Raw genomic sequence first — 111,325 nt, 5'->3', positions numbered from 1 at the left:
CATCCTGCAGTTCATCATCGCCCTCGTCTTCCTGCACGAGCCCATGCCGTTGGAACGCTGGATCGGCTTCGGCCTGGTCTGGCTCTCCCTGGCCATCCTCACCACGGACATGGCCGTGGCCCTGAAGCGGGCGCCCAAGGCCGGGGACGAGCCGGCTGCCGCCCAGGCACCCCAGCCGCCCGCGGCGGCTTAAATTTCGGACAGCCCTTCGTACGTTGACCAGAATTCGGACATGGGTCGCGGCCGGCCCATGATCAAGTCTTCCAAGTAGAGAAGATGCGCGTGCCAGCCGGGCAGGTAATTGGCGGCTTCGCTCCCCAGCCCGTCGTGCGCCAGGTCCAGGTGGGTAGTACTGCCGACCGGGGTGAGGGTAATCCGCACCTGCGAAGCCGGCTCGTCCGGAAAGTCCCACGTCATGTGCAGCAGTTTTTCCGGTTCACATGCCAGAATCCGGCTGGTACAAAAATAGTTTTCCGCGTGCTGGATGGTCACCACATCCCCCACGACGAACCGCCCGGACGTTAACTTCCCCAGCCAATGAGGCAAGGCCTCCGGGTCTGTCAGACCCCACCAAAGACGGGCTGCGGGCACTGCCATGGACCACCTGTGGGACACGTGTCCCTTCGCCGCGTGAACGGCACGACTGATGAGAGGCATAACCGGAGGCTAACGCACCCTCCGGCACTTCGGCCCTGCCGCTTCGGCCCTGCCACTTCGGTCCGGTCCCCCGGGCACGGCCCGACACTAGTAGCGGATCGCGTCGATCACCTTGACCCGCACGGCCACCACCGCCGGGATCAGGCCGGCCAGCGCGCCGACGGCCGTCGCGGCGCCGATGCCCAGCAGCGCCGCTTCCACCGGGAACGGCGGCAGTTCGCTGATGCCCTGGGCGATCAGGTCCTGGATCCACGGGCTCTTCACCACGGCGACGGCGAGCATCACCCCCGCCACGCCGGCCACGAACGTCGCGACCACCGATTCGAGCATGACGCCGAAGAAAATCCGGCCGGAAGTCGCCCCGAAGCTGCGCCGGATGCCGATTTCCCGCACCCGGTACCTGACCGTCACCATCGAGATGTTGAGCAGTCCCACGGCGCCCAGCAGCAGCACGAGGCCGGCGACGCCGCCCACCGCCCACTGGATGCCCTCGAACGGGTCGCCCCAAGCGGCATAGTCGCTGCGGTACACATTCGCCTGGGCATCAGGGAACTGGGCCTGAAGGTCACCGGCGATCGCCGCGCTCAGGCCCGGCTCGAGCTCGACCGGGAGCCACATTTCCAGGACGGGAGGAGGACCTGCCTGCCCGCCGAGGCCCCAACGCTCGTACTGGTTGGTGAGCATCATGGCCTGGGCCATGGCTTCCTGGTGGAAGTCCGGCATCACTCCCACCACGGTGGCCGCGATCGGCCGCTGCTGGAAGATCTGCACCACCGGGTTCAGCGCCAGGTCCGGTTCGCCCAGCTGCCGGTGGAATGCTTCGTTGATGATCACCGCCGGCGCAAGCGCCGCGGCGTCGGCTTCCGTGAACCAGCGGCCGGCGACCAGGTCGACCCGCCGCATCTCGCCGTAGCTGCGGTCCACCACCGTGGTCTCGGCCGTCACGACGCCGTGGGGGAACTGGAACGGGACCTGGGCGAAGGTTCGGCGGCTCGCGTATTCCACGCCGTAGCGTTCCACGATCCCCTCGAAGGCGGCGTGCAGGACCGCCGGTTCTTCGGTTCCTGTCGGCGTGTAGACCTCAGCGGTCACGGTGGCTGCGCGGCCTCCGGATTGTTCCTGCCCCTGCACGATGCCTTCCCTGGCCATGTTGCCGAGCCCGACGACGGTGGTCAGGGCCGCAACGGACAGCGCCACGCCGATCAAGGCCAGCAGGACCCGGGTCTTGTGGATGCGCAGCTCGGCCCATGCCTCGACCAGGAGGGCGACCGCGCCGGTCATGCCGCCGGCTCCAAAGCGTGCAGAATCCCGTCACCCAGCCGATAGTGCCGCTGGGCCAGAACCGCCACATTCGCATCGTGCGTGATGGTCACCAGGGCCGCACCCGACTCCTGAACCACCTCGCCCAGCATGGCCATCACGCTTTGCCCGGTTTCGATGTCCAGGGCACCGGTAGGCTCATCGGCGAGAATCAGCCTGGGCGAGCGCACGAGCGCCCGCGCGATGGCGATCCGCTGCTGCTCACCGCCGGAGAGCTTGTGCGGTTTCTCCCCCAGCCGGTCGCCCAGGCCGACCCGCTCGAGCATTTCGGCGGCCAACCGCTCGCGCCGCCAGAATTGCCGGCCGCGGGCATAGAGCAGCGGGGTCATGACGTTTTCCAGTGCGGTACGGCCCGGCAACAGGTTGAACTGCTGGAAGATGAATCCCACGCGCGCACCGCGGGCCATGGCGCGCTGCTTTTCCCCCAGGGAAGAGACCGCCCGCCCCTCGAAAAACATCTCGCCCGTGCTCGGCACGTCCAGCAGGCCCAGGATGTTCAGCAGCGTGGACTTTCCCGACCCGGACCGGCCGACTATCGACATGTGCTCGCCGGTACCGATGGTCAGCTCGATGCCCTGCAGTATGTGCAGCGGGCCGCGGTCCGGGATGTGCACGCTCCGCGTCACGCCCTGCAGCTCCAGCAGCGGGGCCCCCGCCGCCGCGGCGCTCATCCGCCCACCATGCCGAAATCGCCTTCCATCCCGGGCATCATCTGGTCCCCCGGCGCACCGGGAATGAACTGCAGGACCAGGTCGCCCTCGTCCAGCCCCTCCACGATCTCCACCTGCATCCCGTCGGTCAGTCCCAGGGCGACCGGGCGCTCAACCGGTGCCCCGCCGTCGTCCTCCACGACCCATACCAGGCCGGTGTCCACCGATCCGCGGACCGCCGTGGTGGGTACCACGATCACGTTCTCTGCGGTTCCGGCCGTGATGTCGATCGTCGCGCCCAGCCCGGGGAAGACCCTGACATCGGCCGGCACGGCGCAGTTGACGGTGCCCGTCGCCGCCGGGGCTGCCGGCCCGAACGGATCCCCGGGCTGCTCCGGCCCCGGTGCCGGGGCGCCGGCTGCCGGGCCCTCCCCGACCGTCACGGCCTTGCACTCGAAGGGCGCCGGACCGCCCATGACCGTCACGGTGGCGGAACTGGGGCGGTCGAGCAGCCGGAACTGCTGCTCGGCGGTCAGCGTACCGGTCACCGAAAAGGTGCCCGGGGAAATGACGGCTGCTTCGGCACCGACCGAGACCTGCTGGTCCACCAGCACGGACAGGTCGGTCAGCTTGCCCGCGGCGGGGGCCACCACGTTCACGTACGTGTACACGGGGGCAGCCGGTGGGGCCGGTTCGTCCTCCGGATCCGGTTCGAGCGAAACCTGCTGCACGGCGTCGGGTTCCACCGGCTTCTGCACCTGGAACAGCGCATCACCCCTGGCCACGTTCGCGCCGGCCTCTACGAAGAGGTGGTTCACTGTGCCTTCCGCCGTGCTGCGCACGGTCACGGCCGGGTCGCCGGCAACCGATCCCTCGAGCTGCACCACGTTGGTCACCGTGCCCACGGCCGCGGGGACGCTGGGCGTGACCAGGCGGGCCGAAGGCTGCTGGTCGACCGCCTCCGCGCGCATGCCATCCACGAAGGCGAGCTTGAAGAGCGCGGCAGCTATGACGGCGAAAATCGCCAGCCAAACCACCGGCAGAACATATCGGCGCACAGCACTCATGCAGGATCCCCCTCGTCGACGTGCGCCCTACGGCGCGTGACGGCGGGAAGGTTGACACAGGACGTGGGACAAACACCCGCTTGTGACGGAGGTTACCAGTGCGGATGGTGGCAACCGGCCAAGACACGGCCGCTCCAGGCTCGGCGCCGGCACCAACCTGTACGGCAGCCGGATGTTGCCCGGCTAGTCCCGCACCCCGTCCACTTCCTGCGGAACCACCACCATGGGCACCGGCAGCGAGCGCAGGACCTTGTACGCCGTGGCACCGAGGAACAGGCGGTTGTGCTGGGCGAGCCGGCTGGATCCCATGACCACCAGTTCGCCGTCGTCCCAGTCCAGGGAATCGATGGCCTCTTCGATGTTGCGCCCATGGGCCACGGTCACCGTGGCGTTGCCGGGAGGCAGTTCGGTGGCGGCCTGGGCCAGCACGGAGTTCGCGTGCAGGTGGGCACTGTGGATAGCCTCGCCGCTGTCCGGCTCTTCACGGGTGTCCAGGGAGACCAGAGAAACCAGGCGCAGCTGCAGGCCGCGGCGGGAGGCAGCGTTCAGGGCAACGTCCCGGGCGGCTTGTGCGCCCTGCCGCTCGCCGATGAACGCGGTCAGCCGGGTCAGCGGCTCTGTCCGCTGGTACCCGCGGGGCGCCAACGCCACCGGAATCGGCGAGGCGTGCAGGAGGGCATTTGCCACACTGCCCACCGTGAAGCGTTTGAACAGGCTGTTGCTGCTGGCGCCGATGACGATCAACCTGGCGCCGGCTTCCTCACCCGCCGCGATCAGCCCTTCGGCGAACGATTCGGCGGACCGTACCTTGAATTCGGCGTTGACGTCTGCCGGGACCAGTTTCATGGCCTCGCGGCGGGCGGTGAGGACTTCCTGCTCGCTGGCGCTGACGCGGCTGCCTTCGGGGTTCAACGCCACGTAGGGGGCGCTGTCTGCCACCACATAGACGATATCCAGCCCCGTCCCCTGCGTCCGGGCGATCGCCACGGCCAATGCCACGGCATCGGCTCCCCGCTCGTCCGGCTGGTATCCCACCACATAACGCATGCAAACTACCCCTGTCCCTGTCCGTGGAGCAGCGGATGCGACGGCGCCGGCACATCCGCACCCCGTGACGCGATGATGGTTCCGACTCTAACCCGAGACCGCCGGCGGCAACAGGCCGGGAGCAGGACGGGGCGGGCGGGACTGAGCGGCCTTAAAAGGACCGCGGGCGGCCGCCGGACCCGCCCGCATGACGAGGGGATCCGGCAGCCGCCCGCTCGGACGCTGCCCGGGTAACTAGGCCGCCGCCACCTTCCGGATGGCTGCTTCCAGCACGTCCAGGGCATCTGCCAGCAGTTCGTCGCCGATCACCAGCGGCGGCAGCAGTCGCACCACGTTGCCGTAGGTGCCGCAGGTGAGGATGATGACGCCTTCCTGCAGGCAGGCGGCGGCGATCTCCTTGGTGGCCTCGGCGTTGGGCTCCTTGGTGGTCTGGCCGGTGCCGGGCTTGACGAACTCCAGCGCCAGCATGGCGCCGCGGCCGCGCAGCTCGCCGATGATGTCCACTTCCTCGGCCAGCTTCCGCAGCCGGCCCATGACCTGCTCTTCGATGTGGCGGGCCCGGGCGTTGAGGTCCTGGGTCTGCATGGTGTCGATGGCTGCCAGCGCGGCGGCGCAAGCCACCGGGTTGCCGCCGTAGGTACCGCCCAGTCCGCCCGGGTGCACGGCGTCCATCAGCTCGGCGCGGCCGGTGATCGCGGACAGCGGCATGCCGCCGGCGATGCCCTTGGCCATCGTGATGATGTCGGGCACCACGCCGTCGTGCTCCGAAGCGAACCAGGCACCGGTGCGCGCGAACCCGGACTGGACCTCGTCCGCGATGAACACCACGCCGTTGTCCTTGGCCCACTGGGCCAGCGCGGGGAGGAAGCCCTCCGCCGGGACAATGAAGCCGCCCTCGCCCTGGATCGGCTCGATCAGGATCGCGGCCACGTTCTCGGCGCCGATCTGCTTCTCGATCATCGTGATGGCGCGGCGGGCCGCGTCCTCGCCCTTGATGTCGGCTTCCTCGCGGTACGGGTAGCTCATCGGCACCCGGTAGATCTCCGGCGCGAAGGGGCCGAAGCTGCCGGCCGGGCTGGACTTGTACGGGGTCGCCTTGGCGGTCAGGCCCATCGTCAGGTTGGTGCGGCCGTGGTAGGCGTGGTCAAAGGCGACGACGGCGGTGCGGCCGGTGGCGATGCGGGCCACCTTCACGGCGTTCTCCACGGCTTCGGCCCCGGAGTTGAACAGCACGGAGCGCTTCTCGTGGTCGCCCGGGGTCAGCTCGGCCAGTTTCTCGGCGACGGCGATGTAGCCCTCGTAGGGGCTGACCATGAAGCAGGTGTGGGTGAACTTGGCGACCTGCTCCTGCACCGCGGCGACGACGGCGGGGTCCGAGGCGCCGACGCTGGTCACGGCGATGCCCGAGCCCAGGTCGATGAACGAGTTGCCGTCCACGTCGGTGATGATGCCGCCGTCGGCGTCGGCCACGTAGACCGGAACGCCGGAGGCGACGCCGCCGGCAACCACGGCGCTGCGGCGGGCGGCCAGTTCGGCGGACTTCGGGCCGGGGAAACCGGCCGAGACGTCGCGCTTCTGCTCCAGCCGGAACTGGGGCTGGGTCGTCTGAGTGGTCATGATGTGCCTTTCACGTTGAGGGTGGGAATGCCGCGGACAGCCCGGAGGATCCGCGCACTCGCATCGCAGCGGCAGCTTCGCGGGGACCGGCGGATACGCCGGGCCACGGGAAGCCGAGCTCTACAGCGAGATTACGGTTCCCGGCCCGCAGCTGCCTATGGCGCCCCGCACAGCAGATGCGCAATGTTGCCGTGCATATGGCCAGAAGGAGCGACGGCGGCGCCCGGTGGCATGGAGGCCGCAGGGCGCCGCCGCGGCGAGCTGCGGGTCAGAGCTCCGGTGCGTGCTCCGTCGGCAGGGCACCCTCGTCCTCGGGGTGGCGGCTGAGGTTGACCAGGGCCAGCGCCAGGCCTCCCCACACCGTCAGGATGGAAATGATCAGCATGACAATCGCTGCGGTACTCATGGCTGTGTCTCCTTCAGGGTGTGGGCATCCAGTTCCGGGTCGTTGGCCGCCGACTTCTTGCTCCAGGGAATCAGCGACAGGATGAAGCCGGCCACGATCAGGGAGCCGGCCATGCCCCAGCCGAAGACGTTCACGAACCAGTCGGGCATGGGCGGGTCGCCGTAGCCTTCCTGGATCCGCTTGATCAATTCGCTGATCAGGATGTAGCCCAGCACAATCGGCGCGATGATGCCGACCATGATGCGCCACCACAGGCCCAGCTTGATGGACGAGACCTCGCTGACGTGTCCGCCCAGGAGCGGCAGCTTGCGGAATCCGTAGGTCACCAGCAGCACGGTCGCGAGGGCGCACGCCATGATGCCGAAGCTGTTGACGAAGGCATCGGTGACGTCCAGCAGGTTCAGGCCGGTGGTGGTCGGGAACAGCAGGATGGAAATCAACGCCAGCGGGATGCCGACGCACCAGGTGGTCTTGATGCGGCTCATGCCGAGCTTGTCCTGGACTGCGGAGATGATGACCTCGATGATGCTGATCAGCGAGGTGAATCCGGCGAACACCAGCGAGCCGAAGAAGAGCACGCCGAGCAGTCCGCCCAGCGGGGCCTCGGAAATGATGGTGGGGAACGCGATGAACGCCAGCCCAATCCCGCCGGCGGCAACGTCGCCGACCTCGGCACCGGCGCTGAAGGCCATGAAGCCGACGGCCGCGAAGACGCCGATGCCGGCCAGGATCTCAAAACCGGAGTTCGCGAAGCCCACCACGAACCCGGATCCGGTCAGGTCCGTCCGGTGCTTCAGGTAGGACGCGTAGGTGACCATGATGCCGAAGGCAACGGACAGCGAGAAGAAGATTTGGCCGTAGGCCGCGGCCCACACCGTCGTGTTCGTGAGCGCACTCCAGTCGGGAGTGAACAGTGCGTTGAGCCCGTCGGCCGCACCGGGCAGGAACAGCGACTGGACCACCAGGAGCAGGAACATGACCAGCAGCAGCGGCAGGAACACGATGTTCGCCCGTCCGATGCCCTTCTGCACGCCGGCGGCGAGCACCAGCAGCACCACCGCCCAGACAACCACCAGCGGGATGAGGACCGTCGGCACGAAGTCGAAGCCGATGTTCACGTCCTTGCTCACCTGGAGGAACGATTCCATGAAGAACCCGGCGGGGTCGTCCCCCCACTCCTCGGTGACGGAGTAGATCATGTACATCGCCGCCCAGGCGATGATGACGGCGTAGTAGACGCAGATGACGAAGCAGATGGCCACCTGCCACCAGCCCAGCCCTTCGGCGCCGCGCGCCAGCCGGCGGTAGGCCAGCGGGGCGGAGCCACGGTGGCGGTGTCCGACGGCGTAGTCCAGGAACAGCAGCGGGATGCCCGCGGTCAACAGCGCCACCAGGTAGGGAATGATGAAGGCGCCGCCGCCGTTTTCGTAGGCAACATACGGGAAGCGCCAGATGTTGCCCAGGCCGACGGCGGAGCCGATGGCCGCGAGGATGAACACCTTGCGGGTGGACCACATCTCGCGCTTGGGCTTGGCGCCCGACGCTGCCTGCGGGGTAGGGGTACTCATGAAGGGACCTCACGGTGTAGGGCTGGCAGGGGTGTGACGCACGTGACGCCGCGGACCATCCTAGCGCCGGTGAGCAGCTGCCCGGAAAACCGGTCCGGCGCCGGGCGCGACGCGAAAGCACGGAGGGTGGGGGCCCGCCCCGTCAGCCCTTCGGGAGCCGCTCCCCGCCGCTACGTCGCGAATAGTGCATCTGCACAACAGCCGCCCGTATAGTGAAGGCATGGCTGTCACTCTTGCCAAACTACTGGCCTCCCCCGCGCTGCACCTGAAGCTTGTCGGTACCGCGCAGGGCGACCCGGACGCGCCCATTACCTGGGTGGCTTCGACGGAACTCGAGGACCCGTTGCCCTTCCTGACCGGCGGCGAAGTGGTGCTGACCACCGGCCTTCGCCAGAAGACCGCGGCCGCGCAGCGCCGGTTCGTGGAGCGGGTGCACGAGGCCGGTGCGGTCGGCATGGGCTTCGCGCTCGGGCTGACGCACCGCCGGGTCCCGGCGGGCGTGCTCGCCGCCGCGAATGAGCTGGAGCTTCCGGTCTTCGAAGTTCCTTACGAGACCCCGTTCGTGGCGATCAGCAAGATGGTCGCCGACGCCATTTCCGCCGACCATTACAACCGCCTGGAGCACCTGCTCAAGGACCACCAGGCGCTGGCCGCCTCGTTGTTGGGCGGCGGCGGCCTCCCCGCGCTCCTGCGCACCCTGGCAGAGATGGTGGGCACCGACGTCGTGCTCTCGCAATACGGCACCCGGCTGTACGGCACCGGCGGCGACGGGGAAACCGGCTGGCACGAGCTTCCCATCGCCACCGGCCTGAAGGACCGCTGCACGCTGGCCCTGGGCAAGCCGTACGAGCGCAACGCCATCGTGGACTACGCGCAGAGCCTGATCAGCCTGGAACTGAGCAACCAGGCGCACCGCCGCGCGGCCGACCGCAGCTCCGTGGGCCAGGTGCTGCTGGATGTGGTGCGCGGGGTGCTGCAGGGCGGCGATGCCTCCCTGCGGCTGAGCAACGTGGGGATCGACGCCGGACGGCGCCAGCTGGTGGTCATGGTGCAGGTGGCCGCCGCCCAGCGCCGCGCGCTGCCCACGCTTCCGCTGCCCGCCGCGTTCGACGGCGTGGTCACCGGCTTGGTCGACGAGCGGCTGGTGCTGGTGGTGCAGGGCGCCGAATCGGGCGAGGCACTGGGCCAGGAGCTGAGTGCGTACCTGCAGAACGCGGGCTTCTCCGCCACGGTCGGGGTGGGCGGCAGCTATGCGCAGGCGAACGGGCTGCGCTGGAGCTACTTCGAGGCCAAGGAGGCCGTGGGCCGGGGCGAGCGGCTGAACGTGCCGCAGCGGCTGTCCCTGACCTCCCTGCTGCTGGCCTCCGAAGACGTGCCGCTGGCCGATCTTGCGGCCGAGGCACTCGACCCGCTGGCCGAGTTCGACGCGGCCCACGACGCGGCGCTGCTGCCCACGCTGCAGGCCTACCTGGAGTTGAACGGCTCGGTGGCGGCCGTGGCCGAGGAGCTGGGCCTGCACCGGAACTCCGTGCGCTACCGGCTGTCCCAGATCGTGGAGCTGACCGGCTACGATCCCGCCCTCACCGCGGACCGGGTGCACCTGTGGCTGGCCCTGACGGTGCGGCGGCTGGGTTCGGTGTCCCGGACGAAAGGCTAGCCGGCCGGTCCCTTGCCAAGACCCGGCGCAGACACAAGGCTGGGGGCATGGGACACGAGACGCACGAAAGCCGGACGGTCACCTGGCTGGGAAGCGACGATCCGCAGCGCGCCGACACGGCGACCCTGAACCTGGAACCGGAGCGTCTGAGCGCCCACGGCGCCTCCCGCACCGCGGCCTACGCCGCCAGCTGGTCCCTGACGACCACCGGCAACTGGTTCACCGAAAGCCTCACGGTGTCCGTCCACGGGCGGGGCTGGAGCCGGCATCTGGTGCTGGACCGCGCGCCCGACGGCACGTGGAGCGCCGCGACCAGGGTGTCCGGGGACAGCGGCCTGCCGGAACCGGGGATCGCCGATCCGGAATCCTTGGTCGGGGCGGTGGACTGCGACCTGGGTTTGTGCCCGGCCACCAACACCATGCCGATCCTGCGGCTGGGCCTGGTTCACGACGCCGAGGCCGCCGCGGAATTGACGGTCGCGTGGGTGGAGATGCCGAGCCTGCGCGTGCTCGGCCAACAGCAGATCTACAGCGGCTCCCGCGCCTACGACGACCGCACGGGCACCGCCGCGGTCACCTACACCTCCGGGGACTTCAGCGCCGAGATCATGGTGGATTCGGACGGCATCGTCATCGACTACCCCGGCCTGGCCACCCGCCGCCGGGACTGACGCGCGGGGTAAGCACCGCCGTCGCCGTTCAGCACAGTCGGTGCCGCCGCATAGGATGGGACCAAGCCCTCCAATCAACCGTTCCAGGGAGAAACCATGCCCGAAATGTTCGTGGACAAATTCCGTGCCCTCGTGCCCCAGTACCTGGACCGGAAGTGGACCGAGGACGACGGCATCTCCTACGACGAACTCGAGGGGCTGCTGGGCGAGCACAAGTTCCAGATCCCGCAGGCGTTGGTGGAGTTCTACCACGCGCTCGGCGGCTGCGAAGACCTGATGGAGGCGCATGACTTCTTCTTCGACCCGGACGAGCTGGAAATCGAAGGCGGCTACCTGCTGTTCCTGGACGAGATGGACGAAGAAGCGAACTGGGGTTTCAAGACCGAACACCTGGATGTGCCGGACCCCATCGTCTGGATCCGCACGAACGGCCCGAAGCCGCAATGGCAGAGCGAGGAGGCGACCTTCAGCGAGTTCGTCTTCGAGATGTTCGAGTGGGTCTTCGGCGACGACGACGAGGAAGACTGAGCCGCCGGCGGGTTCTGAGCCGCCGGCGGGTTCAGCGGCTCTCGGCCGCCAGGGCGACGCCGAAACCGACCAGCACGATGCCCGTGATCCTGTCGATGGAACGCGTCACGGCCGGAGTGCGCAGCCACTTCCGGGCCGCATGCGTGCCCCAGATGATGGCCGAGAAGAACACCAGCCCCTCCAGGTTGTGCACCAGGGCCAGCAGGATGCCCATCAGCGCCGGGGAGACGCCCGGCGGGATGAACTGCGGGATCATCGCCACATAGAAGACGCCGACCTTCGGGTTCAACAGGTTCGTCCCGACGCCGGTGAGCCACGCCCTGACGTACGACGCCGGAGCGGCCGGCGCGCCGGCGTCTGCGAGGCGCGTGGCCGGTTGCCGGAACGACCGCCACAGCATCCGGAACCCCAGCCAGGCCATGTAGGCGGCGCCGGCCACCTTCAGCACCGTGAAGGCCGTTGCCGAGGCGGCCAACAGGGCTGATGCCCCCACCGCGGCCGCGATGCCCCAAGCCAAGGCTCCGGTGTTGATGCCCAACGCCGTCGCGTACGCCTTGCCCCGGCCTTGGCTGACGGCTGAGCGCAGCACCAAGGCCGTATCCATCCCGGGAACCAGGGTCAGCAGGCCGGCCACCAGGGCGAAGGACACAAGTGCTTGTTCTACGGTCACCCCTTAGTCCCCGAAGGACGGCGCCGGCACGGTTGACATGGTCAAGTTGGACCGGCCGGTCAGACCTCGCGGTCCACGACGGCCTCGGCGAAGGCGGTCAGCGCGGCCTTGACCGTGCTCTCGGGCAGCGGGGCCAGGGATGCCTTGGCGGCGTCGGCCCACTCACCCGCGATGGCCCAGGCCTGGGCGGTGACCGGGTGCCCGCGCAGCGCGGAGACGGCGGCGGCCAGGGCCTCGTCCGACGTCAGGTCCGCGTCCACCAGTTCCAGCACGGCGGAGGCGGACGCGTCGCCGTCGGCGGCGGCCTGGCGCAGCAGCAGGACCGGCAGGGTGGGGACTCCCTCCCGCAGGTCGGTGCCCGGGGTCTTGCCGGACTTGGCCTTGAGCCCGGTCACGTCAATCACGTCGTCGGCCAGCTGGAACGCCACGCCCACCTTCTCGCCGTATTCCAGCATCACGCTTACGGCCTGTTCGCCGGCTCCGGAGAACATGGCGCCGAGCTGGCCGGAGGTGGCGATCAGCGAGGCGGTCTTGTCCGCGATCACGGAGAGGTAGTGCTCCACCGGATCCTCGTCCTCGCGCGGGCCGACGGTCTCGTGCAGCTGGCCCAGGCAAAGCCGCTCAAAAGTGCGCGCCTGGATGCCGACTGCCTCGGGCCCCAGCTGGGACACCAGCAGCGAAGCGCGGGCAAAGATCAGGTCGCCGGCCAGGATGGCCACCTGGTTGCCCCACACCTCGTGCGCGGTCGGGGCGCCGCGGCGGTACGGCGCGGAATCCATCACGTCGTCGTGGTAGAGCGTGGCCAGGTGCGTCAGTTCGACGACGACGGCGGCCTGCACCACGTCGGGAACCGAGCCGTTGCCCAGCTGCGCGGCCAGGATGGTCAGCAGCGGACGGATCCGCTTCCCGCCGGCTTCCACGAGATGGCGGCTGGTGGCATCGGCGAACGGATCGGAGTGTGCGATGGCCGCGCGCAACTGCTTCTCCACCCGCGCCAGTGCGGTGGAAACCGCGGGACCGAGCTCGGCGTCCTGGGCCACCGGGGCGAATCCGTCCGGCAGGTTCAGGCTGGTGGCAAGGGCGGCAGTCGCGGTATCCAGATCCGGCGACGGCGGGTTCTGGCCGGCGGGTGTCCAACTCGGTTTGGCGTCAGTCACTGTTCAACACTAACTAATCGTGGGGGCGGTATGGCCGGCCGGTTTGTGGCCGCCGGCCTGGTTCGATGCCGGCGGCGTCAGGTGCTCCAGCAGATGAATAACTCTATCCTCAAATCCCTTGCCGCCCGAGTCGGTCAAATTGGCCAGCATCCGCACCACGAAGCGCATCAACGGCGGGACCGGCATTCCGGTCCGCAGGGCCAGTTTCATAATGGCCGGTTTGCCGATCAGCTGGGCGAAGATCCGGCCCAGGGTGAAGTGGCTGCCCCAGTGCCCGCGGATGATGTCCGGGTAGCGGGCCATCGCGGCGTCGAAGCCGGCCATGCTGAGCAGCTGCCCGCCGGTCCCGGACAGGCGGCCGTGCGCGTCGGCGATCAGCTCGGCCGCGTAGCGGGCGGACTCCATGGCATAGGAGATGCCCTCTCCGTTAAACGGGCTGACCATGCCGCCGGCGTCGCCGAGCAGCAACAGGCCGGGGCTGTAGTGCGGCGTCCGGTTAAACCCCATCGGCAGGGCCGCACCGCGGACCTGCCCCACCTGGTTTTCCTCGGTCAAGCCCCACTCCGCCGGCATGCCGGCGGTCCACTCGCGCAGCACCTGCCGGTAGTCCAGCTTGCCGAAGGACTTGGACGAGTTGAGGATGCCCAGGCCCACGTTGGACGTGCCGTCGCCGACGCCGAAGACCCAGCCGTAGCCGGGCAGCGGGTTGCCGGCCGCGTCGGGGAGCTCCAGCCACCCCTCCATCCAGTCGTCGTCGTGACGGGGGGAAGTGAAGTAAGTACGCACGGCCACGCCCAGCGGCCGGTCGTCGCGCTTCTCGATGCCCAGGCTCAGGGCGGTGCGGGTGGAGTTGCCGTCGGCGGCCAGCACCACGTCGGCGAAGAAGTCCTTGGTCTCCCCGGTCTTGCGTCCGCGCCCGTCCAGCACGTTGGCGCGGACCCCGGTGACCCGTCCGGCCTCGTCCCGGAGGGCGGTGGAGACGGAGTGGCGTTCCAGCACGACGGCGCCGGCGGCCGCGGCGTGACGGGCCAGCTGCTCGTCGAAGCCCATGCGGGTGCGGATCAGGCCGTAGTCCGGGAAGTCGCTCAGTTCCGGCCAGGGCAACTCGAGCTGCCGGCCGCCGGCGATCAGCCGCAACCCCCGGTTCCGGCGCCAGCCGGAGGATTCCTCGTGCGGCAGTCCCAGCAGCTGGACTTCACGCACGGCGCGGGGCGTCAGGCCGTCGCCGCAGACCTTTTCGCGCGGGAAGGCCGTCTTTTCCAGCACGGTCACGTCCACGCCGGCGCGGGCGAGGTAGTACGCGGCCGTGGATCCGGCCGGCCCCGCCCCAACAATGAGAACTGACATGGCTACAGGGTGTGCCTGCTGCTCTGGCGCCGCAGCGCGGCCTGCGCCCGGGCGTTGGCCGCCTCGTCGCGGCCGGGCTTCACGGCCCGGTGCACGGCGACAATGCCGCCGGACAGGTTGCGGTAGGCCACGTCCTGCCAGCCTTCGCCGGTGATCCACTCGCCCAGCTGGTCCTGGTTTGGCCAGGCGCGGATGGACTCGGCCAGGTAGACGTAGGAGTCGGGGTTGGACGAAATTTTGGACGCGATCGCCGGCAGCGCGCGCATCAGGTACTCGGTGTAGACGGTGCGCCAGACCGGGAGGGTGGGGTGCGAGAACTCGGCGATCACGAGCCGGCCGCCGGGCTTGGCCACGCGCAGCATCTCGCGCAGCGCCAGTTTCGGATCGCTGACGTTGCGCAGGCCGAAGGAGATGGTCACGGCATCGAAGGAGTTGTCCGCGAAGGGCAGGTTGGTGGCGTCTCCGGCCACGAAGTCGATGTCGGGGCGGCGGCGCTTGCCGACGCGCAGCATGCCCAGGGAGAAGTCGCACGCCACCACGTGGATGCCGGCATCGGCATAGGGTTCGCTGGAGGTGCCCGTGCCGGCGGCGAGGTCCAGGACCTTCTGGCCACGCTCGGCGCCCACCGCGTCCACCACGATGCGGCGCCACCGGCGGGTCTGGCCCATCGACAGCACATCGTTGACCAGGTCGTACTTCGGCGCCACGTCATCGAACATGGCGGCTACTTCATCCGGGCGCTTCTCCAGCGATGCACGATTCACTGGGCCATTGTCTCAAAGACCGGCGGCCGCCCGCGAACCCGGGCTTTCGCGGGCGGCGGCGTTTGCCGGGCAGAGTAGGCTTAATGACCATGACCTCCCCCCTGTCCCCCTCGTCCGGCCTGCCCGGAACCGGGCCTGCCGCGCCGGCCGGCCGCACGGAACCGGAGGCCGCGGACCAGCTGCCCAGCGGGACCCTGCGCGGCATCACGGTCGAGTGGCCCGCGGTGCCCGACACCCAAGGGCTCACGGAGTATCTGGTGCGCGACGACGTGCTCTGCTGGGTGCGGCGCGAGGGCGGGCTCGCCGGCTTCGGCGAGATTGCGCGGTTCACGGCCAGCGGGCCGGACCGCTTCCGGCGGGCGGCCGCGTGGTGGCGCGGGATCCAAGCCACCGCCGACATCGACAACCGGGTGGGCGGCCCCGGAACCGGGCCGGTCGCCTTCGGCTCCTTCGCGTTCTCCTACACCTCGACCCACAGCTCCCGCCTGGTGGTGCCGGAGGTGCTCGTGGGCCTTGATGGCGACCGCGCCTGGCTCACCTATCTGACGTACGACGCCGATGCGCACCTCAGCGCCGAGACGGCCGAGGCCGTGCTCGCGGGCTGGCTGGAAGAGATCTCGGTAGAGCGCAGCCCCGATCCCGCCGACTCCCTCGTTCCGGGACAGGTGTCGGAGCAGGCGTACATGGATGCCGTCGCCGCCGGGGTCAAGCGCATCCAGGCCGGGAACCTGAGCAAGCTCGTCGTGGCCCGGGACGTGGTGGCCAATCTCGCCGCGCCCATCGCCACCGCCCAGGTGCTGCGCGAACTCGCCGCACGGTACAAGGACTGCTGGACGTACTCGGTGGACGGGCTGATCGGCTCCACCCCGGAAATGCTGATCAAGGTGGAGAATAACGTGGCCCGCGCCCGCGTGCTGGCCGGCACGCTCGACCGCTCCCGGACCCACGGCCACGCCGGCGAATCGGACACCGACTACGCCCAGCGCGTGCTGGCCGGCTCCGAGAAGCAGCTGCACGAGCACCGGATCGCCATCGACTCGCTCACCCGCAAACTCGAGCCCTTCACCACCGCGATGAGCTCGCACAGCGAGCCGTTCGTGCTGGAGCTGCCCAACGTCTGGCACCTGGCGTCCGACGTCTCGGCCGAGCTGGCGCACGACGGCGGGCAGCCGCCGTCGTCGTTGGAACTGGCCGAAGCGGTGCACCCCACCGCGGCCGTGTGCGGCACCCCCACCGAGGTTGCCGGAGCCTTGATTCGCGAACTGGAGCAGATGGACCGCGGGCCGTACGCCGGCCCGGTGGGCTGGACCGACGGCGCGGGCAACGGTGAATGGGGCATCGCGCTGCGCGGCGCCGTGGTGGAGGGGCCGCAGCGGGTCCGGCTTTATGCCGGCTGCGGCATCGTGGACGGCTCCGATCCGGAGGCCGAACTGGCGGAGACCTGGGCCAAGTTCAGGCCGATGATCGAGGCGCTCGGCCTGCGGCGCAGATAACTATTCACCGACAATCGGCACGGCCGGGGGCAAACCAGGCTCCCGCCGACTACGCTGTTTTCCAATAGGCAATGGCTGTAGCCTGTGGTGCATATCACGTGTAGCGGGCATTCCCGTTACACTTAAGCCGGATTTCCAACGAGACAAAGGTAGTAACTATGCGCAAAAACGCATCCAAGGCGGTCCAGGGGTTCTCCCTTCTGGCCGTGGCGGCACTCGCTTTGACCGCCTGCGGTGGCTCGGACGACGCCGGCGGCAACGGCGGCACCGGCACCGCCGGCGCGGGATCCGAGCTGCCCCTGGTCCAGGAGGGCAAGCTGACCGTCTGCTCCGACATCCCCTACCCCCCGTTCGAGTTCGAAGAGGGCGGCGAGTACACGGGCTTCGACATCGACCTGATCACGGAGATCTCTTCGGAGATGGGCCTCGAGGTGGCCATCCAGGACGTCGGTTTCGACGCCCTGCAGTCGGGCGTCACCCTGGCCGCCGGCCAGTGCGACCTCGGCGCCAGCGCGATGACCATCACCGAAGACCGCAAGAAGAACATCGCCTTCTCCGACCCCTACTACGACTCGCTGCAGTCGCTGCTGGTCCCGAAGGACTCCGACATCAAGGCCGTGGGCGATCTCTCCGGCAAGAAGGTGGGCGTCCAGCAGGGCACCACCGGCGAGGCCTACACCCGGGAGAACGCCCCGGAGGACGCCGAAGTCGTCGCCTTCCCGTCCGATGCCGAGATGTACCAGGCCATCCAGGCCGGCCAGGTCGACGCCTTGCTGCAGGACCTGCCGGTGAACATCGGCCACACCGAGGACGGCAAGTTCACCATCGTCGAGGAGTACAAGACGGACGAGTCCTACGGCTTCGCGGCGAAGAAGGAAGGGTCCGAGGCCCTGATCTCGGCCGTCAACGATGCCCTCTCGACGCTGCGCGACAACGGCAAGTACCAGGAAATCTACGACAAGTACTTCACCGAGTAGCAAGCCCTCCGGCCCCCGTTCCCGTGCGTGAAGCAGCGGGAACGGGGGCCGCCGACTTACAGCTGGAAGGCATCACCAGTGAAACCTTCGACCCGCCGCCGACTTTTCCGCGGGGTCCTTTACGCCATCTTCATCGCCGCCGTCGCCGCCGTCGCCCTGGTGGCCGATTGGGAGGCCATCCGCACGAGCTTCCTGAACCCGGAAGTCCTGGGTGAGCAGTTCCCCACCATCATCGTCACGGCGGCGAAGAACACGGTCGTCTACACCCTGATCGCCTTCGTCGGCGGCCTGCTCTTCGGTCTCCTCCTGGCGCTCATGAAGCTCTCGCCCGTGGCGCCCTACCGGTGGGTGGCGACCGCCTACATCGAGCTGTTCCGCGGCCTGCCGGCCCTGCTGGTGATCTTCGGCTTCGCCTTCGCGGTCCCGATCGCGTTCCAGTGGCGTCCGCCGGGAGGCAGCACCGGCGCCGGGCTGATCGGTTTGATCGTCGTCTCGGCTGCCTACATTGCCGAGACGCTCCGCGCCGGCATCGAGGCCGTCCCCGCCGGCCAGCGGGAGGCGGCCCGCTCGCTGGGCATGAACCCGAGCTGGACCATGGTCTCCGTGGTGCTGCCGCAGGCGGTGCGCATCGTCACGCCGCCGCTGACCAACGAGCTGGTCATCCTGATTAAGGACACGTCGCTGCTCTTCATCGCCGGAATGGCCCTGGCCAATCGGGAACTCACGACTTTTGCCCGCGACGGCGTCTCCCAGTTCGCCAATGCCACGCCCCTGGTCGCCGCGGCGCTCATGTACCTGATCATCACCTTGCCGCTCACCCAGCTGGTCGCCTGGCTGGAGAAGCGCAACAACAGGAGCCGGTAACCCCATGACTGAAGAATCGCTGCGCCACGACAGGCCGGCCATAGAGGTCAAGGACCTCTGCAAGAACTTCGGCAACAACGAGGTCCTCAAGGGCATCGACTTCCACGTGAACCAGGGCGAAGTGGTCTGCGTGATCGGGCCCTCGGGCTCCGGCAAGTCCACCCTGCTGCGCTGCGTGAACCGGCTCGAGGAGCCCACCAGCGGCACCGTCCTGGTGGAAGGCGTGGACATCACCGACCCGGAAACGGACTTGGACCGGGTCCGCACCCGGATCGGCATGGTGTTCCAGCAGTTCAACCTGTTCCCGCACCTGAACGTTTTGGACAACCTCACCCTGGCGCAGCGCCGGGCCAAGAAGCGCGGCAAGGCCGAAGCCATGGAAGTCGCCCGGAAGAACCTGGAGAAGGTGGGGCTGGCAAACCGCGAGAACGCCTACCCCGCCCAGCTCTCCGGCGGGCAGCAGCAGCGGGTGGCCATTGCGCGCGCGCTGTCCATGAACCCGGACATGATGCTCTTCGACGAGCCCACCTCGGCGCTGGACCCCGAACTGGTCGGCGACGTGCTCGAGGTCATGCGCAAGCTGGCCGATGAGGGCATGACCATGATGGTGGTCACGCACGAGATGGGCTTCGCCCGCGAGGTGGGTGACCGCGTGGTCTTCATGGACGGCGGCGTGGTGGTGGAGCAGGGCAAGCCCGAGGACGTGCTGGCCAACCCGCAGCACGAACGCACCAAGGCGTTCCTCTCGAAGGTCCTCTGAGCGGGCTCACCCCAGCAATCTGGGCAGAGTCGCCCCAGCTAACTGGGGCAGGCTCAGCCCAGCAAATTGAGCAGCTCACCCCAACAAACGGGCAGTGGCGGTCGCGACGGCGGCCGCCACTTCCGCGTGCACGACCCGCAGCCGGCTTCGGTCGGTGCGGACCTCCACCACGCTCCGCCCGGCCACCGGCTCGGAGAGGACGGCGTCCAGTTCGTCCGCGTCCTTGACCAGCCGGTGCCGGACCCCGTAGCCCGCCGCCAGCGAGGCGAGGTCCACGCGGTGCGGGGTGCCGAAGAGGCGTTCGACGGCGGACGTGAACGCCGCATGCTCCCCCACCTTTCCGTGTTCCAGGGTCGAGAAGATCCCACCGCCGGAATCGTTGACCACCACGATCTGCAGGTCGGGTTCGGGCTCCCCGGGTCCGAGCAGCAGCGATCCGGCGTCGTGCAGGAAGGTCAGGTCGCCCATGAGCGCCCGGGTTCCGGTTCGTGCTCCCAGCGCGATGCCCGCGGCCGTCGCCACCGTGCCATCGATGCCGGCCACCCCTCGGTTGGCGTGCACGAAAGCGTCCGGGATGTCGATGGGCGTTCCGGCCAGGTCCACGTCGCGGATCGGGTTGGACGAACCAAGCACCAGCCGGCCGCGGGTATGGAGCCAGACCGACCGTGCGACCCGCAGGCCCGTCAGCTCCGGTTCGGCGTCCAGGCGTTTAATCAGGGCCGCATCGGCCGCATCGGCGGCCTCCCGCCAGAGCCGTAGCCACGCGCCGGGCCCCTGGCCGGAGAAGATCGACAGGTCCGCCGGCACGGAAATCACCCGTTCGCGGCGGCGCCCGGGCTCGTACCAAGGGACCGGGTCCGGCTGGAAGAGCGCGGCCTGGACGTCCTCCCGTGCCAGCAGGGCAGACACCGGCCGCGAGAGCGTCGGGCGGCCGAAGACCACGGCCCGTTCGATCTGCGTCCCGAGGTGGCCCAGCAGCAGGCGGTAGGGGCCGATGGCGTTGGGGCCGAACCTCGCGTTGGAGGACGGTTCGGCCAGCAGCGGCAGCCCGTGTGCACGCGCGAAGGCTTCGGCCCTGGCTCCCGCACCGTGTCCGGCCACGACCACGGTGCGGCGTTCCTCGGTCCCGTGGATCGGCGGTTCCGTCTGGCCCGCGGGCCAGGCGGCGGCCCGGTCCCGTGCCGTCGCCGCCGGTGCCGCGGCACCAAGTGTCGTCGCCGCGGGTGCCGGGGCACCGCCGTCGTCCGTTGCCCGCACCGGCGCCGTGGCGTGATCAGTGGCCCTATCCGTAGCCGTATCCGCATCCGTATCCGTATCCGTATCCGGGAACAGCGGGTCGCGGAACGCGAGATTTATGTGCACGGGACCGACCGCACCCGGGTGCACCGCCGTTTCGGCCGCCGTCGCTGCGGCGTTCGCCGCCGACGGCGTGGCCGCCAGCGAGAGCAGGTCGGCCGGCGCGGCCGGCGCGGCCGCCGGGGCCGGCTGGATGCCCTTCGCGTGGAGGAGGCTGGTGCGGATGGCGTCCGTCGGGTCGTCACCGGCCGGGATGTCCACGGCCGAGCGCACGTGGATGCCGAACAATCCGTGCTGCACCGTGGTTTGGTTGGCACCGGTGCCGCGCATTTCGGCCGGGCGGTCGGCGGAGAGCACCACCAGCTCCACGCCGGCGTGATTGGCTTCCATCACCGCGGGCAACAGCTCGCCCACCGCCGTTCCGGAGGTTGTGACGACCGGAACCGGGCGCAGCGAGCCCAGCGAGAGCCCGAGCGCGGTAAACGCCGCGCCCCGCTCATCGATGCGCACGTGCAGCCGCAGGTCGCCGTGTGTTTCGGCCTCGGCGAGCGCATACGCCAGCGGGGCGCTGCGCGAGCCCGGCGCGATGACGACGTCGCGCACTCCGCCCCAGACCAAGGCCTTCACGGCCAGTCGGGCGGTATCCATCGAGCTCAGCTGCGCAGTCACCCCCTCATGGTAAGCAGACGGCCGCGCCCCGAGGGACGCGGCCGCCTGCCTTCCTCGGCATGGCCGGGCTAGCGCTTGAGGTGCCCGTTCTTGCCCTTGAACATCTGGATCACGGCCGGCCGGGGCAGCGCGGCGTCGCCCGGCTTGGCGCGGCGCCCGTCACCGACGTAGTCCGGGAACAGCGAGCGCTGGGCTCCCCAGCTGCCGTCCTCGCCCGGGTGCTGTACGGCGACGAACACCATCCCGTCGTCGTCGTGGATCAGCGGGCCGCAGGTCTCGGCATCAATCGGGACGGCCATGAACTGCTCCACCTTGCCGCGTTCCTGTCCTTCCAGCGTGACGCGGAAGAGTGCGTCATTGCGCTGGATGGTGCCGGGCTGCCCGTCGGTGGAGACCCACAGGTTTCCGGCCGAATCGAAGGCAAGATTGTCGGGGCAGGAGATCGGCTGCACCTGGTCGGCCGGGTAGCCGCTGAAGTAGACCGAATCGTCCACCGCCGGATCGCCCGCCACCAGGATCAGCTGCCAGGTGAACTCGGTGGAGGTCTGGTCGCCGATCTCGGTCATTTCCACGATGTGGCCGTGCCTGTTGTTGGCCCGCGGGTTCGGCTCGTCCACCTGCGCGCGGGTACGGGCGGTGTTGTTGGTGCAGGCCATGTAGATCTTGCCGGTCGCCGGGTTGATCTCCACGTCCTCCGGGCGGTCCATCTTGGTGGCACCCATGGCGTCGGCGGCGAGCCGCGTGTACACCAGCACCTGGTCGATGCGCATTCCCGGCACCAGCGACTGGCCGTCGCGGGTCAGCTGGATCCAGTGTCCGGTGCCGTCGAACGCGCCGTCGGAGGGCAGCACGCCGGAGCCGTCGATCTGGTTCTGCGGGGAATTGCCCTTGAAGCTGGCCACATAGAGGTCGCCCTCGGTCAGCAGGGTCATGTTGTGCTTCTTGTCGCCCTCGCGGTAGGTGCCCTTGGAGACGAACTTGTACAGGTAGTCGAAGCGCTCGTCGTCGCCGGAGTAGGACACCGCGTGGCCGGAGGCGGCGATGGTCACGTTGGCGCCCTCGTGTTTGAACCGTCCCAGGGCGGTGTGCTTGCGCGGGGTGGAGGTGGGATCGAACGGGTCCACCTCGACGATCCAGCCGAACCGGTTGTCTTCGTTCCGGCCCTCGGGCCGGTCGGTGTCGAAGCGCGGCTCCGGGATGTGCCAGCCGCGCGACGGGTTGGCGCTGGTCAGGCCGTAGCGGCGCTGCTCGGCGGTCGGGGCCGAGACCTTGAAGTACTGGTTGAAGTTCTCTTCGCCCGAGAGCACCGTCCCCCACGGGGTGGTGCCGCCGGCGCAGTTGTTCTGCGTTCCCAGCACGATGCGGCCGGTGGGATCGGCCTGCGTCTTCAGCAGCTCGGAGCCGGCAGCCGGTCCGGTCAGTTCGTATTCGGTGTCCATCAGGAAGCGTCGGTTCAGCCTGGCCCCGCGGACGTAGGTCCACGGCTGGCCCTTGCCCTTGCGCTCCAGTTCCACGACGGACAGCCCGTGCGCGGCCATGGCTACCTCGCGCTGGCGTTCGACGGGCATGTCCGGCGGGAACATGATGCCCTCGTTGGTGTACTCGTGGTTGGCGAACAGGACCGCGCGCTTGCCGTTGCTGCCCGGGATCTCGATGATGTCCAGGTAGTCGTTGTTGTAGCCGAACTGGCCCGACTGGGACTCCTTGGTCTGGTTCTCCGGATCGAACTCAGCGCTGTCGTGGAACAGGGGGTCTCCCCAGCGGATCACCGGATCCCAGTTGTAGCCCTTGGGCACCACGACGTCGTCCACGTTGTTCGGCACGGCCTTGATGCCGTCGAACTTCAGCTTGCTGCGGTTGCCGGGTCCGCGGCCGGCTTTGGCGGCCGGGGCCAGCCCGACCTGCGCCTCCGCGGCAGCCCCGCCGCCGAACATCAGCGCCAGCGCGCCGGCGCCGCCCAACCCCATCATCCGGCGGCGGGAGTATTCGGCGGAAACGATGTCCCGGAAGTAGTTGTTGTCCGAGGTGTTGCAGACGCCCTTGGCGCAGGCGTTGTCGCACTTGAGCGCGCAGGTCACGGCGCTGCGTTTTCCGGACACATGGCCCAGCATCGGCAGGTAGCGCTTCTTGGTATCGGTCACGTTTTCACCTTCTGCATTGAACTGTGGGATCGTCCTCCAGTGTGCTGATCGAAGTCGACCGGCAGGCCGAGCAGTGGTGAATTTTTGGCCAACGACAGGCAAAACACCTTGCCGGGCTGGGCCGGGACCGCGAGGCTTCGCGTTCTTCCAGGGCGAGGCTACGAGTTTCTTCACGGCTGGCCTCGGCGTCAGAAGTGTCACCGCAGAAGCGTCCAGGCGCAGTGCAGCGCCGGCGTCAGAATGGGGGTGGTGCGTCGGGGTCGGTGCTGTCATCGGGCAGTTCGATGCCGCCGAAGGTACGTTTTGGTGTTGCTTGGCCACCGGGGTCGGTGTTGTCGTCGGGCAGTTCGATGCCGCCGAGCGTACGTTTTGGTGGTTGGTCGCCGCGGTCGATGGCGTCGCGGGTGGCTGCGTCTCCGGTTGCTCCTTTTGCGCCGTCGGTATTCTCTTCGTTTTCGCCGGTGGTTGCCGCTTCCTTTTCATTCTTCCGGGGCAGGAGGGTGTCCCAGCCCTCGTCCGGGTGGGTGGTCTTGCGGTGGCCGGTGCGCGTCGTCCAGGTGATCTGACCGTGTGGGCCGGCCTCGGCCCGGATGTGCCCGGCGGTCTTCGCCGCGTGGTGGGCGCTGCACAGGCACTGCAGGTTTTCCGGCACGGTTGGCCCGCCGTCGTCCCACCCTTGGATGTGGTCGATCTCGCAGTATCTGGCGGCGCGGCGGCAGCCGGGGAAGCGGCAGTGCCGGTCCCGGACACGGACCAGGCGTTTGAGCCAGTCGGGCGGAGTCCGCAGTTTCCGGGCGGCTGCGATTGCCTGGCCGTGGTCGTCGGTGAGTACCGGCAGCCAGGACCTGGCCAGCTGCGCCAGTTCCCGTCCCATGTCTGCCGGGATCGGGCCGTGCCCGGCCAAGTCTCCGGGCTCCTCGCTCAGTCCCAGCAGCGTGGTCAGGGACACCGTGACCAGCATCCCCGGTCCCGCACCACCACAGTCACCGCCGCCGGGTGCGGCCCGGGTAGCCGTTGCGTCCGCGGGTGTCGGACTTGGGACTGAGACGGTCCCGGCCCCGGATGCACCGCCGCAGTCACCGCCGCAGTCACCGCCGCCGCAGTGACCGCCGCTGCCGGCGGGCTGTGCCGCGGCTCGCGCTGCCTGCCCCGTGTAGCCCGCTGCCTCCGTGTCCGCCGCGGCGGCCGGGCAGGTGCGGCCGGGGAGCATGAGGTCAGAGAACACGTCGGCGCGTAGTTGGGGCAGGGTCCTGGCCTCGTCCGGGCCTTGGAGGGAGCGGGCTGTGGCCTGGATCCGGTCGAAGACCAGATGCGCTTTGTCCGCGCTGGTCCGGATCCACAACTCGGCCATCCCGTCGTCCTGGTCGGTCAGCTGCACGTCGCGGGACTCGTTCGCCCGCCGGTGCCGTTGGGCCAGGGATTCCGGGTGGAGGCGGTCCCGCATCCGCCGGGCCCGGGAGCGGACCGTATCCAGGGTGACGTCCCCGGCGCCGGGCAGCACCGCTGCCTCGAAATCCTGCAGGCATTCGGACGGCAGGTCCGCGCAGCCGCGGGCCAGCGCCTTCGCGCGCGGCAAGTCGAGGTCGCCGCGGCCCATCGCCTCGAGAGTGCCCGGCAGGTGCGTGCAGATCTGCCGGGCGTCGGCCAGCATGGCCCGGGCCGCGGCGTCCCCGGTGCACAGATGCGCCGAGATCTCCTGGTGCGCGAAGCGGGAAAAGCCTTCCGGATCCCGGTCCCCGCCCATCCCTGGACGCAGCCGGGCGAAGCGGTCCAACGCCTTGACCCGGCAGGACTGCACCCACGCCTCCACCCGCGCCGCAGCCAAAAGATAATCCATGGTCTGCACGTCATCCAGTTCCGTCGGCTCCACCACCGCCAACAAACCGGCCAGCACGGCAGGCACCCCCACCCCGCCCTCGGGCACCACGGGCATGCTTTCAGCGTCCTCGGACATGGCTGGCTGCCCGCCATCGGTGGCTTCCGGTGGCGAAGGAATCTCTGCAGAGCTGGCGGAGTCGACCGTGCTAGGGGCACCAAGGTCAGCGGCCGCCGCAATTAGTCCGGCGCGATCAGAGCCGATGCCATAGCGCCGGAGCAACGCTTCTGCCACCACGTGCTGCAGCAGCGCTTCCAGCAGGGAACTGTCCGGACGCGAGGGCACACCAAGGTCCATTACTAGTCCCTGTCCCGGAACCGGGAACCGAAGCTCGTCGCCCTTGCCCTCCATATCCACACGCTACCGACTGCCTCCGACAGTTTGAGGGCCTCGTTCTCATGCCAGCGGTGCGGGGAATCGGCAAGGCCAGACAGAGCCCACTGCACGATTGAGCCGCGGATGCAGCCTCGAGCGGCAGGGCATGCGTAACCGAGCCTCGGCTCCTGAGCTTGCTGTAGGGGCTGCTTCCCGCAGCCCGAAGCACGTCCGGGCTCGGACACTTCTACCCAGTCGTCGCACAGGCGCTTCACAGTTCCAGCGGGCCCGCAGGCGAGGTCCATGGCGCTGCCATCCCTGCTCGTTCGGCACGTCCCCGGCCGTCGAGCTCCGCGCCGGCGGCCGTTCCCCGCCCCTAAATCACCGCTCCAGCAGCCGGTACGTCCGCGCCAGCCGTTCCAGCCACCACTGCCGCCGATCCTCGGGCGCAGCAAGACGGTCCAGCAGGTCAGGGTCGGGCACTACGTCGCGCACCGGGAGGCTGCCGGCCACCGGCACCAGCGGTTCCGCCGCAACGTCCGCGTCCATCAGGGACACCGTTGCCAGTCCGCAGGCATACGGAAGTTCCGGCAGCGCCGCCGCCAGGGCCACGCCGGCACGGATCCCCACGGAGGAGTCCAGGGCGGAACTGACGACGGCGGGGAGCCCGGCTTGGGCGACGATTTCCAGCGCCCGCCGTACGCCCCCGAGGGGCTGCACCTTGACCACGATCAGGTCGGCTGCGTCTTCGCGGGCCACCCGCAGGGGGTCGGCGGCCTTGCGCACGCTTTCGTCGGCCGCAATGGGGGTGGCGATGCCGCGCCGCCTCAGTTCGGTCCGCACGGCGCGCAGCCCGGCGATGTCGGCGACCGGCTGCTCGGCGTACTCCAGCGAATATCCGGCCAACCGGGTCAACGCCTCCACCGCCGCGGGCACGTCCCAGCCGCCGTTGGCGTCGACCCGGAGCGCAGCGTGCGGGGCTGCGGCACGCACCGCCGCGACGCGGGCCACGTCCTGGTCGATCTCCTGTCCGGTTTCGGCAACCTTGATCTTCACCGTCTGCGCGCCGTCGTAGCGGGCCAGCACCCCGGGTACCTCCGCCGGCGCCACCGCGGGCACCGTGGCGTTGACCGGGACGCTGTCCCGGACCGGCGCCGGGAAACCCCGCCAGCCCGCCTCCACCGCGGCCGCCAGCCACGCGGCGGCTTCGTCGTCGTCGTACTCAAGAAAGGGCGAGAACTCCGCCCAGCCGGCCGGGCCCTGCAACAGCAGCACCTCGCGGTGCATCACGCCGCGGAAGCGGACCTTCATCGGCAGCGACACCACGCGTGCGGTGGCGAGCAGGTCGGCGAGGTCCGGGAGCTCCGGCCGGTCGGAAAGCCCGGGAACATCGGGAATCTGGTGCGGTGTCATCACCTCCAACTGTACGGCGGGCGCCCTTCCCGGAAGCTGTCAGCATTGTGTGCGACCCTAGAATCGATGACTCCGCAGCGTTCCCGTGTCCGCTCCCGGCCCGCCTCCAGCCGTCCGGCGGCCCACGCTCCTGCCCTGTTCTGGCTGGGAGCACTGCTGTGCGCGGGGGCTTTTGTGCTGAACTACTACGCCTTCGTCCGCACCACCACCGGGCAGTTCGCCGACGAATCGGCCTGGGCGGAGGCGGACTCCGGCTGGCGGCTGGGCCGCGGCGTTTTCCTGGACTTTTTGGACCTGCTGCCGGATATCTCCGTCGCCGTGGCGGCCGTGGTGCTGCTGGTGGCGGCCTTGGTACGACGCCGGTGGGGGCCGGCGGTGGTCGGCGTCGGGGTGGTCGCGGCGTCGGCGGCGACCACGTGGATTCTGAAGAACCTTATTCTGGACCGGCCCGACCGCGGCGTGCCCACGCTGGAACACAATTCGCTGCCGTCGGGGCACACCACCATCGCCACGGCTGCCGCCCTGGCCATCTTCCTGGTGGCCTCGCCCCGCTGGCGGCCGTTCGCCGCGGCCGCGGGTGGTTTGTATGCCGTGCTGGCCGGTGCCGCTACCTTGATCAACGGCTGGCACCGCCCGGCAGACGTGGTGGCCGCTTTTTTGGTGGCCGGCTTTTGGGTGCTGGCCGCCGGCCCGGTCGTGCTGCGGCGCGGCAGCGATTGGAACATCTGGTCCGGCTACGGCAGCTTTTGGGCGGCGTCCGCCTGGTGGCCGCGGCTGTGCTGGCTGCTGGCCGTGCTGGGCATCGGCGCCGCCGCGGGACTATACCTGCTCGCGCAACAGGCCGGCGCCGCACCTGTCCCCGGCACCGGCAGGCTCCCGTTGTTTTTCTGGGCGGGCATGGGCCTGATCACCGGCACCGGGATGCTGCTCAGCGCCCTCCTGACCTGGTTGTTCGGCCTCCAGTCGCGCCGACTTTAGGTCACGCGCGGGAACGGCAGCGGCGGCCGGGCTTGGAGCATAGCCAACGGTCAGCCTTGGAGCATTGCCGGCGGCCGGCCCCGGAGCATTGCCAGCACAGGATGGCGGTGGCAAAGTGACTCCATGGCCATCGAGGTGCGTCCGGCAACGGTTTTCGGCGATGTGAAAGCCGTGCTGGGGCCAAAGCGCGCCGATGCGAACGTCTGCTGGTGCCTCAGCTACCGCCTTCCGTCGAAAGACAACGCCTCGCTGCGGGGCGAGGCTCGAGGGGCCCTCGTCGAGCGCTTGTGCGGGCAGGACCCGCCGCCGGGGGTACTCGCCTACGACGGCGACGAGGTGGTCGGCTGGGCCGCCGTGCATCCCCGGGCGGACACGGCCTTCGCGCGCAACCGAAAGATCCCGCACGTGGACGACGTCGATGTGTGGTCGGCGTGGTGCATCCGGGTGCGTCCGGGGCATCGCGGCAAGGGGATCTCGCATGATTTGCTCGCCGGCGCCGTCGACCTTGCACGCCGGCACGGAGCCCCCGCCATTGAGGGCTACCCGGTCGACAACGCGGGCAAGAAGGTCGACCTGACCATGGCCTACGTCGGCACCCGCAAGCTCTTCGAACAGGCCGGCTTCACGAAGGCGGCAGACACCGACTCGGTGGTGAACGGGTTCCCGCGCGTCCTCATGCGGCTGGAACTGGGCTGACGCCCCCTTTCCGACGCAGCGCGCCGCCGCACCCGGCGCCGCTCTGCGGCCGCCGCTCCCCGTCGCCGCCGCTCCTCCGCCGCCGCTCCCCTAGCGGTTGGCGGTGAGGCGCTGCAGCAGGGCGCGGGACTGCACCGGCCCGTAGGGCAGGATCGGGATGGCCTTGGTGGAGTCCGCGGGAGTGTCGCGGCTGGCCTGTTCACCCATCCGGACGGCCAGGGTCATGGTTTCGCACATGTTCTTCACGAAGGCGTCGCTGACGGTCTGGCCGTGGCCGGGCACCAGCACGTCGTACTCGTGCCGCAGCCCGGAAATCCGGCGCAGCGTTTCCACCCAGTCTCGCGGGTAGGAATCTTCGAAGGCGGGCGGGGCGCCCTGCTCCACCAGATCGCCGGCAAAAAGCGTGGTGGGCGAACCGACCAGCAGGTCGCCGTCGGTGTGGCCGCGGCCCAGATGAAAGAGTTTGACGCTGACCTCGCCCAGGTCGACGGTGGTCTCCGTGTCCACCAGCTTGTTGGGCATCTTGATCCCGGTATGCTCCCCGTCGCCGGCCGCCATTTCGGGTTCCGTTTCCCCGACAGCCTCACGCTGGAGCACGCCGTTCTCTGCGACGTCGTGCGCGCAATTGCGGTGGGCGTAAAAGTCCTGCACGCCCTGGGCCGCGAAGTAGGCGTTGCCAAAGACGTGGTCATAGTGGAAATGCGTGTTCACGACGACGAGCGGCAGCTTGGTCAGCGCGCGTACGGCCGCGTAAATCCGCCGTGCCTGCCGCGGCCCGGCACCGGTATCCACCACCAAGGCCTTGTTCCTGCCGACGACCAGCCCGGAGTTCAACAGATACTCCCGGGTCCTGATCACGTAATTGCCGGGTGCCACCTGCACGCATTCCGCCGGCTCCCCGGCCTGGTCCACCGGCTCCCCGGCCTTGTCCTCTGATCGGGCGGCATCGCTCATCCGGGCCGTCACCCTCCGTCGCGTCGAACACCGGCCGCGCGGACGGCGCAGCCTGATCCTGCCACGGTACCGCGCTAACCCCTCCGACACACCGAGCCACCAGGCCGCGGCCAACTGGCTGCGGCCTCCTGACGAGCGTCCCGCGCTAGAGTTCGTGGACGGAGCGAAGCACCTCGCGCACCTCGCCGAACGGCACGGAGTCGTCGACGTAGGCCTGCACATGCTTGGAGCCCATGCCACGGACCATCACGCCGTGTTCCCCCTCGGCAGCCGACTCGAGGAACACCGGCCGCAGCGCCTCGGCATGGTGTGCAGACAGGCGGGAGAGGTACTTTTTGTACGCCTCTGGCAGAGTGACCATGCCCTAAGGGTAGCGCCGGCGGGGACGGGCCAGCTAGGGATAATTTCGGGCTGCCGCCGGCCGGTCGGGCGCCGGCCGGCGGGAAGGTGCTACAGGTCCGCGAGGACGCTGCCGGGGTTTTCGATCGCGTCCGCCACGTAGCGCAGGAAGCCGCCCGCCGTGCCGCCGTCGCAGACGCGGTGGTCGAAGGCCAGCACCAGTTCGGTCACCTTCCGGACCGCCAGCTGCCCGTCCACCACCCACGGCTTGTCAATAATCCGGCCGACGCCGAGGATCGCCACCTCCGGGTAGTTAATGATGGCAGCGCTGCCGTCCACGCCGAAGACGCCATAGTTGTTCAGCGTAAACGTGCCGCTGGTCAGCTCGGCGGGCGTGGCCTTGCCGTCGCGGGCGACGGCGGTGAGCCGCCTGATCTCGGTATCCAGCTGCCGGGCGCTGAGCTTGTCGGCGTTGCGCACGCTGGGCACCATCAGCCCGCGGTCGGTCTGGGCGGCGAAGCCAAGGTTCACGCCGTCGAAGCCGACGATCTCCTCGCCTTCCATCCGGGTGTTCAACTCCGGATATTTGGCCAGGCCGGCCAGCACGAACCGGGCAATAAAGGCCAGCAGCCCCGGGGTGTTCTCCGGATCGCGGCGCTTGAGGTCGGCGCGCATCTGCAGCAGGGCGGTGGCGTCCACGTCCACCCAGACGGTGGCCTCGGGGATTTCGCTGCGGCTGCGCGACATCGCCTGGGCCACGGTCTTCCGCACGCCCTTCATCGGGGTGCGGGTTGCGATGCCCAGGCCAGTACGGGCGTCGGTGCCGACGGCGCCCGCCGTGCGACCCTCCGCCGGTGCTCCGGCAACGCCGGTGGCGGGGGCCGCGGCTCCGGCCAGCGCCGTGGCGGGGGCTGGGGCTCCGGCCAGCGCGGCCTCCACGTCCTTGCGCAGCACCATGCCGTCCGGGCCGGTGCCGGTGATGTCGGTCAAGCGGAGACCCGCGTCGCGGGCCAGCTTGCGGACCAGGGGCGAGATGACCAGCGGGGCCCGGCCGCCGCCGGCCGGCACGGGTTCCTCCTGAGTTGCCGCGGTCACCGGAGCTACCGCCGGGGCGGCCTTCGGGAGGGTCGCCACGGCAACCCGGCCGGTCTTTGGTTTGCGGGTGCGCTTGGACCCCGCCGACCCGCCGGGTGTGCCGTAGCCGATCAGCACGTTGCCCGACCCGGACTCCGCAGGCTCCTGGATCCCGGCGCGCTCCTCCCTCCGGTAGGCCTCGCCGTCGGGATGGGCGGCGCCTGCCCCGGCGCGGTCCGGGTCCGGAGCGTCTCCCGCCGCGACCGCGGCGGCAGCCTCCCCCGCCCGGGGTGCCTGCGGCGCGGCAGCCGTGGCGCCGTCGTCGTGCACGTAGCCCGGAGCGTCCACGGAGATGAGGGGCTTGCCCACGTCCAGGGTGTCGCCGGCCGCCCCGTGCAGCACCGCGACGGTCCCCGCGAACGGGCTGGGCACCTCCACCATGGACTTGGCGGTCTCTACTTCGGCGACCGGCTGGTCCACGCGGATCTCGTCGCCGACCTTGACCAGCCAGTTGACCAGTTCGGCCTCGGTCAGGCCCTCGCCGAGGTCGGGCAGTTTGAATACCTGTCGCGACATGGCTACGCGTCCTCCCACTGAAGTTCATCCACCGCGTCCAGGATGCGGTCCACGCTGGGCAGGTAGTGCCGCTCCAGCTTCGGCGCGGGATACGGAATATCGAAGCCGGTCACGCGCAGCACCGGGGCGGCCAGCGAGTGGAAGCAGCGCTCCTGCACCCGCGCCACGATCTCGGAGGCGACGGACGCGAAGCCGGGGGCTTCGGCAACGACCACGGCGCGGCCGGTTTTGCGCACCGACGCCATCACGGTTTCATCGTCGAACGGCACGATCGACCGGATATCGATCACCTCCAGCGAGCGCCCCTCCTCGGCGGCGGCCGCGGCGGCCTGCATGACGGTGGGCACGGACGGGCCGTACGTGATCAGCGTGGCGTCGGTTCCCTCGCGGGCGACGACGGCGCGGCCGATGCTGGAGTCGGCGGACGCAGCCGTCGGCTCGGGTCCGTCGGCCCGATCCAGCGCCGGGGTCCCCCACTGCGACTGCAGCGCTTCTAGATCCAGCTGCTCCTTGGAAAAGTAGAGCTTCTTCGGCTCCAGGAACACCACCGGATCCGGGAAGCGGATGGCCTCGCGGAGCATGGTGTAGGCGTCCTCCACCGTGGCCGGCGCCACCACGGTCAGGCCCGGCGTGTGCGCGTAGTAGGACTCCGAGGAGTCGCAGTGGTGCTCCACTCCCCCGATGCCGCCGGCATACGGAATCCGGATGACCATCGGCAGCTTGACCCTGCCGCGGGTCCGGTTGGGCATCTTGGCCACGTGCGAGACCACCTGCTCGAACGCCGGGTAGGCGAACGCGTCGAACTGCATCTCCACCACCGGGCGGAGTCCGTTCATCGCCATGCCGATCGCCATGCCCATGATGCCGGATTCGGCCAGCGGGGTGTCGAAGCAGCGCTCCTCGCCGAACCGCTTAGTGAGGCCGTCGGTGATGCGGAAAACGCCGCCCAGCGGGCCCACGTCTTCACCGAAGACGACGACGGAGCGGTCGGCTTCCATCTCGTCGGCCAGGGCCGTGTTCAACGCCTTGGCGAACGTCATTGTTGTGCTCATGGTGTGTCCTTTGGTCGGCGGCGGCGCTCAGGCCGACTCGCGCGAGAGCTCGTCGCGGAGCATGGCGGCCTGCTCGCGCAGCTGGCTGGTCTTTTCGGTGTAGACGAAGCGGAACAGGTCCTCCGGGTCCACGTCGGTCTCGGCATTGAGTCCGTCGCGCATCTGCGCGGCCACGGTTTCCGCCCGCTCGGCGATCTCCTCTTCGAGTGCCTCGTCCAGGAGGTGCAGCTCCTTGAGGTACGCCCGCAGGCGCACCAGCGGGTCCTTCGGCGCCCACTCGGCCACTTCGTCGTCGGTGCGGTAGCGGGTGGCGTCGTCGGCGTTGGTGTGCGACTGCATCCGGTACGTGTGCGCCTCGACCAGGGCGGGGCCGCCGCCGTCGCGGGCGCGGTTCACGGCCTTGCCGAGCACGGACAGCAACGCGGCGGTGTCGTTGCCGTCCACGCGCTCGCCCGGCATGCCGTAGCCGATGGCCTTGTGCGCCAGCGACGGCGCCACCGTTTGCTTGTTCAGCGGGACGGAGATGGCGTACTGGTTGTTCTGCACGAAGAACACCACCGGGAGGTGGAACACGGCGGCGAAGTTCAGCGCCTCGTGGAAGTCGCCCTCGCTGGTGGCCCCGTCACCGCACAGCGCGACGACGACGGTGTCCTCGCCCTTGAGTTTGGCGGCGTGGGCGACGCCGACGGCGTGCAGCAGCTGGGTGGCCAGCGGCGTGGCCTGGATCGACACCTTGTGCTCGTAGGGGTCGTAGCCGCCGTGCCAGTCGCCCTGCAGCAGGGTCAGGGTCTGCACCGGGTCGACGCCCTTGGCGATCACGGCGACGGTGTCGCGGTACGTCGGGAACAGCCAGTCGTCCCGGTCCAGGCACAGGGCCGCCGCCACCTGGCAGGCCTCCTGCCCGTGCGACGACGGGTAGACCGCCAGCCTGCCCTGGCGGACCAGGGCGTTGGCCTGGTCGTTGACGCGGCGGCCGACCACCAGTTCGCGGTAGGCGCCCAGCAGGGCTTCGCCGTCGGGCAGCGGGTACTTGTCGTTGTGTACGTGCCGGCCGTCCGGGTCCACCAGTTGCACGGGCTCCTCGGAGGGCAGCATGTAGGCCTCGGCGGTGACCTGATCATCCATGCCGGGGCGGCCGGACGGGTCGGACATCGATCCCTCGATCGGGTTACCGGTTGAGATGGTCATGGTGTCTCCCTCGAATCCTTGGTCGGCGGGCGCCGTTGCCTGCCGCCCCGCACGGCGCGGGCGGCTCTGGTGAAGAAACTGTGTAGCTTTAGTATGGATTCGGCTACTTTTCGTATCCACTTATGCGGGAAAACGTGGATTATTTGCCTGTCTGGCCGTACTCTTGGAGACGAATTGTTAATGTGAGCTGGATAACCCCGCGAGGTGTAGACAGATGGCCAACGGTGCCGCCGCAAAGGTCCCGCAGCTGGACGAGATCGACCGCCGGATCCTGGCGGAGCTGACCCGGGACGGCCGGCTGTCCGTGACCGCGGTCGCCGAGAACGTGCACATTTCCCGCGCGCACGCCTACTCGCGCATTGCGCGGCTGACCGAGGCCGGCGTGCTGACCAAGTTCACGGCGTTGGTGGACCCGATCAAGGCGGGACTAAAGGCCTCCGCCTACGTGACCCTGAAGCTGCGCCAGCACTCCTGGCGCGAGCTGCGCGAGGCCCTGCGCGCCATTCCCGAGGTGCACCACATCGCCCTGGTCGGCGGGAACTTCGATGTCATCCTGCTGGTCCGTGCCGTGGACAACGTGGACCTGCGCCGGGTCATCTTTGACCAGATCCAGTCCATGCCCGGCATCCTCGACACCCAGACCTTCCTGGTGTTCGAGGACCTGGACACCCGCTGAACCGGCCGGCGGGCACGGCGCTGCCGGCCTGCGGGTCCCGGCCCCGGGTGCCGGCGGGCTCCGGCGCTCAGCCGCCGTTCCCGGCCCGGGGCGCCGCGGCCTCGTTCATGTTGCCGGTCTCGACCTCGCCCGCACGCTCATACACCAGGGCCACCGCGCCCTTCTCGAAGGTGCGGGCGGGGCCGGCGAGGCGGAAGGATGCCGGGATGGTGCCGGGGCCGAAGAGCCGCTTCCCGCTGCCCACCGTGAGCGGATACAGAAAGAGGTTGAGGCGGCCGACCACGTCCTCGGTGAACAGCGACTGCAACAGGTCGCCGCTGCCGAACACGTGCACCTCGTCGTGCCGCTCGCGGAGGTGGGCGGCCGCCATCGCATCATGCAACGCGGTCGTGCCCGCCCAGGCAGGCTCGGTGAGCGTCGTCGACACGACATACTTCGGCACCGCGTTGAACTTCACCGCGATCGGAGAGTCCTCGCCGGCATGGGGCCAGTAGGACGCGAAGATGTCGTAGGTCTTCCGCCCGAGCAGCAGCGCGTCGATCCGGTCGATGACCGCCCCGATCGCCTCGCCGGATGCTTCGTCGAAGAACGGCGCCTGCCAGCCGCCGTAGTCGAAGCCGCCCTCCGGGTCCTCGTCGGCCGCGCCCGGCGACTGGTACACGCCGTCAAGGGTGAGGAACATGTTGGCCACGATGATGCCCATGGGTCTTCCCTCCCGGCGCGTAACACCGCCCCCGACGCGCCGCCTTCATCCTGCCCGCGGGCCGGGACTGTTGTCCAGACCCGGGCGCCTCGGCAGGCCACGGGCGGGGCATTCGGGGACTCAGGGCCGAAAGCGGCCCGGCTGCACCAGGTTCTGCGGTGCCCGGCCGGCCGCGACCGCCGCCAGTTGATCCTTGAGGAGCCGGACGATCCGCGGTTCGAACGCCGTGGTGTCGCCGCCCAGGTGCGGGGTGATCAGCGCGTTGGCGGCCCGCCACAGCGGGTGGTCCGGCGGCAGCGGTTCGGGATCGGTGACGTCCAACGCGCACTTCAGCCGGCCGGAGACGACTTCCGCGGTCAGGGCCGCCGTGTCGACCACCGCCCCGCGCGCGACGTTGACCACCAGCGCACCGTCCGGGAGGGCCGCCAGTACCGCCGCATCAATCAGCCCGCGGGTGGCGTCCGTCAGGGGCGTGATGAGGATCAGCACCTCGTGGGACGCGGCCAGCTCGGTCAACTCGTCGGTGCCGTGGACATGGCCGTCGCCGTCGTCCCGGGCGCGGGTCCCCACCCGGGTCAGCTGCACATCGAAGGGCTCCAGCCGGCGCGCGATTTCCCGGCCGATGCCGCCCACGCCGACGAGCAGCACCTTGCGGTCCGCCAGCGACGGCCGCCGCACGTGGCGCCACCGACCCTCGGGCTGGTCGCGCGCGGCGACGTCGATCCCGCGCAAGGAGGCAAGCACGAGCCCGACGGCGAGTTCGGCGGTCGCGGCGGCGTGTACTCCGGCCGCGCTGGCGATGGCGACGTCCGGTCCGACGGCGGCGGCTATCCCGTCGACCCCGGTGGTTTGGGCCTGCACCAGCTTCAGGTTCGCCAGCTTCGGCAGGCCGGCGACCGCCGCGGACATGTCCGGGTACGGCAGCACCACGGCCTCGATCTGTTCGGGCCGGGCGCCCTCGGGGTCGCCGTCGAAATCCCAATAGACGGTGCGGATCCCCGCGGGCAGGGGTTCCAGGGCGGCCATCAGGTCCCGGTCGGGGCAGGCGACGGTGGTGACGGCTGGCGGGGCGGCATTCATGTGACTCCTGGAGCAGAGGCCGGCAGCCCGACGGCGCGAACGGGCTTCGCGTGGAAGCCTACCCTTGCACCGCGCGGGCTCAGGCTAACCGCGCGGCACCGGGCTGGCCGCGCGGCCGGTACCGCGCGGCGCCGCCGCGGCCGCGCGTCAGCCCTTGAAGACCGGCCGGCGTTTCTCCTGGAAAGCCTTGAAGCCTTCGGCGTAGTCGTCGCTCTTGCACAGCCGGCCCTGCGCCGCGTTTTCCTCTTCGGTGGCCAGCCACAGGCCCAGCCGCTGGTCGCGGATGTTCGCCACCAGTTCCTTGGACGCCCGGAACGCGCCGGTGGCGCCCTGGGCAACCTTGCCCACGATGCCGCGGGTGGTCTCCAGCAGTTCGTCCGCCGGCATGGCCCGGCTGAACAGCCCGGCCCTCACCGCCTCCTCGCCGCTCATCAGCTCGGCGGTGTAGATCAGGTCCAGGGTGCGGTGCGCGCCGAGCCGCTCGGTGAACAGCCAGTGCCCGCCCGAGTCCAGGGTGGCCCCCAGGTTGGCGAACGGCGAGCCGATCTTGGCGCTGTCGGCCACGTACACCACATCGGTGGCGATCAGCAGGCCGAGCCCGACGCCGAGCGCCGCCCCTTGCGCGGCGGCGAAGGTGGGCGCGGGGAACTCCGCCATCTTCCGCAGCACCGGGGTGACGACGCCGGACAGGTAACCGTAGGCGTCGTCGGTGGCCGGGTCCACCGCGGAGATGTCGCGGCCGGCGCAGAATCCGCGGCCCTCGCCCCGGAGCAGCAGCGCACGGACGCCGGCGGCGGCGGCGTCGTCGTAGGCCTTGCCCAGGTCATTGACCGCCTGCTCGTCCAGCGCATTCATCTTGCCCGGCGCGTTGAGCACCACTTCGGCGATGTTGTCCTCGATGGACAGCTCAATCATGCTCATACGTGAATCCTCCTGAGGGGCGCCTGGTTGTCGAAGAGAGACTGCGCGAGGGACGGGTGTGGCCCGCCCCTCGCCGCGTGTTTACGCGTCGTAGTCGACGCTGATTTCGTCGCTGGTCGGGTGGGTCTGGCAGGTCAGCACGTAGCCGCGCTCGATCTCGTCCGGTTCCAGCGCGTAGTTCTCCTCCATGGTGAACGTGCCGGAGACCACCTTGGCGCGGCAGGTGCCGCACACCCCGCCGGCGCAGGCGAAGGGAACGTCCGGGCGGACGCGCAGCGCGGCGTTGAGCACCGACTCGCGGGCATGCTTGGGCGAGGCGACCTTGCCGGAGAGCCCGTCCAGCCTGAAGTTGATCTCGTAGTTGTCCGCGCTGGGGTCGAGCTGCACCGGCCGGCCGATGTTGCCCTGCGGCTTGGTCGGCTCGCCGGTGCTGAACAGCTCGAAGCGGATCTTGTCGGCGGGCACGCCGCGCTCGGCGAGGGTGTCGCGGCACAGCTGCACCAGTTCGAAGGGGCCGCAGAGGAACCACTCGTCGACGTCGTCGGTGCGCAGCACGTTGTCGAACAGGCTGGTCAGTTTCTCGGCGTCGATCCGGCCGGAGAGCAGCGGCGAAATGCGCTGCTCGCGGGAGAGCACGTGGTGCAGCGCGAAGCGGGTGGGGTACTTGTCCTTCAGGTCGGCCAGTTCCTCCACGAACATCACGTCCATGGCGGCCTTGTTCGCGTAGATCAGGTCGAACCGGACGCTGTCGCTGGCGGCCAGCACGGTCCGCGCGATCGAGATCACCGGCGTGATGCCGGACCCGGCGGCGAACGCCACGAAGGTGGCCCCGGCGTCGGCATTGATCTGTTCGGGGTGGTTGATCTCCGTCATCTGGTGCTTGGAGATGAAGGCGCCGGTGGGGCTCATGACGTCCAGGACGTCCCCGGCCTTGAGGTGGTCGTTGGCCCAGTTCGAGAACAGTCCGCCGATGTCGCGTTTGATTGCCACCCGGATTTCGCCCGGCTTCGGCTCGGCGCAGATGGAGTAGCTGCGCCGGATTTCCTGGCCTTCGAGCGTGGTGCGCAGGGCCACGTACTGGCCGGGCACGTAGTCGTACTGGCCGTGCAGTTCCTCCGGCACCTCGAACGTGACCTCGACGGCTTCGTCCGTGAGCTTGCGGACCTCGGCGACGGACAGCGGGTGGAAGGTGGCGCGGCGCTTGACGGCCGTGGCCTCCGGGGTGGAAGTAGTCATCTAGAGCACCTTGAAGTAGTCGAAGGGTTCATGGCAGTCGTTGCACTGGTACAGCGCCTTGCACGACGTGGAGCCGTAGCGGGACAGCTCGCGGGTGTTGAGGGAATCGCAGCGCGGGCACTTGACGCTCAGGCCCAGCCTGACCGGTCCGGTGCGGACCGGCGCCATGCCCGACGGCGGGGCGATGCCGTACTCGTTCAGCTTGGCCTTGCCTTCGGCGGTCATCCAGTCCGTCGTCCAGGCCGGGGCCAGCACCTGCTTCACCCGGACGTCGGCGTAACCCTCGGACGCCAGCGCGGCGACAAGGTCGTCGCGGATGGCGTCCATGGCCGGGCAGCCGGAGTAGGTCGGGGTGATGGTCACCTCGACGGCCGGCCGCCCGCCGTCGTCCGTTTCATCCAGCACCGACACGGACCGCAGGATGCCCAGGTCCTCGATGCTCAGCACGGGGATCTCCGGGTCGCAGACGGTGGCCGCGACGTCCCAGACGCGCGCCGCTTCGGTTCCTGCCGGCCGTTGGGCCGTATTGGTGGACATGAATAGCTCCGTTACTCCGATGGCCGGCCTGGTTACCAGGTGGCGCCGGGGTGTTCGCGGGCGAGTACCTGCATCTCAGCCAGCAGGTAGCCCAGGTGTTCACTGTGTTTGACGCGGGTCTTGTCCGTCATGGCGGGCTGGACGTCCGGGACCTCCAGGGTCGCCTCCGCGAAGACTCCCGCGATGAAGGCGTCGAAGCCTTCGCGCAGTTCCGAGGGCCGCACCGCGATGCCGGGCAGCCGGTCGATCAGCTCATCGTCCAGGAACAGCTGCTCCACGTACGGCCAGATGGAGAGGAAGCCGGCGGCGATGCGCCGGTGCGACTCTTCCGTGCCGTCGCCCAGGCGCAGCGTCCACTGGGCGGCGTGGTCGCGGTGGTAGTCCACTTCCTTCAGCGCCTTGGCCGCGATGGCCGCCAGGGTCTCGTCCTGGGAGTCGACCAGCCGCGAGTACAGCTCGTGCTGGTAGGTGGCGATGACCAACTGGCGGGCGATGGTCCTGCCGAAGTCGCCGTTGGGCTGTTCGACGAGGTAGCTGGAGCGGAATTCGTTCTCCCCGCGCCAGTAGGCCAGGTCGTCTTCGGACTTGCCCCAGGCGGAGCCGGCGTAGGTCAGGAACGACCGGGCGTGGCCGATCTGGTCCAGCGCGATGTTGGCGAGCGCGACGTCCTCTTCCAGCTCGGGTGCGCGGGAGATCCACCAGCCCAGCCGCTGGGCCAGGATCAGGGCGTCGTCGCCGAGGCGCAACGCGTACTCGCCGACGTCGTGGCTGGCCTTGGTGCCTTCGGTCACCTGCGCGGCGATGTCCTCCGGGCGCAGGGCGTTGCCCGGCGTGATCCGGGTGGCGCTTTCGCCGCTCACAGGTGCTTCACCCCTTCGCTCTTGGTGTAGTACGTGGCATGGCGGTAATCCTTGCCCTTGGGCGATTCGAAGAATTCGCCCTTCGCGTCAGGATCGCTGGCCACGATGGCCGACGCCGGCACCACCCAGAGCGAGATGCCTTCGTTGCGCCTGGTGTAAAGATCCCGCGCGTTGCGCACGGCCATCTCGGCGTCCGGGGCGTGCAGCGAACCGGCGTGCACGTGGGACAGCCCGCGCGAGGAGCGGACGAATACTTCCCACAGCGGCCAGGGCTGCTTGTCGGACGACGCGGCTTCCGCCGTCGCCGTGTCCACGGGTCGGGCCATTGCGGTCTGGTCTCCAGTTGCCATTCAGGCCACCTGTGCTTTCTGTGCCTTCTTGTCCGCGTAGGCGGCTGCTGCTTCGCGCACCCAGGCGCCGTTCTCGTGTGCCTCGCGGCGGCGCTCCATCCGCTGCGCGTTGCAGGGGCCGCGGCCGGCGAGGACTTCGTAGAATTCGTCCCAGTTGAGTTCACCGTGCTCCCACATGCCGGTTTCCTCGTTGTAGCGGATCTTGTCATCGGGCAGGGTCAGGCCCAGGACCTTGACCTGTTCCTGGATCATTCCCACGAACCGCGAGCGCAGCTCGTCGTTGGTAAACCGCTTGATGTTCCAGGCCATCGACTGCTGCGAGTTCGGGGAGTCGGTGTCCGTGGGGCCGAACATCATCAGCGCCGGGGCGTAGAACCGGTTGACCGCGTCCTGGGCCATCTGCTTCTGCTCCGGGGTGCCGTTGGCCAGTTCCAGCAGGATCTCGAAGCCCTGCCGCTGGTGGAAGGACTCTTCCTTGCAGATCCGCACCATCGCCCGGCCGTAGGGGCCGTAAGAGGCCCGGCACAGCGGCACCTGGTTGGCGATCGCGGCGCCGTCGACGAGCCAACCGATGGCGCCCATGTCCGCCCAGCTGTTGGCCGGGTAGTTGAAGATCGAGGAGTACTTGGCCTTGCCCTCGAGCAGCTGCTGGTTGAGGACGTGCCGGGGCGTGCCCAGGGTCTCGGTGGCGGAGTAGAGGTACAAGCCGTGGCCGGCTTCGTCCTGCACCTTGGCCATCAGGATGGCCTTGCGCTTCAGGCTGGGCGCGCGGGTAATCCAGTTCGCCTCCGGCTGCATGCCGATGATCTCGGAGTGCGCGTGCTGGGACATCTGCCGGACCAGCGTCTTGCGGTACTTCTCCGGCATCCAGTCGGCCGGCTCGATCCGGGAATCCTCGGCAATGATCTTGTCAAAGTAGGCCTTCCCGGCCTCGTCCTCGGGGGACGGCACGGCGTGCAACTGGGAGTCGCCGGCCTGTGTCTGCGTTGCCACGATGGTCACCTCACTGTACGAAATCCGGCCGCGAAATAATTACCGACCGTTCGTTCAGGATATAGCGCATTTTCCGTAACCGTCAAGGCCAAGGGCGGCCGTCGGGGATCAAGCGGGATGAACTTCCGGCGCCCGCGGGCGGGTGGGCGGATCGGGCCGCCGCTGACCCCGCCACCCGGGGCGGCGGGAAACGCGGGGCCGGGCGGGAGCAGCCCCGTTTCCCGGCCACTGTTCCGCCGCTTCCACCCTCAGCCGAACCCGTCCGGCGGGGCGGGCGGGCTCTATATATTGGTGGCATGACGCACAGCCCCGCCGAAACCGTCCCCGCCCCCTCCCCCGCGGCACTGCCGGAACCACCGTCGCCCCGCAAGGTTCCCGTCGAGCGCTCCCACCACGGCGACGTCTTCGTGGACAACTATGAGTGGCTGCGGGACAAGGAGAGCCCGGAGGTGGTCGCGCACCTGGAGGCGGAGAACGCCTACACGGCGGCGGTCACCGGGCACCAGCAGCCGTTGCGCGAGGCCATTTTCGCCGAGATCAAGAACCGCACCCAGGAAACGGACCTGTCGGTTCCGGTCCGCAAGGACGGCTGGTGGTACTACGGCCGGATGGAAGAGGGCAAGCAGTACGGCATCCAGTGCCGGGTCCGGGCCGCGGACACCGGCGACCGGGCAGCCGACTGGACTCCCCCGCAGGTCGACTCCGGCCGGCCCGTGCCCGGCGAGCAGGTGCTGCTGGACGGCAATGCCGAAGCCGAGGGCAAGCCGTTCTTTTCGCTGGGCGGCTCTGCCGTGACCCGAGACGGAAGCCTCTACGCCTACGCCGCCGACTTCGCCGGCGACGAGCGCTTCACCCTGAGGATCAAGGACCTGGACACCGGCGACCTGTTGGACGACGTCGTGGAGAACGTCTTCTACTCGTTGGCGTTCGATCCCGACGGCAGCCGCGTGTTCTACACCGTGGTCGATGAGTCCTGGCGCCCGTTCCAGATCAAGGCGCACACCATCGGCACGCCGGCGGCCTCCGACGTCGTGATTTACCAGGAAGACGACCCGGCCATGTGGATGGGGTTCGAACTCTCCTCCGACCGCCGGCACCTGGTGATCGGGATCGGCTGCTCCGAATACTCCGAGACGCGCCTGCTGGACTTCTCCGCCCCGGAAGCCGGGCTGCGGACGCTCATCCCGCGCAGCGAGCGGGTGCTGTACGACGCCGAGCCGTTCCTGCTGGACGGTGCCCACAAGGTGCTGCTGACCCACAACAAGGACGCGGTGAACTCGATGGTCTCGCTGGCCGACCTCGCGGAGTTCTCCAAGCCCTTGGCCGAGCAGCACTGGGACACCGTGGTGGAGCACGACGACGCCGTGCGGGTCAACGGGGCCGGGGTCACCGCCACCCATATGGTCCTGTCCATCCGCCAGGACACCATCGAGCGCGTGCAGGTGCTGCCCCTGGCCGGTTTGGGGACGGCCGCGCAGGCAGCCCCGGCGGAGCCGGCGTTCGACGAGGAATTGTTCACCGCCGGCGTCGGCGGTTCCGACTACGAGGCACCGGTGATCCGGCTGGCCTACACCTCGTTCCTGACGCCGCCGCGGATCTACGACTACGAGCTGGCCACCGGCACGCTGCACCTGCGCAAGGAAACGCCGGTGCTCGGCGGCTACGACCCGGCGGACTACGTGGCCGGGCGGGAGTGGGCGGCCGCGCCGGACGGCACGAGGATTCCGCTGTCGGTGGTCCGCAAGGCCTCGGTGCGGCGTGACGGCAGCAACCCGGCGCTGGTCTACGCCTACGGCAGCTACGAGGTCAGCATGGACCCGGCGTTCAGCACCGCGCGGCTGTCGCTGCTGGACCGCGGCGTGGTCTACGTGGTCGCGCACGTCCGCGGCGGCGGCGAGATGGGCCGGCACTGGTACGACGACGGCAAGAAACTGCGCAAGAAGAACACCTTCACGGACTTCGTCGCCGCCACCGACTGGCTGGCGGCCTCCGGCTGGGCGGATCCGGGACGGATCGCGGCCATGGGCGGCTCCGCCGGCGGGCTGCTGATGGGCGCCGTCGCCAACCTGGCGCCGGAGAAGTATGCGGCGATCGTGGCGCAGGTGCCCTTCGTCGACGCGCTGACCTCGATCCTGGACCCGGACCTGCCGCTGTCGGCGCTGGAATGGGAGGAATGGGGCAACCCGATCACGGACCCGGAGGTCTACGCGTACATGAAGTCGTACACCCCCTACGAGAATGTCCGGCCGGCCGCGTATCCGAAGATCGCTGCGGTCACCAGCTTCAACGACACCCGGGTGCTGTACGTGGAGCCGGCCAAGTGGGTGGCGGCCCTCCGGGAGGCCACAACGGGCACCGAACCGATCGTGCTCAAGACCGAGATGGACGCCGGCCACGGCGGCGCGTCCGGACGGTACGAGGCCTGGAAGGACCGGGCCTGGGATTACGCCTTCGCCCTCGACGCGATCGGCGCCACCGAGCCGGCCTGACCCGCCCGGCGTTCCCCGTCCGCCTTGACTTGAATCACAAATCAGGATTACCTAATGAACATTCGGTAATGAACAGCGAGGGGCTTCCATGACGGACATCGGCGTCGACACTTCCCGGAACAATCCGGCGGAAAGCAACGAGCTTCAGCCGGGCGAACGGCCCGTGCACCCGGCCTTCGTCAACGACCGGGCCGCACGCTGGATGGGTGTGGAAGTCGTGAAGGCGGAGTTTGGCGACGTCGTGATCGAGATGCGGCTGCGCGAAGAGATGCTCAACGGCTTCGGCATGGCGCAGGGCGGCATGGTGTTCGCGTTCGCCGACGTGGCCTTCGCGCTGGCCTGCAACGACCCCGACGGCGACGGCAGCACCCTCACGGTGGCCTCCGGCGTCGACGTCAATTTCCTCAACCCGGGATTCGCCGGCCGGCTGCTGACCGCGACCGCCCGGCTGGTCAACCAGACCGGGCGGAGCGGCCTGTACGACATCACCGTCACCCAGGAGAATCCGGACGGCGGTGCCGACGTCCTGCTCGAATTCCGCGGCCGTTCCCGCACCGTCCCCAACCCCGCCCGCAACCAGCGAAAGCCCTGACTGCGCCGCAGCTCCGACAGCGACGCCCCCAGCCTTCACCGACAGCACTGCCCAAACCCGCATTAAAGGACCGTTCCCATGACGACCACCACCGGTACGAAAGCCCGCAAGACCACTCCCGCCGCCGAGGACACCCTCGACCCGGAGGAGCTGATGAGCCGGGACGAGCTGGAAGCCCTCCAGCTGAAGCGCCTGCAGCACACGGTCGCCTACGCCTATGAGCGCGTGCCCATGTACAAGCAGAAGTTCGACGACGCCGGCGTGCGCCCGGAGGACCTCAAGGAACTGTCCGACCTGGCCAAGTTCCCCTACACGGACAAGGAAGACCTGCGCCGGTCGTACCCGTTCGGCATGTTTGCCGTGCCGCAGCAGGAAGTGGCCCGGATCCACGCCTCCTCGGGCACCACCGGCCGCGCCACCGTGGTGGGCTACACCCGCCGGGACATCCAGAACTGGGAGACGCTGTTCGCGCGCTCCATCCGCGCCTCCGGCGTCAAGAAGGGCTGGAAGGTCCACAATGCCTACGGCTACGGCCTGTTCACCGGCGGCCTCGGGGCACATTACGGCGCGGAGAAGCTGGGCTGCACCGTCATCCCGATGTCCGGCGGCCAGACCGAAAAGCAGATCCAGCTGATCCAGGACTTCGAACCGGACGCCATTCTCTGCACCCCCACCTACCTGCTCACCATCGTGGACGCGATGGAGCACGCCGGCGTCGATCCCGCCAAGACGTCGCTGAAGGTCGCGGTGCTCGGCGCCGAGCCGTGGACCGATGAGATGCGCCACGAGCTGGAGGGCAAGCTGGACATCGACGCGTGCGACATCTACGGCCTCTCCGAGGTCATGGGCCCCGGTGTCGCCGGCGAATGCGTGGACTACAAGGACGGCTCCACCATCTGGGAGGACCACTTCCGGCCGGAAGTGATCGATCCGCTCACCGACCGCGTGCTGGGTGACAACGAGTCCGGCGAGCTGGTGTTCACGTCGCTGACCAAGGAAGCCATGCCGGTGATCCGCTACCGCACGCACGACCTCACCCGGCTGCTGCCCGGCACCGGGAGGCCGAACATGCGCCGCATCGGCCGGATCACCGGGCGCTCGGACGACATGATCATCCTGCGCGGGGTGAACCTCTTCCCCACCCAGATCGAGGAGATCGCCCTGCGCATCCCCGGCCTGAGCCCGCACTTCCAGCTGGAGATCAGCCGGCCGCACCGGATGGACGAGCTGACCGTCAAGATCGAACGCCGCGAAGACTGCACCGCCGCCAAGGCCACCGAAGCGGCCCGGGAGCTGCAGCGCCAGATCAAGATCCACGTCGGCTCCAGCTGCAAGATCGTGGTCGCCGACCCCGGCACCCTCGCCCGGTCCAGCGGCAAGCTGCGCCGGGTCTACGACCTGCGCGACAACGCCTGACGGATGTGGGAACGGCGGGCGGCAGCAGGCCTGTGCAGGCGCCGCCCGCCGCATAACTGACCTAACGGTCGTGGGAGAATAGCACAATGGCGAAAACAAGGACCCAGGAGACCGCCCGCCGCGGCCGCCCCGGCTACGACCAGCAGTCGGTGCTGAACGTCGCCGTCGCCGTGTTCAACAAGCACGGTTACGAGGCAACCTCCATGGGCATCCTCGCCGAGAACCTGGGCATCTCCAAGAGCGCCATCTACCACCACGTTCCGTCCAAGGGCGACCTGCTGCGCCTGGCCCTTGATGAGGCGCTGGGCAGCCTGGAAGCCGTGCTCGAAAACCCGTCGGCTTCCGCCGGCCGGGCGGATGCGCGCCTGGAGTTCGTGCTCCGCGGCACCGTCCAGGTCCTGTGCGAAAAACTGCCCTACGTCACCCTGCTGCTGCGCCTGCGCGGCAACACCGAGATCGAACGCGACGCGCTGGACCGCCGGCGCGCGTTCGACCACAAGGTGGCGGACCTGGTGGACGCCGCCCGGGCCGAGGGCTCCCTGCGCGGGGACATCGACCCGAGGACCACAACCAGGCTGCTGTTCGGCACGATCAACTCTATCGTCGAGTGGTACAAACCGGGCGGATCGCTGTCCCCGCAGAAGCTCGCCGACGACCTGATCGCCATGATGTTCGACGGCCTCCACCTGCCTGCCGCGGCCCGCGTCATCGCCTGACTCCCGGCGGCAGGGCCGGCCGCACCAACGCGGATCCACGGCCGCCAGACGGAGCCGACATACCTGCTGAATTCGCCGTCCTCCCCTGCTAGGCTGACCTCACCATTCGATGTTATGGGGACGTGATCGATATGGATGGGGAGTTCGGGTGGGTCTCGGCGCTCAGCATGGCGCTCACGATCGCCGCCATTGTCCTGTTCGCCTACCGCGTGCCGTGGGCCTGGTTGCTGCCGGTGGCCGCAACCGCCGTGCTGCTGGCCACCGGAATCCCCTACGGCCGGCTGAACACCAGCACCGTTTTTGTGCTGGCCGCGGCCCTTTACGGCCTGTGGAAATGGACCCAGTACCGGCGGGAAGGCGTCCACGTCCCGCTCCGCTCCGCCCACGGGCGTGAGTGGGGCATCGGCGCGGGGCTGTTGCTGCTGCTGTTCCTGCTCAACGGGTTCGCCGGCGTCACCCCGGTTGCCGAGATCGGACCCCTGTACCTCTTCAACGCCCTGCTGGCCGCACTCCCGGCCGTCATGTACCTGGGCTTCGCCCACGGCATCCTGCAGTCGTGGTGGCTGGGCGTCGCGCTCTCGCTGTCCACCATGTTCCTCTCCGCCATCCGCGACGCTCCGGTCTGGGTCTCCCTGTACGGTGCGATAGCGGCAGGCCTCCAAATCTTCGGTTACCTGGGCTGGCAGGCGGCCTTGCGGCGGCCGGTGCGGAGCAAACACCGGCTGGCGCCGACGCGGCCCGGCCGTCCGGCCGCTCCCGGTCCTGGCACAGCGGGACGGGCCGTGTAACGAGCTAAGGGGAGGGCGGCGGCATGGACTGGCTCATGGCCTTGAAGGTCCTGGACGGTCCCGCCGGCGCGCTGGTTTCCGTGGGCTACCTGCAGGCCTCGGTGGGCCTGCTGACGGTCTTCCTGTTCGGGCTCCACTCCCGCTGGGCCTGGCCCGTGCTGCTGGTGCAGGAGGCCCTGGTCTTCCTGCTGCTGCTCACGCCGGCTTTCGACGGCGGCGGGTTCTTCGTCGATGCCTCGATAGGCGTGGCGCTGCTGCTGCCCTGCTACGGCGCGTGGCGCTGGCGTGCCGCCTCCCCGCCCCTTGCACCGGGTGCGGCCGGCCCGGCGGTGTGGGTGCACCGGGCAACGGGACGAACCTGGGCGGTGGCCGTGCTGGTCCTCGTCGCCGCCACGGTTGTTTTCGCGGCCAGCGACATTCAGGCCGGCTTTCCCCTGGAGGGCGGCCTGCTGACCGTCCTCCTGCTCCAGGCGTTCTACGCCGCGGTGATGACGGTGGTGCATCTGGGTTTGGCGCACCGGATCTACGAGGCCTGGTGGCTGTGGCTGGCTTTTGCCGTGGTGCAGCTGGCCACGTCGCTGGTATTTCCCAGCCAGCCGACGCCGCAGCTGCTGTATGGCGCCACCGTGCTGCTGGTGCTGTTCGCCTTCTGGCGTTGGCACACGGTGGTGTTCCTGCCCGTCCCCGGGGCCCGGGCCGCCGGGGACGCGGCAGGAGGAGGAGCTCCGGCTACTTCTCCACCAGTGTGAGCACGTCGTAGGTCGCGACGATCTCGTCGTTCTGGTTGGTCAGCACCGCATCCCAGGCGACCTCGCCGTACTCGTCCGTCTCGCGCGGGGTGATGCGCTTGGCCGTGAGTGTCACCCGGATCGAGTCGCCGGCAGCCACCGGTGTGATGAAGCGCAGGTTCTCCAGGCCGTAGTTCGCCAGCACCGGTCCCGGTGCCGGCTCCACGAACAGCCCGGCACCCCAGGCGAGCAGCAGGTAACCGTGCGCCACAATGCCGGGGAAGAACGGGTTGGCGGCGGCTGCCTCCTGGTTGGTGTGCGCGTAGAAGGTGTCGCCGGTTTCGTTGGCGAACGCGGTGATGTCCTCCAGCGTGACCTGGCGGAGCTCCGAGCGGATGGCGTCGCCGATCCGCAGCTTGGCCAGGTTCTTGCGGAACGGGTGCACGTCGTCGAAATACTGGTCGGCACCGGTATGCCACACGCCGGTCACGGCGGTGAGCATGTTCGGCGAACCCTGGATGGCGGTGCGCTGCATGTGGTGCAGCACGGAGCGGATCCCGCCCAATTCCTCGCCGCCGCCGGCGCGGCCCGGTCCGCCGTGGACCAGGTGCGGCACGGGGGAACCGTGGCCGGTGGACGTCTTGGCGTCTTCGCGGTTGAGCACCAGCACGCGGCCGTGGTGGGCGGCGATCCCGGTCACCAGCACGCGGGCGGCCTCGGGGTCGTTGGTGGCGACGGTGGCCACCAGGGAACCGGAGCCCTTGGCGGCCAGCCGGACGGCGTCGTCCAAATCCTCGTAACCGATGACGGAGGACACCGGGCCGAAGGCTTCCAGCGAATGCACGGCGTCGGCCTCGGCATCGGCCCAGGTCAGCAGCACCGGCGACATGAAGGCGCCCTCGGAGTCGCCCACGGTCCCGTCGGCGCGGGTGACCTGCGGCGAATCGAGCGTGCCGTAGGCGAGCTCGCCGCCGCCGTCGATCATGGCCTGGACGGCTGCGCGGACGTCGTCGAGCTGCTCCACCGAGGCCAGCGCACCCATGGTGACGCCTTCGGCCCTCGGATCGCCGACGACGACGCGCTGTTCGATCCGGGCGCGCACGGCGTCGGCGACGTCCTGCATGCGGTCCTTGGGGACGATGGCGCGGCGGATCGAGGTGCACTTCTGGCCCGCCTTGGCCGTCATTTCGGTGACCAGCGACTTGATGTACGCATCGAACTCCGGAGTGCCCGGCACCGCGTCGGGCCCGAGGATCGCGGCGTTGAGCGAATCCGCCTCGGCGGTAAACCGGATGCCGCCCTCGGCCACGTTCCGGTGGGACTTCAGCACGTTGGCCGTCGAGGCAGAGCCGGTGAAGGCGACGGCGTCGCGGTAGTCCAGGTGGTCCAGCAGGTCACGGGCGGAACCGGAGACCAGCTGCAGGGAACCGGCCGGAAGGATGTTGGATTCGATGATCAGCTTGACCGCGGCCGCGGCGACGTAGCCGGTGGGGGTGGCGGGCTTGACGATGGTCGGCACGCCGGCGATGAAGGCCGGAGCAAACTTCTCCAGCATGCCCCACACCGGGAAGTTGAAGGCGTTAATCTGCACGGCCACGCCCGGGATCCGGGTGTAGATGTGCTGGCCCATGAAGGAGCCGTCCTTGGAGAGCACCTCGGCGGGCCCGTCGACGACCACCTGGGAGTTCGGCAGTTCGCGCCGCCCCTTGGAACCGAAGGTGAACAGCACGCCGATGCCGCCGTCGATATCGATCATGTTGTCGATCTTGGTGGCACCGGTGCGGTGCGAGACCTCGTACAGCCCCTCGCGCCGCGCGTTCAGGTACTGGGCCAGCTCCTTGAGCTTGAGCGCGCGCTGGTGGAAGGTCAGCCGGCCCAGCGAGGCCTGGCCGACGGTGCGGCCATGTTCGATGGCAGCGGCGAGGTCGAGTCCGTCGGTACTGACCCGGGCGAGCACGGCGCCGGTACTGGCATCGCGGACCTCGGTGCCGGACACATCGCCCTCGGGGGTCCACCAGGCATCCTGGATGTAGCTGGGAACAATTTCGACATCAACGGCGGTAGAGGTCATCGTTGACAGCCCTTTCTTCGCCCGGCCCCGGCGCTGGCGCAGGATGGGACGGGACATAAAATACTGAACGGTCGGTCGGTAACGTATCCAGCCTACATGACAGCCGCAGCCGGCACAGCCCCCTTTTTCGGTGACCGCGCGGCGCCGTCCGCCGCAGGATTCAGGCGAGCCGGCGGCGGAGCGCGTCGACGTCGGCGGGCGTCAGGCCATGGCGCAGCAGGAACGGCTCAACCTCCAGCTGGGCCAAGACCTGCAGCAAAGACCCGCGCATCTCCGCCACCCGGGCCTCCAGTTCGTCGCCGCCAACGTACCGCTCCACCGGATGCGGGTAGGGGCTGACCCGGTGCCAGTCGTTGATGCCGCGGATGCCCAGCTCGTGTGCGTCGGCGATCCGCTCGGCCGGGACACCCGCGAGCTGCAGCAGCATCATACAGACCATGCCCGTGCGGTCCCGGCCGGCGGAGCAATGGACGACGACGGCGCCCTCCGCGTGCGCCAGGGTGCGGAACACCTCGGCGATCAGGTGCGGGAAGACCCGCACGTTGTCCAGGTAGAAACGCGGGTGGTTCATGTACGGGGCGCTGTTGGCGAACTTCGCGTGCCCGGGCTCTTCGGTCGGCCGGTTGAGCACCGTGAAGTTGTCCAGCGCCCCGGCCGGCACCACCGGATCGGTCGGCCGGCGCGAGCGCTCGCCCGGGTTCCGCAGGTCCACGATGGTGCGCACACCGTCGTCGTACGCCTGCTGCCAGCCCGCGGCGGTCAGCCATTCGGCGCGGCCCATCCGGAAGATGTCCCCCGCCACCCTGCGGGCGTTGACCGCGCCTTCCCAGGCAACAGGACCGGGCTGTTCGGACGACATTCCAGCAGCCTACCGCCGGGCGGCTAGTCCTCCCAGTCGAAGAAACCCTTGCCGGACTTGCGGCCGAGCTCGCCGCGGGCCACCTTGTCGCGGAGGATCTGCGGCGGGGCAAATCGGTCCCCGAGCGTGGAATGGAGGTATTCGGCAATGCCGAGGCGGACATCCAGCCCCACGATGTCGGTAGTTTTGAGCGGGCCGACCGGGTGCTTGTAGCCCAGCACCATCGCGGCGTCGATGTCCGCCGCGGATGCCACGCCCTCTTCCACCATGCGCATGGCTTCCAGGGCGATGGCCACCCCCAGCCGGGAGGACGCGAACCCGGGCGCGTCGTTGACGACGACGGCGGTCTTCCGCAGTGCCTCGACCCAGCTTCTGGAGGCGGCGGCGAGCTCTTCCGAGGTCTTCGGGGCCAGCACCACCTCGACCAGCTGGGAGGCCGGGACCGGGTTGAAGAAGTGCAGGCCGCAGAAGTTCGCCGGGCGCTGCAACTGGTCGGCCAGCTTGGCGATGGACAGCGAGGACGTGTTCGTCGCCAGCCAGGCCGTCGGGGACAGTTGGGCCTCGACGGCCTTCAGCGCGGTGGCCTTCAGCTCGAAGTCTTCCGGCACCGCTTCCACCACCAGCCCGCACGTCGCGAACGAACCGTAGTCGACGGAGACCGACAGCCGGGATTTGAGCGTGTCCAGGGGTTCGGTGACCGTGCCGCGCTCCACGCTCTTGGCCAGGGCCCCTGTCACGCGCTCGCGGGCGGCCTCGGCGGCGGCCTCGTCACGCTCCACCACGACGACGTCGGCTCCCGCCGTCAGGAACGCGTGGGCGATGCCGGCGCCCATGCGCCCGCCGCCGAGGACACCGACGTTGTTGGGAATAGTCTGCACGGAATTCATCTCGCTCACTTCGATCCTTGCTGCTCTGCGGCGCCGGGGCTTCGGACGGCGTCCCCGTCCGGGGCGGCGGCAGCCGTCGTGACCGCACTGCGGGCAGCGCTCTTGGCCGCGCTCTTGTCTAGGAATGCCTGCATCCGGTCGAACTTGGCCTGCGACTCGAACAGGATGCCTTGGGCGATGGTGTCGATCATCGGGTGCGCCTCGCGCGGGGTATGGAACACCGACTTGGTGATGCGGACCGCCAGCGGATCCTGCTTGCCGATCCGGTCCGCCAGCGCATGCGCGGCGTCGAGGAGCGCGGCCGGCTCATGGATCTCGGTGACGAGGCGGGCCGCGAGCGCTTCTTCGGCGTCCAGGATGCGGCCAGCCAACAAAATCTCCTTGGCCAGCGGCTCGCCCACCAGTTCCTTCAGGCGCCAAGTGGCCCCCGCGGCGGCCATGATGCCCAGCCCGACCTCGGGCTGCCCGATCTTCACCGAAGGCGTGGCGATGCGGAAGTCGGCGGCGTAGGCCAGCTCCGCGCCGCCGCCCAGCGCGAAGCCGTCGAGGGCCGCGATGACCGGCATCGGCAGCTGCGCAATGCGGTGGAATACCGTGGAATTGATGCCCGCCAACGCGTCATCACGACGGCGTTCGCGCAGCTGGGAGATGTCCGCACCGGACGCGAATATCCCCTTGCCGTTGACTTCGGTGCCGGACAGGATCAGGATCCTGGGCTCCCGTTCCAGGACGGCGCAGACGGCATGCAGTTCGTCCACCATGGCCTGGTCGATGGCGTTGCGGACTTCCGGCCGGTTCAGCGCGAGGTGGACGCGGTCCTCCCGCTCGTCCAGCCGCAGCGTGCTGAAGGAGTAGTCGTCGAAGAGCATCAGACCCGCTCAACGATCATGGAGGTGCCCTGGCCGACGCCCACGCACATGGTGGCCAGGCCGCGCTGTGCGCCTTCGCGCTCCATCCGGCCCAGCAGGGTTACCACCAGGCGCGACCCGCTGGAACCGAGCGGGTGCCCCAGGGCGATGGCGCCGCCGTCGTTGTTCACAATGCCCTGGTCCAGCTTCAGGTCGCGTAGCACGGCGAGCGACTGGGTGGCGAAGGCCTCGTTGAGCTCCACGGCGCCGAGATCGTCGATGCTCCAGCCGGCGCGGTCCAGCACCTTGCGGGTAGCCGGCACCGGCCCGATGCCCATGATCTCCGGCGCGACGCCGGCCGAGGCACCGTCGACGATGCGGGCGCGCGGGGTCAGGCCGAACTTCTTGACGGCGGCCTCGGAGGCGACCACGATGGCCGAGGCGCCGTCGTTGAGCGAACTCGAGTTGCCGGCGGTCACCACGCCGTCCGCGCGGTTGATGGGCTTCAGGCTGGCCAGGACCTCGAGGGTGGTGCCGGGGCGGGGTCCCTCGTCGGTGTCGACGACGGTGTCGCCCTTGCGCCCCTTGACCGTCACCGGGACGATTTCTTCCTTGAGCCGGCCGCCCTCGATGGCGGCGATGGCCCGCTGGTGGGACTGCGCGGCGAAGGCGTCGGCTTCCTCGCGGGAAATGCCATAGACGTCGGCGACTTCCTCGGCGGTTTCCGGCATGGAATAGGTCATCTTGCCGTCGCGGCTGAGGTCGCCGCTGGCGAAGCGCTTGTTGACGAAGCGCCAGCCGATGGAGGTATCGAAGATCTCGCCCGGCTTGGCGAAGGCCTTGCCCGGCTTCTCCTGCACCCAGGGTGCGCGGCTCATCGATTCGACGCCGCCCGCGATGACGATGTCCGCGGCGCCGGCCTTGATCATGTGCGAGGCCTGGATGATGGCGCTCAGGCCGGAGGCGCACAGCCGGTTAACGGTGATGCCGGGAACGTGGTCGCCGTAGCCCGCCAGCAGCCAGGCCATGCGGGCCACGTTGCGGTTTTCCTCGCCCGCCCCGTTGGCGTTGCCGAGGATGACCTCCTCGACGGCATCCGGATCGATGCCTGCCCGGATCACGGCTTCCTTGACGACCAGCGCCGCCAGGTCGTCGGGACGGACCGCCGAGAGCGCCCCTCCGTAGCGGCCAACCGGGGTCCGCGCCCCGCCAATCAGGAATGCCTCAGCCATAGAAATAATCCCTCGCGCTTGATCGTTCAACGGTGACGATGAGCGGTCGCTTCGGCTGCCGCAGGCGACTAAAATTACCGACCGACCGTTCTATAAAGAATCCCACGCGGCCGCGGAGGGGTCAACTGCCGTGACGCAGAAGGTCCGAGGCAGCGCCCCGACGGAACCCGGCCGGCTTAACCGGCGGCGGATTCGTCCCGGCCCTCGGCCTTGGCGGCAATCTCTTCCAGGTCTTTGGCCATCTGCTTGCGCGCCACGCGCAGTCCCAGCTTTCCGAAGAGCGCCATCATCAGCCTCGAAAGCTTTCCCGGATTCTCCAGCTCGGCCCCGAAGAACATGGCCAGCCGGGTGCCACCGTCCGCGGGCGTGAGCGTGAACCTCGTGGTGTAGTCGGCGCCGTTCGATGCCGCCTTGACCGTCGTCGATGCCGGCGCGTCGACGTCCGCCACCCACATCTCCTCGGTGGCTTCCTTGCCCATCATCTTGCGGGTTTCGCGCCACCGGAAGCCCTCGGCGTAGTCGCCGGGCGTCAGGATCTCGACCCGCGTCACGGAGCTCAGCGTCCGGGCGGAGCCGGGGATGTCGGTGATCACGCGCCACACGGCGTCGACCGGTGCGTTGACGTGCCGGACTATTTCAAGGTGATGGCCCACGGTCGCCCTTTCGGAAGGAGTCAGGTTTCGAACAGCCTAGTGGAGGGGCAGCTCCCGGCCCAGCCGCGGAACGGCAACGATAAACTCGAAGGGTGACTTCCGAGAGCCCCGCCCCAGCCAGTACCGCCAACACTACCGCCGGCCACGCCGGAGCCCCGGCGCAGCCTGCCCTGCCGGAGAAGGTGTCCGACCGCTTCGACCCGACGCGGTGGCGCGTGGTGGAAGGCTTCGACTTCCAGGACATGACCTACCACCGCCAGGTGGAGCGCGACGCGAGCGGCAACGTGGTGCGCGACCTGCCGGCGGTGCGCATCGCGTTCAACCGGCCGGAAGTGCGCAACGCCTTCCGCCCCGGCACCGTGGACGAGCTGTACCGCGCCATGGACCACGCCAGGATGACGCCGGACGTGGCCACCGTGCTGCTCACCGGCAACGGCCCCTCGCCCAAGGACGGCGGCCACTCGTTCTGTTCCGGCGGCGACCAGCGCATCCGCGGCCGCGACGGTTACCGGTACCCGGTGGAGAACGCGGCCGGCGAGTCGGCTGAATTCATCGACCCGGCCCGCGCCGGCCGGCTGCACATCCTGGAAGTCCAGCGGTTGATGCGGACCATGCCCAAGGTGGTCATCGCCGTCGTCAACGGCTGGGCCGCGGGCGGCGGGCATTCCCTGCACGTGGTGTCCGACCTGACCATCGCCTCCCGGCAGCACGGCAAGTTCAAGCAGACCGATGCCACGGTCGGCAGCTTCGACGCCGGCTACGGCTCGGCGCTGCTGGCGCGGCAGATCGGCCAGAAGGCCGCCCGCGAGATCTTTTTCCTGGCGCGGGAGTACTCGGCCGAGGACATGGTCCGGATGGGCGCCGTCAACGAGGCGGTGGACCACGAGCGGCTCGAGGAGGTGGCGCTGGAATACGCGGCGGACATTGCCCGGCAGTCCCCGCAGGCCATCCGGATGCTGAAGTTCGCGTTCAACCTGGCCGACGACGGACTGGCCGGCCAGCAGGTCTTCGCCGGTGAAGCCACCCGCCTGGCGTACATGACGGACGAGGCCGTCGAGGGCAAGGAAGCTTTCCTGGCCAAGCGCGACCCCGACTGGTCGTCGTTCCCCTACTACTTCTAGGGCGGCGGCATGGACATCCAGCCGGCGCTGGCAGCGCTGACCGCGGCGCTGGGCGGCGAGGGCCCCGCCGTCGAACTCGCCCCGGACGGCACCCCGGTGCCGGTCGCCTCCCCCGGACTGGTCCCCGGGACCGCCGCCGTCGTCCGGACCTCGGGGTCCACCGGCACGCCCAAGGCCACCATGCTCGGGATCGATGCGCTGGCCGCGTCGTCGATGGGCACGGCCCTGCGGCTGGGCGGCGAGGGGCAGTGGCTGCTGACGCTCGCGCCGAACTATGTGGCCGGCCTGCAGGTTCTGGTCCGCTCCCTCTACGCCGGCACCCGGCCCCGGGCGATGGACCTGTCCGGCGGGTTCACCGCCCGCGCGTTCACCGACACGGCAGCCGCCCTGACCGACCGGTTCCGGATCACGTCGCTGGTGCCCACCCAGCTGCACCGGCTGCTCGCCGCGGCGGAGCCCGAAACGCTCAAGGCGCTGCGCCGGTTCGATGCCATCCTGCTCGGCGGCGCCCGGATGCCGGAGGCGCTGCGGGCGGAGGCGGCCAAACACTCGCTGAAGATCGTGCGCACGTACGGCATGAGCGAGACCTGCGGCGGCTGCGTGTACGACGGCGTCCCGCTCCAAGGGGTCACCCTGCGGCTGGAGCGAGGCCGGGTGCTGATCGGCGGCGACGTGGTTGCCGGCGGCTACCTGGACAACCCGCAGCTGACCGACGCGCATTTCAGCGCGTCCGGCGGCACGCGCTGGTTCCGCACCGAGGACCTCGCCGAGCTGGACGACGCCGGCGCGCTGACCGTCATCGGGCGCGCGGACGACGTGCTGATCACCGGCGGCGTCAAGGTGTCCGCGGCGGCCGTCGCGGAGGTAATCGAGGGCCTGCCGGACGTCCAAGCCGCGCTGGTGGCGGGCATCGACGATCCCGAATGGGGCACCAAGGTGTGCGCCGCCGTCGTGGGCTCCGCCGCGGAGGCGGACATCGAGGCGCGGGTCCGCCGGGCGCTGGGCTCCCCCGCCGTCCCGCGCCACCTGGTCCGCCTCGAAGCGCTGCCGCTGCTGCCCAACGGCAAGCCGGACCGGCTGGCCGTGGCCGATCTCCTGCGCCGTGCGGCGGCGGAGGCCGCCGGCCGCGACCGCGGCTCCCGTGGCGGGAAACCGCCGGCGCCGTGACATCTGCCACTCCTGCGGCGACGGCTGCACGGGCCCTCCGCTTCCATGGGCGAGAATAGACCGGTGCTGCGGCTGCCCGCAGCCAACGATGCATGAACCCCCACAGGTAAGGACTCTCCACAGTGGCTACAGCCGGGCAATGGTTCGAAGGGGCACGGCCCCGCACCCTCCCGATGGCGGTCGCTCCGGTGATCATCGGCAGCGCGGCCGCCTACGACCTGGGTTCCTTCCGGCCGCTGCATGCCCTCCTCGCGGCGCTCATCGCGGTCCTGTTCCAGGTGGGCGTGAACTACGCGAACGACTATTCGGACGGCGTCCGCGGCACCGATGATGTTCGGGTGGGCCCGCTGCGGTTGACCGGGTCCGGGCTGGCCAAGCCGAAAGCGGTGAAGGCCGCCGCGTTCGCCAGCTTTGGGCTGGCCATGGTGGCGGGGCTCGCGCTGATCATCCTGTCGCAGACCTGGCCGCTGCTGCTGGTGGGCGTGGGCTGCGTGATCGCCGCCTGGGGATACACCGGCGGCAACAACCCCTACGGCTACCGGGGGCTGGGCGAAGTGTACGTATTCCTGTTCTTCGGCATTGTGGCCACCATGGGGACCACCTACACGCAGGCCCTGCAGGTCAGCTGGCCGTCCTTCCTCGGCGCGGTCGGGACCGGCCTCATCGCCACCGCACTGCTGATGGCCAACAACGTCCGCGACATCCCGACGGACCGCGAGGTGGGGAAACTGACGCTGGCCGTCCGGATGGGCGACGAGGCGGCGCGCGTCAGCTACGTCATGATGCTCGCGGTGGCGCTCCTGCTGCCGCTCATCATGGTCTACGACTTCCCGTGGATCCTGCTGGTGCTGCTGCTGGTGCCGGCGTGCCTGACGCCGAGCTGGCTGATGCTCAAGGGCAAGAAGCGCGAGAGCCTCATCCCGGTACTCAAGCAGACCGGGCTGATCAACCTCGGGTTCGCCACCGCCTTCGCGCTGGGCGTGGTGCTGAGCCGGCTATCGTAGCCGGCCGGTAGCCACGCTGTGGCGGCTCGCCGGAAGCCGCGGAAGCCCCGGTCGCCTGGCCGGGTGCCGTCCGGACTGAAGCTAAGTCAGCCCCGGTCCCCGGGCCGGGTGCCGTCCGGCTTCTGCCCGGAGTCCCGGGTCCTGCGGTAGGAGTCCACGTTCAGTTCGCCGTGCTGATCGACGGCGGCGTCCTCGGCCAGCGCGTCCGAAATTTCCGTGGAGGTCCTCGGTGCCTTGGCGCCGGCGGAGAACCGGCGCGCCAGTGCCGCCCCCGCTTCGTCCCTCATCTTGCGGAAGAACAGGTACGTGATGCACCAGCCCATGATCGCTGCAGCGAGGGCCGAGTAGACGACACCCAGCCTCAAAAAGAGGCAGATGACAAAGATGACGGCCATGATGCCGAGACGCAGGGCGCTGAATTTCCAAAAAGCCACGCCTCAAGTTTACGCTGCGCGCGAGATCGACCGGACGGTCCCACAATTCCTCAGCCCCCGGCTTAACGCTCACCTACAATTGATTCATGGTCCGTCTCTATGTCCTGCTCGCGGTACTGGCCCTCGCGGTGGTGATCTATGCCCTCATCGAGTGCATCCGGTCGCGGCCGCATGAGGTGCGCAGTATCTCAAAACCGGGATGGATCCTCACGATCATCCTGGTGCCCCTGATCGGAGCCCTAATGTGGTTCGTATGGGGCCGGCCCAGGTCGGGCGGCCGGCAGGCCCAGCAGGCTCCCCGCCCCGTGGCCCCGGACGATGACATCGCCTTCCTGCGCACGCTCGATGCGCAGCGCCGCGCCAAGCAGCGTGAAGAGGAACTGAACCGCAAGGAGCAGGAGCTCAAGAAGCGCGAGGACCCCAAGCACGGCGGCGGGGACAAGCCCGCGGCCCATGACGACCGCCAGTTGAGCGAAGACGACCCGGAGAACGGTCCCCGCTAGGCGCCCGCCAACCGGACGCCGGCGTCCGGCTCCCGCCAGTCCCCGGACCCGAAGAAGGCCCGCCGCCCCGATGGGGCGGCGGGCCTTCTGTTGATTCGGGGCCGCGGGCCTTCGGCCGATCCTGCCGGCCTGTCCTAGACCCCGGCGTAGCTGTGCAGGCCGGCGAAGAAGACGTTCACGATCGTGAAGTTGAAGACCACGCACAGGTAACCGACGATGGACAGCCAGGCGGCGCGGGTACCGGTCCAGCCGCGGGTGGCGCGGGCGTGCAGGTACCCGGCGTACACCACCCAGATGACGAAGGTCCACACTTCCTTGGTGTCCCACCCCCAGTAGCGGCCCCAGGCCTGTTCGGCCCAGATCGCGCCGAGCACCAGCGTGAAGGTCCAGAACACGAAGCCCACGGCGTTGAGCCGGTAGGCCGCGTTCTCCAGTGTCAGTGCCGAGGGAGCCAGCCGCATGAAGGCCAGCTTGTCCGCCTTGCCGGCGCGGCCGCGGGCCTCGCGTTTCGCTTGCACGAGCTGCAGCACGGACATGGCGAACGTCAGCGTGAACAGCGCCGAGGCGAGCACGGCGACCGAGACGTGGATGATCAGCCAGTAGCTTTGCAGGGCGGGCACGAGGTGGGCCACCGGCGTCGGGAAACCGATGGACGCGGCGATCAGCATGATGACCACAAGGCCGATCACGAACGAGCCGAGGAAGCGAAGGTCCTTGCGGGTCAGCGCAATCAGGTAGACCACTGCCACCATCAGCGCACCCGTGGTGCAGAACTCGTACATGTTGCCCCACGGCACGCGGTGGGCGGCCAGGCCCCGGGTCAGCACGCCGGCGGCCAGGATGACGGTAGCCAGCACGCTCAGGGCCACGCCGATCCGGGCGGCGGCACGGCGTTCCTTGCCGTAGTTCATCGAGTCGGCGGCCATCTCGACGCCGGCGCCGGCGCCCGCGCCGGCTGCCCTCCCGCCCGCAGCTGTCGACGCCGCACCGGCGGCACCGACGAGCACGCCCTGCTCGGCCGCGTCGTGCCCGGCAGCCAGCCGGTCTTCCACCGCCTTGATGGTCTTGCTGGATGTCACCAGGTCCCAGCAAAAGGCGATGAAGGCGACGGTGAAGGCCATCGCACCGAGCAGGATGAACAGCTCGCTGTACTGGGCCATGGTCTGGTCAATCGTGGGCATGGGAAGAGATGTCCTTAGTGGTTGTCAACGCCGGCGGCGCTCTTGCTATTGTGCGCCCCGGGGGCGGCATCCGTCAGCCACTGGGTGCGGAGGAGTTTGCTGATGGCGGCCGCTTCCGGGGCCAGCCGGTGGTCCTCGCCGCGGGCCAGCAGGCCCCATTCGACCATGGTGCGGCCGTCCTCGTGGGTGCCGGCCCGCACCCAGACGCGGCGGCGGCCGATGAACAGGGAGGCGCCCAGACCGGCCAGGGCCAGCGAGGAGAACACGAGGGCGCCGACCTTGCCGGGATCATGGTGGATGTCCAGCGCCGCATAGCGGACGAGGCCGTCGAACGTGACGCTGCCCATCCCGTTGGGCAGTTCCGCCGTTTCGTAGGCGGCGAGTTCGATGCCCCCGTCCTCCTGGTTGCGGTCGTTGAGGACGGTCAGCTCGGTGGTGTCCAGGACGTAGACGTTCTTGGGGTCGCCGTTGTCCAGGCCCAGGTCCCCGTAATAGGAGTTCAGGTACAGCCGCGGGTTCATGGGATCTGGGTCGCTGCCGTAGGCCACGCCGTCCTCGCCCTCCATCGCGGTCGGCAGGAAGAACCCCACGAAGCCCAACTGTTCCGGCTGCGCGTCCGGCGCCTTGATCACCAGCGTGGAGGTGTAGGCGCCGTCGTTCGGGATGGCGATGACGGGGCCCTGATGGGCGATGTTGCCCTCGCCGTCCCGGACGGTCACGACCGGCGCGTAGCCGTTGCCCATGAGGTACACGTTCGTTCCGCCGAGGGTGAGCGGGTGGTTGATTTTCAGCACCTGCTGTTCCTCGGGCGCCCCCGGCTCGTCGCGCACGGTCAGCGTGGCGGTGAAGTCGAGCGGCTGGCCGTAGTGGGTCGGTGATTCCCGGTCGAAGACCACATCGAACTCGTCGAGGCGCATGGAGAACGGCTCCAGCCGGTCCTCGGTAAACCCGGTTCCCGGGTTGAAGTTGTCGTAGCCGATGAGCGAATTCACGAACGTTTCGCCCTCGACCAGGATCCGCTGGCCGGTGTAGCCGAACTGCCCGCCGATGGCGACCGACACCAGCACGCCGATCAGCGAGGTGTGGAAGACCAGGTTGCCGATTTCCTTGGCGAAGCCGCGCTCCGCTCCCACGGAGGGCCGGTCGGTGTCCGCGTCGCGCACATCCACCCGGTAGCCGCGGCGCTTCAGCAGGCGGGCGGCGTCTTCGACGGCAGAGCGGGCGGAAACGCCGGCGTCCGCGGGGACCGCCATGGACCCGTACTCGGGCAGCCGAGACAACCGGCGGGGAGTCCTGGGCGGCTGCGATCGCATGGCCTTGTAGTGCTGGATGGCGCGCGGGATGACGCAGCCGATCAGCGACAGGAAGAGCAGCAGGTAGATGGCGGAGAACCACACCGAGGAGTAGACGTCGAAGAGCTGGAAGCGGTCCAGCCACGGCCCGACCTCGGGGTTGTCCGCAATGTACTGGGTCACGACGGCGGGGTTGGCAGGGCGCTGTGGGAACAGCGAGCCGGGCACCGCGGCCACGGCCAGCAGCAGCAGCAGGAACAGCGCGGTGCGCATGCTCGTCAGCTGAGTCCATGCCCAGCGCAGCATGCCGACGAAACCCAGCGCGGGGACGGCAACGTCGTCCCGGCCGCGGTTGCGTTTCCGGTCGTTGGCGGGCCGGCGGTCCTTCACGGTCGGGCCGCCGCCGTCCGTGCCCGGTCCGGCCTCTGCGGGGGCACCGGCTTCGTCGTGGCGTCCAGCGCCTTCGGGTGTCTGACTCATCAGATCGGGAGCCTCACTTCATTTGCAAACCAGTCCTGCAATTGCGTCACCCAGTCTCCCCACAGCCCGCTGGCCATCAGCAGGCCCAAAACCACCAGCATGGCGCCGCCGGCCCGCTGCAGGAACAACCGGTGCCGGCGGAAGAACGCCATGGCGCCCATCCCCCGCCGCACGCCGAGCGCGATCAGCAGGAACGGAACCCCCAGCCCCAGGCAGTACACGAAGGCCAGGAACGCACCCTTGGCCGCGTCGGCGCCGCCCGAGTAGGCCAGCGCCTGCACGGCCGAGAAGGTGGGGCCGATGCAGGGCGCCCAGCCCAGGCCGAACGTCATGCCGAGGACCGGTGCCCCCCACAGCCCGGCCGGCGGCCGCGACTGGATCTTGCGGTCCCGCTGGAAGTAGGACAGCCCGCCCATGAAGATGATGCCCATGGCGACGACGACGACGCCCAGCACCTGGGTGACCCAGCCGGCTTCGCTTCCCTTCAGCCAGGCTCCGAGCTGGCCGAAGATCGCCCCGATGATCACGAAGACGATGGAAAAGCCCAACACGAACAAGCCGATGCCGGCGAACATCCGGCCGCGGCGCTGGCGTTCAAGATCCACGCCGGTCAGGCCGGTGACGTAGCCCAGGTAGCCGGGCACCAGCGGCAGCACGCACGGGGACAGGAAGGAGACCAGCCCGGCCAGCATGGCCACGGGGATTGCCAGCAGCACGGAGCCGTTGAGCACCGTGTCGCCGAAGGCGCCGCCCACAGTCATCGGCAGCGCGGCCGTCGCCCACCCCATTGTTAGGCGGCCACTGCGTCTTTGATCAGGGCCCGGAGCGTGCCCTTGTCCGCCACGCCCAGGATCCGGGCGGCGACGCGGCCCTCCTTGTCCAGCACCAGCGTGGTGGGGACGGCCTGCGGGGGCACGTAGGCGGTCATCGCCAGCAGGACGTCGCCGTTCTTGTCCATGAAGCTGGGATACGTCACCCCGAAGTTGCGCTCGAAGGCCTCTGCCGTGGGGCGCTCGTCCCGGATGTTGACGCCGTAGAACCGGGCGCCGTCGGCGAATTCCTCGCTCAGCGCCTGCAGGTCCGGAGCTTCCAGCCGGCAGGGCGCGCAGGAGGCGTACCAGAAGTTGAGGACGGTCACCTGGCCGGCCCAGTCGGCCGCATCGACGGTGGTGCCGTCGAAGAGCTTGGCGGTCAGCTGGACGGGTTCGCCGCGCGAGTCCGGCGCGTACTCGGTGACCGACCCGTCGCCGGCAATGTAGTTCTTGTTGTCGCCGGCGTTGGCCTGCTGGGCCAACGGATCCTCGACGGAACAGGCGGCGAGCGAGAGGGCGCCCAGCAGCCCCGCACCGACTTTGAACGCGGTACGGCGATTGAACGAACGGGGGTTATCGGCAGTCACAGTCACACTTTTCTTCGTGGGGTTGGGGGTGTCCCACTTCTACAACGCGTAGTAATTCTATTATGCTCCGGGCAGGTTCGCCGCACCGGGCAGCAGGTGGGCGCACGGCTCGGCGTAGCGCACCCCGGCGAGGCGGCCGCCGTCGAACTCCAGGGAAGTCACCGAGGCCAGCGTGCACTGGCGGCGGCGGGGATCATGCCAGAGCCGTTTGCCCTCGGAGGCCAGCCGGGTCACCCAGATGGGGAGCTGGTGGCTGACCAGGACCGCCTCGGCGCCCTCCCCGCCGCGTTCCACGGCTATCCGGCGGGCGTCGTCGATGGCCTTGCGCATCCGGGCGGCCTGCGCCGCGTACGGCTCCCCCCAGGACGGCCGGAAGGGATTGTAGAGGTGCGGCCAGTGCCGGGGCTGGTTCAGGTGCGAGCGGATGTCCGCCAGCCCCTCGAAGTGGTTCTCGGCTTCGATGATCCGCTCGTCGGTGACGATCTCGAGGTTGAGCGCCTTGGCGGTCGGGGCCGCGGTCTCCTGGGCCCGGGTCAACGGCGAGGCCACCAGGTAGCTGATCGTGGCGCCGTCGTCGCGGCGTTCGGAAAAGTAGCCGGCGGCACACTCGGCCATTTCCTGGCCCAGCGCCGACAGCCTGAAGCTCGGCAGCCTGCCGTACAGCACGCGGTCGGGGTTGTGGACCTCGCCGTGGCGGAGCAGGTGGACGATAGCTTCGGGCATGGGTACAAGTGTCTCAAACCGCCGGTGTTTGCCCAAAAGCCCCGCTGTCAGCCCGCGCGGGTGTAGGGTCTGGCCGCGGTGCGCCGCCCGGGAAGAAAATCATCCTTGAGGCCGACCGACACGGCGCTGGCCTGCATTGTAGTGTTGCCTTAACAGCTGCCAAGCACCTCTGCGGCCGGCGCGCAGGCCGGCCGCTCGGAGGGCGACCCGTGTGGATGAGATGAAAAGGAACCGGCCATGAGCACCCCAGAAAACGAACCGAACCAGCCCGGTGACGGGGAGGGCCGGCCCGGAGGCCAGGAACAGCCCCGGTACGGGCAGAACCTGCCGCAATACGGCCAGAACGCGCCCCAGCAGCCCGGTTCGGATCAGCCTCCCTACGGGCAAAACGCCCCGCAGTACGGACAGTACGGACAGTACGGGCAGAACCCGCCGCAGCCCGGGCAGCCATACGGACAGCAGCCGTACGGCCAAGGCCAGCAGGGACAGTCCCCGTACGGCCAGCAGTACGGGCAGCAGCCGTACGGCTACCAGAACGCCGTGCCCGGCCAGTACGGCTACCCCGGCGGGCAGGCGCAGACCGCTGCCAAGCCCACGGCGCCGCGCGAAGTCGTCATCGCCTTCTGGTTGATCATTGCCGCCGCCGTGATGACCGCCATTGAAATGCTGACGGAACTGGCGGACTTGGACGGCACCATGGCGACGGTGCTCAACGACCCGTCGGTCCGCGAGGCCCTGGGCGAGCAGGGCGGCCAGTTCTCCGACGCCGAGCTGGCGGAAATGATGAGCGGTACGGCAGGAGTGTTCATCGTCATCACCGCGGTGATCGCCGTCGGGCTGTACCTGATGGTGGCCTTCGGCGTGAAGGCGGGCAAGAACTGGGCCCGGATCACCGGCGCGGTGTTCGCCGCGCTGTCGCTGTTCGGACTCTTCAACATCTGGTTCGGCACCTTGTCCGTGCTGCTGGGCATCGCGGCGATCGTGCTGCTGTTCCTGCCGGCGTCGAACAGGTTCTTCCAGGCCACCAAGGCGCACAAGTTCGGCGTCTACGGCCGCTGACCGGAAGCGTGTTCCGGCCGCCTGGCGGCCGGAACACCGCGGGGCGCGGTGTTCAGCTGTGCTCCGTCGCCTGCGCCCGCTGCGCGTGGTAGGCCAGGATCTGCAGTTCGGTGGCCATGTCCACCTTCCGCAGCTGCACGGATGGCGGAACCTGCAGCACCGCGGGCGCGAAGCTGAGAATGCTCGTGACGCCGGCTTCGACGAGCCGATCACAGAGCCCCTGGGCAGCACCCGCGGGCACGGCCAGGACCGCCATGTTGGCGCCGGTCTGCCGCAGGATCAGTTCCAAGTCACCGATCGGGCTGACGCGCATCCCGGAGACCTCCGACCCGACGACCTGCGGATCCGCGTCGAAGAGCGCCACGACTCCGAACCCCTTGGTGGTGAATCCGGAGTAGCCGGCCAGGGCCCGGCCCAGGTTGCCGATGCCGACAATCGCGACTTTCCAGTCCTGGGTGAGCCCCAAGGCCGCCGCAATCTCCTGGCCGACCAGCCGCACGTCGTAGCCCACGCCGCGGGTACCGAACGACCCGAGGTAGGAAAGGTCCTTGCGCAGGGTGGGCGGGCTCACGCCGGCGGCCTCGGCCAGTTGCTCGGACGATATGCGTTCCGTGCCCTCGGACACCAGCGAATTCAGGGCCCGGAGGTAGATGGTCAGGCGTGCGAGCGCGGCCGGCGGGATCTCGTGGCCGGATGGCTTGGCAGCCTCGGTATCCGGGAGGTGGGTCACTGTTGTCGCTCCGATGCCTGCTGCGGGGCTCCGGCCGTGCCGTTTCCAGCCGTTCCGGGTCCTGGGTGCCGCCGGCGGCTGTCCAACCGCAGGCTTGTGTCTCCCCAAGATTAAGCTGCCCCGCGCCGCTCTCCAACTCCTGTGACGCCGGCCGGACCGCCCCGGGCTACTGTGTGAGCAGCCGTCGCAGCCGGTCCGGGTCGATGTGCCAGAAGTCCCGCTGGACGCCGTCGATCATGACCACGGGGATCTCCTCGGCGAAGCGCCGCTCGAGCTCGGGGTCCTCGAGGATGTTCTTCTCCTCCCAGGCGAGACCGAGCTCGCCCGCAACGCTCCCGACGGTCTCCCGTGCCGCCTGGCACAGATGGCAGCCGGGTTTGGTCAGCAGCACCAGTTCGTGCCCGGGGCCGGTGTCGGATCCACTCATGCCTTCAACGGTAGCGGCCGGCGGCGGTGAACGGACAATCCCCGGCGCCTCGTTAGACTCGAAGCATGCCCAAGACCGCCGCCGGCCATGCACAGCGCGCCTCGGTCTCCACGGACCCGGGGACGGAAGCGGCATTTTTCGACGTCGACAACACCCTGATGCGCGGCGCCAGCCTGTTCCACGTGGCCCGCAAGATGTACCAGAGCGGCGCCTTCCGGATGCGCGACGCTGCCGGCTTCGGTTTCAAGCAGGCCCGCTTCCTGATGCGGGGAGAGAACCTCAAGGACATCCAGTCGATCCGTGACACGGCGCTGGCCCTTGCCACCGGCCTGCTGAGCGACGACGTCAAACAACTGGGCGACGAGGTCTACGACGAAGTCATCGCCTCCAAGATCTGGCCCGGGACCAGGGCGCTGGCGGACCAACACCTGCGGGTGGGCCGCAAGGTCTGGCTGGTCACGGCCACGCCGGTTGAGGTGGCCGCCGTCATCGCGGACCGGCTGGGCCTGACCGGCGCCCTGGGCACGGTGGGCGAAACCGAAGGCGGGGCCTACACCGGACGGCTCATCGGGGACATCCTGCACGGGCCGGCCAAGGCTATCGCGGTCGAGGAGTTGGCCATCCGCCAGGGCCTGGACCTGGCGCGCTGCTGGGCCTACAGCGACTCCTACAACGACGTCCCGCTGCTGACCCTGGTGGGCAACCCGGTGGCGATCAACCCGGACGCCAGGCTGCGCCGGCACGCCCGGGAAAACAACTGGCCGGTCTACGACTACAGGAGCGGCCGTCGGGCGGCCACCTTGGGCCTCAAGGCCGCCACCGGTGCCGGCGCGGTCTACGGTCTCTGGCGCGGGGTCAACAGATTCCGGCGGCCGGCGGCGTAACGGCCGGACCCACGCGCCTACGGGGATGAAAACCGGTTAACGGCACAAGGCCCGCCAGTTTCCTGGCGGGCCTTGGAAGCCTGGGAACCGGTTGTCGGTCCTACTTCTTGTTGCGGCGCTGGTGACGGGTCTTGCGAAGCAGCTTACGGTGCTTCTTCTTGGCCATACGCTTGCGGCGCTTCTTGATAACTGAACCCACGAGTCCCTCATTCACTGATAGTTTCGTCAGCTGCCGGTGCCCGGCGGGGCACACGTCAACTCACGGTTTTCGACGATGACGTAAAACGTTCCTTAACAGGGTACCGCCTCCGCGCCCCCCGCTTTGACCGCCGGACGGCAGCCGGCCCGCTCCGGAGCGTCAGGCCGTCCCGGTCTCCCGGTCGATCACGGCTCCGCGCAGGTACTCCTCAACGGCCGATTCGGGCACCCGATAGGAACGTCCAAAGCGCACGGCGGGCATTTCGCCCGAATGCACCAAGCGGTAAACGGTCATCTTGGACACGCGCATGACCGCGGCCACTTCCGACACCGTCAAGAAGCGCACACTCGAGAAATTGTTCTCGTCAGCCATTACGCACTGTTCCTTTACTGTAAGCAACACCGGCGGCGTGCCGCCTTGCCCCGCCCCAAACAACCGTCTTCCTAGATACTTTAGAGGCTGTTGTGGCAAAAGTGAAAGTGCACACTGTAGCTTAAGCGTTTTAACCAAGCACGGCCTTTTACCCTCAGGCCGCTTTCGTGGCGCGATTCCCGGCGGCCGACGCCAGCTGGGCCAGCACCTCCGCCGTGACGTCCCACTCCATGCAGGCATCCGTGACGCTCTGCCCGTAAACCAGCGCCGCTCCCCCGCCGTCCTGGGACACCTCCAGTTTCTGTGCCCCGCCCACCAGGAAGCTCTCCAGCATCAGGCCGGCGATCGCGCTGCCGCCGGCTTCGACCTGCGCGGCGATCTCCAGCGCCACCTCGGCCTGGCGGTGGTGGCTCTTGCCGCTGTTGGCGTGGCTGGCGTCCACGATCAGCCGCGGATTCAGGCCGGCTTCCGCCAGCGCCCCGGACGCCGCCGCCACCTCTTGGGCTCCGTAGTTCGGGCCGCTCGCGCCGCCGCGCAGGATCACGTGGGTGTCGGGGTTGCCGTTGGTGGAGACCAGCGCCGCCCGCCCCTCGCCGTCGATCCCCAGGAACACCTGTGCCGCGGCCGCTGCGTGGCAGGCGTCGAGCGCCACCTGCAGCCCGCCGTCCGTACCGTTCTTGAAACCCACCGGCATGGAGAGCCCGGAGACCAACTGGCGGTGGATCTGGCTCTCGGTGGTGCGCGCACCGATCGCTCCCCAGCTGACCAGGTCCGCCAGGTACTGCGGGCTAATCGGCTCCAGGAACTCCGTGGCCACCGGCAGTCCGAGCTCCGCCACCTCCAGCAGGAACGTCCGCGCCAGCCGCAGGCCGGCGGCGATGTCGTGGGAGCCGTCCAGCCGCGGGTCGTTGATCAGCCCCTTCCAGCCCACGGTGGTCCGCGGCTTCTCGAAGTACGTGCGCATCACGATCAGCAGCTCTTCGCGGTGCTCCCGTGCCACCTGCGCCAGCCGGCGCGCGTAGTCCAGGCCCGCCGCGGTGTCGTGGATCGAGCACGGTCCGACGATCACCAGGAGCCGGTCGTCCACCCCGTCCATGACGGCGCGGATTTCGTCCCGGCCGCGGGCGACGACGGCGGCGGCCTCGGCGGTCAGGGGCTGTTCCTGCAGCACCTCGCCGGGTGACGGCAGCGGGCTGAAGCCGCCCACCCGCAGGTTGTTCGTGCTGCGCGGCGAGGCCGGGGTGGCCGCTTCGACGTTGGCCGGCGTCGGCGCTTCGGTTTCCAGGAGCTGGTTGGCTGCTGAATTCATGGTCGGTGTCCCGTCTGTTGGCGGCGGGACTTCGCTACAGAACCCGCCGGAGAAATGGCGAAGGGCAGAGAATCATCTCTGCCCTGTTGGCTCTGAAGGTCGGTATGTGTAGGCGCTAAGCGGTTACGTCAGGCCCCTCCAGAGCCAACGCAAAATACGCATACCAACGAGTCGTCATACCCGGAACTGTACGCCCGATCCGCAGCCGAAGGAAAACGCGGGCCCGGGACATGACAGATTATGACGACGGCGGGGCACCGGCTCCTGCGGCCGGCGGTGCGGGACCGGCCTCGCTCAGGCCAGGCCGGCCAGCACATCTATGCCGAAGACCGGCTCCCGGTCCAGCGGGCGCACGTCTGCGATCCCGTGCGGTTCCAGCGCGGCCGCGAGCGAGCGTTGGAACCGCGGGACGTTCATGCCCAGCCCGCCGCCGAGCACCACCGGGCCGCCCATGTCCAGCCGCCGGGCGACCAGGGCAATCTGGCCGGCCAGGTCGGCGGCCGCGTGGTCGACGATCGCCTCCGCCGCCGGATCGGCGCCGTCGGCGGCGGCCACCACCAGGCGGGACTTACCCGCCCAAAACCGCCGGTCGGTTTTCGCCGAGTGGAACAGCGCTATCAGCTCGGCCGGCTCCTGCACCCCGCAGTCGTCCAGCAACAGGTCCGTGAGCCGGTCCCGCCGCAGGCCCGCATCCAGGCGCGCGAGTGCGTGCCGGACGGCTTCCCGCCCCAGCCAGTAGCCGCTGCCCTCATCGCCCAACAGGTGCCCCCAGCCGCCGGCGCGGACCTCAAGCCCGGCCTCGTTGATGCCCCACACCGACGATCCGGTGCCTGCGACCACGCCGATCCCGCTGCGGAGGCGTCCGGCGGCGAGCACCAGGCGGGTGTCGTGGACAACATGGACGACCGCCCCGGGGGCCAGCGGGGCGATCAGGGCGCGCAGCGCCGCCGCGTCGCCCTCGGTGTCGATCCCGCCCGCCCCTGCATAGACCGCCGTGATCCCGGGCGCACCGAGCCGGCCGAAGACCTCGGCCAGGGCCGCGGCGGCCTGGGCGGGGCTGGCGTTCTGCACGTTGGCGCTGCCCGCCGTGGCTTCGGCGACCGGCAAGCCGTCGTCCAGCCGGATGCCGTGTGTCTTGCTGCCCCCGATGTCTAGCCCGATGAGTCTTTGCACCATGGGGTGAGCTTACTCGGGGCGTCCCGCCGCCGCGGAGGCCGGGCCGGAACGTCCGTCAAGCCTGCCCGGACCCGCGGGATGACCCGTGCACCAAGACGAAACGGTGCCCGCCGTGGCGGGCACCGTCGTCGTCATCAGTGTTGTGGGCTGTGCTGGCTGCCTTAGATGAGGCCCAGGGCGAGCATGGCGTCGGCTACCTTTTTGAAGCCGGAGATGTTCGCGCCCGCCACGTAGTTGCCGGGCATGCCGTATTCCTCGGCGGTCTCGGCGCAGCGGTCGTGGATGCCGACCATGATGTCCGCCAGGCGCTGCTCCGTGTACTCGAAGGTCCAGGCGTCGCGGCTGGCGTTCTGCTGCATCTCCAGGGCCGAGGTGGCCACGCCGCCGGCATTCGCGGCCTTGCCCGGGCCGAACAGCAGGCCTGCGTCCTGGAAGATGGAGGCCGCTTCGCTCGTGCAGGGCATGTTGGCGCCCTCGGCGACGGCGACCAGCCCGGACTCCACCAGGCGCCGGGCGGATTTCTCGTCCAGCTCGTTCTGGGTGGCGCACGGCAGCGCCACGGTGCAGTTGACGTCCCAGATGTTGCCGTCGGCCACGTAGTGCACGGCAGAGCCGCGGCGCTCGGCGTACTCCGAAATGCGGCCCCGCTCGACTTCCTTGATCTGGCGCAGCAGTTCGACGTCGATGCCGGCCTCGTCGACGATGTAGCCGCCGGAGTCGGAGGCGGTGACGACCGTGGCGCCGAGTTCCTGCGCCTTTTCGACGGCGTTGATGGCCACGTTGCCGGAGCCGGAGATGGCGACGCGCTGCCCGTCCAGGCTCTGCCCGCGGGTCTTGAGCATTTCCTGCGCGAACAGCACCGCGCCGTACCCGGTGGCTTCCGGGCGGACCAGCGAGCCGCCCCAGCCGATGCCCTTGCCGGTGAGGACGCCTGACTCGTAGCGGTTGGTGATGCGCTTGTACTGGCCGAAGAGGTAGCCGATTTCGCGGGTGCCCACGCCCATGTCCCCGGCCGGAACGTCGGTGTATTCGCCGATGTGGCGGTAGAGCTCCGTCATGAAGGACTGGCAGAAGCGCATGACCTCGCCGTCGGACCGGCCGCGCGGATCGAAGTCGGAGCCGCCCTTGCCGCCGCCGATGGGCATGCCGGTCAAGGCATTCTTGAAGATCTGCTCGAAGCCGAGGAACTTGATGATGCCCAGGTAGACGGAGGGGTGGAAGCGCAGGCCGCCCTTGTAGGGGCCAAGCGCGGAGTTGAACTCCACGCGGAAGCCGCGGTTGATCTGGACGTTGCCTGCGTCGTCCACCCAGGGCACGCGGAAGATGATCTGGCGTTCGGGCTCGCAGATGCGCTGCAGGATGGCGGCGTCGGAATATTCGGGATGCCGGGCGGACAGCGGCTCGAGGGTTTCGAAGACTTCGGTGACGGCCTGGTGGAATTCCGTTTCGCCTGGGTTGCGGCGGAAGACTTCGTCGCGGACTTCAAGCAGGTGGGCATCCATGGGTGCGTCCCTTCACTAGCTGACGTATGGGGGCACTCAGGTTGCTGCGGGCCCTCACACAGAAAACCACAAGAAGCGGGATCTAAGAAACACACCTGACACATCGCCGAACCGCCTCGTAACGCGCCGGGCGGCGGTACAGTCGGCCGGTTTGTCTCACGGACGCGGGCAGTTCCGGCACCGATCCGCGGGGTGGCGGGGCGGAAAGTGCGGGCCGTCACGGGCAAATCGCGCCGGCCCGTCGGGCCCGAATGTGCGGCTCGTCACGGCCCGGGCGCCCTCCGTGTCCGGCGCGGGTTGCCTCTGCTGCGCCGCCGGGCTGCTGCGTGCGACGAGGCCGGGCTGCCGCCTGCAACGGCGCCGGGGCTGCCGCTCAGCCGCGGCGGCGGCGCGGCAGTTTAGGCAGGTGCGCGAAGATGTCCGCGGCCTTGGTCGTTGCCTTGTTCGCCGCCTGGCCCAGCGACCGGCTCAGGTTGGCGGGAACCGGAACCTCGAGGCTCCGCCCCGTCACCGCATGCCCGGGTTCCTGCGGGGCGACGACGGCGGCTGCCACCGCGGGCGCCACCGGCTCCGCCTCGGTCGCGGGCAGGACATCGACCCCGAACCCGATGATCCATTCGGCCACATGCTGCAGCGGCCCGGTCTGCAGCGAGTAGTAGCGCTTCTGGCCCTGGGCGCGCATAGAGACGAGTCCGGCTTCGCGCAGCACCTTCAGGTGCTTGGAGACGGTCGGCTGGCTGACCTCCAGTTCTTCGACCAGTTCGCCAACCGCTTTGTCGCCGTCACGGAGCGAGCCGAGTATGTCCCGGCGGGTACCTTCGGCAATCACTGCAAAGACATCATCGATGGCCATTGCATTACCCTAACCGCATATATGCTCCGCGGCACACCCCTGGCGGTGGTCCTGGCCCCGGGCGGGGCAGAATCGTTATACCGCGTACCGGGGACGGACATCCCACTGAGGTTCTGGCGCAACCTCTTGGCAGCGCAGTCCCTTGGCTCGGCGTGTGTGCCGATCGCTGACGGCCGGGCCGGCCGATTAACCGCCTAGTCGAACCAGGGATCGAGTCCGTGGTAGGGGAAAACTTCCTTGCGGGTGGCCATCACGGTGCGGTCCACGCCGTCGTTGGGGTCATAGCCGACCTCCCACGAGCGCCACCACAGGTCGGCGTCGTCGCCCATGTACAGCGGCGCCTGCTGGCCGTACCGCACCTCGACGTAGTCCTGCCAGGACTGCGGCACCTCGCTGTGCAAAGGAATGGCCCGGCCGGAAACAATCGCCAGCATGTGTGTCCAGGAGCGGGGCACCACGTTGAAGACGTCGTAGCCGCCGCCGCCCGTGGCGATCCAGCGGTCGCCGCAGACCTCGCGCGCCAGGTCGGCCGTGTCCAGCATCATTTGCCGCTGGGCATCCACGCTCAGCCGGAGGCTGCTCAGCAGGTCGCGGACGTGGTTGTCGCAGCCGTGCTGGCTGACGATCACTTCGGGGGCGAAGGCCCTGACCAGCTGCGGGACCACCGCGTGGAAGGCCCGCAGGAAGGCCGCGTCGCCGGAGCGGGGCGGCATGGCGACGTTGACGGAACTGCCGGGCGCCTCCGGGCCCCCGCTCTCGTTCGCGAAGCCCGTCCCCGGGAACAGGTGGGTGCCGGTTTCATGCAGGGAGATGGTCAGCACCCGCGGGTCGTTGTAGAAGATCGACTGGACGCCGTCGCCGTGGTGTGCGTCGACGTCCACGTACGCGACCTTCTGCACGCCGTTATCCAGCAGGTGCTGGATGGCCAGGGCGCAGTCGTTGTAGATGCAGAACCCGCTCGCCTTGCCGCGCGCGGCGTGATGCATGCCGCCGGCGAAGTTGACCGCATGCAGCGCGGAGCCGTCCAGAATCGCGGCCGCGGACTGCAGCGAGGCCCCGGCGATTCGGGCGCTGGCGGTGTGCATGCCCGGAAACACCGGATCGTCTTCGGTGCCCAGGCCCCGCTCGTCATCAATGGCGTCCGGGTTTTCACTGACCGCCTTCACCGCGGCCACGTAGGCCGGGTCGTGCACGGTCTGCAGTGCCGCGTCGTCGGCGATTTCGGCTGCGGCCAACGTGACGTTCGGGCGGTGGAAGATGGCGAATTCGTCAGCCAGCTTGGCCGTCAGGTCCAACCTGATCGGGGACATGGGATGATGCGCGCCGAAATTGTAGGCCAAGACGGATTCACTCCACACCGCCAGAGTGGGAACCGCGGGAACTGGGGTCGCTGACATCACAGACAGGCTACGCGAAAGCATCGGTGCGCGCGCATTCTTCCCGCGCCCCGTGCGATCAAATGATGATTTACTACTGCAAGGAGCAAGTCAGCGATTTCGGAGCCGGACAGAAGCGATCGGGATGACCAGACAGCAGCCGTCATGGCTAGCCGGGCGGGAACACGAACGATTCTCGCTTTTGCGCACGCTCCGCGACTTCGTGGACAGCGTTGCCAACAGTTCCCCGGCACGGCTGGCGCTGATCGTCTACGTGGCGGTGATCCTGGTCTTCACCGGGCTGCTGTCCTTGCCCGCCGCGGCGCGCGACGGGGTCATCACGCCGCTGCACGACGCCTTCTTCACGGCAGTCTCGGCCGTCTGCGTCACGGGCCTGACCGTGGTGTCCACCGCCGGCCACTGGACCTTCTTCGGCCAGGCCGTGATCCTGCTGGGCATCTTCATCGGCGGCCTGGGCACGCTGACGCTGGCCTCGCTGCTGGCGCTCATGGTGAGCAAGCGGCTGGGCGTGCGCGGCAAGCTGATCGCCCAGTCCGCCATGAGCAACGCGGGCCGCCTGGGCGAGGTCGGCGCGCTGCTGCGGATCGTGATCACCACCTCGGTGATCATCGAGGTGGTGCTCGCCCTGGTGCTGATCCCCCGCTTCCTGATGCTTGGCGAATCCTTTCCCCAGGCCGCCTGGCACGGCATCTTCTATGCCATCTCGGCATTCAACAATGCGGGGTTCACCCCGCACTCCGATGGCCTGGTCCCCTACGAGACCGACGAGTGGATCCTGCTTCCGCTGATGGTCGGCGGTTTCCTGGGCAGCCTCGGGTTCCCGGTGGTCATGGTGCTCCTGGAGCGCGGTTGGCGCTTCAGCAAATGGAACCTTCACACCAAGCTCACGGTCGAGGTGTCCCTGATCCTGCTGGTGGTCGGCGCCCTGGTCTGGGGCGCCATGGAGTGGAGCAACCCGGAGACCCTGGGCGGCATGAGCACCTGGGACAAGGTTCTGCACGCAACGTTCGCGTCCGTGATGACCCGCTCGCTCGGCTTCAACCTGGTGGACATGAACAACATTGAGCCGTCCACCATGCTCTTTTCCGATGCCCTGATGTTCGCCGGCGGCGGTTCCGCCTCGACCGCAGGCGGCATCAAGGTCACGACCATCGCGATCGTGTTCCTGGCCATCGCAGCCGAGGCCCGCGGCGACCGGGACGTGAAGGTCCATGGCCGGACCATCCCCGAAGGCGCCATGCGGGTGGCCATCTCGGTGATCGTCATGGGTGCCACGTTGGTGGCCGTCGCCGCCGGCCTGCTGCTGGCCTTCACCGGCGACAGCCTGGACCGGGTGCTGTTCGAGGTCATTTCCGCGTTCGCCACCGTCGGACTGAGCACCAACCTGAGCGCTGAGCTGCCGCCCGAGGGCAAATACGTGCTCTGCGCACTGATGTTCGCCGGCCGCGTCGGCACCATCACGTTGGCCGCAGCCCTGGCGCTGCGCGAGCGCCGCCAGCTGTTCCACTACCCCGAAGAGAGGCCCATCATTGGCTGACAAGTCCGCATCGAACAGACGTCCCGCCCACAACGCGCCCGTGCTGGTGGTCGGTCTGGGCCGCTTCGGCGCCTCTACCGCGGAACAACTGGTCAAGCAGGGCCGCGAGGTGCTGGCGATCGAACGTGATCCAACCCTGGTACAGAAGTGGTCGGGACAGTTGACCCACGTGGTGGAGGCCGACGCCACGAACATCGACGCGCTGCGCCAACTGGGCGCACAGGAGTTCAGCTCCGCCGTCGTCGGTGTCGGCACCTCGATCGAGTCCTCGGTGCTGATCACCGTGAACCTGGTGGACCTGGGCATCGAACACCTCTGGGTCAAGGCCATCACCCCGTCGCACGGCAAGATCCTCTCGCGCATCGGCGCCAACCATGTCATCTACCCGGAGGCCGACGCCGGCCGCCGCGCCGCCCACCTGGTGGGCGGCCGGATGCTGGACTTCATCGAGTTCGACGACGGGTTCGCCATCGTCAAGATGTACCCGCCGAAGGAGACCCAGGGCTTCACGCTGGGTGAGTCCCAGGTGCGCTCCAGGTACGGCGTCACGGTGGTGGGCGTGAAGTCGCCCGGCGAAGACTTCACCTACGCGCGGCCCGAAACCAAGGTCTCCAGCCGGGACATGCTGATCGTCTCCGGGCATGTGGACCTGCTGGAGCGTTTCGCGGCCCGCCCGTAGCGGGGCCGCCCGCCGGTCCCCCGGAGCCAGGGCCCGCCGCGGCTCAGGCCAGCTCGCGCGACAGTTCGGCCGCCCGTTCCGCAGCGGCCGCGGCACCGCGCGCGATCACCTGCGGCAGCCCGTCGTCGTCGAAGGAGGCGATGGCGCGCTCCGTGGTGCCGTTCGGGCTGGTGACCGCACGGCGCATGACCGCCGGGTCGGCGTCCGGCGCGGCGAGCATGATGCCCGCGCCGGCCACTGTCTCGCGGGCCAGCGTCATCGACAGCTCCGGGTCCAGGCCCAGCTCCACGCCCGCGGCGGCCATCGCCTCGGCCAGGTAGAAAGCATAGGCGGGGCCAGAACCGCTGACCGCGGACACCGCGTCCAACTGGTGTTCCGGAACCACGACGACGGTGCCGGCGCCGGCGAATACTTCGCGGGCGGCCTCCAACTGGGCATCGGTCACGTGGCTGCCGGCGGAGAGGCCGACGGCCCCCCGGCGCACCTTGAGCGGCGTGTTGGGCATGCTGCGCACCAGCGGCTGGCCATCCGGCAGGGCGGCTTCCATGGCGGCAACGGTGACTGCCGCGGCCACGGACACCACCACGGTCGCCGCGTCCAAGGCCGGCGCAATGGTCCGGCACAGGTCCGCGATGCCGGCCGGCTTCACGCCCAGCACGGCTACGTCGGCGCCTTGCACCGCATGGGTGTTGGCCGCCGGGTCGTCTTGTTCCGCCAGCACCGTCAGGCCGGGATAACGTCCGCGCAGTTCCGCGGCGCGTTCGCTGCGGCGCACCGTCGCGGTCATATTTTCTGCCGGTGTTCCGGAGGCCAGCAGCCCGGCCAGGATGGCCTCGTTCATGGACCCACAGCCCAGGAAAGCGATGCGGCGTGCGGTTGGCGTTCCCGTGGCGTCAGCAGTCATGTCTGCCATTGAATCATGGGGCCGTCCTCCGGCGCGTGCCGCCGTCCGGTGCCCCGCGCACACCTGCGGGGAAGGACTCACAGGTCCCGTTCAGGTGTTTAACGGCGTTGTCCCAAGGTCTGCGTCTAGTGTCATAAGCACCTCATCAAGGTGCGAGTGATGATGGACCGGACCTGCTGGTTCCGGTCCAGGCGCCGGCGAACAGCGGTTGACTCCCCCAACCGACCGCAACGTTCGCCGGCGTCGCCATTTAAGCCCTCCACCGCACAGCCCCACCGCGTGACGTTTCCGCGGTTGTTGGGCCGGGGTTTGCTAGCTGCCCACCTTCTCGACGGCGGGGGCCGGCTCCAGCGCCTGCCGCACCAACATGGTGCCCACGGGGCTGACCGGGGCGTCACTGTCGTAGAGCAGGTGATCGAAGCGTTTGAGAATCAGCCCCTCCCGCAGCGCCCACGGGCAGATCTGCAGCGTCTCGGTCTCGAACATTTCGATTGCCGCCTCGGCAACCATCGCCCCCGCGAGCAATTGCGGCGCCCGCACCATCGAGACACCCGGCAGGTTGACACGGTCGCTGACCGGCATCGCGGCCAGGCGGCGCGTCCACAGGGATAGGTCCGTGCGGTGCAGTTCCCGCCGCACGTACGGGCCGGCGGCCGAGGGGGCGGCTCCGGCGATCCGTGCCAGCGAGCGGAAGGTCTTGGAGGTTCCGACCACCATGTCCGGCCGGCCGTGGGCAGAAATTTCTTTGACCGCGGGAGCCAGCGTCTCGCGGATATACCCGTGCAGGTCCCTGATGCTCTTCACGCTCGGGGGGTCCTCGGGCAGCCACTCCCGGGTCAGCCGGCCTGCTCCCAGCGGCACCGAGACGGCGTGTTCGGGCAATTCGTCATGACCGATGGCCATCTCGAAGGAGCCGCCGCCGATGTCCAGGTCGAGGATGGTGCCCGACCCCCAGCCGTACCAGCGGCGGACGGCCACCAGAGTCATGCCGGCCTCCTCCGGGCCGGTCAGCTCCTGCAGCGTGACATCGGCTTCCGCCTTGACCCGGTCCAGCACAGCCCTGCCGTTGGTCGCTTCGCGGATGGCGGAGGTGCAGAAGGCCAGCATGTCTTCGGCCCCGTGCAGCCCGGCGAACCGCCAGGCCTCTCGGATAAAGCCGATGAGTTCCTGCTGGCCCTCTTCGCTGATGCTGCCCTCGGCATCCAGGTACGCCACCAGCGACAGCGGCCGCTTGTGCGAGGCGAAAGGCACCGGCCGGGCACCCGGGCGGGCATCCACCAACAACAAATGCACCGTGTTGGAACCGATGTCGAGAACACCCAGACGCATGTTCATATTATGCAGGCCTGCGGCACGGGCACCGCAAACGGGTACCGGGTCCGGCCCCGACCGCCGCGGGCGGCGGCCGGGGGCGTCCGCTACTTCTTGGCGGCGGCCTTGCGCCGTACCGGCTTCTTCGCCGCCGGTTTCGCCGGCCCCTTCGCGCGCTTCTCCGCCAGCAGTTCGATGGCCTGCTCGCGTGTCAGCTCTTCGATGCTGGTGGCGCGCGGCACCGTGATGTTCGTGACGCCGTCGGTGATGTAGGGGCCGAACCTGCCGTCCTTGACCACGATGTTCTTCTCCGACACCGGGTCCACGCCGAACTCGGCCAACGGCGCGGCGGCGGTGCGGCCGCCGCGGGTCTTCGGCTGCGCGTAGATCGCCAGCGCCTGTTCCAGCGTGATGGTGAAGATTTCCTCTTCGGAGCCGATCGACCGCGAGTCGCTGCCCTTCTTCAGGTACGGGCCGAAGCGTCCGTTCTGCACGGTGATTTCGGTGCCCTCGGCATCGGTGCCAAGCACCCGCGGCAGGCTCAGCAGCTTCAGCGCGTCCTCGAGGGTGACGGTGTCCACGCTCATCGACTTGAACAGGGAACCGGTGCGAGGCCTGACCTTGGCGGGCTTTTTCGGCGGCTTGGGCTTGCCGTTCTTGTAGTACTCCACCGGCTGTGCGGCCAGTTCCTCGGCCGTCGGCTCGTGGATCACTTCGGTGACGTAGGCGCCGTAACGGCCTTCCTTGGCCACGATCGTCCGGCCGGTCTCCGGGTCCTTGCCAAGCTCGCGCTCGCCCGGCCCCTGGGTTTCCATCAGCTCGACGGCTTTCTCCGGGGTCAGCTCGTCCGGAGCCAGGTCGTCGGGGACGTTGGCCCGCTCCGGCTCCTCGCCGTCGCCCTCGCCGTTGCGTTCCAGGTAGGGGCCGAACTTGCCCACCCGCAGGGTGATGCCCTCGGCAATCTCGATCGAATTGATCCGGCGCGGGTCGATTTCGCCCAGGTCGTTCACCACGGTGTTCAGGCCGGTTTCCTTGCGGTCCCCGTAGTAGAAGCCGGAGAGCCACTCGGTCCGGCTGGCCTCGCCGCGGGCAATGCGGTCCAGATCCTCTTCGAGTTCCGCCGTGAAGTCATAGTCGACGTAATCGCTGAAGTACTCCTCCAGGAGCCGCACCACGGAGAACGCGATCCAGCTCGGAACCAGTGCGGAGCCGCGGGTGCGGACGTAGCCGCGGTCCATGATGGTGGAGATGGTGGCGGCGTAGGTGGACGGACGGCCGATGCCGCGGTCTTCCAGCGTCTTGATCAGCGATGCTTCGGTGTAGCGCGGCGGTGCCGATGTCTCGTGCCCGACGGCGTCGACCGCCTGCGTGTCCAGCGCGTCACCCTTGGCGAGGTTCGGCAGGCGCCCGCCGGTGGCATCGTCCTCGTCCTCGCGTCCGGCGTCCTTGCCCTCCTCGTAGGCGGCCAGGAAACCGGGGAACGTGATGACGGTGCCGGATGCGGTGAACTCCGCGTCCCGCCCGTCCCCGGCCGTGGCGCCGAGCCGCACGGTCGACGTCGAGCCCTTCGCGTCGGCCATCTGCGAGGCCACCGTGCGTTTCCAAACCAGCTCGTACAGCCGGTACTCGTCGCTGGAAAGCTGGCTGCGGACCTGGCCGGGCGTGCGGAACGAATCACCGGCGGGCCGGATGGCTTCGTGGGCTTCCTGGGCGTTCTTGTCCTTGCCCTTGTAGACGCGGCGGGCATCCGGGACATACTCGGGCCCGTACAGCTCGGAGGCCTGGCGCCGCGCGGCGTTGACGGCCTGGTCGCTCAGCGCCGGCGAGTCGGTACGCATATAGGTGATGTAGCCGTTTTCGTACAGCTTCTGCGCCACCTGCATGGTCGAGCGGGCGGAGAACCGGAGTTTGCGGGCCGCCTCCTGCTGCAGGGTGGAGGTGGTGAACGGCGCCGCCGGCCGGCGGGTGTAGGGCTTGTTCTCTACCGCGCGGACGGAGAAGCTGGCGCTGCGCAGGGAGTCCGCCAGCGCGGTGGCGGCCGCCTCGTCCAAATGGACGGCGGAGCGGGCCTTGAGTTGGCCCAGATCGTTGAAGTCCTTGCCGACGGCGACCCGGCTGCCGTCCACCGAGACCAGCTTCGCCTTGAACACTCCGCCCTTGGCCGCGTCCTCCGGCGCCACGGTTGCCACCAGGTCCCAGTAGGAGGCCGCCCGGAACGCCATCCGCTCGCGCTCGCGCTCGACGACCAGCCGGGTAGCCACGGACTGCACGCGTCCGGCGGACAGCCCTGCCTTGACCTTGCGCCAGAGCACCGGCGAGAGTTCGTAGCCGAAGAGCCGGTCCACGATGCGGCGGGTCTCCTGGGCGTCGACCAGGTCGGTGTCCACCTCGCGGACCTCGGTCAGGGCGCGCTGCAGCGCTTCGCGGGTAATCTCGCTGAACGTCATGCGGTGCACGGGCACCTTGGGCTGCAGCACCTGCAGCAGATGCCACGCGATGGCTTCGCCTTCGCGGTCACCGTCAGTTGCCAGATAAAGTTCGTCGGCGTCCTTGAGCATCGACTTGAGCTCGGCGACCTTTTTCTTCTTGTCCGGAGACACCACGTAATACGGCTCGAAATCGTTCTCGATGTCCACCGCAAACTTTCCGACCGACGTCTTTTTCAGCTCGGCCGGCAGGTCGGAGGGCTGGGGCAGGTCACGGATGTGCCCCATGGAAGCCGTGACCTCAAAGCCCTCGCCAAGGTACCCGGCGATGGTTTTGCCCTTGGCCGGGGACTCGACGATGACGAGTTTCTTACCGGTTTTTTCGCGGGCCTTGGCTGGCACTGTGCTCCTACGTAAAGAAAGGGTGTTGATGCGCTTGTAAATACGTCCCCCAACCCGGCGGGGTGGAGGACCGTCAGCACTAGGTTAGCCGCAACAGTACCGCGAAACAGAAAACGCCAGCGGGTGCAGCCGGCCGCCTCCGGGCCGCGGACCGTCGCCGATGCCCGCCGCAGTGCCCTAATCGTTGTCGATGTCGCCGGGCAGGAAGGAGAAAACATAGTAAAGCTTTTCCGCCCCTTCGCCCCGGTTTTCGGGATTGGTGGTCGGGCTGAATTCCAGCAGGATCTCGCCGATCCGCCGGCCGAGGTCCTTCCGCTGTTCCTCGGTCAGGTAGAACCGCCCCGTGCTGAGCGCAGCCAGGTGCCCTTCCTGCCGCCAGGTGTCCGGGTTCGGCAATTGCTTGTCCCGTTTGACGTACTTGGACAGGCGTTCGCGCAGGTCGTTCAGTTCCACATCCACCACGCCCATGGTGGCGGCACGGCTGTCCGCCACGCTGGTTACGTCCAGGCGTCCGGCGGCGGCCTGCCAGTGCCGTTCGCGGCCGTCGCCCTGGTTCACGCACCGTTTGACGAATCCCCACTTTTCCAGCGCCCGCAGGTGGTAGCTCATGGCGCTGGGTGTCAGTCCGTGCCGCTGCGCCAATTCCGTGGCGGTGGCCGGCTGCTGCGTATCAAAGAGCTCTTCGATGACCTTCAACCGCACGTTATGAGCCAGGGCACGGATGGCGCGGGCGTCGGAGATATTGACCCTGTCTCCGGCTGCCGGCTCGGCCGGAGTGGCCGCCGCTGCGGTGGCCGCCCGGCCGGTCGTGGTGGTTGAAGCCTTAGTCATGATCAGTAAGTGTAATGCCGGTCACGGCTCCCGGGCGGGGTTGCGGGCCAATCCCGGACTGCAATCCGGCAACGATTCCCCTTTACCCGCCGGCAGGCACCAGGAAGCCGTCTGCCACCAAGTTCCGCACGTCGGCGGACAGTTGCGGGGCGAAGTCCGGCTCCTCGCGACCCAACAGCGCCGCCAGCGCACCGATGATCTGGTCCACGCCCAGTTCGCCGTCGCAGGCGGAAACGAACCCGGCCAACTCGGTGCTCATCAGGTTGGTCCGGCGCAGCCCCGCGCCCTGGCGCAGCAAGATGACGCCGGGGTGTTCGGCGCCCGGCCGCTGGTGCCGCTCCTCGGTCACGTCCTCGGCCACGCGCAGGTGCTGGCGGCCAAAGTCCGCGGCGTGCTCGGCCAGCCAATCGGCCCGCTCGACCGCCGCGGCCAGGTGCGGGCCGATGGGCTGCTCGATCGGATAGGTGATCTCCTCGAACCGCCGCAGCAACCCTGTGCCTGCAGCGGGGGCCGTGGTTTCCGGCAGGCAGCGGCGCAGCCACACCAGCCCGAAGCCGAGGGCCTCCACGTCCCGGGACGCGAAATCGTCCAGGTAGGCGGCGTACGCGGATTCGAACAGCTCGGGATCGCGGTTCACCGAGGCGTCCCGCAGCCACGTCTGCGCATACTGCGCCGGGCTGAGCTGCTCCCGCTGGATGACCCAGGCGTCGGTGTCCGGCGCCAGCCACTGCTCCAACCGGGCGTGCCAGCTGCCCGCGCCCGCCGGAATTTCCCAGTTGCCCAGCATCTGCGCGACGCCGCCGTCGGCCAGCACCGAGGGCAGCGAGCGGAAGAGCGTGGCCACGATGTCGTCGCCGGGCAGCCCGCCGTCGCGATAGGTGAATTGCTCCTCGCTGCGTTCGGCCGGGCGGCGCGGCGTGATCACGAACGGCGGGTTGGACACCACCAGGTCGAACCGTTCCCCCGCCACCGGCTTCAACAGGCTGCCCAGCCGCAGGCTGACCCGCTCCGCCAAGTTGTCCGGGTCCAGCCCGAGGGCGCCGGCGTTGAGCGCGAGGTTGAACCGGGTGAAGGCCAGCGCCCGCTCCGAGATGTCCGTCGCGGTGGCGTGGCGGGTGTGGCCCAGCAGGTGGAAGAGCTGGATCCCGCACCCGGTGCCCAGGTCCAGGGCCCGTTCCACCTCGGTGCGGACGGTCAGCTGGGCCAGCGTCAGCGAGGCCTGGCCGATGCCCAGGACGTGGTCGTGCCGGAGGACGCCGGGCCGCTGGTGCGCACCGAGGTCGCTGGCCACCCACAGCTCGGTGTCGCCGAAGGCGTACGGGCGGAGGTCAACGGCGGCCCGCCACTCGCCGCCGTCGCGCTCGGCCAGCCGGAGGGCCGCGAGCCCGTCCACCCCGGTGCGCGGGAACGCCCGGGCCAACAGCCCCGGCGGCACGCTCCGGCCCAACAGCCAGAGGCGCACGACGGCGGCCAGGCGGCCCTGTGCCGGATCCTCCAGCAGGCGGGCGGTGGCCAGAACGGCCGGAACCAACTGGTCGCGGTCCAGGGCCTCCCACGCCTCGGCGCCGAGCAGCGCCGCGACGCCGTCCACGCTGTAATCCAGGGCGCCAAGGTCGGCGGCCAGGTCCGCCAGCAGCCGCCGGTCGCTGCTGGCGGGCGCGCCGGGGACGTCGGAGAAATCTGCACTATCCACGGGCCAAGTCTAGTAACCCGTACGGACACGCCCCGGACCTGCCCGGGGGCCGAGGTGGCGGCGGGGGTATGGCTACCTTGGACCTTGCCGAACCAAATGGCGGTGGGAGTACGGGGACGCCCCGGACCTGCCCGGGGGCCGAGGGTGCGACGGCACCTGAGTGGCCGCGGGTCGCTGCCGCCCGTGCGTCCGCGCCGGTGCCCTGATGGTTAAATGACCTCATGCTCGTCACCACCACCTACCTTGAACAGACCGATCCGGCCCAGCTGGTGCCGGGCTCGCGCCCGCTGCCGGATGATGCCGCCGTGGTGCGGGTGCGGCAGATCAGCCCCGAGTTCAGCAAGTTCCTCTACCGCAGTGTGGGCAGCAGCTGGAACTGGGCTGACCGGCTGGTGCTCACGCGCAGCGAATGGGAACAGGCAGTGCGTGCCCGCGGGGCGGAAACCTGGGTGCTGTACACCGGCGGCGGCCCGGCCGGCTACGTGGAACTGTTGGGCCGCCCCGGCCAGGCGGGCACCGAGGTCGAAATCCTGTACTTCGGCCTGTTCCCCGAGGCGATCGGCCGCGGGCTCGGCGGCGCCCTGCTGGCCGAAGGCATCCGGCAGGCCTGGCAGTTGCACGGCCGCTGGGACGGGTTCCCGCCGGTGCGGCGCGTCTGGGTGCATACCTGTTCGCTGGACGGTCCGGCTGCCGTGGCCAACTACCAGGCGCGGGGCATGAGCGTGTTCAAGACCGAGGTCGAGGACACCGAACCGCGGGATGCCACCGCGGGCCTGTGGCCGGAGACCGCGAACGCCTGACCCGCCGCGGGACCTGACGTCGTTGGGCAGCCCAGGGACGTCCACCAAACAGCTCCGGGACACTCCCCTGCCCGGGACCGGACGGCGCGGAAGCCGCAGGGGCCAGGCAACGGGAGTCAGCCGGCGGCAGCCAGCAGCGGCAGTCGGCGGCGGCAGTCAGGCGGCGGCAGGCTCCGGGCAGCCTTCCGGGCAGCGCAGGGTCTGCGGATCCGCTGCGCACGCGGAACAGTACAACGTCAGCTGGCGGCAGTCCGGGTTGGAGCAGTTCTCGAACTTGTTGGTCGGCGCCTGGCAGCGGACGCATTCCCCGATGGTCTTGGCGTCCGGCGTGAACTCCAGGTGCATGCGCTGATCGAAAACGTAGAGCGATCCTTCCCACAGCCCGGCGTCGCCGAAGGTTTCGCCGTAGCGGACGATTCCGCCGTCGAGCTGGTAGACCTCCTGGAAGCCACGGTTGACCATCAGGGACGACAGCACCTCGCAGCGGATGCCGCCGGTGCAATACGTCACCACGGGCTTGTCCTTAAGTTCGTCGTACTTGCCCGAGTCCAGTTCCTTGATGAAGTCGTGGGTGGTGGCCACGTCCGGCACGATGGCGTCTTTGAACTTGCCGATCTGCGCTTCGAAGGCGTTGCGGCCGTCGAAGAAAACCACGTCTTCGCCCGCCGCCTTTTTCGCGTCGATGAGCTGGTGCAGTTCCTCCGGGCGCAGGTGCGTCCCGCCGCCGACCACGCCGCCCTGGTCCACTTTCAGCTCCCCCGGAGCACCGAAGGATACGATCTCGTCCCGGACCTTGACGCTCAGCCGCGGGAAGTCTTCCGCCCCACCCTCGGACCACTTCACGTCGAGGTTGCGGAAGGCGGGGTATTCGCGTGTGGTTTTCACGTACTGCTTCACCGCGTTCAGCTCTCCGCCCACGGTGCCGTTGATGCCGTCCTTGGAGATCAGGATTCGGCCGCGCAGGCCGAGTTTCTCGCACAGAGCGCGTTGCCAGAGCCGGACGGCATCCGGGTCGGGCAACGGGGTGAAAGCGTAATAAAGCACAATTCGGTTCAAAGCCACGCATCAAGGTTACGCGGTGGCCGGCAATCAGGGATTGTGACAGGGTTGTCACCGATTAGGCATGCCGCCCGCGCCCGCTGTTCGGTACAGTCCTGCTATGGGTCACGAATATACGACTGACGTCCCCGACGACGTCCTCGCCGCCTGGGTCGCCGGCTGGTCGGCCTGCCGCGGCTACTCCGCCGAAGAGGTCGACGGACACCCGGCCGTGTTGCTGGCGGACAAGACCGGGGACTGGGAGTACTTCGCGTTCGAACCGGGCGACGAGGAATTCGCCGCCGTGGCCCGCGACACCACCAAGTCACCGGGACGGATCTTCACTGTGCTGACGCGCGACGCGCAGCGGATCCATCAGTTGGCGCCGCAGCATGGGCTGCGGGTGCACCACAACGCGCAGTCGTTGATGGTCACCGACATGTCCGGCCAGGACACCGAGGCCCCGTGGTACCGCGACGCCGATTACAAGACCGAGGTCGAGAAGCACGGGAACGTGCACCGGGTCCGGGTGGTGCATGAAGGAAACGAGGCCGCCCACGGCGTCGCCGCCGCCGTCGACAATTTCGCGGTCTTCGACCACATCGAAACGGACATTAACTACCGCCGGCGCGGGCTGGCCACGCACGTGATGCGCGCGCTGATCGCCTCCGTGCTGGAGCACATGGTAGACACCGGGCTGCTGATCGCCTCGCACGACGGCCAGATGCTCTACCGGCACCTGGGCTGGGACACGGTCTGCGATGTGATGATCCTCAAGCCCGTGGCGGAGGGCTGACCGCCTGCTTTCTGGCGCACCGGTGCTGCCTGCCCCACCCATGCTGACCGGCCCACCCGTGCTGCGTGGCCGACCCGTGCAGCTGGCCGGCACGGCCCGCAACTGCCGTGTTGCGGGGGCTGCCCGCCGCGCCCCGGTGTGGTGACACAATGTTCGGGTGGCCCTGCACGATTCCCTGATTCCGCTGCTCGGCTCCGGTCCGGAGCCTGAGCAACTGGTGCATGTCCGCGAGCTCCCGGCCCGGGAGGCCGTCGCGGAGCCGTGGCCGGAGTGGGTCCACGACGATATCCGTGCCGCCTACGCCGCGCTCGGGGTGCACGAGCCGTGGCGCCATCAGGTCCGCGCCGCCGAGGGCGCCCATCAGGGCCGCCATACGATCATTGCCACGGGAACCGCCTCCGGAAAGTCGCTGGCCTACCAGGTGCCGGCCCTGGACGCCATCCACCGGACGGCACTGGCAGACACCGTCAGCCTCGAGCCGAGCGGCGCCGTCGCCCTGTATCTGGCCCCGACCAAGGCGTTGGCGGCCGACCAGTTGGCGGCCATCAAGGCGCTGAAGCTGCCCACCGTGCGGGCGGAAACCTACGACGGCGACACCGACCCGGGTGCCCGCCGCTGGATCCGCGACCACGCCAACTTCGTGCTGGCCAATCCGGACATGCTGCACTTCGGGATCCTGCCCAATCATGCCTGGTGGGCACGGTTCTTCCGCCGGCTGCGCTTCGTGATCATTGACGAGGCACACAGTTACCGCGGTGTCTTCGGCTCGAATGTTGCCAACCTCGTGCGACGATTGCGCCGCGTCTGCGCCAGCTACGGCGCGGACCCGGTGTTCATCGGCGCTTCCGCCACCTCCGCAGACCCCGCAACCTCCTTCGGTCGGCTGATCGGCGCGGAAGCAGATGCCGTGACCGAAGACTGCTCGCCGCACGGCTCCACGACCGTAGCGTTCTGGGAGCCTCAGCTCACCGAGCTCAAGGGCGAGAACGGCGCCAAGGAACGGCGCACGGTGGTTGCCGAGACCTCCGACCTGCTGGCCAATCTCGTGGCGGCACGGGTGCGTACCATCGCCTTCATCAAGTCCCGCCGGGGTGCCGAGACAATTTCGTCCATCACCAAACGGCTGTTGGACGACGTCCATCCCTCGCTGCCGGGGCGGGTGGCTGCCTACCGCTCCGGCTACCTGCCGGAGGAACGCCGCGAGCTGGAAGGAAAGCTCAGGTCGGGGCAGCTGCTGGGCGTCTCGAGCACCTCGGCGCTTGAGCTCGGCATCGACATCTCCGGACTGGACGCCGTCCTGGTCGCGGGCTGGCCGGGCACCCGCGCCTCGTTGTTCCAACAAATTGGCCGCGCCGGCCGGTCCGGACAAGACGCGCTGGCTGCCTTCGTGGCCAGCGACGATCCGCTGGACACGTATTTGGTCCACCACCCCGAGGCCGTCTTCGACGTCTCCGTCGAGGCGACCGTTTTCGACCCGTCGAACCCCTATGTGCTGGGGCCACACCTGTGCGCCGCAGCCCAGGAGCTTCCGTTGACTCCCGCGGACATCGGCTTGTTCGGCGCCGCGGCTTCGGGCCTGCTCGACCAGCTGACCGCCGACGGCTATCTCCGGCGCCGGCCCCCCGGCTGGTACTGGACCCACCCGGAAAGCGCGGCGGCCATGGTGAATCTGCGGGCCGACGGCGGTGGACCCATCAGTATTGTCGAATCGGAATCCGGGACGCTGCTCGGGACCATGGACTCCCCGCAGTCCCACTATCAGGCCCATAGCGGCGCCGTGTACGTGCACCAGGGCACGACGTACGTCGTGGATGAACTCAACGAGCAGGACCACTGCGCGATGGTGACCCGGGCCAATCCGGACTACTACACCCAAGCCCGCGACGTCACGCAGATCGAAGTGCTCGGCGCGCAGCGGACCGAGCAGTGGGGCGAGGTCCAGGCCTGCTTCGGCGACGTGAAGGTCACCACCAAAGTCGTCTCCTTCCAGCGCAAGGCCTTCATCTCCAACGAAATCCTGGGCGAAGAGCCGCTGGATCTTGGTGCCAGAGAACTGTTCACCAAGGCCGTCTGGTTCACCATCGGCGAGCAGCAACTGACGTCCGCGGGATTGGTTGCGGCCCGTGTGCCCGGTGCTCTGCATGCGGCCGAACATGCCGGCATCGGGCTGCTCCCGCTGGTGGCCTCCAGCGACCGGTGGGACATCGGCGGGGTATCGACAGCACTGCATGCCGATACGGGCAAGCCGACCATCTTCGTCTACGACGGGCATCCCGGCGGTGCGGGCTTCGCCGAGCGGGGCTTCGAGGCAGCCAGGATCTGGCTGGCGGCCACCCGGGACGCCATCCGGTCCTGCGAGTGCGAAACGGGCTGCCCGTCCTGTGTGCAGTCCCCCAAATGCGGCAACAAGAACAATCCCTTGGACAAGTCGGGGGCGGTCACGCTGATCGAGGCTCTGCTTTCCGAAGCTGGCCCTGCCCCTGCCGACAGGCACCAGACGGCCGTCGCCTAACCGCGGGGCACCGCACGCGGCTGATTGGCCAGGTGACGGCTCACCGGCCGGGCGGTGGCCCCGCGCGGGCCAGACCCTCGGCATGCGTCCACTGTCCGTCAAGCCACCCCAGCAGGTCGGGCAACCGAGTCCGCGTCCGGACGTCAACCACCACACCGCCGGGTCCGGAGCGACGGCACGCCAGCAGCTCGGCATCATGCTTGCGTGCCACGTCCGCCGCCACGGTGCATGGTTCGCCGTCCAGCAGGCCGCGGGCAGCATCGGCGCCGGCCAAGGCAGCCAGGTCGGCCGCCTTCCCTGCCCGCGCCGATGCCAAGCCCGCCTGCATCACCGTGACGACCACCGCAAGCATCAGGCAGAGCATGAGCACCAACCCCACCGACAGCACCGTTCCGGCGCCGTGGTCCGTGCCGTCCGGTCCGGCTGCGCCGAAACCGACACCGGCAGCGGCATCGGCACCGGGAGACGCGGCACCGGCCCGCGGCCGCCGGCTACCTGGCCCCATCTCCTGCGCCTGACGGATCTACCGGCCCACCGATCGGCTCGGCGGGGCCGGTGGCCTGGGCCTCCAGCGTCCAGCGCCCCAAACCGGGCCATGGACCGGGTACTCGAGCCGTGACATGAACCGCAACCCAACCGCCGCCGCTGCCGGACGCCAACGTGGCGCCGTCCCCGGCGATGGAGCGGACCGTGTGGGCGGCTGCCATCTCCGACTCGCCGCGGCCAAGTTGCCGAACCGCGGCCTGTGCGGCCTTCTCCACATTCAGCTGTGCTGCTCCGGCGGCCGCACCGGCCAGCAGGAAAGCCAGCACGACGACGACGGAGGGCAGGACAACGGCGAACTCGGCCGTGACGCTGCCGCGCTCGCCGGGGCCGTGGGCGGCCGGGGCACACCGGCTGGCGCGGAAGCGGGCGGCTCGGCACACAGACATCGGTCAGACCGCCCTCAGCGCCAGCTCCACCAGGTCCGTGAGCATGCCCCGGACTTCGCCGCTCCGCAGAATCAGGACCAAGAGACCGGCGAACGCCACCGCGGCAAGCGTGGCGATGGCGTACTCGGCGGTAGCCATTCCGGCTTCAGAGCCGGTCAGGTGCCGCCAGTTTCTCCTGGCGTGCCCGTCCCGACGGCCCGCAGGGAAGTCAATAACCTGCGCAAGAAGGCCGGGGCCGTCATGCGCGGCAGGTCGTTGTTCCGCTGCGTCCCCAAGCGGTTGAGCCGCCGCCTTCCCGGTCGGCTGAGCCGGCGCGGGCGGTTGAGCCGGTGTGGGTGGTTGAGCCGGTGCGGGTGGTTGCGCCACCGTCTCCCCGGGTAGTTGCGCCGTCGCGAACGCTTGCGCCGCCGTGTCCCCGGGTAGTTGAGCTGCGGGGTTCGGCGGCAGCGAACGTGGCGTGCGGTCCCGGATTTCGGCCAGTGACAACATGTTTTTCCTCCTGGAGGTGACCGCCGGATTGCGGTTATTCGAGCTTCCCCGACCGGGCCAGGAGCCGGCACCGCCGGCTTGGTCCCGGTGCACAATCTGGGGTGCGCCCTGCACTGTGGAGGAGTGCTTAGAGCTTGGGCACGAGGGCGACGAGCACCGGCACGACGCCCAGCGCGATGAAGGCGGGAAGGGCGCACAGCCCCAGCGGGAGTACAAGCCGGGTGCCGAGCGCGGCCGCACGCTGCTGGTCTTCCTGGTGCCCGCGCCGCCGCAGCTGGTCGGCTTGGGCAAAGAGCACCGCCGCCGAGGGCGCACCCGTTGCGGCACCGAAGCGCAGGGAGTCACGCAACACGTCGACTCCGGAACCGGGCTCGGCGAGCGCCCAGGCCTCCTGCCAGTCCACGCCCAGCAACAACGCCGAGGCAACCTGGTCCAAAGCCGCCTTCGTCGTTCCCCGGCTGGTGGCAGCGAGGGCGGCCACGGCGTGGGGCAAGGGCAGTCCCGCTGCCAGCATCGCGCCCACCAAGTCCAAATGCAGGGCCGGATCGTCGGCCGCTTCGTCCCTGCCGCCACTCTTCCGGGTTCCGCCTGAAACCACCGGCCGCTTCGCGGGGAGGCGGCGGGCGCCGACCAGTCCCGGATTCAGCAGCCAGACAGCAGCAAAGAGCAGTACACCGGCCAGCACCGGGATCACAGGCCCTCCCGTCCGGCAGCATGGCGCACGAGGTGGCGGGACCAGAGGCGTGCGCCGACCATGAGCGCCGCCCCCGTGGCCAGGACCGGCCACCCCGTCGGTGACAGCAGCAGCGTGGCGACCGGGTCGGCACCCATGGCAGCGCCGAGCCCTAGTCCCAGCAGCGGCAGCCACCCCAGCAGGGCCGCGGTGGCCTTCGGCCCCGCCAGCGCGGTTCTCCGCGCAGCCCTGGCATCAAGCCGATGCTGCAGGTGCCGCGCATAATTCTCCAGCAGCAATGACAGAGGTGCCCCGGTTCTCTCGGAAACCTCCCAGCAGGAAGCCAGATCATGCCACATCCGTTGCACGGCGGCGGCCTCGGGTCGTATCCGCCGGCCGTCGCCCCGCTCCTGCCTTCGCAGAACCGGTCCGATTCCCAGTCCCAGGTCCGCGGCCTGTGCTGCAGCCTCAAGGGTCGGGAGCAACAGCCCGGCTTCCCGCGCTGCCGCACCTGGCGCCGGCCCCGTTCCATCCCGCCGCCGTGCCCCCGGCGTGGACCGGTCGGGCTGTCCCGCTGCCGCGTAGACGGAGAGCATGTCCGGCCAGAGCTGGGCCGGCGTGCGCCCGGAACTCAGCAGCGCCGCCAGCTGCCGCACGAAGAGGGGCAGCTGGTCCAATTCGGCGACGTCGGACCGCCGCCGCGTCCTGATGCCGGCCGACGCCCGGCCGAAGGCACGGCGCACCTCGGCCGGACGGGATCCGCGACCCGGCAACAGCAGCAGGCAGGCGGCCGCAGTCAGCAGGAAGACCGCGAGGCCGGTCACGGGAACAACCGTTCGTTGAGTTCGTCCGCTCCAGGCGAGTGCCTGATGCCGGCTCCGTCAGCGGCCAGCGCCGGAATGGTCTGCAAGCCACCGGAGGGATCGCGCCGCAGCAGGCAGATCTCCCGCACGCAGCGCCCTTCCCCGGTCCGGTGCATCGAGATCACCAGGTCCAGTGCGCTCGCCGCCTGAAGTACGACGGCTTCGGCGCTCATCCCGGCGAGCGCGCCCATGGCTGCCAGCCTGGCCGGAACCGCCGCGGCGGAGTTCGCGTGGATGGTCCCGCCGGCTCCGGCGTGGCCGGTGTTCATCGCCGCGAGGAACTCGCGGACCTCCGCTCCCCTGCACTCTCCGACCACCAACCGGTCCGGCCGCATCCGCAGGGCCTGCCGAACCAGCTCCGCCATGCCGACCGACCCGGTGCCCTCGACGTTGCTGGTCCGGCTCTGCAGGCCCACCACATGCGGATGGTCCGGGTCCAGTTCGGCGGCATCCTCGACCAAGACCATCCGTTCCTGCGGACCGGCGATCCCCAACATCGCCGACAGCAAGGTCGTCTTGCCTGACCCGGTGGCTCCGCAGATCAGGAAGTTCAGGCGCTGCCCGACGATCGCTTCGAGGTAGGGCTGCCACTGCGGCGTTGCGATGAGCAGTTCCGCGAGCGTGAAGCGGCGCGGACGATGGAGCCGGATCGAGAGCAGCGTCCCGCCGGTCGAAACCGGTGGCAGCACGGCATGGACCCGGTAACCCGCAAGGCGCACATCCGCGCACGGGTTCCCGTCGTCGAGCCTGCGCCCGCCGGCTGCGACCAGGCGTACGGCCAGCGCCCGGACCTCGGCGTCGTTGGTAAAAGCGACGGGGGCGCGGAGCAGACCGCGTTCACCGTCGGTCCAGATGTCCTGCGGGCCATTCACCAGGATGTCCGTGGCCCCCGCGTCCGCCAGCGGTTGCAGCGGCCCCAGTCCGCGCAAGTCGGCGGCCAGTGAGTCCACCGCCTGCATCGTGCCGGCCGTTCCCAGCAAACGGCCGCTCGACTGAACGGCTGCTGCCAGTCGGGCTCCCGTCACCGGCGATGGATCGGAGAGCACCGCACGGCGGAAGGGCTCCAGACCGATGCCGGGGGCCGCTGCCGGGGCAGCCCGCCTGCGTCCCGCCCCGTTCATGACCTGTTGCCCTGCCCCGGTGCGGGGTTCAGGCGCTCCAGCAGGCCGGCGCACAACGCGCGGATCCGCCTGTTCGAGGCCAGATCCAGCAGGCGCCCGCCCCGCTGTGCCGCCGGGACCGCGCGCAGGTACGGCACGTAGCCGGCCAACGGCACCCCCAGCTCGTCGGCAATCAGCTGTTCGTCGGCTCCCGCCGGCAACGGTCCCCGGACCACCAGGTGCAGGTTTGTTCCGGTTTCGGCCGCTGCCGCCGCTGCCGCCGCGGCCCGCAGGGAGCGGCTGTCCGTCCGGGCCAGCAGCACAGTGTCGTGAGCCGGCGGCCCGGTCTGGGGTGGTCTTCTCAGCCGTCCGGCGTCGACAACCACCAGGCCAAAGGCACCTGCCGCGGCCGCCATGATCTCCGCCGCCACCTCGTCCTGCGGGGCGCCGTGCAGGGCGGGGTCCCCTGTCCCCGGCCAAGAGAGCAGGGAGAATCCGCCGGTCGCCGGCAAGGACACCGCCAGTTGCACCGGGTTCACCGTTCCCTGCACCGCTGCCAGATCCGGCCAGGCCAGGCCCGGGATGTCGGCGGCGCCCAAAGCCGCCGAGAGCCCTCCGCCGAGCGGGTCGTCGTCCACCAAGACCGTGGCCGTTCCCGACCGGGCAGCCTCCGCGGCCAGCCAGGCGGCCAGGGCAGAGGCCCCTACTCCTCCGCTGGCCCCGTGCACGACAACCACCTTCCCTGCCGTTTCACGCTGCCAGGTCCGGCTCAAGTATTCCGCCAGCCACACCGCGCCCTCGGGCAGCACCGCCACCCGGCCGGCCCCCGTGGAGGCCGCCAGGTCCCACAGGGCCGGTGCCTCGTCGATGAACCCGACCACGATGATGTCCCCGCCGCTCCGCTGCACCCGGTGATGCCCGGCGGTGCCCAGCAGCATCGGAGCGGCTCCACGAGCGGCATCCGGGGTCCCCTGCAATCCGTCGGGACGTCCGTCGGGGCGAAGTGCCAGCCCGGCCGCCGCCGCGATCCTGGCCACTTCATCCCGCAGCCGGTCGGTGCCGCCGACGAGGACGACGTCCGTCGCTTCCGCGGGTTTCCAGCGGGACCGCGCGGCGGCGGTGTGCTGACTTGGCATGCCCTGATCTTCGCTGAGCTCCCGGCCCGCGCCCGCCACGGCAACTCCTGATGTGGACCGCGAGGGACGGCTTGGAGCGTGTGGAGGACCGGTCGGTGCAGAATTGAGGTGTGTATATGGTCCTGGCCTCCGCCGCGCGGAACATTTCCGTGCCGGAGGGCACAGAACCCGTCGCTTACCTGCAGCGCACCGACGCGCACGGCACTCCCTCCGGGCCGCCCGTCGTCGTGCCTCAGGGACGACTCGCCTCGACGGTCCGGAGCCTGGATGGCGAGGGACCCCGCTGGGTCTTCGAAGCCACGCGCGCCGCGTATCGGCCGCTGCTGGCCGCCGGCACCGGCGTGGACCGCAGCCACGATCTCACGCTCGCCCGCAACATCCTGGCGCTGTCGGTCCACGCCCCGGACACCGGGTATATCCGGGCGCTGCGGGAGGCGCCGGCCACGCATCAGGACGAAGAGCTGCCCCGTCAGCTGCAGCCGCCGCAGCAGTCCCCGGACCAGTTCACCCTTTTTGACGAACCACAGCCCGGCGGCACCGAGCTGGAGGACCTCGTGGCCGAGCTGCAGGACCAGTTGGCGGCCGTAGGCGCGTCGGTCCACCGCGGCCGGCTGCAGCTGCTGCTGGCGGCCGAGTCGGCCGGGGCCCTGATCGCCACCGAGATGGAGCACGCCGGCGTGCCGTGGCGCGAGGACGTGCACCTGGGCATCTTGACGGACCAACTGGGGGAACGCCCGCGGGAAGGCCAGCGGCCGGACAAGCTGGAGGAGCTCGCCGTCAGGCTCGGACAGGAGCTGGCCAATCCCGCGTTCAACCCCGACTCCCAGCAGCAGCTCATCCGCGCCCTGCACCGGGCCGGTATCGAGGTCAAAACCACCAGCTCCTGGGAATTGAAGCAACATGCCCATCCGGCGATCGAGCCGCTGCTGCACTACCGCAAGCTCGCCCGCCTGTTCACTGCCAATGGCTGGGCGTGGCTGGACGCCTGGGTCCGGGACGGCCGCTTCCGGCCCGAGTACGTGGTGGGCGGCGTGGTCACCGGGCGATGGGCCTCACGCGGCGGCGGGGCCCTGCAGATACCCGGCCAGATCCGGGACGCAGTCCGCCCTGATCCCGGCCACAAGCTCATCATCGCGGACGCAGCCCAGCTGGAACCCCGGGTGCTGGCGGTGCTGGCGCAGGACGAGGCCCTGGCAGCGGCCGGCCGCGGCAAGGATCTCTATCAGGGCATTGCCGACGCCGGTTTCGGCGGCGACCGTGCCAAGGCGAAGATCGCGATGCTCGGGGCCATGTACGGTGCGACCACCGGCGAGTCCGGCCGGCTGATGCCCCAGCTCACCCGGACGTATCCGCAGGCCATCGCGGTGGTCGAGCGCGCGGCCCGGGCCGGCGAGGCGGGGCAGGTGGTCAGCAGCTACCTGGGCCGCAGCTGCCCTCCGCCGTCGGAACGCTGGCTGGCCTCTCAACGGACCGCCACAGCCGAAGAGCAGCGACGGGCCGATACCCTCGCCCGCAGCCGCGGCCGCTTCACGCGCAACTTCGTGGTGCAGTCCACGGCCGCTGAATGGGCGCTGTGCTGGCTGGCGGAATTACGACGGCGGCTGCGCGCCTGCGCGGCGGAAGGAACCTTCGTGGGGGAAATGGTGTTCTTCCTCCACGACGAGGTCATGCTGCACGTCCGCGAGGACCGTGCTGAACTGGCCTGCCGGCTGGTGGAGGAATCCGCCGCTGCCGCCACCCGCCTGGTCTTCGGCCGCATCCCTGTGGCCTTCCCGGTCAGTGTGGCAGTGGTCGATTCCTACGCCGACGCCAAGTAAGGCAGCGCGCCTCCCCCAGCCGGATTGGCCACCGGCCGGACCATGACCGTCAGCCGGTCGCGGGGCGCGGGGCGCGGGGCGCAGGCTGCAGGGACCGGGCAACCGTCAGCCGGCCGCAGGGCGCGGAGCGATCGGTGCCGGGATCTCGCGCGACCTGTCCCATTCCAACGACCACCCCAGGTCGTCAAAAAGGTGACTGAGCACAATGGCGGTAAAGCCCCAGACCACCACTCCGTGGACCAGGAACGCGGGGCTGCGGAAAACCTGGCCGCCGCGGCGGAGCACCGACATGCGCCGGTTGGCAGGATCCAGCAGGTCGGCGACCGGCACGCGGAAGACCTGCGCCGACTCGGCAAAGTCGACGACGTCGACCGGCGAGGGAGCGGCCCACCAGGCCAGGACCGGCGTCACCAAAAAGTTGCTGACCGACAGTGGGATGTCCGGCAGGACGCCCAGGACTTCGACGCCGGCCGCGTCCAGGCCCGTCTCCTCGACCGCTTCGCGGACCGCGGCGGCGGCGGGCCCGTCGTCGTCGGCATCGATGCGGCCGCCCGGAAACGCCACCTGCCCGGGATGCGAGGAGAGGCCCTCGGCGCGTTCCACGAAGAGCAGGTCAAGGTCATCCGGGACGGCCGAATCGTGGAAGTGGGCCGGCGCGTCGTCCAGGGCGCCGAAGAGCAGGAGCACCGCGGCCGGGCGGGCCGTCCCCTGATCAAGGGCGACGTCGTACCAGCGCTCCCGTTCGCGGACGGAGAGCCGCTGGTCCATCGGCAGCTCCACCAGCCTCTGCAGGTCTTGCTTTGCGCTCATCGTCAGGCTCCCAGCGGGAAGCCCGCCGCGCGAAGCTCCCGCCTCGTCTCCCCGGCCATCATCCGGGCCAGCAGTTCTTCGCGTCCCGGCGCGAGTTCGTACTTCAGCAGTTTCCGCGCCTTGTCCGGGTCCACCTCTCCCTCGCCGTAGGACGGGCACCATTGGGCGACGGGGCAGGCGCCGCATGCCGGCTTCCGGGCGTGGCACACCCGCCGGCCGTGAAAGACAACACGGTGCGAGAGCATGGTCCAGTCCTTGGGCTCGAACAGCTCCGCAACATCAAATTCCACCTTGACCGCGTCGGTCGACCCGGTCCACCCGAAGCGGCGGGACAACCTGAGGAAATGCGTGTCCACCGTGATCCCCGGGATGCCGAACGCATTGCCCAGCACCACATTGGCCGTCTTTCGGCCGACCCCGGCGAGCTTAACCAGGTCGTCCAGGTTTCCCGGGACCTCGCCGTCGAACTCGTCGACGATCTGGTTGGCCATCTTCAACAGGCTCTGGGACTTGGCGCGGAAGAAACCCGTGGGCTTGATCAGCTCCTGCAGTTCGGCCTCATCCGCGGCGGCGAGCGCACGGGCATCCGGGTAGCGCTCGAAGAGCACCGGAGTGGTCATGTTGACCCGGACGTCGGTGGTCTGCGCGGAGAGGATGGTCGCCACCAGCAGCTCGAAGGGATTGGAGAAATCCAGTTCCGCCACCGCATACGGGTAGTGTTCGGCGAGCTCTTTGTTGATCCGGCGGGCGCGGCGCTTGCGCGCCAGCAGGGACTCTTCGGTCTTGCGCCGGCGGGTGGCCGGCGCCCGGTCAGGCACGCTCAATGTTCGTCAGGTCCCTCAACACGCCCACCCGGCCGTCCGTGTGCTGCACCAGGAATTCGTCGCCGCGGTCCTGCAGCGCCAGGATCCACGACCCCGGCTCCACCGTGAACATGACCTGGCCGGTGTTCTCGTCCAGCACCGGGCGGGTGCGCCCGACGGCGAACCAAAAGGCCTCGTATTCCCCTTCGGCTTCCTCGTCCTCGTAGTGCTCCCTGGTGGCGCTGATGGGAGAAGACGCCGAGGCAGCGTCGGCGACGGCGCGGGCGGTGGCCTTCTGCCCGACCGCCGGCATGGCCGTGGTGGTGGCTGCTGTTGTCGTCTGGTCGGCGCCAGGGGGTGTGGCACTGGCTCCGGCCCCGGTCGGCTTGGCGGCTGCACCGCCGACGCCCGCACCGGCGGTCGGTGCACCGGCGGTCGGTGCACCGGCGGTGGGCTCGGCGGTGGGCTCGGCGGCTGCACCGCCGACGGGCCCGCCGGCGGGAACGGCCGACTCGTCCTGCCGTTCGTCTGTGCCATGCTCCCCTGTGCGGCCGACAAGATCCGCGGCCCCGGTGCGGCCCGTTTTGACATACTCCCGGGATTGCCGGCCGCCGGCGGACGCGGCAGCTCCACCCACCACCGTTCCGGCGGAGTAGCCGACGTCCGTGGCCACGCCGCTCGCCGAGGACGCCGCGGCGCGCGCAGTTGCGGATCCGCTCGCATCGGCGGTCACGGGGATGCCGACGGCCTCACCGTCTGCCGCCCCGGGCGACAGGGAATCGTCCGGCTCAAGGTTCTCGGCCCGCTGCGTGCTGATCGGGCTGGCGTCGGTGTCCCGTCCCGACGCGATCGTCGCGGTGCCGGTGCCGTGTTCCGGCGAGTTCATGGCATGGGCGGCCGCGGCGGCGCCTGCCACCCCGGCCGCTCCCTTACCCGAGGGTGCAGCGAACTGCCCGGTGGAGGGTTGTTGCGCTCCGGTGTGATGTGTACCGGACGGGGTATGGGCTGCGGAACCGGCAGGGACACCTGCACCCCGCGTTTCCGGCGCCGTCTCGTCAATTCGGACGGCACCTGCCCTGGCCGCCGCCTTGCCGGCGGCTCCGCCGTGGGCGGCCGGCTGTCCGGCCCCCGGCTGGTTCGCGCCGGGCTGCCCGCTGGCCGGCTTGGGCTGCTTCGGCCGGGGTGCGGCCGGAACAGCGTCGCGCGCCACGGGGTGGGCGACCGCCTCGGGACGGCTGGCGAAATCGACGGCAAGCTGCGGAATCCAGCGCGCGCAAACGGTTCCCGCAAAGAGCACCACCGCGCCGATGAATCCGATGACTCCGCTAACGCTGAAGACGGTGACGATGGTGAGGAAGTAGAACGCCAGGGCCAGCGAAGCGACCACAGAGGCGAATTGGTCGACCGACAATGAGCCCACCCGCAGCGGCGTCTGCGGGGCCAGCCGCCGCACGACAAACAGGACCAGAACCACCGCCGGAAGCAGGATGCCCAGCCCCAGCTGGAACAGGCCGCCCGAATTCCATAGGTTCACGCCGATGCCCTGGAGAACTTGCAGGGGCATCACCGACGAGAGGAAAAGCAGGACGATGCCGGCGCCCACCACCATGTCTCGCACGGTGAACGGGCCGGCCACCGCAGTTCCTGCCGTGCCGTGGGTCTGGGAGCTCTGGGACATCTTCGATCCTCCGGTCGTTACGGTTGCAGCGCGGGCCGGGCCCGCCGTGGGTCGTTACGGTTGCACCGCGGGCTTGAGCCGCCGTGCAACCTTCTGGCACTGGTCTCAGCGTAGTCAAGGAACCCACCCTTCACTAGCCGGATTCCCGCGGGCGACGGCGGCACCGGGTGCCGTTCACCGCAGATTCACCTCCATTTACATCGTGCAGTGTGACGCTCAACACCGCTGCCGGCGCGCAAAGGATTAGGCTGGCAGCAGCAGGTGCGCCCGGCGGACAAAGCCGGGGGCACGCCAATGACCCAGCACGACGAAGGGGCCCCCACATGTCTGAAGCCAACGCAACGCAGTCGACCGCCGCCACCGGCGACGCCCTGGAAAACCTGCTCCACGAGAACCGTAGATTTGCGCCAAGCGCTGAATTCGCCGCCGCGGCCGTAGCCAAACAGGACGTTTACGCGGACGCAGAGGCGGACCGCCCGGCATTTTGGGCCAAGCAGGCCCGCGAGGTCCTCTCGTGGGACACGGACTTCAGCCAGGCGCTGGACTGGTCGGACGCCCCGTTTGCCAAGTGGTTCGTCGGCGGCGAGCTGAACGCGGCCTACAACGCGCTGGACCGGCATGTGGAGAACGGGCTGGGCGACCGGGTGGCGATCCACTTCGAAGGCGAGCCCGGCGACACCCGCACGTACACCTACGCCCAGCTGACCGAGGAGGTGAAGAAGGCCGCCAACGCGTTCGAGTCCCTGGGCGTGGCCAAGGGCGACCGGGTCGCCGTCTACCTGCCGATGATCCCGGAAGCCGTGATCACCATGCTGGCCTGCGCCCGGATCGGTGCCGTGCACTCGGTGGTGTTCGGAGGTTTCTCCGCCGACGCGCTGCGCTCACGCGTCGACGACGCCGAGGCCAAACTGGTGGTCACCGCCGACGGCACCTGGCGCCGCGGCAAGCCGTCGCCGCTGAAGCCCGCCGTGGACGAGGCCCTCTCCGCCCCCGGACACACGGTGACCAACGTGGTGGTGGTCAAGCGCAACGGCGAGCCGGTGGACTGGCAGCAGGGGCGCGATGTGTGGTGGGCGGACACGGTGGAGACCGCGTCCGCCGTGCACACGCCGGTGCCGCACGACGCAGAACACCCGCTGTTCATCCTCTACACCTCCGGCACGACCGGGAAGCCCAAGGGCATCCTGCACACCACCGGCGGCTACCTGACGCAGTGCGCCTACACGCACAAGGTGGTGTTCGACCTGAAGCCGGAGACGGACGTGTTCTGGTGCACCGCGGACATCGGCTGGGTCACCGGCCACTCCTACGTCACCTACGCGCCGCTGATCAACGGCGCCACCCAGGTGATGTACGAGGGCACCCCCGATTCCCCGCACCAGGGCCGCTGGTGGGAGATCGTGGAAAAGTACAAGGTCTCCATCCTCTACACCGCCCCCACGGCGATCCGCACCATGATGAAGTGGGGCGAGGAGATCCCGGCCAAGTACGACCTGTCCTCCATCCGGGTGCTCGGTTCGGTCGGCGAACCCATCAACCCGGAGGCCTGGATGTGGTATCGGCGGGTGATCGGCGGCGACAACGCACCGATCGTGGACACCTGGTGGCAGACCGAAACCGGTGCGCACATGATCGCCCCGCTGCCCGGAATCACCGCCGCCAAACCCGGCTCCGCACAGGTCGCGATCCCGGGCATCGCCGTCGACGTCGTGGACGAACTCGGCGACTCCGTCCCGGACGGGCACGGCGGCTACCTGGTGATCCGCGAGCCCTGGCCGGCCATGCTGCGCGGCATCTGGGGCGACCCGGAACGGTTTAAGGAAACCTACTGGTCCCGGTTCGAGAACATGTACTTCGCCGGCGACGGCGCCAAGAAGGACGAGGACGGCGACATCTGGCTGCTCGGCCGGGTCGACGACGTCATGAACGTCTCCGGCCACCGCCTCTCCACCACCGAAATCGAGTCGGCGCTGGTCTCCCATCCCGCCGTCGCGGAGGCCGCCGTCGTCGGCGCGAAGGACGAAACGACCGGCGAGGCTGTGGTCGCGTTCGTCATCCTGCGCGGCGAAGCAGCCACGCAGCACGGCTCACACGAGGACATCGTCGCCACCCTCCGCGCGCACGTCGGCAAGGAAATCGGGCCCATCGCCAAGCCGCGCACCATCCTGATCGTGCCGGAACTGCCCAAGACCCGCTCCGGCAAGATCATGCGCCGCCTGCTCAAGGACGTCGCCGAAGGACGCGAGGTCGGCGACGCCACCACCCTGGCGGACAACACCGTCATGCAGCAGATCGCGACCTCGCTGAAGGCCTGACAGCCGGACAGCCGGACAGCCGGCTGAATTCCGGGCCCTCCTGCCCCTGGCGGCGGGCGGGCCCGGCATCACACCGCGCGGACAGGCGCCCCGCCCGCAACAGGTCAGCTCCACCGGGACGCGATTGAGGCATAGTAAAAGGCATGACTGCAGACATCCCCGGCACCCGCCGCGTCCTGATCCTCAACGGCCCCAACCTGAACCTGCTGGGCACGCGGGAGCCGGACGTCTACGGCACCGCCACGCTGGCCGACGTCGAGCGGCTCGCCACCGACGCCGCGGCCGCCCGCGGCTGGACCGCGGAGTGCGTGCAGTCCAATCATGAAGGGGAGCTGATCGACGCGGTCCACGCCGCCCGCGGCACGGCCGATGCAATCATCATCAATCCCGGCGGCTACAGCCACACGTCCGTGGCACTGCGCGATGCCCTCTCCGGCGTGGCCCTCCCGGTGGTCGAAGTGCACATCACCAACATCCACCGGCGTGAAGAGTTCCGCCACCACTCCTACATCTCCGGCGTCGCGGACGCCGTCATCGCCGGAGCGGGCATCACCGGCTACCGGCTGGCGGTCGAATACCTCACCGAGGCCCTGTAGAGGGCGGCACGGCGCGATGGGTGGCCAGCGAGGGGACACCGCCGGCTGGTACCGGAACTTCGGCCTGCACGAGGCCGCGGGCCAGTCCCCGGTGTACGTCGAATGGGCCCTGGGGATCAGCGACGATCCCGAGGTCCTGGCGCTGATCGACGCCCTGCCTGCGTCGAAGCGCCAGCCCAACCTGATCCTGGCGGCCGCCCGCTCGCTTGGCGCCGGCGCCACGGAGTACGCGGGTTTCCGCGATTTCCTGCTGTCGCGGTGGGACTCGGTCCGGGACGTGGCACTGGCTCGCACCACGCAGACCAATGAACCCGGCCGCTGCGCCGTCTTCCTGCCGTCCCTGGCGGCCATCGCCGCCGCCGAAGTTAAGCCGCTGGCGCTGATCGAGGTGGGCGCCTCGGCGGGGCTGCTGCTCTACCCGGACCTGTACGGCTACCAGTACGACGGCGGTGCGGTCCTCGCGCCACGGTCCTCGCCTGCCGCCGTGGCTGGGCCGGGGGCGGAAGCCGGGGAAACGGCGTCGGCCGGGGCCGGGGCGGACACCGCGGAAGCCGCATACACCGGGACTGGGTCGGAAGCCGCGTCCGCCGGCCGTGAAGCGCAGCCTCCGCTGCTGGAATGCTCCACCTCCGGCCGCCCGCCGCTGCCCGAGTCGCTGCCCGAAATCTGCTGGCGCGCCGGAATCGATCTGAATCCGTTGGAGATTAACGATCCCGACGATGTCGCCTGGCTCGAGGCCCTGATCTGGCCGGGCCAGGAGTTCCGCGTCCGTCGGCTGCACCAGGCCATCGAGGTTGCCCGCCGCACACCGGTCCGACTGGTGGCCGGCGACCTGATCGAGCAGCTGCCGGCACTGGTGGCCCAGGCACCCGGGGATGCCGCCGTCGTCGTCTTCCATTCGGCGGTGCTGGCCTACCTGCCCGAAGAGGACCGTCGTCGGTTCCGCACCCTGGTGGAGGGGCTCATCCGTGAGCGGGGCGTGCACTGGCTCGCGCACGAAGGGCCCGGCGTGATGCCGGTGCCGGATGACGACTCCGGCATTCCCGGCCTGGACGATCGGACCCGCCGGGGCCGCTTCCTGCTCTCGCACAACGGGCGCCCCGTGGCGGTCAGCGGTCCGCACGGCCAGTTCCTGGACTGGCTACCGCAGGAGAGCCGCTAGCGGGTCACGCATTGGCCGGCGGAGATGGTCTCCTGATAGCCGAGGGCTTCGTCGACGACCGGCTGGACCTCCGCCAGGGTCAGGGCGTAGCCCACCGGCACGTTCTCCGTGGACTTGGCGAACACCACGCCGGCCACGTTTCCGTCCGCATCCAGCAACGGTCCGCCGGAGTTGCCCTGCTGCACGTTCGCCGCCAGCGTGTAGACCTCGAGCGACGACGGGTCCGCGCCGTAAATGTTCTGCACCAGCACCTGCGAACGGCCCTGCACGGTGGCCGGCTTGCTCTGGAAGGGACCGCCGGCCGGGTAACCCTGGAACGCCGCCAGGTCGCCTTCGGACAGTTCGCCCCCCAGCGGCAGCGGCCGCACGTCCAACCCGTCCACGGCCAGGACGGCCAGGTCGCGCACCGGGTCGAAGAACACCACCCGGCCGGGCAGCACCCGGCCGTCGGCAACCTCCACCACAGGTTCGTTGACGCCGGCCACCACGTGGGCGTTGGTCAGCACGCGGTCCGGGGCCACCGCGAAGCCGGACCCGGTCTGGTTCTGCCCACATTGGAAGGCCGTCCCCGCGATCCGCAGCACGGAGGCCGCCGCCTCGTTCAGGGCCGCGGTATCGGTGCTGGCATCGGGAACCGGCGCCGACTCCTGCGGCACCCGCGGGTCGAGGACCAGCGGGATGCCGTCCGCCACAACGATCGAGCGCACCTGCGCCGCCCATGCCTTCACCGGATCCGGGGTCAGGTTTTCGATCGATGCGATCACCTTGGACGCGGCAATCTGCTGCGAAATGAACGGCACGCCCATGGTGCCCAGGCTGAACGCCAGCATGGAGATCACCAGCGCGGTCACGGCAAGGTTCATCACGCCGCCCAGCAGCCGGTCCAGCGGCCGCAGCGGCGGGAAGTCCATCCGGCGCCGGATGGCCGCGCCGATACCCGTCCCCAGGGCGTGCCCCAGCACCACGAGCAAGATGGCCACGGCAATGGCTGCGGTCAGCCGCCAGGCGCTGTCGGGAACCCACTCACTGACCAAGGGGATGGCGAAGAAGGCTGCCACCGCTCCCAGGGCGATGCCGGCGATGCCGCCGAGGGTGAGCAGGAACCCCTTGCGCAGACCTGAGACCAGGTACGCCAAGAGGATCAGCAGCAGGACAACGTCCAGGATGGTCAGGCCGAAAATCACTCATTCTCCGTTGCGGTGGGATGTGCATTAGTCTAGGCGGTTCGCCCGCGGGAATTATTAACCGCCGTTGCGGGTTGTCACCTCCGGCAGCCCGTGCCGGTGCTCGATGCCGGCGCTTTCCTCCTCTGGGAGCGAAAAGCCTTGTGGAAGATGTCACACGGGCTTTACATACGGCAAAATGGAAAACAGTGCCCCCACGGGAGAGCAGCTTGAACCCCAGCCGAACAGTACTAACTTGGAGAATTCATGGACGTAGAGATCCTTCGCCGCGCACCTCTTTTTGCCACTCTTGACGACGACGTTTTCGCCGCGCTGACCGACGAGCTGACCGAGGTCGACCTGTCCCGCGGCGCATCGGTGTTCCGCGAAGGTGACCAGGGCGACCAGCTCTACTTCATCGTCTCCGGCAAGATCAAGCTGGGCCGCACCGCTGCCGACGGCCGCGAGAACCTGGTGGCCATCCTCGGCCCGGGCGAGCTCTTCGGTGAGATGGCCCTCTTCGACCCGAGCCCGCGCAGCACCTCCGCGACCGCCGTCTCCGAGACCCGCCTCGCCGGGCTGAAGAACGAGAACCTGCGCGGCCTGCTGGAGACCCGCCCCGAGGTGTCGGCGCAGCTGCTGCAGGCCTTGGCCCGCCGCCTCCGCCGCACCAACGACTCGCTGGCCGACCTGGTCTTCTCCGACGTTCCGGGCCGCGTGGCCAAGGCCCTGCTCGACCTGGCCGACCGCTTCGGCCGCCCCGCCACGGACGGCATCCTCGTGGCACACGAACTGACGCAGGAAGAGCTGGCCCAGCTCGTTGGCGCCTCCCGCGAAACCGTCAACAAGGCGCTGGCCGAGTTCGTCCAGCGCGGCTGGCTGCGCCTGGAAGCGCGCGCGGTAGTCATCCTGGACATCCAGCGGCTGCGCCAGCGTTCGCGCTGATTTCCGACCCAAAAGTACGACGGCGGGGGCTCACCGATGGTGGGCCCCCGCCGTCGTTGTGGCTTGCGAGGTAGGTGCCGTTGGCCGTCCGGCACGGGCCGTCGGGGCTGGGGTCCGTGTCGGCGGAGCGGCTCAGCGTCCCCGCTGGGCAGCACCGCCTTCGGTGGCCGAGTTGGCCGCCACCTGCAGCATGGGCACCCCGTCGACTTGGATCAGTTCCGGGTGGTAGAGCCGCTGCGGGCGCTTGTGCGAGAGGTAGGCGATGCAGCCGCGGGCGCCGGCGATCTTTTCCACGATGATTTCCACAGCGGGCGAGGTCACCTCGCTGAACGTCAGCCCGCGGGTGTCGGGCTGGTCCACCAGATCGCCGAGCGCGGTGGTCGTCCGCCCGGCCATCAGTTCCTGCGCCGGCAGCCAGGATGCCCACACGCCCTTGCTTTCCAGCAGGGACGGCCGTTGGTTGGCCGGCTGGGCCGCAGCGAAGTAGCGCGTGTCGAAGCGTCGATGGGCAAAATCGGGGCTGAGCCAGTGGGCCACGGGTTTGAGCAGGTCGGTGCGGACGCCGAGTCCGCGCTTGCCGAGCGCTTCGCCGAAGGACACCTCCTGGTCGGCGACGGCCTCGCGGGTCCGCATCCAGTCGGCGCCGGAGGTGGATTCCGGCAGGGTGGATTCATCAGGACCGGCCAGCAACACGCCGGTTTCCTCGAACAGCTCGCGGATGGCCCCCACCACGTGGGCGTGGGCCAGGCGGTGGTCGTCCAGCCCGAGCATCTCGGCCCATTTGGTCGGCGAGGGACCGTACCAGGTCACCGGGTCGCCGTCGCTCTCCTCCACGCTGCCGCCGGGAAAGGCCACCGTGCCCAACGGAGAGGACCCCGACCGGTAGCCAAGGTACGTTTCCGTGCCGGCCGCGCCGTCCCGGACGAGGACGACCGAGGACGCCATCCGGGGCTTGCGCGGCGTGCGTTCCCCGTGGTGGAACCAGCTGTGGGCCGCGCCCAGCTGGTCCGGCGCCACGGGGAAGAGCCGCTGCTCCTCGCGAAGCGGACTAGCTGAATTCGGCAATCAGTTCTACCTCGACCGGCGAATTCAGCGGCAGCACGGCCACGCCGACGGCGGAACGGGCATGCGCGCCGGCCTCGCCGAGGACCTGCCCCAGCAGCTCGGAGGCGCCGTTAATCACACCCGGCTGGCCGGTGAATGCCGGATCGGAGGCCACGAAACCGACGACCTTGACCACCCGGGTGATCCGGTCCAGGTCACCGATGACGCTCTTGACCGCTGCCAAGGCGTTCACGGCGGCCGTCGCGGCCAGTTTTTTTGCCTCGTCGGCACTGACCAGGCCGGCGCCGTCGCCCACCTTGCCGGCCGCCGGGAGTTCGCCGTTGACGAACGGCAGCTGCCCGGAGGTGTACACATAGTTCCCGGAGACGACCGCCGGGACGTAGGCGGCCACCGGAGCTGCCACGTCCGGCAGGGACAGTCCCAAGCCGGCCAGCCGCTCTTCGACGGTGGACTTCCGGGCTTCAGTGGTTTCCGTCATGGCTACTGCTTCTCCCGCTTCAAATAGGCAACCGGATTGGTTCCGTTCGGGCCGGGGAACACCTGGACGAGCTCCCAGCCGTCCTCCCCCCACTGGTCAAGAATCTGCTTGGTCGCGTGGATAATGAGCGGAATTGTCGCGTATTCCCATTTGGTCATAACTCAAAGGGTAGCGCTTGCTTGTAAACTGAACCCCATGGCCGCTCGCAAATCCCCCTTCTTCGACACTGCGACCACCCTAGGCAAAGTTGTTGGCTTCCTGGGTATCAGTGCGCTCTGCGGCGTGCTCGCAGCCGGTCTGCTGGTTCCGGCCGCAGCCGTGGCCGGTGTCGGGGCAACCTCATCGATCGAATACTTCGACCAGTTGCCGGACGAGCTGCAGACGCAGCCGCTGGCCCAGCCGTCGCGGATTCTCTCCGCCGACGGCAAGCTGATTGCCACGTTCTACGCCGAAAACCGCGTCCCGGTGACCCTGGACAAGGTGTCCCAGCACATGCAGGACGCCATCATCTCCATCGAGGATGTGCGTTTCTACGAGCACAACGGTGTGGACCCCCAGGGCATCATGCGTGCGGCGGTGACGAACATGGCCGGCGGGGACCTGCAGGGCGCGTCGACGCTGACCATGCAGTATGTGAACAACGTGCTGATCGACGCCGGCGCTTCCGCGGGCAAGGGGGCCGAAGAGCTGACCATCAGCGGCACCAAGGACATCGGCGACAAGCTGCGCGAGGCGAAGCTGGCCATCGCCGTCGAAAAGGAATTCAGCAAGGAAGAGATCCTGCAGGGCTACCTGAACATCGTGTTGTTCAGCGGCCAGGTGTACGGCATTGAAGCCGCTGCGAAGACCTTTTTCGGCGTTCCGGCGGCCAAGCTGAACATCCAACAGTCGGCCATGCTGGCCGGGATGGTGCAGTCGCCCAACTACTTCAATCCGGTGAACAACCCGGAAGCCACGATCGAGCGCCGCAATACCGTGCTGGCGGCCATGCGTAATGCCGGCAAGATTACCCAGCAGGAGTACGACGAGGCCGTTGCCAGCGACCTGGGCTTGAACCTCAAGCCGGTGCGTTCCGGCTGTGTCGCGGCGAACTTTGCGGACTACTTCTGCAGCTACGTGCAACACACCATCATGCAGTCCGACGCGTTCGGAGCAGACTCCACCGAACGGGCGAAGCTCCTGGCCCGTGGCGGCCTCACCATCAAGACCACGCTCGACTCCCGCCTCCAGAAGGAAGGCCAGAAGCAGATCGAGCAGGAAGTCCCCGTGGGCGATGAGTCCGGCGTCGGCTCGTCCATGGTCTCGATTGAACCCGGCACCGGCAACATCCTGATGATGGCCCAGAACACCAACTACAGCCCCGAAGACGGCGCGGCCAACACGGAGCTGAACTACAACGTCGACGCCGACATGGGCGGCGGCAACGGCTGGCAGCCCGGCTCCACGATGAAGCCCTACACCATGGTCGCCTGGCTTGAAGCGGGCAAGGCGCTCAACGCATCGGTCGACGCCCGCCGGACGGAGTACCCGGCACAGTACAACTGGAACGCCAGCTGCCTGCCTCCGGACGCCTGGTTCAGCGAGTGGAAATTCCAGAATGCGCTGCCCGGTTTCGAGCGGACCATGACCGCCAGCCAGGGCCTGACCTGGTCGATCAACTCCGCTACTGCTGCCATGGCCGCGCAGCTGGACCTCTGTGACATCCAGGATGCGGCAACCCGCCTCGGCGTCCGGACGGCGACGGACAAGGAACCGATCAGCATTGAGCACCCGTCCTTCATCATTGGCACGACCAACGTGTCCCCGATGACGATGGCGGCTTCTTTCGCGGCGTTCGCCAACGGCGGCGTGTACTGCAAGCCGATCGCGCTGACCTCCGTGACGGACGCCCAGGGCAACGAGTACGAGGTGCCGAAGAAGTCCTGCGAACGGGCGATCTCGGAGGAGGTAGCCGCGGCCGTCAGCGTCCCGCTGGAGAACCTGGTCAACCTGCAGCTGGGAGGAATCCATCCGATTGGTGTTCCCGCCGCTGTGAAGACCGGCACGACCGACAAGTCTGAATACACCTGGACGGTGGGCTACACCAAGGGCATCTCCACTGCTTCCTGGGTGGGCAACCCTCATGCCTACAAATCGATCAACAACATCCCCATCAATGGCGTGACGCGCGACTACGTGGACGGTGCGACCATCGCCGGCGGGCAATGGACCGATTACATGGAGAAGGTCGCCGGCCTGTACAAGACGGGCAGCTTCGGCTCCGCGCCGAGCAGCATGATGTATCCGCCCCGGCCGGTCCAGACCCCGGCCCCCGCCGAGTCGAACAATAACTCGAATTCCAGCGACAGCAGCGACGACGGGGATTCGGGCGGCGACTCCGGTGACTCCGGCGATTCCGGTGATTCCGGCAACGGAAACGGCGGAGGCAACGGAAACGGCGGGGGTAACGGAAACGGCGGAGGCAACGGCAACGGCGGAGGAGACGACGACTAACCGTGGACACTGACTTGCTGCGAGCACGGCTCCGGACCGCAGGCACCCTGGCCCTTGGGGCCACGGCCGCGGGCGGGGCCGCGCTCGTCTACGGCTCCGTTATCGAGCGGAACCTCTTCAAGGTCCGCGAAGAAACGCTGCCCATCCTGCCTGCCGGGCGAGGCCCCCTGAAGATCCTGCACGTGTCCGACATCCACATGACTCCCGGGCAGACGCTGAAGCAGAGGTGGCTGCGGCAGTTGGCGTCGCTGGAACCGGACCTGGTGGTCAACACCGGCGACAACCTCAGCCATCACGACGCCGTACAGCCCCTGCTGGACTCGCTGGCACCGCTGATGGACGTTCCGGGCGTGTTCGTGCCGGGCTCCAACGATTACTACTCCCCGGTGATGAAGAACCCGTTCTCCTACCTCACCGGCCCCTCCTCTCAGCCCAAGGACTACGCGGAGCGTGAACTGCCGTGGCGGGAGATGCATGCGGCTTTCGGCACCGCGGGCTGGATCGACTTGACCAACAGGCACCAGTCGGTGGTGGTGGGCCGCATGCGGCTGGACTTCACGGGCGTGGACGATCCGCACCTGCAGCGCGACCGTTATTCGGGTTTCCCCAACGGTTCGACGTCCGCCGATGAGGCCGCATTCCTGCGGATCGCGGTGGCCCACGCTCCGTACCAGCGGGTGCTGGACCGGTTCACTGCCGACGACGCCGACCTGATGCTGGCCGGGCACACCCACGGGGGCCAGGTCCGCCTCCCCGGCTACGGTGCCTTGACCAGCAACTGCGATCTGCCCACGTGGCGTGCCCGGGGGCTGACGTACTGGGAGCACGAGGGGCGTAGCGTCCCGTTGAATGTGTCGGCGGGGTTGGGAACGTCCCGTCTGGCTCCGGTGCGCTTCGCCTGCCGCCCGGAAGCTGTGCTGCTGACACTGACGCCGGCTGCTCCGGCCGGCGAAGTCCCTGCCGAAGGCCGCCGCCCCGGGGCCGGCCCCGGGCTCAGCTGAGCACAGAAGCGCGCTGTGCGGCTGGTCTCACACCAGCTCTCGCCTTCTTCTGTGCAGCCCGCACATGCATCTATAGATGCGCCCTGCGTGCCGGCCAGCTAAGACTTCCTCAGCTGCGCCCTGCGCACCCGCCTGTGGAGACTTCCTTAGTGCGCCCTGCGCGCCCGCCCGCTAAGACTGCCTCAGCTGCGCCCTGCGCACCCGCCCGCGCCGAATCGCTAGGTCAGGCCAGGAGTGGTTGGGGTGGGATGTGGGTTTGCCAGTAGGAGTTGCGCAGCGGTTTGCGGCGGGGGTCGATGTAGTCCGGCGGGGTGAACCAGGGGATGCCGTCGACGACGTTGATCTCCCAGTTGCCTTGCTCGATCAGGTCGTGGTGGAGCAGGCAGAGGCACACCCCGTTGTTCACGTCGGTGCGGCCGCCGGCCCACCAGGGGATGATGTGGTGCGCCTCGGTCCAGAACGCGGGCATGCTGCACCCGGGGAACGCGCAGCCCTTGTCCCGGGCGACCAGGGCCCGGCGGATGGCGCGGTTGAAGAACCGTTGCGACCGGCCCAGATCCAGGATCGCGCCCTCGGAACCGAGGACCGCCGGGATGATCTCGGCGTCGCAGGCCATCCGGCGCACAGTGGTGGCCGAGACCGGGCCGTTGAAGACCGCGCTGCCGCCGCCGGAGAGCAGCCCGGCCAACTGGTCATACCCGGTGGTGACGATCACTTGGGTGCGGTGCCCGCCCGAGTCCGGAAGCCTGCCGGTGTTCAGCGCGATCCGGCAGGCCCCGACCAGTCCCGCGAGCAGCTTCTGCGCCCGGGTGGCGTCGTCCATCGCGTCCACCACCGCCGGATCCACACCGGCGGAACCATCCCTGCCGGCGGGGCCGGATCCAGCAGCCGCCCTGCCGTCCGCAGCGGCCCCGTCCGTCACACCCGCATCGGCGGCATCGGCTCCGCCCCTGCCTGCCTCCGTGGTACCGGCGCCGGTTCCGGTGCCGGTACCGGGAACATCCTGGCTACCGCCGCCGCTGGCCGTGCCGGCGACCGTGGTTCCGCCGCCTGCGGTGCGGGACTCCCCAGAACCGGCCGGGCCCGCCTTTGCGGTGTTGGCGTTGCCGGTTGCGTCTGCTTCCCCTGTGTCTGTAGGGGTGCGGCCGGTGGCGGCGGTTTCGATGGCGTCGGGGCGGATCCGCGGGTTGGCGGCGCTGTTCATCACGGTGGCGAGGGCTTCGTACTGGGCGTCGGTGGTGTT

Annotated in this window: 106 protein-coding genes (1 of these 106 cut by a window edge); 35 read left to right on the top strand and 71 right to left on the bottom strand. The window is 69.2% G+C overall.

The features are described 5' to 3' along the window. Positions 1-193, top strand: partial view of an EamA family transporter RarD gene (gene rarD, locus AC5RUP_RS11510; RefSeq protein ID WP_494153936.1) — the 3' end only. It extends 851 nt beyond the left edge of the window; only the last 193 of its 1,044 coding nucleotides appear in the window; its start codon lies off the left edge, out of view; the stop codon is at positions 191-193. On the opposite strand, the gene AC5RUP_RS11505 is transcribed toward rarD, so the two are convergent. The 8 genes from AC5RUP_RS11505 to AC5RUP_RS11470 form a co-directional block, all read right to left on the bottom strand. Beyond that, a complete protein-coding gene (locus tag AC5RUP_RS11505; RefSeq protein ID WP_494153935.1) occupies positions 190-597 on the bottom strand; it encodes an SRPBCC domain-containing protein in 408 nt (135 codons plus the stop codon). The two genes, rarD and AC5RUP_RS11505, sit on opposite strands and share 4 nt — an antisense overlap. Before the next feature lie 147 nt (positions 598-744). Further along, on the bottom strand, positions 745-1,938 hold the full coding sequence (locus AC5RUP_RS11500) for an ABC transporter permease (protein ID WP_494153934.1): 1,194 nt from the start codon (positions 1,936-1,938) through the stop codon (positions 745-747). After that, entirely contained in the window at positions 1,935-2,648 is a 714-nt protein-coding gene (locus AC5RUP_RS11495) for an ABC transporter ATP-binding protein (protein WP_494153933.1), read from the bottom strand. Before AC5RUP_RS11495 ends, AC5RUP_RS11500 begins: the two co-directional genes overlap by 4 nt. Further along, positions 2,645-3,694: an efflux RND transporter periplasmic adaptor subunit gene (locus AC5RUP_RS11490; RefSeq protein WP_494153932.1), complete on the bottom strand. Its 1,050-nt coding sequence runs from the start codon at positions 3,692-3,694 to the stop codon at positions 2,645-2,647. The genes AC5RUP_RS11495 and AC5RUP_RS11490 overlap by 4 nt, the downstream gene beginning before the upstream one ends. Before the next feature lie 183 nt (positions 3,695-3,877). Continuing rightward, positions 3,878-4,741, bottom strand: coding sequence for a universal stress protein (locus tag AC5RUP_RS11485; protein WP_494064817.1), 864 nt, complete (start codon positions 4,739-4,741; stop codon positions 3,878-3,880). A gap of 234 nt (positions 4,742-4,975) precedes the next feature. Next, positions 4,976-6,358 (bottom strand): 4-aminobutyrate--2-oxoglutarate transaminase, encoded by a 1,383-nt coding sequence (gene gabT, locus AC5RUP_RS11480; RefSeq protein ID WP_494153931.1) that lies wholly within the window; start codon positions 6,356-6,358, stop codon positions 4,976-4,978. Between the two features lie 268 nt (positions 6,359-6,626). Then, positions 6,627-6,764, bottom strand: coding sequence for a methionine/alanine import family NSS transporter small subunit (locus AC5RUP_RS11475; protein ID WP_494064819.1), 138 nt, complete (start codon positions 6,762-6,764; stop codon positions 6,627-6,629). Continuing rightward, the gene (locus AC5RUP_RS11470; RefSeq protein ID WP_494064820.1) at positions 6,761-8,332 is read right to left on the bottom strand and encodes a sodium-dependent transporter; all 1,572 of its coding nucleotides are present in this window, start codon (positions 8,330-8,332) and stop codon (positions 6,761-6,763) included. The genes AC5RUP_RS11475 and AC5RUP_RS11470 overlap by 4 nt, the downstream gene beginning before the upstream one ends. A gap of 220 nt (positions 8,333-8,552) precedes the next feature. Here AC5RUP_RS11470 and AC5RUP_RS11465 point away from each other — a divergent pair, with 220 nt between their 5' ends. The 3 genes from AC5RUP_RS11465 to AC5RUP_RS11455 all read left to right on the top strand — a co-directional run bounded on the left by AC5RUP_RS11465 (position 8,553) and on the right by AC5RUP_RS11455 (position 11,188). Further along, the gene (locus tag AC5RUP_RS11465) at positions 8,553-9,989 is read left to right on the top strand and encodes a PucR family transcriptional regulator (protein WP_494153930.1); all 1,437 of its coding nucleotides are present in this window, start codon (positions 8,553-8,555) and stop codon (positions 9,987-9,989) included. Between the two features lie 47 nt (positions 9,990-10,036). After that, positions 10,037-10,660, top strand: a complete 624-nt coding sequence (locus AC5RUP_RS11460; protein ID WP_494153929.1) for a putative glycolipid-binding domain-containing protein — start codon at positions 10,037-10,039, stop codon at positions 10,658-10,660. A gap of 96 nt (positions 10,661-10,756) precedes the next feature. Beyond that, a complete protein-coding gene (locus AC5RUP_RS11455) occupies positions 10,757-11,188 on the top strand; it encodes a hypothetical protein (RefSeq protein WP_494155247.1) in 432 nt (143 codons plus the stop codon). 31 nt (positions 11,189-11,219) lie between these two features. Here AC5RUP_RS11455 and AC5RUP_RS11450 read toward each other — a convergent pair whose 3' ends face one another. The 4 genes from AC5RUP_RS11450 to AC5RUP_RS11435 are packed head-to-tail and all read right to left on the bottom strand — an operon-like array spanning position 11,220 to position 15,126. Beyond that, positions 11,220-11,858, bottom strand: a complete 639-nt coding sequence (locus AC5RUP_RS11450; RefSeq protein WP_494155246.1) for a LysE family translocator — start codon at positions 11,856-11,858, stop codon at positions 11,220-11,222. 59 nt (positions 11,859-11,917) lie between these two features. Continuing rightward, a complete protein-coding gene (locus AC5RUP_RS11445) occupies positions 11,918-13,015 on the bottom strand; it encodes a polyprenyl synthetase family protein (RefSeq protein ID WP_494158559.1) in 1,098 nt (365 codons plus the stop codon). Between the two features lie 9 nt (positions 13,016-13,024). After that, complete coding sequence (locus AC5RUP_RS11440; RefSeq protein WP_494154237.1) at positions 13,025-14,362, bottom strand: geranylgeranyl reductase family protein; 1,338 nt, start codon at positions 14,360-14,362, stop codon at positions 13,025-13,027. A gap of 2 nt (positions 14,363-14,364) precedes the next feature. Next, positions 14,365-15,126, bottom strand: a complete 762-nt coding sequence (locus AC5RUP_RS11435) for a demethylmenaquinone methyltransferase (RefSeq protein WP_494012802.1) — start codon at positions 15,124-15,126, stop codon at positions 14,365-14,367. Positions 15,127-15,215: 89 nt separating this feature from the next. Here AC5RUP_RS11435 and AC5RUP_RS11430 point away from each other — a divergent pair, with 89 nt between their 5' ends. The 4 genes from AC5RUP_RS11430 to AC5RUP_RS11415 all read left to right on the top strand — a co-directional run bounded on the left by AC5RUP_RS11430 (position 15,216) and on the right by AC5RUP_RS11415 (position 19,220). Continuing rightward, the gene (locus tag AC5RUP_RS11430) at positions 15,216-16,619 is read left to right on the top strand and encodes an isochorismate synthase (RefSeq protein ID WP_494154238.1); all 1,404 of its coding nucleotides are present in this window, start codon (positions 15,216-15,218) and stop codon (positions 16,617-16,619) included. Positions 16,620-16,777: 158 nt separating this feature from the next. Next, positions 16,778-17,596: a basic amino acid ABC transporter substrate-binding protein gene (locus AC5RUP_RS11425; protein WP_494064828.1), complete on the top strand. Its 819-nt coding sequence runs from the start codon at positions 16,778-16,780 to the stop codon at positions 17,594-17,596. Positions 17,597-17,674: 78 nt separating this feature from the next. After that, a complete protein-coding gene (locus AC5RUP_RS11420; protein WP_494064829.1) occupies positions 17,675-18,460 on the top strand; it encodes an amino acid ABC transporter permease in 786 nt (261 codons plus the stop codon). A gap of 4 nt (positions 18,461-18,464) precedes the next feature. Continuing rightward, a complete protein-coding gene (locus AC5RUP_RS11415) occupies positions 18,465-19,220 on the top strand; it encodes an amino acid ABC transporter ATP-binding protein (RefSeq protein ID WP_494000594.1) in 756 nt (251 codons plus the stop codon). Between the two features lie 75 nt (positions 19,221-19,295). Here AC5RUP_RS11415 and menD read toward each other — a convergent pair whose 3' ends face one another. The 4 genes from menD to AC5RUP_RS11395 form a co-directional block, all read right to left on the bottom strand. Beyond that, positions 19,296-21,164 carry a 2-succinyl-5-enolpyruvyl-6-hydroxy-3-cyclohexene-1-carboxylate synthase gene (menD, locus tag AC5RUP_RS11410; protein WP_494158579.1) on the bottom strand — a complete coding sequence of 623 codons (1,869 nt, stop codon included), beginning with the start codon at positions 21,162-21,164 and terminating at the stop codon, positions 19,296-19,298. Positions 21,165-21,253: 89 nt separating this feature from the next. Beyond that, positions 21,254-23,296 carry a PhoX family protein gene (locus tag AC5RUP_RS11405; RefSeq protein WP_494154817.1) on the bottom strand — a complete coding sequence of 681 codons (2,043 nt, stop codon included), beginning with the start codon at positions 23,294-23,296 and terminating at the stop codon, positions 21,254-21,256. A 265-nt stretch (positions 23,297-23,561) separates the two neighbouring features. Next, positions 23,562-25,553, bottom strand: a complete 1,992-nt coding sequence (locus tag AC5RUP_RS11400; RefSeq protein WP_494158558.1) for an HNH endonuclease signature motif containing protein — start codon at positions 25,551-25,553, stop codon at positions 23,562-23,564. A gap of 345 nt (positions 25,554-25,898) precedes the next feature. After that, positions 25,899-26,930 carry an o-succinylbenzoate synthase gene (locus AC5RUP_RS11395; RefSeq protein ID WP_494154835.1) on the bottom strand — a complete coding sequence of 344 codons (1,032 nt, stop codon included), beginning with the start codon at positions 26,928-26,930 and terminating at the stop codon, positions 25,899-25,901. A 66-nt stretch (positions 26,931-26,996) separates the two neighbouring features. Between AC5RUP_RS11395 and AC5RUP_RS11390 the strand changes: the two genes are divergently transcribed. Beyond that, entirely contained in the window at positions 26,997-27,908 is a 912-nt protein-coding gene (locus tag AC5RUP_RS11390; protein WP_494064834.1) for a phosphatase PAP2 family protein, read from the top strand. A 123-nt stretch (positions 27,909-28,031) separates the two neighbouring features. Next, positions 28,032-28,604 carry a GNAT family N-acetyltransferase gene (locus tag AC5RUP_RS11385; protein WP_494154834.1) on the top strand — a complete coding sequence of 191 codons (573 nt, stop codon included), beginning with the start codon at positions 28,032-28,034 and terminating at the stop codon, positions 28,602-28,604. 90 nt (positions 28,605-28,694) lie between these two features. On the opposite strand, the gene AC5RUP_RS11380 is transcribed toward AC5RUP_RS11385, so the two are convergent. The 5 genes from AC5RUP_RS11380 to pdhA form a co-directional block, all read right to left on the bottom strand. Then, entirely contained in the window at positions 28,695-29,558 is an 864-nt protein-coding gene (locus AC5RUP_RS11380) for an MBL fold metallo-hydrolase (RefSeq protein WP_494132185.1), read from the bottom strand. A 145-nt stretch (positions 29,559-29,703) separates the two neighbouring features. Further along, positions 29,704-29,919, bottom strand: a complete 216-nt coding sequence (locus tag AC5RUP_RS11375; protein ID WP_494000602.1) for a hypothetical protein — start codon at positions 29,917-29,919, stop codon at positions 29,704-29,706. An 89-nt stretch (positions 29,920-30,008) separates the two neighbouring features. Next, entirely contained in the window at positions 30,009-31,547 is a 1,539-nt protein-coding gene (locus tag AC5RUP_RS11370; protein ID WP_494158557.1) for a dihydrolipoamide acetyltransferase family protein, read from the bottom strand. Between the two features lie 2 nt (positions 31,548-31,549). Further along, the gene (locus AC5RUP_RS11365) at positions 31,550-32,599 is read right to left on the bottom strand and encodes an alpha-ketoacid dehydrogenase subunit beta (RefSeq protein WP_494154856.1); all 1,050 of its coding nucleotides are present in this window, start codon (positions 32,597-32,599) and stop codon (positions 31,550-31,552) included. 27 nt (positions 32,600-32,626) lie between these two features. Next, positions 32,627-33,787, bottom strand: coding sequence for a pyruvate dehydrogenase (acetyl-transferring) E1 component subunit alpha (pdhA, locus tag AC5RUP_RS11360; RefSeq protein WP_494154855.1), 1,161 nt, complete (start codon positions 33,785-33,787; stop codon positions 32,627-32,629). Positions 33,788-34,001: 214 nt separating this feature from the next. On the opposite strand from pdhA, the gene AC5RUP_RS11355 reads away from it, so the two are divergent. Further along, a complete protein-coding gene (locus AC5RUP_RS11355; RefSeq protein WP_493978019.1) occupies positions 34,002-34,463 on the top strand; it encodes an Lrp/AsnC family transcriptional regulator in 462 nt (153 codons plus the stop codon). Between the two features lie 67 nt (positions 34,464-34,530). Here AC5RUP_RS11355 and AC5RUP_RS11350 read toward each other — a convergent pair whose 3' ends face one another. From AC5RUP_RS11350 to paaA, 8 genes are all read right to left on the bottom strand, one after another. After that, complete coding sequence (locus AC5RUP_RS11350) at positions 34,531-35,166, bottom strand: dihydrofolate reductase family protein (protein WP_494155219.1); 636 nt, start codon at positions 35,164-35,166, stop codon at positions 34,531-34,533. 120 nt (positions 35,167-35,286) lie between these two features. Beyond that, the gene (locus tag AC5RUP_RS11345) at positions 35,287-36,246 is read right to left on the bottom strand and encodes a 2-hydroxyacid dehydrogenase (protein ID WP_494158556.1); all 960 of its coding nucleotides are present in this window, start codon (positions 36,244-36,246) and stop codon (positions 35,287-35,289) included. Between the two features lie 147 nt (positions 36,247-36,393). Then, positions 36,394-37,161 (bottom strand): enoyl-CoA hydratase/isomerase family protein, encoded by a 768-nt coding sequence (locus AC5RUP_RS11340; protein ID WP_494065495.1) that lies wholly within the window; start codon positions 37,159-37,161, stop codon positions 36,394-36,396. Positions 37,162-37,248: 87 nt separating this feature from the next. Next, the gene (gene paaE / locus AC5RUP_RS11335; protein WP_494064842.1) at positions 37,249-38,403 is read right to left on the bottom strand and encodes a 1,2-phenylacetyl-CoA epoxidase subunit PaaE; all 1,155 of its coding nucleotides are present in this window, start codon (positions 38,401-38,403) and stop codon (positions 37,249-37,251) included. Continuing rightward, a complete protein-coding gene (gene paaD, locus AC5RUP_RS11330; RefSeq protein ID WP_494153602.1) occupies positions 38,404-38,940 on the bottom strand; it encodes a 1,2-phenylacetyl-CoA epoxidase subunit PaaD in 537 nt (178 codons plus the stop codon). Between the two features lie 32 nt (positions 38,941-38,972). Next, on the bottom strand, positions 38,973-39,800 hold the full coding sequence (gene paaC, locus AC5RUP_RS11325; protein ID WP_494153601.1) for a 1,2-phenylacetyl-CoA epoxidase subunit PaaC: 828 nt from the start codon (positions 39,798-39,800) through the stop codon (positions 38,973-38,975). Next, a complete protein-coding gene (paaB, locus tag AC5RUP_RS11320) occupies positions 39,797-40,126 on the bottom strand; it encodes a 1,2-phenylacetyl-CoA epoxidase subunit PaaB (protein ID WP_494092855.1) in 330 nt (109 codons plus the stop codon). The genes paaC and paaB overlap by 4 nt, the downstream gene beginning before the upstream one ends. 24 nt (positions 40,127-40,150) lie before the next feature. Next, entirely contained in the window at positions 40,151-41,143 is a 993-nt protein-coding gene (paaA, locus tag AC5RUP_RS11315; RefSeq protein ID WP_494064845.1) for a 1,2-phenylacetyl-CoA epoxidase subunit PaaA, read from the bottom strand. Positions 41,144-41,439: 296 nt separating this feature from the next. On the opposite strand from paaA, the gene AC5RUP_RS11310 reads away from it, so the two are divergent. From AC5RUP_RS11310 to AC5RUP_RS11285, 6 genes are all read left to right on the top strand, one after another. Continuing rightward, positions 41,440-43,632 (top strand): S9 family peptidase, encoded by a 2,193-nt coding sequence (locus AC5RUP_RS11310; RefSeq protein ID WP_494153600.1) that lies wholly within the window; start codon positions 41,440-41,442, stop codon positions 43,630-43,632. Positions 43,633-43,720: 88 nt separating this feature from the next. Continuing rightward, positions 43,721-44,224, top strand: a complete 504-nt coding sequence (locus AC5RUP_RS11305) for a hotdog fold thioesterase (protein ID WP_494091920.1) — start codon at positions 43,721-43,723, stop codon at positions 44,222-44,224. A 78-nt stretch (positions 44,225-44,302) separates the two neighbouring features. Continuing rightward, positions 44,303-45,640 (top strand): phenylacetate--CoA ligase PaaK, encoded by a 1,338-nt coding sequence (gene paaK, locus AC5RUP_RS11300; RefSeq protein WP_494064848.1) that lies wholly within the window; start codon positions 44,303-44,305, stop codon positions 45,638-45,640. An 86-nt stretch (positions 45,641-45,726) separates the two neighbouring features. After that, positions 45,727-46,356: a TetR/AcrR family transcriptional regulator gene (locus AC5RUP_RS11295; protein ID WP_494064849.1), complete on the top strand. Its 630-nt coding sequence runs from the start codon at positions 45,727-45,729 to the stop codon at positions 46,354-46,356. Between the two features lie 131 nt (positions 46,357-46,487). Beyond that, the gene (locus AC5RUP_RS11290) at positions 46,488-47,144 is read left to right on the top strand and encodes a nicotinamide mononucleotide transporter (protein ID WP_494091923.1); all 657 of its coding nucleotides are present in this window, start codon (positions 46,488-46,490) and stop codon (positions 47,142-47,144) included. 35 nt (positions 47,145-47,179) lie between these two features. Continuing rightward, positions 47,180-47,893: a nicotinamide mononucleotide transporter gene (locus AC5RUP_RS11285; RefSeq protein ID WP_494153599.1), complete on the top strand. Its 714-nt coding sequence runs from the start codon at positions 47,180-47,182 to the stop codon at positions 47,891-47,893. Here AC5RUP_RS11285 and paaZ read toward each other — a convergent pair. From paaZ to AC5RUP_RS11255, 6 genes are all read right to left on the bottom strand, one after another. Beyond that, on the bottom strand, positions 47,874-49,943 hold the full coding sequence (gene paaZ / locus AC5RUP_RS11280) for a phenylacetic acid degradation bifunctional protein PaaZ (RefSeq protein ID WP_494153598.1): 2,070 nt from the start codon (positions 49,941-49,943) through the stop codon (positions 47,874-47,876). The genes AC5RUP_RS11285 and paaZ overlap by 20 nt on opposite strands. A 160-nt stretch (positions 49,944-50,103) precedes the next feature. Then, on the bottom strand, positions 50,104-50,802 hold the full coding sequence (locus AC5RUP_RS11275; RefSeq protein WP_494153597.1) for a tyrosine-protein phosphatase: 699 nt from the start codon (positions 50,800-50,802) through the stop codon (positions 50,104-50,106). 23 nt (positions 50,803-50,825) lie between these two features. After that, positions 50,826-51,689 (bottom strand): 3-hydroxyacyl-CoA dehydrogenase family protein, encoded by an 864-nt coding sequence (locus tag AC5RUP_RS11270; RefSeq protein ID WP_494151008.1) that lies wholly within the window; start codon positions 51,687-51,689, stop codon positions 50,826-50,828. Between the two features lie 5 nt (positions 51,690-51,694). Continuing rightward, complete coding sequence (locus AC5RUP_RS11265) at positions 51,695-52,558, bottom strand: enoyl-CoA hydratase/isomerase family protein (RefSeq protein ID WP_494153596.1); 864 nt, start codon at positions 52,556-52,558, stop codon at positions 51,695-51,697. After that, positions 52,558-53,769, bottom strand: a complete 1,212-nt coding sequence (locus tag AC5RUP_RS11260; RefSeq protein WP_494153595.1) for a thiolase family protein — start codon at positions 53,767-53,769, stop codon at positions 52,558-52,560. Before AC5RUP_RS11260 ends, AC5RUP_RS11265 begins: the two co-directional genes overlap by 1 nt. Positions 53,770-53,945: 176 nt before the next feature. Continuing rightward, on the bottom strand, positions 53,946-54,422 hold the full coding sequence (locus tag AC5RUP_RS11255) for an SRPBCC family protein (RefSeq protein ID WP_494153594.1): 477 nt from the start codon (positions 54,420-54,422) through the stop codon (positions 53,946-53,948). A 170-nt stretch (positions 54,423-54,592) separates the two neighbouring features. Between AC5RUP_RS11255 and AC5RUP_RS11250 the strand changes: the two genes are divergently transcribed. From AC5RUP_RS11250 to AC5RUP_RS11240, 3 genes are all read left to right on the top strand, one after another. After that, complete coding sequence (locus AC5RUP_RS11250) at positions 54,593-55,543, top strand: 1,4-dihydroxy-2-naphthoyl-CoA synthase (protein WP_494153603.1); 951 nt, start codon at positions 54,593-54,595, stop codon at positions 55,541-55,543. Between the two features lie 9 nt (positions 55,544-55,552). Further along, complete coding sequence (locus AC5RUP_RS11245) at positions 55,553-56,710, top strand: AMP-binding protein (protein ID WP_494158555.1); 1,158 nt, start codon at positions 55,553-55,555, stop codon at positions 56,708-56,710. Positions 56,711-56,832: 122 nt separating this feature from the next. Continuing rightward, positions 56,833-57,714 carry a 1,4-dihydroxy-2-naphthoate polyprenyltransferase gene (locus tag AC5RUP_RS11240; protein ID WP_494064857.1) on the top strand — a complete coding sequence of 294 codons (882 nt, stop codon included), beginning with the start codon at positions 56,833-56,835 and terminating at the stop codon, positions 57,712-57,714. Between the two features lie 86 nt (positions 57,715-57,800). Here AC5RUP_RS11240 and AC5RUP_RS11235 read toward each other — a convergent pair whose 3' ends face one another. After that, positions 57,801-58,148, bottom strand: coding sequence for a DUF4229 domain-containing protein (locus AC5RUP_RS11235; RefSeq protein WP_494154922.1), 348 nt, complete (start codon positions 58,146-58,148; stop codon positions 57,801-57,803). Positions 58,149-58,234: 86 nt separating this feature from the next. Between AC5RUP_RS11235 and AC5RUP_RS11230 the strand changes: the two genes are divergently transcribed. Beyond that, positions 58,235-58,651: a PLD nuclease N-terminal domain-containing protein gene (locus AC5RUP_RS11230; protein WP_494092052.1), complete on the top strand. Its 417-nt coding sequence runs from the start codon at positions 58,235-58,237 to the stop codon at positions 58,649-58,651. Between the two features lie 134 nt (positions 58,652-58,785). On the opposite strand, the gene ccsB is transcribed toward AC5RUP_RS11230, so the two are convergent. The 5 genes from ccsB to AC5RUP_RS11205 form a co-directional block, all read right to left on the bottom strand. Continuing rightward, a complete protein-coding gene (gene ccsB / locus AC5RUP_RS11225; RefSeq protein WP_494158554.1) occupies positions 58,786-59,832 on the bottom strand; it encodes a c-type cytochrome biogenesis protein CcsB in 1,047 nt (348 codons plus the stop codon). Positions 59,833-59,846: 14 nt separating this feature from the next. Further along, a complete protein-coding gene (gene resB / locus AC5RUP_RS11220) occupies positions 59,847-61,430 on the bottom strand; it encodes a cytochrome c biogenesis protein ResB (protein ID WP_494154116.1) in 1,584 nt (527 codons plus the stop codon). A 173-nt stretch (positions 61,431-61,603) separates the two neighbouring features. Beyond that, entirely contained in the window at positions 61,604-62,392 is a 789-nt protein-coding gene (locus tag AC5RUP_RS11215) for a cytochrome c biogenesis CcdA family protein (RefSeq protein ID WP_494000626.1), read from the bottom strand. Positions 62,393-62,394: 2 nt separating this feature from the next. Then, complete coding sequence (locus AC5RUP_RS11210; protein ID WP_494000627.1) at positions 62,395-63,009, bottom strand: TlpA family protein disulfide reductase; 615 nt, start codon at positions 63,007-63,009, stop codon at positions 62,395-62,397. A gap of 54 nt (positions 63,010-63,063) precedes the next feature. Then, the gene (locus AC5RUP_RS11205; protein WP_494154114.1) at positions 63,064-63,726 is read right to left on the bottom strand and encodes a histidine phosphatase family protein; all 663 of its coding nucleotides are present in this window, start codon (positions 63,724-63,726) and stop codon (positions 63,064-63,066) included. 237 nt (positions 63,727-63,963) lie between these two features. Between AC5RUP_RS11205 and AC5RUP_RS11200 the strand changes: the two genes are divergently transcribed. After that, positions 63,964-64,785 carry a hypothetical protein gene (locus AC5RUP_RS11200; protein WP_494154115.1) on the top strand — a complete coding sequence of 274 codons (822 nt, stop codon included), beginning with the start codon at positions 63,964-63,966 and terminating at the stop codon, positions 64,783-64,785. Between the two features lie 52 nt (positions 64,786-64,837). Here the strand turns inward: AC5RUP_RS11200 and AC5RUP_RS11195 are convergent, their stop codons facing one another. Both AC5RUP_RS11195 and AC5RUP_RS11190 read right to left on the bottom strand, forming a co-directional pair. Beyond that, entirely contained in the window at positions 64,838-65,515 is a 678-nt protein-coding gene (locus tag AC5RUP_RS11195; RefSeq protein WP_494064864.1) for a redox-sensing transcriptional repressor Rex, read from the bottom strand. 166 nt (positions 65,516-65,681) lie between these two features. Continuing rightward, positions 65,682-65,942, bottom strand: coding sequence for a glutaredoxin family protein (locus AC5RUP_RS11190; protein WP_494064865.1), 261 nt, complete (start codon positions 65,940-65,942; stop codon positions 65,682-65,684). Between the two features lie 65 nt (positions 65,943-66,007). Between AC5RUP_RS11190 and AC5RUP_RS11185 the strand changes: the two genes are divergently transcribed. After that, complete coding sequence (locus AC5RUP_RS11185) at positions 66,008-66,826, top strand: HAD family hydrolase (protein ID WP_494064866.1); 819 nt, start codon at positions 66,008-66,010, stop codon at positions 66,824-66,826. A gap of 100 nt (positions 66,827-66,926) precedes the next feature. Here AC5RUP_RS11185 and AC5RUP_RS11180 read toward each other — a convergent pair whose 3' ends face one another. The 7 genes from AC5RUP_RS11180 to AC5RUP_RS11150 all read right to left on the bottom strand — a co-directional run bounded on the left by AC5RUP_RS11180 (position 66,927) and on the right by AC5RUP_RS11150 (position 73,634). After that, positions 66,927-67,025 (bottom strand): 30S ribosomal protein bS22, encoded by a 99-nt coding sequence (locus AC5RUP_RS11180; RefSeq protein WP_003792170.1) that lies wholly within the window; start codon positions 67,023-67,025, stop codon positions 66,927-66,929. Between the two features lie 159 nt (positions 67,026-67,184). Further along, complete coding sequence (locus tag AC5RUP_RS11175) at positions 67,185-67,397, bottom strand: helix-turn-helix domain-containing protein (protein ID WP_493978048.1); 213 nt, start codon at positions 67,395-67,397, stop codon at positions 67,185-67,187. A gap of 154 nt (positions 67,398-67,551) precedes the next feature. Next, positions 67,552-68,706, bottom strand: a complete 1,155-nt coding sequence (locus AC5RUP_RS11170) for a 3-deoxy-7-phosphoheptulonate synthase (protein ID WP_494064867.1) — start codon at positions 68,704-68,706, stop codon at positions 67,552-67,554. A 294-nt stretch (positions 68,707-69,000) separates the two neighbouring features. Further along, on the bottom strand, positions 69,001-69,882 hold the full coding sequence (locus tag AC5RUP_RS11165; RefSeq protein ID WP_494064868.1) for an N-acetylglucosamine kinase: 882 nt from the start codon (positions 69,880-69,882) through the stop codon (positions 69,001-69,003). Between the two features lie 161 nt (positions 69,883-70,043). Beyond that, positions 70,044-71,384, bottom strand: a complete 1,341-nt coding sequence (gene gdhA, locus AC5RUP_RS11160; protein WP_494064869.1) for an NADP-specific glutamate dehydrogenase — start codon at positions 71,382-71,384, stop codon at positions 70,044-70,046. A gap of 373 nt (positions 71,385-71,757) precedes the next feature. Beyond that, the gene (locus AC5RUP_RS11155; RefSeq protein WP_494132200.1) at positions 71,758-72,237 is read right to left on the bottom strand and encodes an ArsR/SmtB family transcription factor; all 480 of its coding nucleotides are present in this window, start codon (positions 72,235-72,237) and stop codon (positions 71,758-71,760) included. 194 nt (positions 72,238-72,431) lie between these two features. Next, positions 72,432-73,634, bottom strand: coding sequence for an acetoin utilization protein AcuC (locus AC5RUP_RS11150; RefSeq protein ID WP_494064871.1), 1,203 nt, complete (start codon positions 73,632-73,634; stop codon positions 72,432-72,434). 124 nt (positions 73,635-73,758) lie between these two features. Between AC5RUP_RS11150 and AC5RUP_RS11145 the strand changes: the two genes are divergently transcribed. Continuing rightward, positions 73,759-75,171, top strand: a complete 1,413-nt coding sequence (locus AC5RUP_RS11145; RefSeq protein ID WP_494064872.1) for a TrkH family potassium uptake protein — start codon at positions 73,759-73,761, stop codon at positions 75,169-75,171. Between the two features lie 40 nt (positions 75,172-75,211). Beyond that, a complete protein-coding gene (locus tag AC5RUP_RS11140; protein ID WP_494064873.1) occupies positions 75,212-75,850 on the top strand; it encodes a potassium channel family protein in 639 nt (212 codons plus the stop codon). 43 nt (positions 75,851-75,893) lie between these two features. On the opposite strand, the gene proC is transcribed toward AC5RUP_RS11140, so the two are convergent. The 5 genes from proC to AC5RUP_RS11115 all read right to left on the bottom strand — a co-directional run bounded on the left by proC (position 75,894) and on the right by AC5RUP_RS11115 (position 83,417). After that, the gene (gene proC, locus AC5RUP_RS11135) at positions 75,894-76,754 is read right to left on the bottom strand and encodes a pyrroline-5-carboxylate reductase (protein ID WP_494064874.1); all 861 of its coding nucleotides are present in this window, start codon (positions 76,752-76,754) and stop codon (positions 75,894-75,896) included. A gap of 312 nt (positions 76,755-77,066) precedes the next feature. Continuing rightward, positions 77,067-78,083 carry a Ppx/GppA phosphatase family protein gene (locus tag AC5RUP_RS11130; RefSeq protein ID WP_494154349.1) on the bottom strand — a complete coding sequence of 339 codons (1,017 nt, stop codon included), beginning with the start codon at positions 78,081-78,083 and terminating at the stop codon, positions 77,067-77,069. Between the two features lie 89 nt (positions 78,084-78,172). Then, positions 78,173-80,893 carry a type I DNA topoisomerase gene (gene topA / locus AC5RUP_RS11125; protein WP_494154350.1) on the bottom strand — a complete coding sequence of 907 codons (2,721 nt, stop codon included), beginning with the start codon at positions 80,891-80,893 and terminating at the stop codon, positions 78,173-78,175. A 177-nt stretch (positions 80,894-81,070) separates the two neighbouring features. Then, the gene (locus AC5RUP_RS11120; RefSeq protein WP_494132205.1) at positions 81,071-81,724 is read right to left on the bottom strand and encodes an ArsR/SmtB family transcription factor; all 654 of its coding nucleotides are present in this window, start codon (positions 81,722-81,724) and stop codon (positions 81,071-81,073) included. A gap of 82 nt (positions 81,725-81,806) precedes the next feature. After that, the gene (locus tag AC5RUP_RS11115) at positions 81,807-83,417 is read right to left on the bottom strand and encodes a DUF7059 domain-containing protein (protein WP_494158553.1); all 1,611 of its coding nucleotides are present in this window, start codon (positions 83,415-83,417) and stop codon (positions 81,807-81,809) included. A gap of 221 nt (positions 83,418-83,638) precedes the next feature. Here AC5RUP_RS11115 and AC5RUP_RS11110 point away from each other — a divergent pair, with 221 nt between their 5' ends. Continuing rightward, entirely contained in the window at positions 83,639-84,217 is a 579-nt protein-coding gene (locus AC5RUP_RS11110; protein ID WP_494132207.1) for a GNAT family N-acetyltransferase, read from the top strand. A gap of 156 nt (positions 84,218-84,373) precedes the next feature. On the opposite strand, the gene trhO is transcribed toward AC5RUP_RS11110, so the two are convergent. After that, the gene (trhO, locus tag AC5RUP_RS11105; protein WP_494154529.1) at positions 84,374-85,279 is read right to left on the bottom strand and encodes an oxygen-dependent tRNA uridine(34) hydroxylase TrhO; all 906 of its coding nucleotides are present in this window, start codon (positions 85,277-85,279) and stop codon (positions 84,374-84,376) included. 97 nt (positions 85,280-85,376) lie between these two features. On the opposite strand from trhO, the gene AC5RUP_RS11100 reads away from it, so the two are divergent. Both AC5RUP_RS11100 and AC5RUP_RS11095 read left to right on the top strand, forming a co-directional pair. Continuing rightward, positions 85,377-86,051 carry a GNAT family N-acetyltransferase gene (locus AC5RUP_RS11100; RefSeq protein WP_494092642.1) on the top strand — a complete coding sequence of 225 codons (675 nt, stop codon included), beginning with the start codon at positions 85,377-85,379 and terminating at the stop codon, positions 86,049-86,051. A gap of 157 nt (positions 86,052-86,208) precedes the next feature. Next, positions 86,209-88,563: a DEAD/DEAH box helicase gene (locus AC5RUP_RS11095; RefSeq protein ID WP_494154530.1), complete on the top strand. Its 2,355-nt coding sequence runs from the start codon at positions 86,209-86,211 to the stop codon at positions 88,561-88,563. Positions 88,564-88,603: 40 nt separating this feature from the next. Here AC5RUP_RS11095 and AC5RUP_RS11090 read toward each other — a convergent pair whose 3' ends face one another. The 7 genes from AC5RUP_RS11090 to ssd all read right to left on the bottom strand — a co-directional run bounded on the left by AC5RUP_RS11090 (position 88,604) and on the right by ssd (position 93,756). Beyond that, entirely contained in the window at positions 88,604-89,068 is a 465-nt protein-coding gene (locus AC5RUP_RS11090) for an Rv3654c family TadE-like protein (RefSeq protein WP_494132210.1), read from the bottom strand. Continuing rightward, positions 89,055-89,495 (bottom strand): TadE family type IV pilus minor pilin, encoded by a 441-nt coding sequence (locus AC5RUP_RS11085; RefSeq protein ID WP_494132211.1) that lies wholly within the window; start codon positions 89,493-89,495, stop codon positions 89,055-89,057. The genes AC5RUP_RS11090 and AC5RUP_RS11085 overlap by 14 nt, the downstream gene beginning before the upstream one ends. A gap of 3 nt (positions 89,496-89,498) precedes the next feature. Beyond that, positions 89,499-89,984: a DUF4244 domain-containing protein gene (locus AC5RUP_RS11080; RefSeq protein WP_494155137.1), complete on the bottom strand. Its 486-nt coding sequence runs from the start codon at positions 89,982-89,984 to the stop codon at positions 89,499-89,501. A gap of 127 nt (positions 89,985-90,111) precedes the next feature. Next, positions 90,112-90,678, bottom strand: coding sequence for a type II secretion system F family protein (locus tag AC5RUP_RS11075; RefSeq protein ID WP_494132213.1), 567 nt, complete (start codon positions 90,676-90,678; stop codon positions 90,112-90,114). Further along, the gene (locus AC5RUP_RS11070) at positions 90,675-91,481 is read right to left on the bottom strand and encodes a type II secretion system F family protein (RefSeq protein ID WP_494132214.1); all 807 of its coding nucleotides are present in this window, start codon (positions 91,479-91,481) and stop codon (positions 90,675-90,677) included. The genes AC5RUP_RS11075 and AC5RUP_RS11070 overlap by 4 nt, the downstream gene beginning before the upstream one ends. Further along, a complete protein-coding gene (locus tag AC5RUP_RS11065) occupies positions 91,478-92,641 on the bottom strand; it encodes a TadA family conjugal transfer-associated ATPase (RefSeq protein WP_494132215.1) in 1,164 nt (387 codons plus the stop codon). The genes AC5RUP_RS11070 and AC5RUP_RS11065 overlap by 4 nt, the downstream gene beginning before the upstream one ends. Then, a complete protein-coding gene (gene ssd, locus AC5RUP_RS11060; RefSeq protein WP_494132216.1) occupies positions 92,638-93,756 on the bottom strand; it encodes a septum site-determining protein Ssd in 1,119 nt (372 codons plus the stop codon). The genes AC5RUP_RS11065 and ssd overlap by 4 nt, the downstream gene beginning before the upstream one ends. 116 nt (positions 93,757-93,872) lie before the next feature. On the opposite strand from ssd, the gene AC5RUP_RS11055 reads away from it, so the two are divergent. Beyond that, the gene (locus AC5RUP_RS11055; protein ID WP_494154459.1) at positions 93,873-95,573 is read left to right on the top strand and encodes a bifunctional 3'-5' exonuclease/DNA polymerase; all 1,701 of its coding nucleotides are present in this window, start codon (positions 93,873-93,875) and stop codon (positions 95,571-95,573) included. Positions 95,574-95,678: 105 nt separating this feature from the next. Here AC5RUP_RS11055 and AC5RUP_RS11050 read toward each other — a convergent pair whose 3' ends face one another. Genes AC5RUP_RS11050 through AC5RUP_RS11040 form a run of 3 tightly spaced genes read right to left on the bottom strand, consistent with a single transcriptional unit; the run spans position 95,679 to position 98,864 of the window. Next, complete coding sequence (locus tag AC5RUP_RS11050; RefSeq protein WP_494132217.1) at positions 95,679-96,383, bottom strand: NUDIX hydrolase; 705 nt, start codon at positions 96,381-96,383, stop codon at positions 95,679-95,681. A 2-nt stretch (positions 96,384-96,385) separates the two neighbouring features. Continuing rightward, positions 96,386-97,207 (bottom strand): endonuclease III, encoded by an 822-nt coding sequence (nth, locus tag AC5RUP_RS11045; RefSeq protein WP_494093092.1) that lies wholly within the window; start codon positions 97,205-97,207, stop codon positions 96,386-96,388. Beyond that, on the bottom strand, positions 97,194-98,864 hold the full coding sequence (locus tag AC5RUP_RS11040) for a hypothetical protein (RefSeq protein ID WP_494158552.1): 1,671 nt from the start codon (positions 98,862-98,864) through the stop codon (positions 97,194-97,196). The genes nth and AC5RUP_RS11040 overlap by 14 nt, the downstream gene beginning before the upstream one ends. Positions 98,865-99,187: 323 nt before the next feature. On the opposite strand from AC5RUP_RS11040, the gene acs reads away from it, so the two are divergent. From acs to AC5RUP_RS11025, 3 genes are all read left to right on the top strand, one after another. Further along, positions 99,188-101,179, top strand: coding sequence for an acetate--CoA ligase (gene acs, locus AC5RUP_RS11035; RefSeq protein ID WP_494153865.1), 1,992 nt, complete (start codon positions 99,188-99,190; stop codon positions 101,177-101,179). Positions 101,180-101,322: 143 nt separating this feature from the next. Further along, on the top strand, positions 101,323-101,775 hold the full coding sequence (gene aroQ, locus AC5RUP_RS11030; protein ID WP_494064893.1) for a type II 3-dehydroquinate dehydratase: 453 nt from the start codon (positions 101,323-101,325) through the stop codon (positions 101,773-101,775). Positions 101,776-101,791: 16 nt separating this feature from the next. Further along, positions 101,792-102,937 carry a DUF2332 domain-containing protein gene (locus AC5RUP_RS11025; RefSeq protein WP_494153864.1) on the top strand — a complete coding sequence of 382 codons (1,146 nt, stop codon included), beginning with the start codon at positions 101,792-101,794 and terminating at the stop codon, positions 102,935-102,937. On the opposite strand, the gene AC5RUP_RS11020 is transcribed toward AC5RUP_RS11025, so the two are convergent. Beyond that, positions 102,934-104,118, bottom strand: a complete 1,185-nt coding sequence (locus AC5RUP_RS11020; RefSeq protein WP_494065501.1) for a MarP family serine protease — start codon at positions 104,116-104,118, stop codon at positions 102,934-102,936. The two genes, AC5RUP_RS11025 and AC5RUP_RS11020, sit on opposite strands and share 4 nt — an antisense overlap. A gap of 249 nt (positions 104,119-104,367) precedes the next feature. Here AC5RUP_RS11020 and AC5RUP_RS11015 point away from each other — a divergent pair, with 249 nt between their 5' ends. Beyond that, the gene (locus AC5RUP_RS11015; protein WP_493966729.1) at positions 104,368-105,045 is read left to right on the top strand and encodes a Crp/Fnr family transcriptional regulator; all 678 of its coding nucleotides are present in this window, start codon (positions 104,368-104,370) and stop codon (positions 105,043-105,045) included. A 132-nt stretch (positions 105,046-105,177) separates the two neighbouring features. Here the strand turns inward: AC5RUP_RS11015 and AC5RUP_RS11010 are convergent, their stop codons facing one another. Genes AC5RUP_RS11010 through sp36 form a run of 3 tightly spaced genes read right to left on the bottom strand, consistent with a single transcriptional unit; the run spans position 105,178 to position 106,746 of the window. Beyond that, positions 105,178-106,110, bottom strand: coding sequence for an NUDIX hydrolase (locus AC5RUP_RS11010; protein WP_494064895.1), 933 nt, complete (start codon positions 106,108-106,110; stop codon positions 105,178-105,180). Continuing rightward, positions 106,094-106,588: a RidA family protein gene (locus AC5RUP_RS11005; protein WP_494153863.1), complete on the bottom strand. Its 495-nt coding sequence runs from the start codon at positions 106,586-106,588 to the stop codon at positions 106,094-106,096. The genes AC5RUP_RS11010 and AC5RUP_RS11005 overlap by 17 nt, the downstream gene beginning before the upstream one ends. Positions 106,589-106,590: 2 nt before the next feature. Next, entirely contained in the window at positions 106,591-106,746 is a 156-nt protein-coding gene (gene sp36 / locus AC5RUP_RS11000; protein WP_493978079.1) for a Sp36 family protein, read from the bottom strand. 37 nt (positions 106,747-106,783) lie between these two features. Between sp36 and AC5RUP_RS10995 the strand changes: the two genes are divergently transcribed. Then, positions 106,784-109,081: a transglycosylase domain-containing protein gene (locus AC5RUP_RS10995; protein ID WP_494153862.1), complete on the top strand. Its 2,298-nt coding sequence runs from the start codon at positions 106,784-106,786 to the stop codon at positions 109,079-109,081. Between the two features lie 2 nt (positions 109,082-109,083). Next, positions 109,084-110,082, top strand: coding sequence for a metallophosphoesterase (locus tag AC5RUP_RS10990; RefSeq protein WP_494151017.1), 999 nt, complete (start codon positions 109,084-109,086; stop codon positions 110,080-110,082). A gap of 223 nt (positions 110,083-110,305) precedes the next feature. On the opposite strand, the gene AC5RUP_RS10985 is transcribed toward AC5RUP_RS10990, so the two are convergent. Further along, positions 110,306-111,325 (bottom strand): DUF222 domain-containing protein (locus AC5RUP_RS10985; protein WP_494158551.1); only part of this gene is annotated, 1,020 nt, incomplete at its 5' end.

The sequence above is a fragment of the Arthrobacter sp. Y3223151 genome (assembly GCF_059091125.1).
This window is presented reverse-complemented; position numbering and strand designations above follow the sequence as displayed.

Excerpts from the sequence above, each read along its gene's own strand:
- AC5RUP_RS11005 (WP_494153863.1), bottom strand. The coding sequence starts at position 106,588 with ATGACGGAAACCACTGAAGCCCGGAAGTCCACCGTCGAAGAGCGGCTG.
- AC5RUP_RS11215 (WP_494000626.1), bottom strand. The coding sequence starts at position 62,392 with ATGGGGTGGGCGACGGCCGCGCTGCCGATGACTGTGGGCGGCGCCTTC.
- paaZ (WP_494153598.1), bottom strand. The coding sequence starts at position 49,943 with ATGACCTCTACCGCCGTTGATGTCGAAATTGTTCCCAGCTACATCCAG.
- AC5RUP_RS11415 (WP_494000594.1), top strand. The coding sequence starts at position 18,465 with ATGACTGAAGAATCGCTGCGCCACGACAGGCCGGCCATAGAGGTCAAG.
- AC5RUP_RS11425 (WP_494064828.1), top strand. The coding sequence starts at position 16,778 with ATGCGCAAAAACGCATCCAAGGCGGTCCAGGGGTTCTCCCTTCTGGCC.
- AC5RUP_RS11040 (WP_494158552.1), bottom strand. The coding sequence starts at position 98,864 with ATGTCCCAGAGCTCCCAGACCCACGGCACGGCAGGAACTGCGGTGGCC.
- AC5RUP_RS11385 (WP_494154834.1), top strand. The coding sequence starts at position 28,032 with ATGGCCATCGAGGTGCGTCCGGCAACGGTTTTCGGCGATGTGAAAGCC.
- aroQ (WP_494064893.1), top strand. The coding sequence starts at position 101,323 with ATGACTGCAGACATCCCCGGCACCCGCCGCGTCCTGATCCTCAACGGC.
- AC5RUP_RS11100 (WP_494092642.1), top strand. The coding sequence starts at position 85,377 with ATGGGTCACGAATATACGACTGACGTCCCCGACGACGTCCTCGCCGCC.
- resB (WP_494154116.1), bottom strand. The coding sequence starts at position 61,430 with ATGCTGCGCTGGGCATGGACTCAGCTGACGAGCATGCGCACCGCGCTG.
- AC5RUP_RS11170 (WP_494064867.1), bottom strand. The coding sequence starts at position 68,706 with ATGAATTCAGCAGCCAACCAGCTCCTGGAAACCGAAGCGCCGACGCCG.
- AC5RUP_RS11065 (WP_494132215.1), bottom strand. The coding sequence starts at position 92,641 with ATGAACGGGGCGGGACGCAGGCGGGCTGCCCCGGCAGCGGCCCCCGGC.
- AC5RUP_RS11080 (WP_494155137.1), bottom strand. The coding sequence starts at position 89,984 with ATGTTGTCACTGGCCGAAATCCGGGACCGCACGCCACGTTCGCTGCCG.
- AC5RUP_RS11485 (WP_494064817.1), bottom strand. The coding sequence starts at position 4,741 with ATGCGTTATGTGGTGGGATACCAGCCGGACGAGCGGGGAGCCGATGCC.
- AC5RUP_RS11120 (WP_494132205.1), bottom strand. The coding sequence starts at position 81,724 with ATGACTAAGGCTTCAACCACCACGACCGGCCGGGCGGCCACCGCAGCG.
- AC5RUP_RS11265 (WP_494153596.1), bottom strand. The coding sequence starts at position 52,558 with ATGCTCTTCGACGACTACTCCTTCAGCACGCTGCGGCTGGACGAGCGG.
- AC5RUP_RS11245 (WP_494158555.1), top strand. The coding sequence starts at position 55,553 with ATGGACATCCAGCCGGCGCTGGCAGCGCTGACCGCGGCGCTGGGCGGC.
- AC5RUP_RS11270 (WP_494151008.1), bottom strand. The coding sequence starts at position 51,689 with ATGAATTCCGTGCAGACTATTCCCAACAACGTCGGTGTCCTCGGCGGC.
- AC5RUP_RS11375 (WP_494000602.1), bottom strand. The coding sequence starts at position 29,919 with ATGGTCACTCTGCCAGAGGCGTACAAAAAGTACCTCTCCCGCCTGTCT.
- pdhA (WP_494154855.1), bottom strand. The coding sequence starts at position 33,787 with ATGACCATCTCAACCGGTAACCCGATCGAGGGATCGATGTCCGACCCG.
- AC5RUP_RS11440 (WP_494154237.1), bottom strand. The coding sequence starts at position 14,362 with ATGTCAGTTCTCATTGTTGGGGCGGGGCCGGCCGGATCCACGGCCGCG.
- AC5RUP_RS11455 (WP_494155247.1), top strand. The coding sequence starts at position 10,757 with ATGCCCGAAATGTTCGTGGACAAATTCCGTGCCCTCGTGCCCCAGTAC.
- AC5RUP_RS11200 (WP_494154115.1), top strand. The coding sequence starts at position 63,964 with ATGAGCACCCCAGAAAACGAACCGAACCAGCCCGGTGACGGGGAGGGC.
- AC5RUP_RS11345 (WP_494158556.1), bottom strand. The coding sequence starts at position 36,246 with ATGAATGCCGCCCCGCCAGCCGTCACCACCGTCGCCTGCCCCGACCGG.
- AC5RUP_RS11400 (WP_494158558.1), bottom strand. The coding sequence starts at position 25,553 with ATGGAGGGCAAGGGCGACGAGCTTCGGTTCCCGGTTCCGGGACAGGGA.
- AC5RUP_RS11475 (WP_494064819.1), bottom strand. The coding sequence starts at position 6,764 with ATGAGTACCGCAGCGATTGTCATGCTGATCATTTCCATCCTGACGGTG.
- AC5RUP_RS11165 (WP_494064868.1), bottom strand. The coding sequence starts at position 69,882 with ATGGTGCAAAGACTCATCGGGCTAGACATCGGGGGCAGCAAGACACAC.
- AC5RUP_RS11185 (WP_494064866.1), top strand. The coding sequence starts at position 66,008 with ATGCCCAAGACCGCCGCCGGCCATGCACAGCGCGCCTCGGTCTCCACG.
- AC5RUP_RS11150 (WP_494064871.1), bottom strand. The coding sequence starts at position 73,634 with ATGTCAGCGACCCCAGTTCCCGCGGTTCCCACTCTGGCGGTGTGGAGT.
- AC5RUP_RS11260 (WP_494153595.1), bottom strand. The coding sequence starts at position 53,769 with ATGGCTGAGGCATTCCTGATTGGCGGGGCGCGGACCCCGGTTGGCCGC.
- AC5RUP_RS11275 (WP_494153597.1), bottom strand. The coding sequence starts at position 50,802 with ATGTCGTCCGAACAGCCCGGTCCTGTTGCCTGGGAAGGCGCGGTCAAC.
- AC5RUP_RS11500 (WP_494153934.1), bottom strand. The coding sequence starts at position 1,938 with ATGACCGGCGCGGTCGCCCTCCTGGTCGAGGCATGGGCCGAGCTGCGC.
- AC5RUP_RS11495 (WP_494153933.1), bottom strand. The coding sequence starts at position 2,648 with ATGAGCGCCGCGGCGGCGGGGGCCCCGCTGCTGGAGCTGCAGGGCGTG.
- AC5RUP_RS11310 (WP_494153600.1), top strand. The coding sequence starts at position 41,440 with ATGACGCACAGCCCCGCCGAAACCGTCCCCGCCCCCTCCCCCGCGGCA.
- AC5RUP_RS11305 (WP_494091920.1), top strand. The coding sequence starts at position 43,721 with ATGACGGACATCGGCGTCGACACTTCCCGGAACAATCCGGCGGAAAGC.
- AC5RUP_RS11395 (WP_494154835.1), bottom strand. The coding sequence starts at position 26,930 with ATGACACCGCACCAGATTCCCGATGTTCCCGGGCTTTCCGACCGGCCG.
- AC5RUP_RS11085 (WP_494132211.1), bottom strand. The coding sequence starts at position 89,495 with ATGTCTGTGTGCCGAGCCGCCCGCTTCCGCGCCAGCCGGTGTGCCCCG.
- AC5RUP_RS11355 (WP_493978019.1), top strand. The coding sequence starts at position 34,002 with ATGGCCAACGGTGCCGCCGCAAAGGTCCCGCAGCTGGACGAGATCGAC.
- AC5RUP_RS11505 (WP_494153935.1), bottom strand. The coding sequence starts at position 597 with ATGGCAGTGCCCGCAGCCCGTCTTTGGTGGGGTCTGACAGACCCGGAG.
- AC5RUP_RS11050 (WP_494132217.1), bottom strand. The coding sequence starts at position 96,383 with ATGAGCGCAAAGCAAGACCTGCAGAGGCTGGTGGAGCTGCCGATGGAC.
- AC5RUP_RS11130 (WP_494154349.1), bottom strand. The coding sequence starts at position 78,083 with ATGCGTCTGGGTGTTCTCGACATCGGTTCCAACACGGTGCATTTGTTG.
- AC5RUP_RS11295 (WP_494064849.1), top strand. The coding sequence starts at position 45,727 with ATGGCGAAAACAAGGACCCAGGAGACCGCCCGCCGCGGCCGCCCCGGC.
- AC5RUP_RS11380 (WP_494132185.1), bottom strand. The coding sequence starts at position 29,558 with ATGAGCGATGCCGCCCGATCAGAGGACAAGGCCGGGGAGCCGGTGGAC.
- AC5RUP_RS10995 (WP_494153862.1), top strand. The coding sequence starts at position 106,784 with ATGGCCGCTCGCAAATCCCCCTTCTTCGACACTGCGACCACCCTAGGC.
- AC5RUP_RS11145 (WP_494064872.1), top strand. The coding sequence starts at position 73,759 with ATGACCAGACAGCAGCCGTCATGGCTAGCCGGGCGGGAACACGAACGA.
- paaD (WP_494153602.1), bottom strand. The coding sequence starts at position 38,940 with ATGTCCACCAATACGGCCCAACGGCCGGCAGGAACCGAAGCGGCGCGC.
- proC (WP_494064874.1), bottom strand. The coding sequence starts at position 76,754 with ATGACTGCTGACGCCACGGGAACGCCAACCGCACGCCGCATCGCTTTC.
- acs (WP_494153865.1), top strand. The coding sequence starts at position 99,188 with ATGTCTGAAGCCAACGCAACGCAGTCGACCGCCGCCACCGGCGACGCC.
- AC5RUP_RS11470 (WP_494064820.1), bottom strand. The coding sequence starts at position 8,332 with ATGAGTACCCCTACCCCGCAGGCAGCGTCGGGCGCCAAGCCCAAGCGC.
- AC5RUP_RS11025 (WP_494153864.1), top strand. The coding sequence starts at position 101,792 with ATGGGTGGCCAGCGAGGGGACACCGCCGGCTGGTACCGGAACTTCGGC.
- gabT (WP_494153931.1), bottom strand. The coding sequence starts at position 6,358 with ATGACCACTCAGACGACCCAGCCCCAGTTCCGGCTGGAGCAGAAGCGC.
- AC5RUP_RS11290 (WP_494091923.1), top strand. The coding sequence starts at position 46,488 with ATGGATGGGGAGTTCGGGTGGGTCTCGGCGCTCAGCATGGCGCTCACG.
- AC5RUP_RS11405 (WP_494154817.1), bottom strand. The coding sequence starts at position 23,296 with ATGCTGGGCCATGTGTCCGGAAAACGCAGCGCCGTGACCTGCGCGCTC.
- AC5RUP_RS11110 (WP_494132207.1), top strand. The coding sequence starts at position 83,639 with ATGCTCGTCACCACCACCTACCTTGAACAGACCGATCCGGCCCAGCTG.
- AC5RUP_RS11430 (WP_494154238.1), top strand. The coding sequence starts at position 15,216 with ATGACCTCCCCCCTGTCCCCCTCGTCCGGCCTGCCCGGAACCGGGCCT.
- ssd (WP_494132216.1), bottom strand. The coding sequence starts at position 93,756 with ATGCCAAGTCAGCACACCGCCGCCGCGCGGTCCCGCTGGAAACCCGCG.
- menD (WP_494158579.1), bottom strand. The coding sequence starts at position 21,164 with ATGGATACCGCCCGACTGGCCGTGAAGGCCTTGGTCTGGGGCGGAGTG.
- AC5RUP_RS11090 (WP_494132210.1), bottom strand. The coding sequence starts at position 89,068 with ATGGGGCCAGGTAGCCGGCGGCCGCGGGCCGGTGCCGCGTCTCCCGGT.
- gdhA (WP_494064869.1), bottom strand. The coding sequence starts at position 71,384 with ATGGATGCCCACCTGCTTGAAGTCCGCGACGAAGTCTTCCGCCGCAAC.
- AC5RUP_RS11155 (WP_494132200.1), bottom strand. The coding sequence starts at position 72,237 with ATGGCCATCGATGATGTCTTTGCAGTGATTGCCGAAGGTACCCGCCGG.
- AC5RUP_RS11055 (WP_494154459.1), top strand. The coding sequence starts at position 93,873 with ATGGTCCTGGCCTCCGCCGCGCGGAACATTTCCGTGCCGGAGGGCACA.
- AC5RUP_RS11340 (WP_494065495.1), bottom strand. The coding sequence starts at position 37,161 with ATGATTGAGCTGTCCATCGAGGACAACATCGCCGAAGTGGTGCTCAAC.
- paaB (WP_494092855.1), bottom strand. The coding sequence starts at position 40,126 with ATGGCCCGACCCGTGGACACGGCGACGGCGGAAGCCGCGTCGTCCGAC.
- AC5RUP_RS11465 (WP_494153930.1), top strand. The coding sequence starts at position 8,553 with ATGGCTGTCACTCTTGCCAAACTACTGGCCTCCCCCGCGCTGCACCTG.
- sp36 (WP_493978079.1), bottom strand. The coding sequence starts at position 106,746 with ATGACCAAATGGGAATACGCGACAATTCCGCTCATTATCCACGCGACC.
- AC5RUP_RS11460 (WP_494153929.1), top strand. The coding sequence starts at position 10,037 with ATGGGACACGAGACGCACGAAAGCCGGACGGTCACCTGGCTGGGAAGC.
- AC5RUP_RS11015 (WP_493966729.1), top strand. The coding sequence starts at position 104,368 with ATGGACGTAGAGATCCTTCGCCGCGCACCTCTTTTTGCCACTCTTGAC.
- AC5RUP_RS11390 (WP_494064834.1), top strand. The coding sequence starts at position 26,997 with ATGACTCCGCAGCGTTCCCGTGTCCGCTCCCGGCCCGCCTCCAGCCGT.
- AC5RUP_RS11190 (WP_494064865.1), bottom strand. The coding sequence starts at position 65,942 with ATGAGTGGATCCGACACCGGCCCCGGGCACGAACTGGTGCTGCTGACC.
- AC5RUP_RS11490 (WP_494153932.1), bottom strand. The coding sequence starts at position 3,694 with ATGAGTGCTGTGCGCCGATATGTTCTGCCGGTGGTTTGGCTGGCGATT.
- paaK (WP_494064848.1), top strand. The coding sequence starts at position 44,303 with ATGACGACCACCACCGGTACGAAAGCCCGCAAGACCACTCCCGCCGCC.
- AC5RUP_RS11350 (WP_494155219.1), bottom strand. The coding sequence starts at position 35,166 with ATGGGCATCATCGTGGCCAACATGTTCCTCACCCTTGACGGCGTGTAC.
- AC5RUP_RS11370 (WP_494158557.1), bottom strand. The coding sequence starts at position 31,547 with ATGTCGCGACAGGTATTCAAACTGCCCGACCTCGGCGAGGGCCTGACC.
- AC5RUP_RS11230 (WP_494092052.1), top strand. The coding sequence starts at position 58,235 with ATGGTCCGTCTCTATGTCCTGCTCGCGGTACTGGCCCTCGCGGTGGTG.
- AC5RUP_RS11205 (WP_494154114.1), bottom strand. The coding sequence starts at position 63,726 with ATGCCCGAAGCTATCGTCCACCTGCTCCGCCACGGCGAGGTCCACAAC.
- AC5RUP_RS11365 (WP_494154856.1), bottom strand. The coding sequence starts at position 32,599 with ATGAGCACAACAATGACGTTCGCCAAGGCGTTGAACACGGCCCTGGCC.
- paaE (WP_494064842.1), bottom strand. The coding sequence starts at position 38,403 with ATGACTACTTCCACCCCGGAGGCCACGGCCGTCAAGCGCCGCGCCACC.
- AC5RUP_RS11285 (WP_494153599.1), top strand. The coding sequence starts at position 47,180 with ATGGCCTTGAAGGTCCTGGACGGTCCCGCCGGCGCGCTGGTTTCCGTG.
- AC5RUP_RS11175 (WP_493978048.1), bottom strand. The coding sequence starts at position 67,397 with ATGGCTGACGAGAACAATTTCTCGAGTGTGCGCTTCTTGACGGTGTCG.
- ccsB (WP_494158554.1), bottom strand. The coding sequence starts at position 59,832 with ATGCCCACGATTGACCAGACCATGGCCCAGTACAGCGAGCTGTTCATC.